At 61.9% G+C, this 95,366-nt stretch carries 84 protein-coding genes and 3 pseudogenes; 36 read left to right on the top strand and 51 right to left on the bottom strand.

The genetic code is table 11. The features are described 5' to 3' along the window. Positions 1 to 250 precede the first annotated feature (250 nt). The 4 genes from BCA01S_RS28765 to BCA01S_RS39190 all read left to right on the top strand — a co-directional run bounded on the left by BCA01S_RS28765 (position 251) and on the right by BCA01S_RS39190 (position 2,906). Positions 251 to 601, top strand: coding sequence for a DUF4148 domain-containing protein (locus BCA01S_RS28765; RefSeq protein ID WP_027779873.1), 351 nt, complete (start codon positions 251 to 253; stop codon positions 599 to 601). A gap of 153 nt (positions 602 to 754) precedes the next feature. After that, positions 755 to 1,480: an alpha/beta hydrolase gene (locus tag BCA01S_RS28760; RefSeq protein ID WP_425176862.1), complete on the top strand. Its 726-nt coding sequence runs from the start codon at positions 755 to 757 to the stop codon at positions 1,478 to 1,480. 828 nt (positions 1,481 to 2,308) lie between these two features. After that, a complete protein-coding gene (locus tag BCA01S_RS39195) occupies positions 2,309 to 2,596 on the top strand; it encodes an IclR family transcriptional regulator (protein WP_027779871.1) in 288 nt (95 codons plus the stop codon). Between the two features lie 43 nt (positions 2,597 to 2,639). Next, positions 2,640 to 2,906, top strand: a complete 267-nt coding sequence (locus tag BCA01S_RS39190; RefSeq protein ID WP_027779870.1) for an IclR family transcriptional regulator domain-containing protein — start codon at positions 2,640 to 2,642, stop codon at positions 2,904 to 2,906. A 52-nt stretch (positions 2,907 to 2,958) separates the two neighbouring features. Here BCA01S_RS39190 and BCA01S_RS28735 read toward each other — a convergent pair whose 3' ends face one another. After that, complete coding sequence (locus BCA01S_RS28735; RefSeq protein ID WP_027779869.1) at positions 2,959 to 3,876, bottom strand: LysR substrate-binding domain-containing protein; 918 nt, start codon at positions 3,874 to 3,876, stop codon at positions 2,959 to 2,961. A 101-nt stretch (positions 3,877 to 3,977) separates the two neighbouring features. On the opposite strand from BCA01S_RS28735, the gene BCA01S_RS28730 reads away from it, so the two are divergent. Genes BCA01S_RS28730 through BCA01S_RS28715 form a run of 4 tightly spaced genes read left to right on the top strand, consistent with a single transcriptional unit; the run spans position 3,978 to position 7,720 of the window. Continuing rightward, positions 3,978 to 5,123, top strand: a complete 1,146-nt coding sequence (locus BCA01S_RS28730) for an NAD(P)/FAD-dependent oxidoreductase (protein WP_027779868.1) — start codon at positions 3,978 to 3,980, stop codon at positions 5,121 to 5,123. Further along, a complete protein-coding gene (locus BCA01S_RS28725; protein ID WP_042319701.1) occupies positions 5,107 to 5,409 on the top strand; it encodes a (2Fe-2S)-binding protein in 303 nt (100 codons plus the stop codon). Before BCA01S_RS28730 ends, BCA01S_RS28725 begins: the two co-directional genes overlap by 17 nt. After that, on the top strand, positions 5,406 to 6,866 hold the full coding sequence (locus BCA01S_RS28720; RefSeq protein ID WP_027779866.1) for an NAD(P)/FAD-dependent oxidoreductase: 1,461 nt from the start codon (positions 5,406 to 5,408) through the stop codon (positions 6,864 to 6,866). The genes BCA01S_RS28725 and BCA01S_RS28720 overlap by 4 nt, the downstream gene beginning before the upstream one ends. 59 nt (positions 6,867 to 6,925) lie before the next feature. After that, a complete protein-coding gene (locus BCA01S_RS28715; protein WP_027779865.1) occupies positions 6,926 to 7,720 on the top strand; it encodes an ABC transporter substrate-binding protein in 795 nt (264 codons plus the stop codon). A gap of 35 nt (positions 7,721 to 7,755) precedes the next feature. Here the strand turns inward: BCA01S_RS28715 and BCA01S_RS39550 are convergent. Continuing rightward, positions 7,756 to 7,980 (bottom strand): annotated as a pseudogene (locus tag BCA01S_RS39550) (DEAD/DEAH box helicase family protein); the annotation flags it as partial. Between the two features lie 39 nt (positions 7,981 to 8,019). On the opposite strand from BCA01S_RS39550, the pseudogene BCA01S_RS37415 reads away from it, so the two are divergent. The 3 genes and pseudogenes from BCA01S_RS37415 to BCA01S_RS39180 form a co-directional block, all read left to right on the top strand. After that, positions 8,020 to 8,184, top strand: a pseudogene (locus BCA01S_RS37415) (MetQ/NlpA family ABC transporter substrate-binding protein); the annotation flags it as partial. Between the two features lie 40 nt (positions 8,185 to 8,224). Further along, positions 8,225 to 8,440 (top strand): annotated as a pseudogene (locus tag BCA01S_RS39185) (SDR family NAD(P)-dependent oxidoreductase); the annotation flags it as partial. A 104-nt stretch (positions 8,441 to 8,544) separates the two neighbouring features. Beyond that, positions 8,545 to 8,757 (top strand): Rossmann-fold NAD(P)-binding domain-containing protein, encoded by a 213-nt coding sequence (locus tag BCA01S_RS39180; RefSeq protein WP_027779862.1) that lies wholly within the window; start codon positions 8,545 to 8,547, stop codon positions 8,755 to 8,757. Between the two features lie 115 nt (positions 8,758 to 8,872). Here BCA01S_RS39180 and BCA01S_RS28695 read toward each other — a convergent pair whose 3' ends face one another. Then, complete coding sequence (locus BCA01S_RS28695) at positions 8,873 to 9,838, bottom strand: LysR family transcriptional regulator (protein ID WP_027779861.1); 966 nt, start codon at positions 9,836 to 9,838, stop codon at positions 8,873 to 8,875. Between the two features lie 101 nt (positions 9,839 to 9,939). On the opposite strand from BCA01S_RS28695, the gene BCA01S_RS28690 reads away from it, so the two are divergent. The 8 genes from BCA01S_RS28690 to BCA01S_RS28655 all read left to right on the top strand — a co-directional run bounded on the left by BCA01S_RS28690 (position 9,940) and on the right by BCA01S_RS28655 (position 15,065). Continuing rightward, on the top strand, positions 9,940 to 10,674 hold the full coding sequence (locus tag BCA01S_RS28690) for an SDR family NAD(P)-dependent oxidoreductase (protein WP_027779860.1): 735 nt from the start codon (positions 9,940 to 9,942) through the stop codon (positions 10,672 to 10,674). 41 nt (positions 10,675 to 10,715) lie between these two features. Then, positions 10,716 to 11,483: an SDR family NAD(P)-dependent oxidoreductase gene (locus tag BCA01S_RS28685; protein ID WP_027779859.1), complete on the top strand. Its 768-nt coding sequence runs from the start codon at positions 10,716 to 10,718 to the stop codon at positions 11,481 to 11,483. 26 nt (positions 11,484 to 11,509) lie between these two features. Then, positions 11,510 to 12,109 carry an NADPH-dependent F420 reductase gene (locus BCA01S_RS28680; RefSeq protein WP_027779858.1) on the top strand — a complete coding sequence of 200 codons (600 nt, stop codon included), beginning with the start codon at positions 11,510 to 11,512 and terminating at the stop codon, positions 12,107 to 12,109. Positions 12,110 to 12,166: 57 nt separating this feature from the next. Further along, positions 12,167 to 12,568 (top strand): nuclear transport factor 2 family protein, encoded by a 402-nt coding sequence (locus tag BCA01S_RS28675; RefSeq protein WP_027779857.1) that lies wholly within the window; start codon positions 12,167 to 12,169, stop codon positions 12,566 to 12,568. Positions 12,569 to 12,581: 13 nt separating this feature from the next. Next, positions 12,582 to 12,755, top strand: coding sequence for a type 2 periplasmic-binding domain-containing protein (locus tag BCA01S_RS38145; RefSeq protein WP_174447096.1), 174 nt, complete (start codon positions 12,582 to 12,584; stop codon positions 12,753 to 12,755). 127 nt (positions 12,756 to 12,882) lie between these two features. Continuing rightward, on the top strand, positions 12,883 to 13,443 hold the full coding sequence (locus BCA01S_RS28665; RefSeq protein ID WP_027779856.1) for a carboxymuconolactone decarboxylase family protein: 561 nt from the start codon (positions 12,883 to 12,885) through the stop codon (positions 13,441 to 13,443). A gap of 143 nt (positions 13,444 to 13,586) precedes the next feature. Further along, entirely contained in the window at positions 13,587 to 14,258 is a 672-nt protein-coding gene (locus BCA01S_RS28660; RefSeq protein ID WP_027779855.1) for a peroxiredoxin-like family protein, read from the top strand. A 90-nt stretch (positions 14,259 to 14,348) separates the two neighbouring features. After that, entirely contained in the window at positions 14,349 to 15,065 is a 717-nt protein-coding gene (locus BCA01S_RS28655; protein WP_027779854.1) for an SDR family oxidoreductase, read from the top strand. Here the strand turns inward: BCA01S_RS28655 and BCA01S_RS28650 are convergent. Beyond that, positions 15,042 to 15,974 (bottom strand): LysR family transcriptional regulator, encoded by a 933-nt coding sequence (locus BCA01S_RS28650; RefSeq protein ID WP_027779853.1) that lies wholly within the window; start codon positions 15,972 to 15,974, stop codon positions 15,042 to 15,044. The two genes, BCA01S_RS28655 and BCA01S_RS28650, sit on opposite strands and share 24 nt — an antisense overlap. A 245-nt stretch (positions 15,975 to 16,219) precedes the next feature. Beyond that, complete coding sequence (locus tag BCA01S_RS36565) at positions 16,220 to 17,332, bottom strand: hypothetical protein (protein WP_027779852.1); 1,113 nt, start codon at positions 17,330 to 17,332, stop codon at positions 16,220 to 16,222. Between the two features lie 253 nt (positions 17,333 to 17,585). On the opposite strand from BCA01S_RS36565, the gene BCA01S_RS28640 reads away from it, so the two are divergent. Next, entirely contained in the window at positions 17,586 to 17,822 is a 237-nt protein-coding gene (locus BCA01S_RS28640) for a hypothetical protein (RefSeq protein WP_027779851.1), read from the top strand. A gap of 146 nt (positions 17,823 to 17,968) precedes the next feature. On the opposite strand, the gene BCA01S_RS28635 is transcribed toward BCA01S_RS28640, so the two are convergent. The 3 genes from BCA01S_RS28635 to BCA01S_RS28625 all read right to left on the bottom strand — a co-directional run bounded on the left by BCA01S_RS28635 (position 17,969) and on the right by BCA01S_RS28625 (position 21,726). Next, a complete protein-coding gene (locus tag BCA01S_RS28635; RefSeq protein WP_027779850.1) occupies positions 17,969 to 19,480 on the bottom strand; it encodes an aldehyde dehydrogenase in 1,512 nt (503 codons plus the stop codon). An 18-nt stretch (positions 19,481 to 19,498) separates the two neighbouring features. Beyond that, on the bottom strand, positions 19,499 to 20,899 hold the full coding sequence (locus tag BCA01S_RS28630) for an MFS transporter (RefSeq protein WP_027779849.1): 1,401 nt from the start codon (positions 20,897 to 20,899) through the stop codon (positions 19,499 to 19,501). A 95-nt stretch (positions 20,900 to 20,994) separates the two neighbouring features. Continuing rightward, on the bottom strand, positions 20,995 to 21,726 hold the full coding sequence (locus tag BCA01S_RS28625) for an enoyl-CoA hydratase/isomerase family protein (RefSeq protein WP_027779848.1): 732 nt from the start codon (positions 21,724 to 21,726) through the stop codon (positions 20,995 to 20,997). A 56-nt stretch (positions 21,727 to 21,782) separates the two neighbouring features. On the opposite strand from BCA01S_RS28625, the gene BCA01S_RS28620 reads away from it, so the two are divergent. After that, positions 21,783 to 22,544: a GntR family transcriptional regulator gene (locus BCA01S_RS28620; protein WP_027779847.1), complete on the top strand. Its 762-nt coding sequence runs from the start codon at positions 21,783 to 21,785 to the stop codon at positions 22,542 to 22,544. Between the two features lie 158 nt (positions 22,545 to 22,702). Here BCA01S_RS28620 and BCA01S_RS28615 read toward each other — a convergent pair whose 3' ends face one another. The 17 genes from BCA01S_RS28615 to betC all read right to left on the bottom strand — a co-directional run bounded on the left by BCA01S_RS28615 (position 22,703) and on the right by betC (position 43,633). Then, positions 22,703 to 23,734 (bottom strand): response regulator, encoded by a 1,032-nt coding sequence (locus tag BCA01S_RS28615; RefSeq protein WP_027779846.1) that lies wholly within the window; start codon positions 23,732 to 23,734, stop codon positions 22,703 to 22,705. Further along, positions 23,731 to 23,919, bottom strand: a complete 189-nt coding sequence (locus BCA01S_RS38810; RefSeq protein WP_027779845.1) for a hypothetical protein — start codon at positions 23,917 to 23,919, stop codon at positions 23,731 to 23,733. Before BCA01S_RS38810 ends, BCA01S_RS28615 begins: the two co-directional genes overlap by 4 nt. Continuing rightward, positions 23,916 to 24,320: a response regulator gene (locus BCA01S_RS28605; RefSeq protein WP_027779844.1), complete on the bottom strand. Its 405-nt coding sequence runs from the start codon at positions 24,318 to 24,320 to the stop codon at positions 23,916 to 23,918. The genes BCA01S_RS38810 and BCA01S_RS28605 overlap by 4 nt, the downstream gene beginning before the upstream one ends. 7 nt (positions 24,321 to 24,327) lie before the next feature. Next, positions 24,328 to 25,665, bottom strand: coding sequence for a sensor histidine kinase (locus BCA01S_RS28600; protein ID WP_027779843.1), 1,338 nt, complete (start codon positions 25,663 to 25,665; stop codon positions 24,328 to 24,330). Position 25,666: 1 nt separating this feature from the next. After that, positions 25,667 to 27,073, bottom strand: coding sequence for a class I SAM-dependent methyltransferase (locus BCA01S_RS28595; protein ID WP_027779842.1), 1,407 nt, complete (start codon positions 27,071 to 27,073; stop codon positions 25,667 to 25,669). 564 nt (positions 27,074 to 27,637) lie between these two features. After that, positions 27,638 to 30,307, bottom strand: coding sequence for an excinuclease ABC subunit UvrA (locus BCA01S_RS28590; protein WP_027779841.1), 2,670 nt, complete (start codon positions 30,305 to 30,307; stop codon positions 27,638 to 27,640). Between the two features lie 82 nt (positions 30,308 to 30,389). Beyond that, positions 30,390 to 31,745, bottom strand: coding sequence for an amidase (locus tag BCA01S_RS28585; protein ID WP_027779840.1), 1,356 nt, complete (start codon positions 31,743 to 31,745; stop codon positions 30,390 to 30,392). A 37-nt stretch (positions 31,746 to 31,782) separates the two neighbouring features. After that, complete coding sequence (locus BCA01S_RS28580; RefSeq protein WP_027779839.1) at positions 31,783 to 32,763, bottom strand: ABC transporter substrate-binding protein; 981 nt, start codon at positions 32,761 to 32,763, stop codon at positions 31,783 to 31,785. 40 nt (positions 32,764 to 32,803) lie between these two features. Beyond that, positions 32,804 to 33,658: an ABC transporter permease gene (locus tag BCA01S_RS28575; RefSeq protein WP_020067519.1), complete on the bottom strand. Its 855-nt coding sequence runs from the start codon at positions 33,656 to 33,658 to the stop codon at positions 32,804 to 32,806. Then, positions 33,655 to 34,431, bottom strand: a complete 777-nt coding sequence (locus BCA01S_RS28570) for an ABC transporter ATP-binding protein (protein ID WP_027779838.1) — start codon at positions 34,429 to 34,431, stop codon at positions 33,655 to 33,657. The genes BCA01S_RS28575 and BCA01S_RS28570 overlap by 4 nt, the downstream gene beginning before the upstream one ends. Positions 34,432 to 34,482: 51 nt before the next feature. Further along, positions 34,483 to 35,787 (bottom strand): oxalate/formate MFS antiporter, encoded by a 1,305-nt coding sequence (oxlT, locus tag BCA01S_RS28565; protein WP_027779837.1) that lies wholly within the window; start codon positions 35,785 to 35,787, stop codon positions 34,483 to 34,485. A gap of 111 nt (positions 35,788 to 35,898) precedes the next feature. Further along, a complete protein-coding gene (locus BCA01S_RS28560; RefSeq protein ID WP_027779836.1) occupies positions 35,899 to 37,509 on the bottom strand; it encodes a gamma-glutamyltransferase family protein in 1,611 nt (536 codons plus the stop codon). A gap of 128 nt (positions 37,510 to 37,637) precedes the next feature. After that, on the bottom strand, positions 37,638 to 38,384 hold the full coding sequence (locus BCA01S_RS28555; protein WP_244146055.1) for a GntR family transcriptional regulator: 747 nt from the start codon (positions 38,382 to 38,384) through the stop codon (positions 37,638 to 37,640). Between the two features lie 110 nt (positions 38,385 to 38,494). Next, positions 38,495 to 39,412 carry a LysR substrate-binding domain-containing protein gene (locus BCA01S_RS28550; RefSeq protein WP_042319692.1) on the bottom strand — a complete coding sequence of 306 codons (918 nt, stop codon included), beginning with the start codon at positions 39,410 to 39,412 and terminating at the stop codon, positions 38,495 to 38,497. A gap of 257 nt (positions 39,413 to 39,669) precedes the next feature. Next, a complete protein-coding gene (locus tag BCA01S_RS28545; protein ID WP_027779833.1) occupies positions 39,670 to 40,818 on the bottom strand; it encodes a porin in 1,149 nt (382 codons plus the stop codon). A 276-nt stretch (positions 40,819 to 41,094) separates the two neighbouring features. Continuing rightward, on the bottom strand, positions 41,095 to 42,048 hold the full coding sequence (locus BCA01S_RS28540) for a choline ABC transporter substrate-binding protein (protein WP_084166972.1): 954 nt from the start codon (positions 42,046 to 42,048) through the stop codon (positions 41,095 to 41,097). Positions 42,049 to 42,094: 46 nt separating this feature from the next. Continuing rightward, a complete protein-coding gene (gene betC / locus BCA01S_RS28535; RefSeq protein ID WP_027779831.1) occupies positions 42,095 to 43,633 on the bottom strand; it encodes a choline-sulfatase in 1,539 nt (512 codons plus the stop codon). Positions 43,634 to 43,805: 172 nt separating this feature from the next. Between betC and BCA01S_RS28530 the strand changes: the two genes are divergently transcribed. Both BCA01S_RS28530 and purU read left to right on the top strand, forming a co-directional pair. Then, a complete protein-coding gene (locus tag BCA01S_RS28530) occupies positions 43,806 to 44,720 on the top strand; it encodes a choline sulfate utilization transcriptional regulator (RefSeq protein WP_027779830.1) in 915 nt (304 codons plus the stop codon). A 125-nt stretch (positions 44,721 to 44,845) separates the two neighbouring features. Beyond that, positions 44,846 to 45,721: a formyltetrahydrofolate deformylase gene (purU, locus tag BCA01S_RS28525; protein ID WP_027779829.1), complete on the top strand. Its 876-nt coding sequence runs from the start codon at positions 44,846 to 44,848 to the stop codon at positions 45,719 to 45,721. Between the two features lie 81 nt (positions 45,722 to 45,802). On the opposite strand, the gene BCA01S_RS28520 is transcribed toward purU, so the two are convergent. From BCA01S_RS28520 to BCA01S_RS28475, 10 genes are all read right to left on the bottom strand, one after another. Continuing rightward, positions 45,803 to 46,660 carry a glycine betaine ABC transporter substrate-binding protein gene (locus BCA01S_RS28520; RefSeq protein WP_027779828.1) on the bottom strand — a complete coding sequence of 286 codons (858 nt, stop codon included), beginning with the start codon at positions 46,658 to 46,660 and terminating at the stop codon, positions 45,803 to 45,805. Between the two features lie 167 nt (positions 46,661 to 46,827). Next, a complete protein-coding gene (locus tag BCA01S_RS28515) occupies positions 46,828 to 48,081 on the bottom strand; it encodes an FAD-binding oxidoreductase (protein ID WP_042319688.1) in 1,254 nt (417 codons plus the stop codon). A gap of 33 nt (positions 48,082 to 48,114) precedes the next feature. After that, a complete protein-coding gene (locus BCA01S_RS28510) occupies positions 48,115 to 49,419 on the bottom strand; it encodes an aromatic ring-hydroxylating oxygenase subunit alpha (RefSeq protein WP_027779826.1) in 1,305 nt (434 codons plus the stop codon). A gap of 73 nt (positions 49,420 to 49,492) precedes the next feature. Continuing rightward, complete coding sequence (locus BCA01S_RS28505) at positions 49,493 to 50,269, bottom strand: drug:proton antiporter (protein ID WP_027779825.1); 777 nt, start codon at positions 50,267 to 50,269, stop codon at positions 49,493 to 49,495. After that, positions 50,266 to 51,435 (bottom strand): electron transfer flavoprotein subunit alpha/FixB family protein, encoded by a 1,170-nt coding sequence (locus BCA01S_RS28500; protein WP_027779824.1) that lies wholly within the window; start codon positions 51,433 to 51,435, stop codon positions 50,266 to 50,268. Before BCA01S_RS28500 ends, BCA01S_RS28505 begins: the two co-directional genes overlap by 4 nt. Positions 51,436 to 51,439: 4 nt before the next feature. Continuing rightward, complete coding sequence (locus BCA01S_RS28495) at positions 51,440 to 53,353, bottom strand: (Fe-S)-binding protein (RefSeq protein WP_027779823.1); 1,914 nt, start codon at positions 53,351 to 53,353, stop codon at positions 51,440 to 51,442. 2 nt (positions 53,354 to 53,355) lie between these two features. Further along, positions 53,356 to 55,419, bottom strand: a complete 2,064-nt coding sequence (locus tag BCA01S_RS28490; RefSeq protein ID WP_027779822.1) for an NADH:flavin oxidoreductase — start codon at positions 55,417 to 55,419, stop codon at positions 53,356 to 53,358. Positions 55,420 to 55,452: 33 nt separating this feature from the next. Further along, the gene (locus BCA01S_RS28485) at positions 55,453 to 55,989 is read right to left on the bottom strand and encodes a DUF5943 domain-containing protein (RefSeq protein ID WP_020067501.1); all 537 of its coding nucleotides are present in this window, start codon (positions 55,987 to 55,989) and stop codon (positions 55,453 to 55,455) included. A 54-nt stretch (positions 55,990 to 56,043) separates the two neighbouring features. Then, positions 56,044 to 57,015, bottom strand: coding sequence for a dipeptidase (locus tag BCA01S_RS28480; RefSeq protein WP_020067500.1), 972 nt, complete (start codon positions 57,013 to 57,015; stop codon positions 56,044 to 56,046). 18 nt (positions 57,016 to 57,033) lie between these two features. Beyond that, a complete protein-coding gene (locus BCA01S_RS28475) occupies positions 57,034 to 58,308 on the bottom strand; it encodes a serine hydroxymethyltransferase (RefSeq protein WP_027779821.1) in 1,275 nt (424 codons plus the stop codon). A 531-nt stretch (positions 58,309 to 58,839) separates the two neighbouring features. Here BCA01S_RS28475 and BCA01S_RS28470 point away from each other — a divergent pair. Next, positions 58,840 to 59,835 carry a GlxA family transcriptional regulator gene (locus tag BCA01S_RS28470; RefSeq protein WP_020067498.1) on the top strand — a complete coding sequence of 332 codons (996 nt, stop codon included), beginning with the start codon at positions 58,840 to 58,842 and terminating at the stop codon, positions 59,833 to 59,835. A 96-nt stretch (positions 59,836 to 59,931) separates the two neighbouring features. Here BCA01S_RS28470 and fdhA read toward each other — a convergent pair whose 3' ends face one another. Next, positions 59,932 to 61,131 (bottom strand): formaldehyde dehydrogenase, glutathione-independent, encoded by a 1,200-nt coding sequence (gene fdhA / locus BCA01S_RS28465; RefSeq protein ID WP_020067497.1) that lies wholly within the window; start codon positions 61,129 to 61,131, stop codon positions 59,932 to 59,934. 238 nt (positions 61,132 to 61,369) lie between these two features. Here fdhA and betI point away from each other — a divergent pair, with 238 nt between their 5' ends. The 4 genes from betI (at position 61,370) to ampC (ending at position 66,528) form a co-directional block, all read left to right on the top strand. Continuing rightward, the gene (gene betI, locus BCA01S_RS28460) at positions 61,370 to 61,963 is read left to right on the top strand and encodes a transcriptional regulator BetI (RefSeq protein ID WP_020067496.1); all 594 of its coding nucleotides are present in this window, start codon (positions 61,370 to 61,372) and stop codon (positions 61,961 to 61,963) included. A gap of 45 nt (positions 61,964 to 62,008) precedes the next feature. Beyond that, positions 62,009 to 63,478 carry a betaine-aldehyde dehydrogenase gene (gene betB, locus BCA01S_RS28455; protein WP_027779820.1) on the top strand — a complete coding sequence of 490 codons (1,470 nt, stop codon included), beginning with the start codon at positions 62,009 to 62,011 and terminating at the stop codon, positions 63,476 to 63,478. A gap of 11 nt (positions 63,479 to 63,489) precedes the next feature. Further along, positions 63,490 to 65,175 carry a choline dehydrogenase gene (betA, locus tag BCA01S_RS28450; protein WP_027779819.1) on the top strand — a complete coding sequence of 562 codons (1,686 nt, stop codon included), beginning with the start codon at positions 63,490 to 63,492 and terminating at the stop codon, positions 65,173 to 65,175. Positions 65,176 to 65,355: 180 nt separating this feature from the next. Next, positions 65,356 to 66,528: a class C beta-lactamase gene (gene ampC, locus BCA01S_RS28445; protein WP_027779818.1), complete on the top strand. Its 1,173-nt coding sequence runs from the start codon at positions 65,356 to 65,358 to the stop codon at positions 66,526 to 66,528. A gap of 65 nt (positions 66,529 to 66,593) precedes the next feature. Here the strand turns inward: ampC and BCA01S_RS28440 are convergent, their stop codons facing one another. The 7 genes from BCA01S_RS28440 to BCA01S_RS28410 form a co-directional block, all read right to left on the bottom strand. Then, positions 66,594 to 68,012 (bottom strand): MFS transporter, encoded by a 1,419-nt coding sequence (locus BCA01S_RS28440; RefSeq protein ID WP_027779817.1) that lies wholly within the window; start codon positions 68,010 to 68,012, stop codon positions 66,594 to 66,596. Between the two features lie 186 nt (positions 68,013 to 68,198). Then, a complete protein-coding gene (locus BCA01S_RS28435) occupies positions 68,199 to 68,462 on the bottom strand; it encodes a hypothetical protein (RefSeq protein WP_027779816.1) in 264 nt (87 codons plus the stop codon). 64 nt (positions 68,463 to 68,526) lie between these two features. Next, positions 68,527 to 69,183 carry a sarcosine oxidase subunit gamma gene (locus BCA01S_RS28430; RefSeq protein WP_027779815.1) on the bottom strand — a complete coding sequence of 219 codons (657 nt, stop codon included), beginning with the start codon at positions 69,181 to 69,183 and terminating at the stop codon, positions 68,527 to 68,529. After that, a complete protein-coding gene (locus BCA01S_RS28425) occupies positions 69,173 to 72,175 on the bottom strand; it encodes a sarcosine oxidase subunit alpha family protein (RefSeq protein ID WP_027779814.1) in 3,003 nt (1,000 codons plus the stop codon). The genes BCA01S_RS28430 and BCA01S_RS28425 overlap by 11 nt, the downstream gene beginning before the upstream one ends. Continuing rightward, on the bottom strand, positions 72,172 to 72,486 hold the full coding sequence (locus tag BCA01S_RS28420; RefSeq protein ID WP_020067488.1) for a sarcosine oxidase subunit delta: 315 nt from the start codon (positions 72,484 to 72,486) through the stop codon (positions 72,172 to 72,174). Before BCA01S_RS28420 ends, BCA01S_RS28425 begins: the two co-directional genes overlap by 4 nt. Before the next feature lie 28 nt (positions 72,487 to 72,514). Next, positions 72,515 to 73,759 carry a sarcosine oxidase subunit beta family protein gene (locus BCA01S_RS28415; RefSeq protein WP_027779813.1) on the bottom strand — a complete coding sequence of 415 codons (1,245 nt, stop codon included), beginning with the start codon at positions 73,757 to 73,759 and terminating at the stop codon, positions 72,515 to 72,517. Positions 73,760 to 73,845: 86 nt separating this feature from the next. Then, entirely contained in the window at positions 73,846 to 75,240 is a 1,395-nt protein-coding gene (locus BCA01S_RS28410) for an L-serine ammonia-lyase (protein WP_027779812.1), read from the bottom strand. A gap of 284 nt (positions 75,241 to 75,524) precedes the next feature. Here BCA01S_RS28410 and BCA01S_RS28405 point away from each other — a divergent pair, with 284 nt between their 5' ends. Beyond that, positions 75,525 to 76,607 carry a GlxA family transcriptional regulator gene (locus BCA01S_RS28405; RefSeq protein WP_027779811.1) on the top strand — a complete coding sequence of 361 codons (1,083 nt, stop codon included), beginning with the start codon at positions 75,525 to 75,527 and terminating at the stop codon, positions 76,605 to 76,607. A gap of 113 nt (positions 76,608 to 76,720) precedes the next feature. On the opposite strand, the gene BCA01S_RS28400 is transcribed toward BCA01S_RS28405, so the two are convergent. The 5 genes from BCA01S_RS28400 to BCA01S_RS28380 form a co-directional block, all read right to left on the bottom strand. Continuing rightward, positions 76,721 to 77,665 (bottom strand): choline ABC transporter substrate-binding protein, encoded by a 945-nt coding sequence (locus tag BCA01S_RS28400; protein ID WP_027779810.1) that lies wholly within the window; start codon positions 77,663 to 77,665, stop codon positions 76,721 to 76,723. Positions 77,666 to 77,784: 119 nt separating this feature from the next. Continuing rightward, positions 77,785 to 78,783 (bottom strand): GlxA family transcriptional regulator, encoded by a 999-nt coding sequence (locus BCA01S_RS28395; protein ID WP_027779809.1) that lies wholly within the window; start codon positions 78,781 to 78,783, stop codon positions 77,785 to 77,787. 7 nt (positions 78,784 to 78,790) lie between these two features. Further along, complete coding sequence (gene choW / locus BCA01S_RS28390) at positions 78,791 to 79,693, bottom strand: choline ABC transporter permease subunit (protein ID WP_027779808.1); 903 nt, start codon at positions 79,691 to 79,693, stop codon at positions 78,791 to 78,793. Then, the gene (locus BCA01S_RS28385) at positions 79,686 to 80,867 is read right to left on the bottom strand and encodes a quaternary amine ABC transporter ATP-binding protein (protein WP_027779807.1); all 1,182 of its coding nucleotides are present in this window, start codon (positions 80,865 to 80,867) and stop codon (positions 79,686 to 79,688) included. The genes choW and BCA01S_RS28385 overlap by 8 nt, the downstream gene beginning before the upstream one ends. A 463-nt stretch (positions 80,868 to 81,330) precedes the next feature. Beyond that, the gene (locus BCA01S_RS28380; RefSeq protein ID WP_027779806.1) at positions 81,331 to 81,648 is read right to left on the bottom strand and encodes a DUF4148 domain-containing protein; all 318 of its coding nucleotides are present in this window, start codon (positions 81,646 to 81,648) and stop codon (positions 81,331 to 81,333) included. Between the two features lie 328 nt (positions 81,649 to 81,976). On the opposite strand from BCA01S_RS28380, the gene BCA01S_RS28375 reads away from it, so the two are divergent. After that, on the top strand, positions 81,977 to 82,345 hold the full coding sequence (locus BCA01S_RS28375; RefSeq protein ID WP_027779805.1) for a BON domain-containing protein: 369 nt from the start codon (positions 81,977 to 81,979) through the stop codon (positions 82,343 to 82,345). Between the two features lie 155 nt (positions 82,346 to 82,500). On the opposite strand, the gene BCA01S_RS28370 is transcribed toward BCA01S_RS28375, so the two are convergent. Continuing rightward, complete coding sequence (locus BCA01S_RS28370) at positions 82,501 to 83,517, bottom strand: SDR family oxidoreductase (RefSeq protein ID WP_027779804.1); 1,017 nt, start codon at positions 83,515 to 83,517, stop codon at positions 82,501 to 82,503. 381 nt (positions 83,518 to 83,898) lie between these two features. On the opposite strand from BCA01S_RS28370, the gene BCA01S_RS28365 reads away from it, so the two are divergent. The 3 genes from BCA01S_RS28365 (at position 83,899) to BCA01S_RS28350 (ending at position 88,139) form a co-directional block, all read left to right on the top strand. Beyond that, entirely contained in the window at positions 83,899 to 85,692 is a 1,794-nt protein-coding gene (locus BCA01S_RS28365; protein ID WP_027779803.1) for a phospholipase C, read from the top strand. A 211-nt stretch (positions 85,693 to 85,903) separates the two neighbouring features. Continuing rightward, a complete protein-coding gene (locus BCA01S_RS28355) occupies positions 85,904 to 87,355 on the top strand; it encodes a cytochrome-c peroxidase (protein WP_027779802.1) in 1,452 nt (483 codons plus the stop codon). 94 nt (positions 87,356 to 87,449) lie between these two features. Next, entirely contained in the window at positions 87,450 to 88,139 is a 690-nt protein-coding gene (locus BCA01S_RS28350) for an HAD family hydrolase (protein ID WP_027779801.1), read from the top strand. Positions 88,140 to 88,145: 6 nt separating this feature from the next. Here the strand turns inward: BCA01S_RS28350 and BCA01S_RS28345 are convergent, their stop codons facing one another. Then, positions 88,146 to 88,538, bottom strand: coding sequence for a carboxymuconolactone decarboxylase family protein (locus tag BCA01S_RS28345; RefSeq protein WP_027779800.1), 393 nt, complete (start codon positions 88,536 to 88,538; stop codon positions 88,146 to 88,148). Positions 88,539 to 88,666: 128 nt separating this feature from the next. Then, on the bottom strand, positions 88,667 to 90,220 hold the full coding sequence (locus BCA01S_RS28340) for an NADH-quinone oxidoreductase subunit M (protein WP_027779799.1): 1,554 nt from the start codon (positions 90,218 to 90,220) through the stop codon (positions 88,667 to 88,669). Positions 90,221 to 90,866: 646 nt separating this feature from the next. Here BCA01S_RS28340 and BCA01S_RS28335 point away from each other — a divergent pair. The 3 genes from BCA01S_RS28335 to BCA01S_RS35400 all read left to right on the top strand — a co-directional run. Then, entirely contained in the window at positions 90,867 to 91,616 is a 750-nt protein-coding gene (locus BCA01S_RS28335) for an ABC transporter ATP-binding protein (RefSeq protein WP_027779798.1), read from the top strand. Next, on the top strand, positions 91,603 to 94,182 hold the full coding sequence (locus BCA01S_RS28330; RefSeq protein WP_027779797.1) for an FtsX-like permease family protein: 2,580 nt from the start codon (positions 91,603 to 91,605) through the stop codon (positions 94,180 to 94,182). The genes BCA01S_RS28335 and BCA01S_RS28330 overlap by 14 nt, the downstream gene beginning before the upstream one ends. A gap of 158 nt (positions 94,183 to 94,340) precedes the next feature. Next, on the top strand, positions 94,341 to 95,366 hold a 1,026-nt coding region (locus tag BCA01S_RS35400; protein ID WP_255218485.1), incomplete at its 3' end, for a lipocalin-like domain-containing protein.

Here is a 95,366-nt window from a genome sequence, read left to right as displayed (position 1 = left end):
AAAAAACTTTGGAATAAACGTCGGGGCCCTGTGTTTGCCCCTATGTAGCCAGATGCAAACGCATTAATCCGGAACCTCACGAGAAGGAAGTTCGAAGGAACGAATACCGACCCGTGACACCGGAAAATTAAATAGTTAGGAATCCGATAGCAAATGCCGTTCGGCGGAAGTGATCCTGCCGGTCTGTGCAAAACGATTTTATCCGCGGCTTGCCGTCGCGAACCATTCAATTAATTAAGGAGTATTGATCATGTCGAAATTGTTCGTAAGCCTCGCTCTCGCCGTTTCCGCTCTCGGCGCTCCGGTACTCAGCTTCGCTCAAAGCAGCGCTCCGCTCACACGTGCGGAAGTTCGTGCGGATCTCGTTCGCGTCGAGCACGCTGGATATCGGCCTACCAGCGGTGACGATGTTAACTACCCGGCAGATGTCCAGGCAGCGGAAGCCAAAGTCGCAGCACAAAGCGATCAGCAACTGACGATGCAAGCCGTCGGCGGTGTCGCGCAAAGCGGCAGCTCGGCTTCAGGTGCTGCGTCGCATACCGCGATGCAATCTGCTTGCGTCGGCCCGGTCAGCTTCTGCAACGTCTACGCCGGTAGTTAAGTGCCGCAAGTTGGATCCTGTGGACCATGCAGTCATGCACAGGATCCCAACTGGCTATCTAATCGTTATCAATGGAGTTTCGCCGTGAAAATCTTGCCATTAGCTGCAACGGTTCTTTCCTTGTCTGCATGCCTGTTCGCATCCGCCAGCGCAATGGCGCAGGACACGCAACCCGCCAAAGCGCCGATCCGCAATATCGTTCTCGTTCATGGCGCGTGGGTCGACGGCTCGGGGTGGAGGCCGGTCTATGACATTCTGACCAAAGACGGCTACCACGTCACAATGGTGCAGGAGCCGCTGACCTCGCTCGATGACGACGTAGCCGCAGCGAAGCGGGTAATCGACATGCAGGACGGTCCCACCATTCTCGTCGCGCATAGCTATGGCGGCTCGGTGATCACCGAGGCCGGCGTCGATCCGAAAGTAGCAGGACTGGTGTACGTCGCGGCTCATGCGCCGGCAGTAGGCGAAGACGAAAGCGATCTCGGCAAGAAGATGCCCAGCTACACGTCGCAGCAGGCAGGCGCCATCAAGAAGACAGACGACGGTTACACCTATCTGAATCCCGCCGATTTCGCGAAAGATTTCGCAGCCGATCTGCCGCTCAAGGAAGCGGAGTTCGAGTCACGCGCGCAGATTCTCACGGCGGCCAAGGTCTTCTCCGAGCCGATGAAGGTCGCCGCCTGGACCATGAAGCCGAGTTGGGGCATCGTGGCGGCCGACGACAAGATCATCAATCCGGACCTCGAGCGCTTTTACTACCAGCGCGCGCATAGCCACACCACGGTACTGGCGGGTGCAAGCCACTCCGTGTATGAATCGCGTCCCAAGGAAGTCGCCGCGGTGATCGAAGACGCAGCGAAGCATGCGCAGCAGTGAAGATGTGTTAACGTCGGCGCGCGTCGCTGTGGCTGGAATGGTTGCCGGCTCGCGCACGCGCATCGAATGACCTTTGCTCCCCTCGTTCCTGTTAAGGCTAATGCCGACGTTGATCTACACCGACGCTTGTCGCAAGCATAGAACGGCTCTGGAATTCCTGTAACAGCCGCATCTTCCGACGTTCCGGTGTCTACCACGACATCCGCTGCGAAAGCCCGGCTTTTAAATCCGCCGCGTTATCAAGGTGCAGCGTCCGGAGGACAGCCTGGATGGCCAGTCAGCCTCAACGCCCAGTTTCTGGAGCCACGGCTCTTTCGGCAGTACCGAGCGCGACAGGAGTAAGCCTACTGTCGCGCCCGCCCGCCTCTCCATTCCTAGATAGAAGCCGAGCACACGTCTCCTGGCTACGTCGAGAGCCATGATAGCCATGGCTGACCGATAATCTGTCCATCCAGTTCGTCCAGGAGCAGGATGTCCATCTGCGCGTGACCGATCTGCACGATATCTAGCGGACGCCGGACCGCTGGACGTGCCGGAAGCGACCGCAGTGTCCGGGAGAACGGCCTGTGCTAAAACATCCTGCTCACGATATCAGCGCCACCGTCGAGCTATCGTCGACCTGCTCGGAGACGACGGACCTGCAACGCTACAGCGACGTTTCACCTCAAGCACAAGATCAGTCGCGGGATGTGCAAGTTGTCGCTTATCTGGGAGCCATTCGTGAACGGCCTCCTCGACGCCGCATTCGACGGCGGCGTCCAGGCTGCCGCCGGTCACCTTACCCAGTTATCTTGGATCGAGTGTGCCGGTGACCGGATCTGCTAGAAATTGATTCGGAAAGGCCAGACGAAAGACGACGACAAGGCGCAATTGCAACCTAGTCTTGAGATTCTCGAGGCTGTGTCGAAGAACCAGCCGGTCAGCGTCGGGGTGCTGGCACGCCTCCTCGATATGCCGAAGTCGAGCGTGCAGCGCGTGGGGCCGCGAATTCTCGACGTGCGGCCTGCCGCGCTGCGCGGCGGTGCGCTCTATACTGCCGCGCGGCGGCCGACGCGCGAGTTGGACAACCTTACCGACAAGACGGTTCGTCTGTCGGTGCCGGACAGCACCAACTAAACGGTCCTGATCGATCGTAAGGACCGCACGCAAACGGGTGCGCATGTTCAGTCCGATTGGCGATCTCAGTCTGTTTGACGCGACCGCGACGGGGTTGGCGGTACTGGCGTACATGAATGAAGCCGACGTCGACGGAATCCTGAGCCGTGATTTGCCCAAGTTCAGCGACACAACGCCATCCGATCCGAGCGAGATGCGTCTGGAACTCGAGCGCATCCGGCAACGCGGCTATTCGGTGAATCTCTCGCAGCACAGGGTTGACGCTGCGCAGAGCGCCCTAAGCTCCTTAACGCAGTTCCGCCTGCAATAGTGCTGACTCGATATGCCGACGCACGCGCAAGGACAGGCGCCGGAATCACCAGTTATTTTTCGCGGATATCAGCTATCGCGCGCTCGAACGCTTCCCGCATGGCTCCGCAAAACGTCTCTGCCACAAGCGAGAACGGCCGGGACCCATTGGTCACGATATAGAAATGATCCGGCACGGCGGGCGTGAATGGCCTGACGGCCACACGCTGCCGCGCAAATGCAGCGGTGACCGGATCGATCAGCGCGACCCCCGCGCCGTTCGCGACCAGCGCGACGATGGCTTGTGAGAGTTGCGCCTCGATCACGAGATCCCGCGCGACGCCTGCATCGACGAAAACGCGGTCAATAGCGCTGCGTGCATCGAAACTCTGCGGAAACGACACGAAGCGCTCGCCGCATAAATCCGCGGGAGTCAACGATGCCTTGCGCGCCAGCCGATGCCCGCGCGGCACGATGCAACGCATGACCGCATTTGCCAGGCGTTCGCTTTTGACGGCAGGATGCGGAATCGGCTCCGCGATCACGCCGACATCGCACTGTCCGGACGCGACTTTTTCCACGACCGTCGTCGCGCTATGCGTGAGCAGGCTGATGTCGATACCCGCATGCCGCTCCACGAACCGCGCGATCACCGCCGGTAGCAAATCGAGCGCCACGGCGGGTGACCCCGCGACGCGCAACGACCCGCGCCGCATTGCGCGTATCTGCCGCGCCGCCTGCGCGATGCGGTCCATGCCGACGAACGCGCGCTCCACCTCCTCCGACAACACGCGCGCTTCCGCCGTGGGCGTGAGCCGCCCCTGCTGACGATCGAACAGCACGAAGCCGACGCGGCTTTCCAGATCGGCGATAAGGCGGCTCACCGCAGGCTGCGAAATATGCAGCGACTCCGCGGCGCGGGTGACGGTGTGCCGAAGCATGACGGCGCGAAAGGCCTCGATCTGGCGAATCTTGAGTTCGGAAGTGTCCATAACATTGGATTATAGATGACCGACAAACTGGCATTTGACGCAGTTTTTTGCAGCGCCCAAAGTTCGGTTTCGACTCGTAAAACAGGCAGGAAACGCATTTCATGCAACATAAGCTGGCTCATAACACGGCACGCCGCTTCGACATCGTGATCGCGGGCGGAGGACTCGTCGGCATGGCCATCGCCTATGGGCTCGCCCGTGCAGGCAAGCGCGTGGCGGTATGCGACGGCGCGGACTCGGCGCATCGTGCGGCACGCGGCAATTTCGGGCTCGTCTGGGTACAAGGCAAGGGCGGCCGGTGCCTGCCCTACGCGCAGTGGTCGCGTGAATCGTCCGAGCGCTGGGGCGCATTCGCCGCGCAATTGCAGCGCAAGACCGGCGTCGATGCGGGCTTCGAGCGCCCCGGCGGCATCGAGTTGTGCGAAACCATCGAGCAGCTCGAGGCGGGCCAGCAATTGCTGGAGTCGATTCGCTCGCGCGACGCGTCGCTCACTTACGAGGTGCTCGACATCCATGCGCTGAAGGCGCGCGTGCCCTCGGCATCGGACAAACTGGCGGGCGCGCTGTACTCGCCGCATGACGGACACGCAAGTCCGCTCTATGCCTTGCGCGCGATGCAGCAGGCCTGCGCGCTCGCGGGCGGCACGTATCTGCCGCACCATGAAGTCCGCGAAATCCGACCCTACGTGGGCCGCTTCGAAATCGATACGCCGCACGGCACGCTGGAAGCCGAACGCGTCGTGCTGGCCGCAGGCCTCGACAACCAACGCCTTGCGCCGATGGTCGGCATGCTCGCGCCCATCACGCCCCTGCGCGGCCAGATCATGGTGACTGAGCGGCTCGCGCCCTTTCTCGACTATCCGACGCTCGTCGTGCGGCAGACGCCCGAAGGCTCCGTGCTACTCGGCGATTCGGCCGAAGCCGTCGGCTTCGACGACGGCCAGACGCGCGCCGTCATGGCCGACATTGCGCGTCGCGCACGCACCGCATTTCCGGTGCTCGGGCATGCGCGCATCGTGCGGGCGTGGGGCGCGCTTCGCATCATGACGCCGGACGGCCTGCCGGTCTACGAGGAATCGTCCACGCATCCCGGCGCGTTCCTCGCCATCTGCCATAGCGGCGTGACGCTCGCCGCCGCACACGCTGACGTGATCGCGCCGTGGATCGCGGGCGGCGCCCGGCCCGCAATACTTTATCCCTTCGTCACCACGCGTTTTTCGAATTCGACCGATGCCTACGTACTTTGAATCTCTCGTCACCTTGCCGGCGCCGACGGTGCGCATCGATATCGACGGCACGCACCGGCATGTGCCACAGCATTACACGGTCGCCGCGGCGTTGCTCGAAAGCGGCGCGCTCGCCTGCCGGACTACGCCCGTCAGCGGCGCGCCGCGCGGACCGTTCTGCATGATGGGCGTGTGCTTCGACTGCCTCGTCGAAGTCGACGGCGTGCCGAACATGCAGGCGTGCATGACGCGCGTCTGCGACGGCATGCGCGTACGCGCAATGTCGGGTAAGGCGAGGCTCGCATGATGCAGTGCCCCGCGCAATTGACGTGCGATCTACTGATCATCGGCGCGGGACCGGCGGGCATGTCTGCGGCGATCACGGCGCGCCGTGCGGGTCTCGATGTTATCGTCGCGGACGAAGGCGAAGCGCCCGGCGGACAGATTTATCGCAACGCCGCGCAGTCCCCGCTCAGGGACGCGCACATGCTCGGCGACGAGTATCTCGGCGGACGCACGCTGATTGCGGCTTTCGATGACAGCGGCGCGAAGCATCTGGCGCGCTGCGCCGTATGGCAGATCGCCTTTGAAAACCGCCGCGCCGTCGCGATGCTCACGCGACGCGCGCAACGTGCGGAACCCGGCTGCACGTTCGACATATCGGCGCGCGCGGTGCTCGTCGCGACCGGCGCGCAAGAGCGTCCGTGGCCGGTGCGCGGCTGGACGCTGCCGGGTGTGATGGGCATCGGCGCGGCGCAGACGCTGCTCAAGTCGTCGGGACTCGCACCATCGCAGGACGCCGTGCTCGCCGGTTGCGGACCGCTCCTGTGGTTGTTCGCATCGCAGTTGCTGAATGCGGGACGCCGCGTGCGCGCCATCATTGATACGACGCCGCACGATGCCTGGCGCGCCGCCTTGCCTCATGCGCTGCCCGCGCTCGCAGGCGCCGATTATCTGCTGAAGGGTCTGCGCATGATGCGCGCGGTAAAGCGCGCGGGCATCCCTATTCATCGCGGCGCGAGTGCGTTCTCGATCGAAGGCGAAGAGCGCGCTGAACGCGTGCATTTCACCGACGCACACGGCACGCATCGTTCGATCGACACCTCGCTCGTGCTGCTGCATCAGGGAGTGATTCCTTCGACGCAACTGCCCCGCTCGCTCGGTTGCGAGCACAAATGGGATGCTTCGTCGGCCTGCTGGCGCCCGCGCACCGATGCGCACGGACGCAGCACAGTCGAGCACATCTGGATTGCTGGCGACGGCGCGGACATCGGCGGCGCGAAAGTGGCTGCGCACGCGGGCGCGCTTGCGGCACTCGATATCTCGCGCGAACTCGGCGCGTTCGATGCCGCGTCGCGCGATGCACGCGGCCGTCGCGCGCGGCTCGCCATGAAACGACATCTCGCCGTGCGCCCGCTGCTCGATGCGCTCTACACGCCGCCTGCCAGGCTGCGCCGCCCCGCTGACGACATCATCGTGTGCCGTTGCGAGGAAGTCACCGCGGGCGAGATTCGCGCCATCGCGGCAATTGGCTGTCAGGGGCCGAACCAGATGAAGGCTTTTTCACGCTGCGGCATGGGGCCGTGTCAGGGCCGATGGTGTGGCGCGACGGTCGGCGAACTCATTGCGCAGGTGCAGGAACGCGCGGTCGGCGACGTCGGCTACTACCGCATTCGCGCGCCAATCAAACCCGTTACGGTCGACGAAATCGCCGGCTCCATCGCGCTCGGCGACGACTTCACCCGCGGCGAATTTCCCAGTTGATCCCATCCATTCCAGACGAAACGACACCACACACACCCAACCACACACGGAGCCTCTCTATGAAGACCACACGCGTAAAGACGATGTTGAGCGCCGCCCTGCTTGCCCTGATGGGCGCGAGCACGATGGCATCGGCCAAGGAGTGGAACACGATCCGCATCGGCATCGACCCGACGTACCCGCCGTTCGAATCGATCGCAAAAGACGGCACGGTCGTGGGCTTCGACGTCGACCTTGGCAATGCACTATGCGAGAAACTGAAGGCGAAGTGCGTGTGGGTGCAAAGCAGCTTCGACGGATTGATTCCCGGCCTTCAGGCGCGCAAGTTCGACGTGATCCTGTCGTCGATGGCGGCGAACGCCAGGCGTCGCGAACAGATCGACTTCACCACGCGGCTGTACCGCAACCAGACGCGCCTGATCGCGAAGGACAGCGCGCATCTGCTGCCTGAAGCGTCGAAGCTCGCGGGCAAACGCGTGGCGGTTGAGCAAGGCACGGTGCAGGAAACCTATGCCCGCGAGAAGTGGGCGTCGTCGGGTGTGGAAGTGGTCGCGTATCCGAGCTACGACCAGGCTTATGCCGATCTGACGGCAGGTCGCGTCGATGCGGTGCTGATGGACGCCGTGCAGGGCAAGCTGGGTTTTCTCGCAACGCCGGCCGGCAAGGGCTTCTCATTCGCAGGCAATGTGGTCTACGACGCGAAGATCATGGGTGACGGCGATGCGGCGGGCGTGCGCAAATCGGAGCCCCAACTGCGCGATGCGTTGAACGGTGCAATCGCTGAATTGCTCAAGGACGGCACGTATCGCAAGATCGAAGCCAAGTACTTCGATTTCGATATGTACGGAAAGTAACAACCGTTCCTTTTCGCGTATTGGCGCAGCCAGGTCTGGATTGTCTGGGAGAGCAGGCCAAGTGTCGGCGCGAGGACCAGCGTGTAGCGCGCGCCCATGCGTGCATCGATCTCCTGCTCAAGCAACGTCTTGCCTGTGCCGCAGGCTTTCACGACCGTCGCGCGCTCAGCGACTTCGAACTCGGCGCAAACGGCGTCGATCGCTGCAAGCTGATTTTCGCGCGGGCTGAGGCGTGCGGAAGAAATCGGAGGACGTGCCATTGGGCGTCTGACAGGAGTGACTCCCGACGATCCCACAGTCGCGGCGAGATCGTCGCCGACGTGATGCAGCACGAGGTCTATCTGAAGTCGTATAACGAGCGCAACGGGACCGACCTCGTCGGCGTGGTGCAGGTGCCGACGCCGCCCATGCGCCTCTATTCGAAGAAACATCGCGCGCTGGCCGACGTGAAGCCGCCCTCGCGCGACGTCGAATGAAACTGGATGCGAAGGCGTCGTTCGCTCGATGCGCCGGTTCGACAAATGCGACCAACCTGACCGGCTCGATGCAACTCATCCGCGCCGTCGTTCCACGTCTGCGCGAGCAAGGCGGCGGCGCATCGTGCAGGTCTCGTCAGAAGGCGGGCAGATCGCGTATCCAGGCTTCGGCGCGTATCACGCAACCAAGTGGGGCATCCAAGGCTTCGTGGAGGCCGTGGCGCAGGAAGTCGCGCCGTTCGGCATCGACTTCGTGATTGTGGAGCCAGGTCCGACGCGCACGAATTTCGGCGCGGGACTGGATGTCGCGGCGGCGCTGCCGTGTTATGCCGAACGCCCGTTGGTGACATGCGCCGCGCGCTCGACGGCGGCTACTTCGAATTTGCGGATGCCGCGAAGACCGTCGAGACGATGCTTGCCAACATCGACGAGCCGAATCCGCCGCAGCGTCTGGTGCTCGGCAAGCTCGCCTGCGAGCACATTCGTGACGCGATGACCAGGCGTCTCGCAAGCATCGAGGCGCAGAAGGCGATTGCGTTGTCTGTGATGGAAGACGCGTAACGGCGCAGCCCAGCAATATTGCGCCTCTTTTACTGAGGATCACGAACGATATAATTCATAAGGAGGCGCAAGCAAGTGATCCATCTTTACTATTGGACGGCTCCGCGTCCGGTGCTTACGCGCGGCGAACCACCGGAGATTTTTTGCCTTTGCGTGAGACGGCGCGCTGGCCGGCATCCTTCGAGGAGCGATGACAGCTGCCAAGGAGCTCCAACAGCCGTGTCTCGCATTCGGAAATCGAGTATCCGCGCCGCTGCGAGATCATGAACGTAAGCGGACGCATGTGCCATGCGCGCCGCTTAAGTTCGACAAGTGTTCCATTCGCGAGGTCGTCCTCAACCAGATGATGCGGCATGTGTCCCCAGCACAAGCTTCCCCTCAGCAGATCGTGCTTCGCGCCAAGGTCGTTCACCAGCCACTGGCGTTCACTGGCAACACCCTGTTGGGTCTTTTCCGCATCCGGCTGATTGTCGGTCACGACGAGCTGGATGTGCCGGCCAAATTCCTCTCGCGGGATGGACCCCGTGATTGCGGCCAGCGGATGTGATGGTGCGCAGACGGTCACCATTTGCGCTTCGCACAAATGCTGCCTTTCGATGGTCCCGGGGCTTAGCTCCGGCACGTCGGTGATCGTCACCGCCAAGGCGCACGTACCTTCGAAAACGAGACGTTCGCCGCCCTGCATGGTCGTCATGCGCAAATTGATTGCAACCGTCGGGAAGTCTGCCTGCAAGGTGCGCAGGCATTCGATCAGGTGCGTTCGCGGGAAATAGACATCGACGGCAAGCGACACTTGTGGCACGCCGGCTTCGGCAATCGAAACCGCGCGCATCTTCATTTCTTCGGTGCGTGAGATCACCCCACGAGCATCCGGCAGAAGGCTGCGGCCCGCGGCTGTAAGTGTCGCTCTGCGAGTGTTTCGCTCGAACAGCACCACATCAAACGCACCCTCAAGCGCGCTGATCGCGTGACTGATCGCCGACTGTGCGCGTCGCAACTCCCGTGCGGCTCCTGAAAAGCTACCCTGGTCACAGACGGCGACGAAGGCCCGGAGTTGATTGATGGTGACGTTGTCGAGCATGGCTATCTAAAAAGTAGATGGTTCAGATGCATATTTAGTCAATTGTCTTCATAGGTCAAGAGTTAGAGAATGGTCTTCTCCATTTTTGAAGGACGCACGACGTGAACAGACTGAATGGAAAGACCGCTGTGATTACCGGCGGCGCGACCGGCATTGGCCTCGCCGCAGCCAGGCGCTTCATTGACGAAGGCGCATTCGTCTTCATCTTCGGCCGCCGGCAGGAAGCGCTCGACGCCGCCGTGGCCGATCTCGGGCCCCATGCCCGCGCGGTAAAGGGTTCGGTCTCCGACGAGGCCGACCTCGACAGGCTCTACGCAGCGGTGAAGGCTGAGCGCGGCAGCCTCGACATCGTCTTCGCCAATGCCGGGGCAGGAAGCGCGCTTCCGCTCGGCCAGATTACCGCCGAGCACATCGACGAAACCTTCGATACCAATGTGAAGGGTGTGATCTTCACGGTCCAAAAAGCGCTGCCGCTGATGGGCGAAGGCGGGTCGATCATCCTGACGGGATCGAGCGCGGGCACCACGGGCGCTCCGGCAATGAGCGCTTATAGCGCGAGCAAGGCGGCCGTGCGCAACCTTGCGCGGACCTGGGCGGTGGATCTGAAGGGCACCGGCATCCGGATCAACGTGCTCTCGCCCGGAGCAACGGCGACCGAACTCGCGAAGGAAGCGCTCGGCGAGGAAGGTCAGAAGGTCTTCGCCTCGATGACTCCGCTGCAGCGCATGGCCGACCCTGCGGAGATCGGAGCGGCCGCTGCCTTTCTAGCGTCGTCGGACAGCAGCTTCATGACCGCCAGCGAGCTCGCCGTCGACGGTGGCCTCGCGCAAATCTGACGCGCGATCCAATCATCAACATATTCACGGAAGAAAATCAGATGGGACACTCTCTTGAAGGAAAAACTGCCCTCGTTACTGGGGCATCGCGAGGCATTGGCCGCGCCATTGCTGAACGTCTTGCAAAGGATGGCGCGACGGTCGCGCTGACCTATAACGCCAGCAAATCAGGTGCCGACGAGGTGGTCGCGGCGATCGAGAAAGCTGGGGGCACTGCGTTCGCGATCCACGCGGACCTCGTTGATGCGGCGGCCGTCCCGGCGCTGTTCGAGAAACTCGACGACGAGTTCACCCGGCGGACCGGAAGCAGAAGCCTCGACATTCTGGTCAACAACGCTGGAAATTCCGGCTGGTTGGGCTTCAAAGACGCGACGCCAGAAACCTGGGATACCTTAATGGCGGTCTATGCCCGCGCCCCGTTCTTCATTGTTCAAGCCGCTCTGGATCGTCTCGCCGATGGCGGACGCATCATCAACATTTCTTCCGCTGCCTCAACCAAGCCCGTGACAGCTGCGCCCGTCTACTCGATGGCGAAGGCGGCCATCAACAACCTGACGCATGCGCTCGCGTCCGAACTAGGGCCGCGCGGAATTTCTGTGAACGCCGTCGCGCCGGGCTACACGCGAACGGACGCGAACGCCGCGTTACGGGAAGATCCCGAAGTCGTCAAGGCGGCCGAGGCCAACATCGCGCTGGGACGCTTTGGCGAGCCTTCGGAAATCGCCGCCGTCGTGGCGTTCCTCGCTTCCGATGATGGCCACTGGGTGACCGGCCAGACAATCGAGGCAAGCGGCGGCTACAAACTCTGACCGCGCCGAAAACCGAAGGAGGAAATATGAGCTACGCAATTATTGGCTTCGGCAAGATCGGTCGTGCTCTTGCCAAGGCATTTGCTCGAAGCGGCATCGAAGTATCCGTTGCGACCACGCGCGACCCGGAGAGCTTCGCCTCCGATGCGGCATCGATCGGACCCACGATCGTCGCCCGGACACTGGCGGACGCCGTCATGGCGGACACGATATTTCTGGCAGTCCGTTTTGAGTCGTACCCGGAGGTTGCCAAGGCGCTTCCCACCTGGAAGGGAAAGACCATCGTCGATGTGACCAATGCCTACGGCGTGCCTCCTGAGGCCTTGGAGGGAATGCCTTCTTCCAAAGCCGTCGCGCAAGCCTTCCCCGGCGGTCGGCTGGTCAAGGGCTTCAATCATCTGCCTGCAACCGTCCTTGAAAAGGATCCCGCCGTCAATGGTGGAAGGAGAGTCGTGTTCCTCGCGAGCGATGATAACGGCGCCGCAGCAGAGGTTGGCGCGCTTGCAGAAAAGCTCGGTTTCTCGCCGATTACGCTCGGCGGGCTTTCCGAAGGAGGACTGCTAGTTCAGGCGCGTGGAAATAGCTGGGGTCAACTGATCTTTAAGGACCTCGTCATGTTCGGCTGATGTCGCCGGACTCCTCGCCCGCGTGCATGTGAGATGAATTGGAACCGGAGAACTTCGATGAGCATTGAAGAGAATGTCCAGGTCGTGAAAGATTTCTTTGCAGCAATCAGCGGCGGCGATCAGCAACGTCTGCTGAAGTTGTGTGCCGAAGATATCGAGTGGATCATTCCGGGCGACAACTGGCCGCTGGCCGGTACGCGCCGGGGGCATGCAGGACTAGCGGATCTGCTTCAGACGCAATCCGAAACGGTGGAAACTTCGTTGACGCAACCGAGTGAATTCGTCGCGCAGGGAGACCGGGTTCTGGTCATCGGCTTCGCCAAGGGAAGAATCATAGCCACCAATAAAACGTTCGAGGACGATTGGGTGTTCGCCATTACCGTTCGAAACGGCAAAGTGTCGAAGATCCGCGAGTATATCGACACGCAGGCGTTGGCACGGGCTTCGGTACCGGAATGAGCGCCAGGGGTCATTGCTCGCGCAGATAGTCGTACCGGTGCGCGAGCCATCGCGCACCGGACGGCTAGACCTTGTCGAGCCGCGTTCGCGCATCCGCGTCGCCGATCTCGGGATCATTCTCGACGCCGTGGTGTCGGGCCGCGGGATAGCGTGGTTGCCGGCCATCGCCGACCAGTCGCAGTCATAACCCAGTCGCGACCGCATAGCCACCGCTTTATGCCTTCCAGGAATGACTGTTATCGACGGCGCCTGCCTTCTTGGAAAAGGCACTGACCTCGATCATTTGCTCACCGTCAACCAACAGGAAAAAACCGATGAGCAACTTCCAAACCTACACGATCGATAACGCACCGGCCGCTTCGAAGGCCGGCCTCGAGGACACGAAGCGCGCCTTTGGCTTCGTGCCCAACCTTCAGGCGCACATGGCGGAATCGCCCGCACTGCTGGCCGGTTACTCGGCGCTGTGGGACCTGTTCTCCAAAAGCACGCTGACGCCGCACGAACAGCAGGTCGTCTACCTGACCTCGAACTTCGAGAACAACTGCCACTACTGCATGGCCGGTCACAGCACGCTGGCAAAGATGATCAGGATGGACGCAGGCGTGATCGCCGCGCTGCGCGCCGGCACGCCGCTGCCCGATGCAAAGCTCGAAGCGCTGCATCGCTTCACGACGCTCGTAGTGCGCGAACGTGGCTTTGTCGCGGACGCCGATGTCGACGCGTTTCTCGCCGCCGGTTACACCCGTCAGAACGTCCTCGAAGTGATTCTTGGCGTAGCGACCAAGGTGCTGAGCAACTACACCAATCATATCGTCCACACCGAACTCGACAGCTTCATGGCCGGTAACGAGTGGACCAGGCCGGTCGCTGCCTAAGCCGTCTCGAGGAGCCCCTCGCGGCTCCCGTCCGACCCGATACCGAAGCTCAAATACACGCGCATCGCAGCCGCGCCGAACGCAGCCTGAATCTACGGCCACCCGGTTCCTGAATTTCATTATTCCTCTCACGGAGAACACTCATGTCACTGCAAGACAAACTCGATGCATTCCGGGCCGACTTCAAGGCAGGCAAACCGCCGTTCAACGCACCGCCGGAGATTCACCCGGTAATGGAACGCGCTACGGCAGAACTGATAGCAAGCGGACAGGCGAGCCGTGCGATCAAGGCGGGCGACCGCGCGCCGCATTTCAGCCTGAAAGATCAGGACGGCAACGACGTGTCGTCCGCTGCGTTGCTAGTGAAGGGCCCGCTGGTGGTGACGTTCTATCGCGGCGTCTGGTGCCCGTACTGCAATATCGAACTGCAGGCGATCAACGAAGTGCTGCCGCAGATTCAGGCCTATGGCGCGAACGTCGTGGCGATCTCGCCGCAAACTGCGGTCAATAGCCGAAAGTCGGTGCGCGCCAACGAACTGGGCTTCCCCGTGCTGAGCGATGTGAATGGGCAGACAGGCGCCGACTTCGGATTGCGCTTCGCGTTGCCCCACTATCTGGTCGAGTTGTACAAGAACCTGAGGAACGATCTGCCGGCGTTCAATAACGATCCGGGCTGGACCTTGCCGATGCCCGCGCGCTACGTCATCGGGCAGGATGGGATCGTGCTGTATTCGGAGGTCAACCCTGACTACACGCGTCGTCCGGACCCGTCGGACATGTTCCCGGTTCTGGAAAAAGCGACCGCCAGCGCCTGACCCTTACCGCTTAACGCCCAGAGATCACCACGCCGTGCCGGAGAACCGCGCGCGGCTTTTCGAATCCTTGCGGTTCATAAAGGACATGTGATGACGCAACGTACATTTCTCATAACCGGCGCGACCAAAGGCATAGGTCTTGCGCTAACAGAACGCCTGATTAAGGTCGGCCATCGTGTCGTTGGACTCGCGCGCGAAGCAAGCGATTTTCCGGGCGAACTGATTCGCGTCGATCTGGCCGACCGTGCCGCAACCGATGCAGTGCTCGATGACCTCGTGCGCCGTCATGCATTCGATGGGGTAGTGAACAACGTCGCGCTAGTCAGACCGCAGCGTCTGGGTGAAGTCGCGTTAAACGATCTCGACGACGTTCTCGCGCTGAATCTTCACCCTGCCGTGCAGACCGTGCAAGCACTGCTTCCCGGCATGCGGGCACGCGGCTGGGGACGCGTCGTGAACATTTCGAGCCTGACGATTCTGGGCATGACCCAGCGCACGGCCTATGCAGCAGCGAAAGCAGCGTTGGTGAGTTTTGCGCGTTCGTGGGCGCTGGAACTGGCGGGCACGGGCATTACGGTGAACGCGGTCGCGCCGGGTCCGACGGAGACCGCGCTGTTTCGCGCGAACAATCCGCCGGGCAGCGAGGGCGAGAAGCGCTATCTGTCCGCAGTGCCGATGGGTCGCTTCGGCCAGCCCCATGAAATTGCCGCGACGATCGAGTTTCTGCTTTCCGACGAGGCCGCCTTCATGACGGGTCAAACGCTTTACGTCGACGGCGGAGCGTCAATCGGCAAGCTCGCTTTCTGAGGGTGCGCCGCCGATGCCGCTGCCAGCGGCACCGAGTGTTTCTTCGACGAAGGCGACGAACGCTCGCGCCTTCGCACTCACGAGCCGTCCAGCCGGGAAAACCGCCCACAGGTCGATCGAGGGCAATTCCCAGTCGGTCAGTACCGCTTGAACCGAGCCATCGGCAAGTTCCGGCGAGAACATCCATTCCGACGCAATTGCAAGGCCTAGTCCGCCCAGCAACGTGGTACGCATCCCTTCGGCGGCGCTGACGCTGACGCGCCCCGACACGACTACCGCCACTTCCTTGCCGTGCTGGCTGAACGCCCACGACTCCCCGCCGCCTCGCAACGAGTACACGATGACCTGATGCTGACTGAGGTCCGCGGGCGTCTTCGGCACGCCCGCTTCGGCGAGATAGGCAGGCGTTCCGACAACCAGCCGACGGCTTTGCGCAATGCGGCGTGCCGTCATCGTCGAATCATCGAGCGATCCCATGCGCAGTGCAACGTCCACGCCTTTTTCGAGCAGGTCGATGCTGCGATCGTCCAGCACGATATCGATCTGCAGATTCGGATGCCGGTCCAGAAACGTTTTGAGCGCAGGCAGGATATGCAGGCGCGCGAAGGTCACAGCGGCACTGATGCGCAGCACCCCGGATAGTCCGGTCGACGCGTCGCGCGCGACCTGCTCGGCGAGATCCACCTCTTCGATTGCGCGTCTCGCGTGCTCGTAAAAGCGCTGACCCGCATCGGTTGGCGTAAGGCCGCGCGTCGAGCGCAACAGGAGTCGCACGCCGAGTCGCTCCTCGAGTTGCGCGATCGACTTCGAGACGGCCGGTTGCCCCAGTTTGAGCCGCTTTGCGGCTGCCGAGAACGAGCCCGCCTCCACGACGCTGACGTACGTTTCCATTGCTGCCATCCGGTCCATTCGGCTGCTTCCCCTTGAAGGACGATAAAGTCCGTGTCGTGGCTGAGATGTGTTCAGCCGGAAGTCTAGCGCGTCAGAACATGGGGTCGATGAAATTGCCGGTGACCAGTTTTTGTGATCTGGGTTCGATTCACGAAGACAATTCGCAAAAGAGTCGGCCCCGCCGCAGGCAATCCTGCGGCGGGGCCGGTTGGCGATGCGTGCAGTCCGGTTCAGATGACCGGCGCTGCTTTATGCCTCACTGCTTACTCATTCGGCGTCGTGCTTTGCGGGTCCGCCGGTGTGGCGGGATCGGGACTCTGAAGCGCCGGTGCATAGAGAATGACGTTGGGCAGCCGTGGGTTGGCCGTGTTGGTGCTATCCCGCACGCGCGACTGGATGGTCGTGTTATCCGTCACGCCCCAGAAGTTGTTGGTGAAGTCCAGAGAGCGAAGCGTGGACGCGTTATAAGTGCCGTGAGACTCGATCACGAGACGATTCCCATTCGGTGAATCCTTCTTGAAGAGGAACGAGTTGCGTTGCGCAACGCCGGTGGGCGCCTGTCCATTGGCGGGGAACGCGTCGATCAACACGAGTGGGTCGACCATGTTGATGAACAGATTGTTTTGCACGAAGACCGACGGATCGAAAGCGAAGGCCGCGGAGTCCACGAACGTGTTGCCTTTCACGGTCGAGGACCTGCTCAAGCGCGGGTAGCCGTTCGTGCCGGCTTCATAAGTCGTCACCCCATTGCGAACAATTGGCGTCACGTTCATGTGCGTGGCCTGGCTGTATGTCATCGAGAACGGTGCGGCGTCGTTGATCTGCACGAACGCGTCCTGCAACACCGCATGCGTGATGCTGACCGTGCCGTTACCCGCGTCCTGTCCCAGCGACGTGTTAGCAGCCGTCACGCCCAGCAGTTGGACCGGACCCTGGCTTCCCACGTTGAGCGTGCCCGCCACGTTGATGATGCCTTTTGTCGGAATGGTACCCACACAATCGGCCGTGCACGGCACTGAGCGGTAAGTCTCCACGATCGTGTTATCGGGGATCGTCAACGTGACGCCCGGCGCGACTCGCACCGTGCCGGCGATGAAATACGGAGAGCCGCTCGCCGGCCACGTGGTATCCGCGGTGATGACGGTTCCGTCGGGAATGACCGTCTTCGGCTGCACGTAGACATACCCCGTGACGAGATTGCCGCTTGCGTCGGTGCAGACTTTCGTGGGGTCAGTCGTGTACGGACCGCCGGTACATGTCTTGGGACTCGTGGACGAAGGTGCCGCCGATGCCGTGGTGGCGCTGTTGCCGCCTCCCCCACCGCCGCCACAGGCCGCGAGCAGAAGGGCAAAGAGTAAGCCTGGATATTTTTTCATTTGAAGGTCCCCGTATCGCGCTTATCGTTTTCGAATGTCACTGGTGTGTACACATCAGCGATTCGTGCGACGGATCTTCACATGCCGCGCCTGCGCCAACTGCGGTCTGGGACACAAAACATCGCGATTGGCGATGTCACTGCCTGAACCGCCTCGCGCGACTTTCAGGCACTGCATATGCTCTCTTTCGCCTGCGGCGCGGTGACGGTCGCTTCGCCCCAGCGACGGGGGTCAACTATCCAAGGAGCAAAACATGCGAGGCATTCAATCGATACTTGTACTTCTGGCCGCGTTGGCCGTTTCCGGCACGGCGAGCGCGCAAGCAGGCGGCAACGGCAACGGCGGATCGGGCGGCGGCAACGCGCACGGCGCAGCGACGGCGGGCCCGACTGCCGGCGGAGACAACACGTCCGCGCCGACAAGTACCCACTCGAGCCATCATCATTCGCACAAGCACGGCAAGCATCAGAAGCAGCCAGACACGCAGTAATGCGACGCACAGCGGGCGTCACTACGACGGCATGGCGACGCCCGCCCCAGCCGATTCCGACGATGCAACGGTTCGCCACGGCCAATGGGAAGGATTGGTTGCAATCCTCCGTGGCGGCTCGTTTTCCGATAGTTTCGCCGCTTAGCTCAGTTAAGCCGCTTCAGTTCGCCATCGTCCGCATACCAGTCCACTGTCTTGCCGGATGTGTTGATCGTCACCGCGCGAGGCTCGCTGAACTGGTCGAACGACTCGATGCCCGTTTCGCGGCCCACGCCGCTGTTCTTGAATCCGCCCCACGGCGACGCCGGGTCGAGGCGATGATGGTCGTTCACCCACACCATGCCGAACTCCAGCCTGCCGGCGACGCGATGCGCCCGCGCGACGTCCTGCGTCCAGATCGAAGCGGCGAGGCCGAACGGCGTATCGTTGGCAATACGGATCGCATCGGCTTCGTCTTCGAACGGCATGACGACCGTCACGGGCCCGAACACCTCGTCCTGGCCGATCTCCGAGTGCGGGTCCGCATCGTAGACGACGGTCGGCTGAAGAAAGTACCCCGACGTCAATTCTTGAGGCACGCGTCCGCCCGTCAATAGCTTTGCGCCCGCCTGCTGCGCGCGTTCGAGCATCGCGAGAATGCGTTGACGCGAGCGCTCGGAAATCACAGGACCCAGTTGGGTCTTCGCATCCGTCGGATCGCCCACGCGGATACGCTCGACCTTCGCGCGGAAACGTTCGAGGAAGGCCGCGTACATCGATTTCTGCACGAGGATGCGCGCCCCGCAGACACAGGTCTGCCCAGCGCCGATGAAAGCGGCGAACGCCGCGCCGTTCACTGCGCGCTCGATATCGAAGTCATCGAATAAGATCACCGCGCCCTTGCCGCCCAGTTCCAGCGTGGTCAGCACGAAATTACGCGCGGCAGCCTCGCCGATCGAGCGCCCCACTTCCGTGCCTCCCGTGAATACCACCTTCCTGATCAGCGGATGTTGGGCGAGCGCTGCGCCCGCTACGCGCCCTTCGCCGTTCACAACGTTGACGACGCCTTTGGGAACGCCCGCGTCCTGCAACAGCTTCACGAGCCGCACGGTCGTCAGCGGCGTCTGTTCCGACGCCTTGATGACGACGCTGTTGCCCGTCGCGAGCGCGGGAGCGAGACTCTTCGAGAGAATCATCAACGGATGATTGAACGATGTCATCAGCGCGACGACACCCAGCGGTACGCGCTGCGTGTAACAGAGGTACGGCCCTTCGATCGGAATCACGTCGCTGCGGCGCGTGAGCGCGAGCGCCGCGAAGTAGCGGTAGAACTGCGGCAAGCGTGAAATCTGTGCGCGCGTTTCGGCAATGGGACGGCCGTTATTCAACGTTTCGAGCTTGTAGAACTGTTCGAGATCGGCTTCGAACAGATCGGCAAAACGGTTCAGAATGCGCGCGCGCTGCTGGATCGACATGTCGCGCCACGCACCGCCTTCGAATGCGCGATGACCGGCTTGCACGGCCCGATCCACATCGCGAGCGGAAGCCGACGCGAGCGCGCCGATCACTTCGCCCGTCGCGGGATTCACAATGTCTAGGGTGCGGCCGTCTTCAGCATCCGTCCATTCGCCGCCAATCAACAATTGCGCGTCGTAGCGCTGCGGGTTGCCTGTATTCATTGCATGGTTCCTGTCGATTCATTTGTTAGGCGAAGCGTGCGCGTCGGCATGAAGCGCGTCGCGCGCGAGGGTGTCTTCCGGCTGAAGGTCTTCGAGGCGCTGTCCGGTCGGCTCGACGCCAAGCCATGCAACGACGACGATCTGCACGGCGAGCAGACCGATCATCATTGCAAGCACGCCGACGATGCCGTACTGCCCGAAAAGCGATACCACGATGAAAGGCGTGACGATGGTCGCGCCGCGGCCCAGCGTATTGCAGACGCCCGACGCGCGCAGCCGCACTTCAGTTGGAAAGAGTTCCGGCACATAGACTGCAAATAGCAGCGCAACCAGCACGTAGATGGGAATGGTCAACAACAGTCCGACGATGGGCAATACCACGGGGCTCGTGACGAACGGATACATCGCGCCAAACACGATCGCGGCGAGCGACGAGCCGATGATCGTCGGCTTGCGGCCCCACGCATCTGCGGTGAGCGCACCGATTGCGGAACCGATAGGCGCGCCGAGCGACATCACGAGCGCGAACCCGAACGACTTCGCGATGCTGAAGCCCTGATGAACGAAGAATGTCGGAAGCCAGGTGACGAAGCCATACAGCAGCGTGTTGATGACAATGAGCGTCACGCAACCGACGATCATCCGTTGCAGCATCGCGCCGCTGAACAGCGAAGCGAACGACAGCGCCGGTTGCGCTGTCGCGCCGGGTCTCGTGGACGCTGGCGCGGGCAGCGGCTTGCCGCCTCGTGCGGCCGTCACTTCCGCTTCGATGCGCCGCAGGATCCCATCAGCCTCGTCATGGCGTCCAACAGAATCGAGCCAGCGGGGCGACTCCGGCAAGGACTTGCGTGCATACCAGACGCCGAGTGCGCCAACACCGCCGAGCACGAACATTGCGCGCCAGCCGAACGACGGAATCAGCAGCAACCCGATCAGCCCCGCGACGGGCAGTCCGGACACGACGAAGACCGCCATTAAACCCTGTAGCCTGCCGCGTTTCTGCGGCGGCACGAATTCGGCCAGCGTCGAGTAACCGACCACGTTTTCCGCGCCCAGTCCAAGTCCCATCACGAAGCGGCACGCGATCAGCACGCTCATGTTCGGCGCCAGTGCCGCGCCGAGCGACGCCAGCCCGAACACGGCGAGATTCGCCTGATACGTGAAGCGCCGCCCGAACCGGTCGCCGAGAAAACCGGTCGCAAGCGAGCCGAGCATCATGCCGAGAAAAGTGAGCGACACGAACAACGCGTTCTGCCCGAGCGTGGAGAATCCGGACTTCAGCGTTGCGCCAAGCACTGTCGACGCAACGTAAATATCGAAACCATCGAAGAACATGCCAATGCCAATCAACCACATGATGCGCCGGTGAAATCCCGACATCGGCAAACGATCGAGCCTGGGCCCTGCGTTGACGTTCATGTCTGTCTCCAGTCGACGTTACGGTGTCAGCGGATTAGCGCTTTCATCGACACCCACACGTCGTGTTGTATCGAGCGAGTGAAGCACGGCCACGCTCAGCGGGTCTGCATCAACCGCAATGCGTTGACGGTCAGCATGTCGGTCGCGGCGCGGAAGTTCTGTTCGACGCTGCCTTCCTGCGCGGCGAGGAAGAACGCCTTGCACTGTTTCGCGCCGGCTTCGTCGAGCGAGAGAATACGAGCGGCAAGCGCGTCGGCTTCGGCGTGCAGGCTCGCGCGATCGCATACTCGCGTGACGAGCCCGGCCTGCAAGGCCGCTTCAGGCGTAACGGGATCGCCGAACAAGACCATCGGAAATAGGGCCTTGGGCAGTGCATAGCCGCCGAGGTAAGCCATGATCGCGGCGGGCGGCAGACCGTTGCGCATCTCCGGGAACCCGAGCCGCGCCGACGATGCGACGAGCGTGAAGTCGCACAGGATCGCAAGCCCGAAGCCGAAGCCCAACGCATCGCCCTGCACCTGCGCAATCGAGATCAACGACGTGCTGCGCACGAGCCGTTTGAGTTCGATCAGACGCGCAACTTCGGTGCGGATCGACACGGCGTCCCGCCCCGCTCGCTCGCGCCCCGTGCAGAACACATCGCCGTTCGCGCGGATGCGCAACACACGCGCCTTCGGTTGCACGGCCTCACTGCGCAACGCGTCCGACATCGCGTCGAACATCGCAACCGACACTTCGTTGCCGACTTCCCGGCGGTTCAACGTGAAGGTGAGCACGTCGCCGGTATGCTCTATGACAACGGGGGCCTCCAATGCACTGCGATCCATGTCGTCTCCTGTTGTATAATCTGTATACAGAGTATTCACAGAAATCAGAGGTGTCAATGCCCGCTGCAAAAACTGCTTCTTCAAAAACCCCGACAGCGCACACGCGCCACGCGCCGAGTCTCGAATCCATTGCCACGCGGTATCACGCGCGGCTTCGCACACTGGACTCAACCGGCGATTCGTTGAGCGATGGCGTGGTCGTGCCCGCGTTGCGCGAGGCGATCGTGGAAGGTGTGCTCGCTCCGGGTAGCCGTCTCTCTGAAGTGCAGGTAGCCAAACAGCTGAACGTTAGTCGAACCCCGATGCGGGAGGCGTTCGCGCAGCTCGAGCGCGAAGGGCTCGTGACCGTCCTTCCGCGAGTGGGCGCATACGTGCGGTCAGTGACGCTTCGCGATGTGGAAGAGATTTATACGGTGCGGGCCGCGCTCGAATGTCTCGCGGTGCAGCTTGCATCCGAGCGCATTACATCGCTCGGTGCCGCGCAGCTAGATGATGTGATCGACATGATGCGAACGAGCGTCGATGCCGGCGACGCTGCCGGCTATGTCGACGCATTGGACCGCTTTTACGCCATCGTCATGACGGTCGCCGACAACCGCACGTTGCAGCAGAATCATGCCTCGCTGATCGGGCCGGTGCGGCGACTGCGCCGCATCGCCATGGCGCAAGGCGGGCGGATGCGCGCATCGTTCGAACAGGCGGTTCGAATTCGCGATGCTGTAGTCAACGGCACCGGGGATGCGCAGAATCTGATGCGGGAACAACTGCAGCGGGCGTGTGAGGCCGCGCTGGATGTGCTCAAGAATGCGGGCAAATAGACGAGCGTCGCTACACCACGCCGCGCAACGGCCCACAAACAAGTGCTCCGTTGCTCCTGCCGGCCGTTCAACACCCGGCCGGCCCGAAGGATTTTTCCGGCTACAGCGATCATTCGCCCCGTGGGCTTCTCGCCCGGGCAACGATCGTTGCGCCCTCTCTAAACGCGGACCGTCGGCTTATCCTGGTCGAACGCGGGCTCAAGGAACCGCTCGATCCAGACTGCGAGGCGGTCGGCCGCAAAACTGGCCCGCGCACCGGCGCGGCAGACGATAGCGTCACCTTCGCGGAAGAACTGCAGCGCGCCGCCGGCTTCTTCCAGCCACAACAGGCAGGCCAGCCACGCAGCGTGCTCGGCGGAGACCGCATGACCCACCGGGCGTGTGAGGAACTCGCTCAACGTTGCAGGCGAAGTCCAGATCAGCGCTTCACCATCGCCGCGCACCGTGGCGCCGAGGACATCCATCAAGACCGGCAACGCATCAGCAACGCCGCGCCCCGCAGTCTGCGCACGCAGTTGCGCCAGGCGCGTACTGACCGCGTGGCCGAAACTGCCACTGCATTCGCTCTCGGCATGCACCAGATCGGCGTAGTCCATACGCCGCCAGTCCGGCTCGGCATTGCGCGTACCAGCCAGTTCGGTGCCGGTCAGGTAAGTTTCCACCGGCTGAAAGCGGCCAGGGCCGATCAGGCTCGCGCACAGCGTGTGCACTGCGCCGATACGGGTGGCCACCGTCTGCGTCTGCAGTACGCCTAGCTTCTCGCGCACGAGTTCGTCGCGTTCCTTGCGCAGCCCCGACAGCTCCAGCGCCTGCTTCATCTCCATACGCAGCGCTGAGATATCCCACGGCTTCTTGATATAGCGATGTATCTGGCCCTGGTTGACGGCCTCGACGGTCTGATCCAGCTCGGAATAGGCCGTTGTCAGTATCCGGACGATGTGGGGATAGCGCTCTCGCGCATAGCGCAAAAGTTCGTTGCCGTGTTCGCCCGGCATGCGCTGGTCGGACACGAGCACCGCCAGACTGGAGGCGTGGGCGTCCAGCATCGCCTTGCCGTCCTCCACCGAGGCGCCCGTCACCACCGGCGCAATCGCGCCGATGGCGCGCTCGAAGTATTTGACCGCGGTGGCTTCGTCATCGACGAACAGAATCGCCGGAGGCGGCGTCTGGTTGGCAATCGTATGGCTCATTGGTAACTCCTGTGCATTCGATCCTTCAAATTTGGAGATTCCAGCGTCGCGGCCGTACCGCCGCCGACTGCGGATGTGATCCCGATGTCCCCGAAAAGCTGCGCGACGCGGTTGCGGAAGATCATGCCGAAGCGGCTTGCGCCGGTCTTCGTGATAACCGGGTCGACCGGCAAGCGCTGCGTCACCTCAGTCGCGACACTTGGGCTGTCGTCGCCGATGTCAACACCTCGCGGACCGTGCTTACGCCCAGGGGCTTCTCCAGGATTCGGAACACCCCATCCGAACTGACTGCGCCCGGTAACGCGTTGTTGTCCGCGTAGGCCGTCACCAGGATCCGGACGATATGCGGATACTCCTGAGCGACCTGGCGCAGCAGATCGTCACCGTGCCGGCCCGGCATGCGGAAGTCGGTCACAAGCACGGCCACGCGCGCTCCTTCGCGGTGAAGGATCGACATGGCCTCCTCCGCGCCGCTCGCGAGAAGCACTTCATAGTCACTGCCGGCCGCACGCGCAAAGTACTTGCGGGCCAAATCCTCATCATCGACATAGACGACAGTGTGCGGGCTTTGCTGGGTATTGCTCATTTCGATATCACTCGGCACGCGGCAGGTCGAAGTTGAAGGCGGTCCACTCGCCCAACGTGCTTTCCGCGAATAGTGTGCCGCCGTGCCGCTCCACCACCGCATAGCTAATGGACAGGCCAAGGCCGAGGCCCTGGCCGACTTCGCGCGTCGTGAAAAACGGTTCAAACACTCGCGCGAGATTCTCTGCGGCGATTCCCGGTCCGTTGTCGCGCACATTCACATGCAGCCGGTCGTCGCGCCACTCCGCCGCGAGGTGGATGCGCGGCGACACGGTGCCTGCCTTCTGCATGGCCAAGGCAGCATTTGAGAACAGGTTGATGAGCACGCCGATAATGGCGGCTTCGTCGCCCAGCACGAGGGTGTCGTCGGACAGCTCGCGCGTGACGCTCACGCCGCGCAGTTCATGCGCGCTCAGCCGGATCGACGAGTCAAGCGCCTTCTCGAACAGGAACGGCACGTCGTCTGCCGCCGCGCCGGGTCGGCGGTAGGCAAAGGTCTTCAGGTCCGACACGATATGCTGGATGCGTTGCATCCCCTGCTTGACATCCGTCAGGCACTCCATCAGCGAAGGGCTGCTTTTGGCCTGCGGTTCTTCCATGCCGATTTCAATCGCCATCAGGCAGAAGTTCACCGGGTTGTTGACCTCGTGAAGCAACCCCGCCGACAGCGTACCGATTGCAGCCATCTTCTCCTGCTGCAACAACTGGCCTTTGATCTGCGCGAGGTTTTCGTTGGTACGGGCGAGCTGGTCGTTCTTGTGCGCCACCTCCTCCTTTAGCCGGAAAAGCTGGAAACGGCCCTTCTCGTTGAAGTAGGTGTACACCGAACTGGCCAACGCACAGAAGAAGATCAGGATGAGCTGAAACAGAAACTTGCTCGGGTCGTGTATGCCGCCCGCATGAGCCACGCAGGCTATGTAATAGAGCGCGACCGTGGCCAGCCCGAAAGCCAGCGTCTGCCAATAACCGGAAGGGAACAGAATGCCGACCGCAAAGATCGTCAGCATAAGCCCGGCATAGAACAGCGACTGCTCGCCCTGCGTGACATAAATCATCCAGGAGATCATTGCCTGCGGCAACAGCAGCCAGAGGAAGGTGATGATCTGCACGTGGCGTTTGCCCGTTGTCGTGTAAAACGACAGCAATGCCAGGCCAATGGCTGCGCTGGTCAGCACCCGAACTATCGCAAAGCGCTTCTGCTCATCCGGATACACGACATAGTCCAGCGCAACGCCCATCAGCACCAGCACGATCACCGTCAGGCCGCCGGCCTTACTGCACAGCAACCGGTAGTCGCGCAACTCTTCACGATAGTTCGACTGTAGCCCACCAAGGGAGGTTGTCATCTCAGGCTACTTGTTGCTGACCGATCACCACCTCGGCGAACACATTAACCCCGGTCGAGTCTGTGTAAAGGCGCGGCTCTCCGCAGTTCTCCGGCATGATGTCGGCCATCTGTGCCTCGTTGCGATAGATCAGGTACCACTCAAGCACGTGCTCCATGCTCAGGCGCTCAGGGTTGTCGGCGTGGACGTTGGTTACCAGCAGGCGGCCGCCCTGTCTGGTCCGGCTGGCGAAATGCTGGTTCAGCCGCGCACACACCTTGTCCGACAGGTAGTCGAAGAGGCCCGCGCAATACACGGCGTCGAACTCGCGGACGTCCGATGCGTGCGCATCGATCCGGCGCTTGAGCAGGTGGTGGACAGAATCGTGCGTGTAGCTAATGGTCATGCGCCTGCCCATTTTCTGTGCAATGGACGCGAGGCGTTCGCGTGTCCAGTCCAGTGTCTCCTGGCTAAAGTCGAGCAGTTCGAACGTCAGCCACTGCGGTTCGTCGTATTCTTGGATGAAACGCTGGATCTCCTGGGCGGGGCCGCAACCTACGTTCAGCACCCGGAACGGCCGCTGCGCGGCGCGCGCTTCGTTGGCGAGCCGGGTCAGGTAGTCCACCAGCAAATCGACGCGATTGCGGTGCGCGCGCGCAACGGCCGTCTGCAGGAAAGCGGCGTTGACGATCTGGAAATACGTGCTCGGCCCCTGGCGCGGATCGTCGAGCATCTGGTTGACCATCTGGTAGTCGCCGGCATAGCCCAACGGCTTCGTGAACGTGCGAAAGACAAAGGGAGAGCGCAGCAGCAGCGGATGTAGCGCAGCCTGGGCAAAGGCACGATGTGCGGGCGCCAGTTCTTCGTCGACCAGCCGTGCCTCGCCTTCGAATTCGTCGAAGTAGAGCTTGGTCTTCTCCATGAGCGGCGATGCCAGTTCGAAGAAGAAGTCCTCGCGCAGGCTATTGCCTTCCTTCGGCATGGTTTCGCCAAGGTCTGCCTGCTCGACCCATCGCGACATGTCCGAGAGAAAAGCGCGGATCTGGTTGACCGCGATCTGGTAGTCACGGCGGATCTGGAAACGGCCGGTCCAGTCCTGCACGAACCGGCGCGCTTCTTCGCCCACCGTACGCGCTTCCAGCGCGCCGCCGCTCAGTTCCCGCCACTCGGCGATCAGCGTTACCGAAACGATAGCTGTGAGGCCGGTATTGACCATGCTGATGACGACTGCCTTGCCCGAATAGGCGGGTTCCACGCCCATCTTGACGGACAGGTCGCTCAGCACCTCGCTGACCTGAACAATCGAGTACGGGTTATAGATCTCCATCACCAGCGAGTTTCGCTGGAGATTGATGATCGTGCCTCGCACCTGCTCGCCCTGCGAGTTCCGGAAGCTGACTACCGGATCGATTTGCGTTTTGGAATACACAATATTGCGGCCAGGTAAGTATCACGACAAGTTGGTTTGAGATCCGACGCCCTACCCGGCCAGCAGGTCGGCCAGGTGAGCGCCGATGGCGTCGTTGGTCCAGGTGACACGTGTCGCCATCGGTTTCAGTTGTGGCGACGGCGATCCATTGTTCGTGGCGGCGTGCGATTCACTCCCGTTCGCAGCGGCCACACAGTTTTGCATTCGACTTGACTGCGTCGCCTCGCGACGACACGCGTGCTGATAGCCTCACTGTCGTGATAAGACCGTGAGGCTGGTGAGCCCGAGCGTCGGTTGCGGCAACACTGAATCGTTGCGGTTGCAGCATTCTACTGATAAAAAAGAATACTGTCGTCCACTGTCATCTGGTCAGTGAAGCGGGATGGAGGCATGCGGCGAACGGCGCAGAAATCGCGTAGGTCCACAGCCGTGCGGCCTGCATGACAAGGCTCTTGATGCACACCTGACATTGAACAAATCCGTTACGCATGACCTGGCTGCAAAGGCGCGAACGGCGTGCGGTGCGTTCCTCGAGCGAAGTTATTTAATAGCCGCGCCGCCGAATCAGGCCGCCAGCTGTTCCTTGATATACGCAGCGGTGCGGCTGCGCTTTTCGCGCGCCACTTCAGCGGGTCTTCCGCTCACCACGATCGTTCCGCCAGCGTCTCCCGCCCCTGGGCCCACATCGATAACCCAGTCGCTTTGTGCGGCGACTCGCATATCGTGCTCGACCGCGACGACCGTGTTGCCTGCATCGACAAGTCCTTGCAATTGCACCATTAGCCGATCGACGTCGGCGGGATGAAGACCAGTCGTAGGCTCGTCCAGGATATATAGCGTGTCGCCGCGTTGGGCCCGTTGCAGCTCGGTCGCGAGCTTGATGCGCTGTGCTTCGCCGCCGGATAACTCCGTGGCGGGCTGGCCGAGTCGCAGATAGCCAAGACCAATGTCGCGCAGCGCGGTGAGGGAACGCATCACGCCGGGCTGGTCGGCGAAGAAACTGCACGCGGCGTCGACCGTCAGGCCCAGCACCTGCGCAATGTTCTTGTCCCGCCACGTGATTTCCAGCGTCGATTCGTTATAACGGGTGCCGTGGCACGTCGTGCAAGGCGCATAGACGCTCGGCAGAAAAAGCAGCTCGACGCTGACGAACCCTTCGCCTTCGCAGGTCGGGCAGCGGCCCTGCGCAACATTGAACGAAAAGCGACCCGCGCTATAGCGCCGCTTGCGGGCGGCGGGCGTGTCCGCGAAAAGCTTGCGCACCTGGTCGAAAAGGCCTGTGTAGGTGGCCAGATTGGAACGCGGCGTGCGTCCAATCGGCTTCTGGTCGACCCGTACGAGCCGCCTGATCGAGTTCATCCCGTCGACGATGTGGCCGCTCGCCGGCATGCCGCCATCGGCGAGCAGCGGGTCCTGTTCGTCATCGTCCGGGTTTTCGATTGCTTTCCCTAGTCGGCTCGCGACGAGTTCCGGGAGCGCCTGACTCACAAGGCTCGATTTGCCCGAGCCGGATATGCCTGTCACCGTCGTCAGGCAGCCGAGCGCAAACGCGACGTTCAGCCCATGCAGGTTATTGCGGGTGATACCGGCAAGCCTCAGCCAGCCCTTCGCCTCGCGCGGCGTGCGCTCGACGCTTGCCGGCGGCGCGAATAGATGCCGGCGGGTCTGTGACGCTTCGACCGCCGCGAGTCCGTCGGGCGGTCCGCTATACACAATGTGACCGCCCTCCTCGCCTGCAGCGGGACCCACATCGACCAGCCAGTCGGCGCGCCGCATCGTCTGCAGATCGTGCTCGACGACGAACAGCGAATTGCCCGCTGCTTTCAGCGCCTGAAGCGCGCTGAAAAGCGCTTCGCCATCCGCGGGATGCAAGCCGGCCGATGGCTCATCGAGCACATACACGACCCCGAAGAGCTGCGACGACAATTGCGTGGCGAGCCGCAAGCGCTGCAGTTCACCCGAGGACAACGTCGGCGTACTGCGATCGAGCGAGAGATAACCCAGGCCCAGGTCGATGAGCGTGGTCAGCCGTTCCTGAAGTTCGGCCGCAATGCGTTGCGCGGCGAGGCGCTTCTCGCCCGACAGGTTCGGCGTACGTCGCACGTCAGGCGAGGCCTTGTGCGCCGATCCGCCAGCCGCCACGCGCCGCTCGACGGCGTCGCGCATAGCGCTCCTGCTGAGCACGTCGCCCTTGCCCCGTGTTACCTCGACCGGCTCCTGCCATTCTCCGCGCGCGACCGGTTCAAGAAGCGCGGCGAGTCCAGACAGAGGCAACTGCGAAAGCTCGGCGATATCGAGTCCGGCGAATTTCACCGATAGCGCTTCTTTCGTGAGCCGCTTGCCGCCGCACTCCGGACAGTCGCTCGATACCATGTACTTCGACACGCGCTTTTTCATCAGCGCGCTTTGCGTGTTGGCGAAGGTATGCAAGACGTATCTGCGCGCGCCGGTAAACGTCCCCTGATAGCTCGGCTCGTCTTTCCGTTTGAGCGCTGCGCGCGTCTCTTTGGGTGTGAGACCGGCGTAGACGGGCACGGTTGGCTGCTCATCGGTGAAGAGAATCCAGTCGCGATCTTTCTTCGGCAGATCGCGCCACGGCGTGTCCACGTCATAACCAAGCGTCACGAGGATGTCGCGCAGGTTTTGTCCATGCCATGCGGGTGGCCACGCAGCGATCGCGCGCTCGCGAATGGTCAGCGAGTCGTCGGGCACCATCGAACTTTCGGTGACTTCATACACGCGCCCTAGCCCATGACATGTCGGACAGGCACCCTGCACCGTGTTCGGCGAAAAGTGCTCGGCGAACAGCATGGGCTGTTTGGGCGGGTAAGTTCCGGTCCGCGAATACAGCATGCGCACGAGGGTGGACAGCGTAGTCACGCTTCCCACCGACGAACGCGCCGACGGCGTGCCGCGTTGCTGTTGCAATGCGACCGCGGGCGGCAATCCTTCGATTGCGTCGACTTCGGGCACGCCGACCTGCTCGATCAGACGCCGCGCGTAAGGCGCGACCGATTCGAAATAGCGCCGCTGGGCCTCCGCGTACAGCGTGCCGAATGCGAGCGACGACTTGCCCGAACCGGACACGCCTGTAAATACGACCAGCGCGTCGCGTGGAATCTGCACGTCGACGTTTTTCAGGTTATGTTCCCGCGCGCCGCGCACGCTGACGAACCCCGTGTCTGTGCGGGAAGATGCCGAGGACGAACGGGGTTTGCGGCTGCTTGCATCCATATCGGTCGGTAGCTATGGGCCAGGAACCCTACAAAGACGCACAACCCATGCCACACCCGCGCAGCCGGCCCGGCGTTCGCGCTCATATCTTCCGCTGCGCCACCGCCGCCTGCCACCCTGTGCGCGCTTCGACCCATTCGGCGAGCTTCAGCAAATCGGCGTCAGCGTGCGCAGCGCCTACCAGTTGCGCGCCGAGAGGCAAACCCTGCGGCCCGAATCCCACGGGCACGGTCACGGCCGGCACGCCGAGAAACGTCCACGGCGCACAGAATGACGCGTCGCCCGTATAGTCGAGCCCGCGCGGCGGTTCGCCCGTGGCCGGCGCGACCAGCAGCGCATCGAGCGCCATCGCGCCGGTCAGCCAGTCGTGAAAGCGGTGCGCCATCGGCATCTGCGCCGCCTTGATGCGCGCGTAGACGGTCGCGGGCAGCTTGCGGCCATCTTCGACGAGGCCGCGCATTGCCTCGCTCACCAGTTCGGGTGTGCGGTCGACCAGTTCGCCGTGCGTGATGGCAGCTTCAACCGACATCAATTTCAACGCATGTGCAGGCGTTTCGAAGATCTCGGCCGGCAGATCGACCGTGACGATCTCGGCGCCGTCTCGTGCCAGTTGAGCCGCGAGCCTGTCGAGCGCGGCCTGCTGCGCCGGCTCGATTGCCCCGCCGGCCTGTTTGGACAGCACGCCGATGCGCCGCGTCCCCGTGCCGCGCGCCGCAACATGGGCAGCGGACCGAACATGCGCGACGTGCGGATCGGCGGCGTCCTCGCCGGTGACGAGCGCCAGTGCATAAGCCACGTCCGCGACGCGTGTTGCAAACATGCCGACGTGGTCCAGCGACCACGCCAGCGGCAACACGCCCGTGCGCGCAATCGCACCGTAAGTCGGCTTGAAGCCGACGATGCCGCAGTACGCCGCCGGCCGTATCACCGATCCCTGCGTCTGCGTGCCGAGCGCGAGCGGCACGATCCCCGCCGCGACCGCCGCCGCTGAGCCACTCGACGAACCGCCCGGCGTGAACGCGTCATTCCACGGGTTGACGGTTGCGCCCGGCTTACGCCACGCGAATTCGGTCGTCACCGTCTTGCCGATAATCGACGCGCCCGCCGCACGCAAACGCGCGACCACCCACGCATCCCGCTCGGGCCGCCGTCCTTTGTAGGCGAGCGAGTTGAATTCGGTCGGCATGTCGGCGGTATCGATCACGTCCTTTACCGCGACTGGTACGCCCGCCAGCGGCGAGGCCACATCCACGGCATTGACGGGCGCGGCGTCCAGCAAATAACAGAACGCATGCAACGACGCCTGCGATTTGCACGCCGCCTCGTAAGCCTGTGTGACGTACTGCTCGAGTCTCGCCTCGCCCGAGGCAACTTCAGCGCGAATCTGCGAGATGGACGGAATTGGCGCAGCTTTTGAAGAAGTAGAGGACATGGTCATGTAAGCGTCGCGAACGGTGTCAACGGTGTGAGCGGTGTTATTTCGCGGCAACCGCCGGCTGGATGTAATTCTGCACGATGAACCTGTCGTAGTTCGGCTGCTGCTTCAGATTGCCGAGGGCGATCTGCGTATCCATCGCGACAGTCAGCGCTTTCGGCGTGATGCTGACGTTCTTCGGATACACGCCTTCGTCGAGCATACGCTTCACCGCTGCGTCGACCACTGCGGCGTCGAGTGTCGGAAATTCCTTGCGCGCGATGGCCGCCGTTTCCGCAGGGTGGCTTTGCATGTAGAGCAGCGCGTTTTGCAGCCCCTTCACGAACCGCGCGGCTGCATCCGGATCGACGCTGCGCTTGGCGGAGATTGACGAAAACGCGTATTCACCATAGAGCTTCGGAAAGCCGAGCACGACTTTCATGCCTTTCGCGACAGCCTGATCCAGACCGGGCTCATACATCACCGCGATCTTCGCCTGGCCGGCAACGAGCGGTCCGATCTCCGAGCCGAGCGGCACCTGAACCAGCTTCACGTCGCTTTGCGACATGCCGTTCTCCTTCAACAGTTTGAAGAACAACGACGTGCTGGTGGTCGGCATCTGTCCCGACACGATCACCTGATCTTTCACGTCCTTGATGCCGCTGAACTTCACATCCGGCGCAACGGCGATCCACACCGCCGCACCGTTCACGACATTCGCGATCACATCGACATCGGCGCCCTTCTCCGCGGCCACGGCCGTCCACTCCGGCCCGTGTAGCGAGAAGTCGGCGCTGCCGGACAGCACGGCCGAAAGCGCCGCGCTCGGACTGCCCGCCGTCTGCTTCGTGACGTCGAGTCCCGCCTTCTCGAAGAATCCGCCGTCTATCGCCACATAAAGCGGCAGATAGAGCATCGACTGGAACGCCTGCGAGATAGTCACTTTCTTTCCGTCGGCCAGTGCCGGTGTTGAAACGCCTGCAACGCTCAGTGCCAAAGCGGTCGTGAGCGCGACGAGCGCCTTTCTTGCGGTGAATGCCATCGTCTGTCCTGTCATGAAGTGGTTGGACTGCCGGAATGCGTTAAACCTTGAGCGTGGTGGTATTCGACGCCTGCCGCCAGGGCAGCAGCTTGCGTTCGAGCATGTCGATCAGAAAGTACAGGACGAAGCCGATCGCCATGAGCACGAACAGGCCCTCCCACACGGTGTTGAGGTCGTACAGGCTGGACGCGGTGAAAATCATGTGTCCAAGGCCCTTCTCCGATGAGATGAATTCACCTACCACTGCGCCCACCAGACCGAAGCCGACGTTGATGCGAAACGTGGAGATCACATAAGGCAGCGTGAACGGCACTACGACTTTCATGAACACGTCGTTCTTGTTCGCGCCGAGCGTGACGAGCAACGCCTGCAGATCGGGATCGGCGTCCTTGGCCGCTTCATATGCGGCAATCAGCGCAACGATCGCGGTCAGCGAAATGGCCAGCGCAACCTTCGAGATGAGCCCGGTGCCGAACCAAAGAATCACGATGGGCGCAAAAGCGATCTTCGGCACACTGTTGATCGCGACGATAAACGGCTCGATGAGCCGCGCGACGAACGGCGAATACCACAGCGCGAGTCCGCACACCGACCCGACCGCGGTGCCGAACACGAATCCGAGAATTGCTTCGAAGAGCGTATAGCCGGTGTCGATGAAAAGCTGATGCGACTGCACGTCGCGCAAGAGCGCTGCGAGTATTTTCGACGGCGAGCCGACAAGGAAATTCGATACCCAGCCGACGCGCGCCGCGCCTTCCCATATCGCAAAGAACGCCACTACCGCCGCGAGTTGCAACAGCGAACGCCCCCAGCCGCTGTCGAGCACGAAGCGCGCGCGAGGCTTCGCTGTGCGTTGTGCCGGCGCCGGTTTATTGATGGAAGCGGATTGCGTCATGCTGCTTTCACCTCCGTCTGAATATCGAGCTCGCCGCATAACGCGTGAAAGTACCCGGCGAAGTTGGGATCGCTGCGCGCGCCGATCGGCGAGCGAGCGGCTATGTCGATGTCGTAGATCTTCTTCACCTGCGACGGCCGGCCGCCAAGTACGACGACGCGCTTCGACAAAGCCACCGCCTCGTCGATGTCGTGCGTAACAAGTACGACTGTCTTGTGAAACGTCTCGACGGCCTCCATCAGCACCCCTTCCAGATACAGGCGCGTCTGGTAGTCGAGCGCCGAGAAAGGCTCGTCCAGCAGAATGATGTCGGGATCGTTAATCAGCGTGCGGATCAGCGCCACGCGCTGACGCATGCCGCCTGACAGCATGCGCGGATACGCGTTCTCGAAGCCGGCGAGCCCATACGTGTTGAGGTATTCCATCGCCATGTCGCGTGCTTGCGCGGCCGGCATCTTCGAGAGCTCCGGCCCGATCAGCACGTTTTGCAGCACGGTGCGCCAGGGCAGCAGCAGATCGCGCTGCATCATATAGCCGACCTTGCCGCGCAAGCCATCGACGCTTTGCCCGCGATAGACGATGTCACCGCTATCCGCCTCGAGCAGGCCGGCGATCACGTTGAACACCGTAGTTTTGCCGCAGCCCGAAGGCCCGATGATGCTGACGAAATCGCGCTCGTGGATATCGAAGGTCAGACCGCCGAGCACGTCGACGGAGCCGAGTTTGTTCGAAAACGATTTACGGATATTACGTAACGCAAGCTGAACGGACATGTCTGTTCCTCGACGACGTCTTCGGAGTGCATTTCGACAAGGCGATTAACATTACGCGCCCTGCTGTGCCGTCATAAAACGCCGGCGCATCGGCTTGAGCACGGCAATGGCAAGCAGCGCGGTCGCGATGTCGAGCGTGATCGCGGTCGAAAACACCGGCACCCAGCTTCCCGCATGCTGATGCATCAACGCCGCGAGCGGGCCGCCGAAAATCGAACCGATCCCCTGCGAGATATACAGCCAGCCGTAGTTCTCGGTGGCGTGCCGCGTGCCGAACGTGTCAGTGAGGGTCGACGGAAACAGCGAGAAGATCTCGCCCCAGCCGAAGAACACCACGCCCGACAGCAGCACGAACAGCACGGCGTTATCGCGCGTGAGCAGCCATAACGCCATGGCCACACCTTCGAGCGCGAAGGCAAAAAACATCGTGTTCTCGCGCCCCATTCTGTCCGACACCCAGCCGAACAGCGGTCGCGTGAGCCCGTTCGTGAAGCGGTCGATCGTCAACGCCAGCGGCAACGCCGCCATACCGAACACGAGAACCTTGGTCACGCCGAAGTCGGCGGCGAAGGTGGCCATTTGCGAGGTGATCATGAGGCCCGACGTGGACATCATGGTCATCATCGCGAACATCAGCCAGAAGATCGGCGTCTTCAAGGTCTGCGAAGGGCGAAAATTCTTAACGCTAGGCGTGGAAGCGGAGCCGGGGGAACCCGCGGCATCGTGCGCAGGCGGCACGCGCAAACCTTGCGAAGCAAGCAGCCCTACCACTGCGAACGCAATGCCGAATATCCAGAGCGTTGCATCGATGCCGCGCACCTGCAGCGACGTGGCGATCGGGAACGTCGTGACGATTGCGCCCATGCCATAGCCCGCCGCGACGGCGCCCGCCGCAAAGCCGCGATTGGTCGGGAACCAGCGCACCATCAACCCCACCACGCCGACATACACAATGCCGGTGCCGAGACCGCCGACCAATCCATAAGTGAGGTAGAGCATCGGCGCGCTATGCACCTGTGAGGCCAGCACCCAACTCAGGCCCGACATGACGGTGCCTATTGAAATCAGCATGCGTGGCCCGAAGCGGTCGATCAGCTTGCCTTGGAACGGCGAGAAGAACGTCTGCAATATGATCAGCAGCGAAAACGTGACCTGTAGTTCAGGCAGTGCAACACCGAGTTTCGCGGCGAGCGGCTTCGTCATCAGCGTCCATACATACTGCGGACTCGAGATCGCCATCATGCAGACGAGACCGAGCCCGAGTTGAAGCCAACGATTGTGGGTCGCGCTCGACGAAACGGCGCCGGCTTCCGTCGACGCGATGGGTGGCAACGAAGATTGCAAACGTGTGGTCATGGTGACTCCATTACTAGGCGAAGGTCTGCCGGCGCCCGGCAGACGTGCAGCGTCCTCCGGGCCTCGAGGGCCGGACCTGCAATCCGATTGAAAAATAGCGCGCGTGTGCGTCTACCAGCCCGCGGCTGCCCCGTCACTGCGCGGGTCGTAGCCCGCTTCGATCAATCCATCTGGATACCGAACGATTGCGCCGGCATGTCCCATTGCTTCGTCATACGCCTGCATCGTCTCGACTTCGTGGCCGAGCGCCGCGAGCCGCGCGATCGTGTCCGGAGCGAAACGCGCTTCGAGTTTGAGCGTGTCGGTCGATTGACCCCATGTGCGGCCGAGCAGCCAACGCGGCGCGTCGATCGCGGCCTGCGGGTTCCAGCCGAACATCGCGATGCGCGAGAACACCGCACTTTGCGACTGCGGCTGACCGTCGCCACCCATGTTGCCGTAGACCATCGTGCGGCCATCTGCAAAACGCGCGAGCGCCGGGTTCAGCGTATGAAAAGGCCGGCGCAGCGGCATTAACGGATTGCGCGAGCGCTCGTCGAGCGAAAAGCTGCATCCGCGGTTCTGCCAGTTGATGCCCGTCCCGGCCAGCACCACGCCGCTGCCGAACTCGTGATAAATGCTCTGGATGAAGCTCACCGCCACGCCGTCGCTGTCGGTCACGCCAAGCCACACCGTATCGCCGGGCCCGCGACCGGCGCCCCACGGCGCGGCTCGAGTCGACGACACTTGCGCAGCCATTGCGTCGAGCGCGGCAGGCTTTAGCAGTTCGCGTGGATCGACGCGCATGTGATCCGGATCGGTGATCTCTGCGTCGCGCACCGCGAACGCGAGCTTGGTTGCTTCGACGCAGGCGTGCACGAACTCGGGACCCAGCGGGTCCATCTCTTTCGTCAACACGCGATCGAGAATGCCCAGAATCAGCAACGACACGAGCCCTTGTGTCGGCGGCGGCATGTTGTAGATCGTGCCCAACGAATGCTCGAGCGCGAGCGGCGTTCGCATTCGCGCCTCGTGTCGTTGCAGGTCTGCGAGAGTCAACAGCGAACCGGCCGACTGAAGATCACTCGCGATGCTGCGTGCAAGGTCGCCGCGATAGAAGTCGTCGAAGCCTGCGTGAGCCAGACGTTCGAGAGTGGCGGCAAGACGAGGTGCGACGAAGCGCTCGCCTGTAGCCGGCACCCGACCGTCGCAGAGGAAGGTGTCTGTGAAACCCGCGATCGGGCGCAGTTCGGCGAGACGGCTTTCGACACATTGCGACTGACTGCGCGTGACCGGCACGCCGTGCTTCGCGTAATGGATCGCGTCTTCGAGCAGGCGTTCGACCGGTAGCCTGCCGCCCAGCGTTTCAGCCGACCAGCGATACGCGCGCTGCCAGCCGGACACCGTACCGGCCACCGTGTTGGCGGCGAGCGGGCCGCGCGTCGGTATGGCCGAGAGTCCACGCGAGCGGTACTCGTCGACACTCGCCGCCAATGCCGCCGCACCGCACGCCTCGATGCCGACCGGCTCGGCGCCGGGACGCGAGATAAGCCAGAACCCGTCGCCGCCAATGCTGTTCATATGCGGATAGACGACGGCGATTGTCGCCGCGGCAGAGATCATCGCTTCGACGGCGTTGCCGCCTTCGCGCAAGATCGCGAGCGCGCTCTGCGCGGCAAGCGCATGAGGCGCGACCGCCATTCCGCGGGTTCCGCGGGCCGGGTTCAGAAATTCGGAAGTCATCGGATGCACGGGGCTTTTGCTTGTATACATACCCGGTGCATATGCGAATTCCATGCCAACGTCTGCATTCCGCGCAAAGGCCGAGTGCAGAAGGCGCTTAACAAATCGTCGCGCCTGAAAGCGTGTTGCTAGATGGTGCCTCGCAACCTCGGTGGTGCATAAGGCGCACTGTGAGGCTCCGAGGCGGTGCGGGCGCGCTGCAGGCGCTCGGTGGTCAGTGTGCGCACTTCCGCCCTGCTTCCTTCTATGTGCCGCCCCAGTAACTCGACTGCCCGGTCAGCCGCAAGGTCGCGGATGGCGGCGAGAATCGCGATGTGTTCGTTATAAGTGTCGTCGATGCAATCGCCGTATACGAGGTCGAGGCGCCGCACCACGCGGATGCGGTCGGTCACGCGCTGCATTGCGGCGCTCAACTCTTCATTGCCGGCGGCGAGCACAAGCGCCTCGTGGAACGCCTCGTCGAGCGCCACCATCTCCCGGCCGTCGCGAACGCGTTGCGCGCGAGGGACGTTCCAGATGCGGTCGAGCCGCTCAAGCATCTGCAAAGCGGTGGCGGATAGGGTTCCGTCAGCGCCAAAGAGCTTAGTGACAGAAAACGTCTCTATCAGCTTGCGCAATTCGTATAGATCTTCGAAGCGCTTGAAGTCGATCGGCACGACTTCCCAGCCGCCGCGCACATAGCCGCGCATCAGACCGTCGCTTTGAAGACGTTGCAGCGCCTCTCGCGCAGGTGTGCGCGAAACGCCGAAGCGGTCGGCGATGCTGGCTTCAGTCATACGGTCGCCCGGAAGCAGGCGCATGTCGAAGATATCGTCTCGCACGCTGAAGTACACGTGGTCAGCGCGGGACGAGGGGGAGCGGGTTGTGTCTTTCACGCACGAGCCTGGGATTAACAGATCTTCCGGCAGTGACTATCGGTCACCGTCAAAAGATCCGTCAACAAGAATTTAATCTGCAGGCGGCGTTGTTGAACTGACGTTCCCGACTATATGGATGCACCGAACAGCCTGTCGACCAGATCTTCCTTGTCCAGCTGCCCGACCCACCAATCCAGCGCATGTCCGCCTTTATCTTCGCGCCACGCGAGATAGCACTGCGTGTGCGCACGCACGCCGGCAATCCGTCTCGCGACGAGATTCCCTTCGCGTATGAGGCCTTCGGCCACGCGCTCAGGCAGCATGCCCACTGCGATTCCTTCGCACAGCGCGCCGACCTTGGCCGCCAGCGTAGGCACCACGATGACGGGTTGGCCGTCGTACGTCGCCACCGATTGAGGCTGTAACTCGCGCGACGTGTCGCTTATGACAGCGCCGCGATATCCGGCAATCGTGCCGCGGTCCAACGGCTCGGTTATCGCGGCAAGCGGGTGATCGGGCGCCATCACGAATAGATGCCGCAACGCTCCGATCGGCCGCGCCGCGATATTCGCCGCGTGAGGCGGCTCGCCGACCGCGCCCACGGCGAGATCCGCGCGCCCCGTGATCAGCGCATCCCACACGCCGCCAAGCACTTCGGTGGACAGGCGCAACCGCGTGATCGTCTCCATTTCGTAGAAGCTGCGAACATACGGCCACAACGATTCGAACGGCAGGATTTCATCCAGACAGATACAAAGTTCCGATTCCCAACCTCGCTGGATGCCTTGCGCTTTCATTTCGAGCTGTCGCGCCGCTTTGAGCAACTGACGCCCTTCTTCCACGAGTACCCGGCCGGCTTGCGTGAGTCTCGCGCGTCTTCCGCTGCGGTCGAACAGTTCGACGCCCAGATCGCTTTCGATCTTCTGCACGAGATACGTCAGCGCCGACGGTACTCGGTGCAGCAATTCGGCTGCCTCCGCGAATGTACCTGTTCTGTCTATTACGTCCAGTACTTCAAGCGCTTCAAACGAAAGCTTTATCGGCATTCGGCATCCTCGGTCCCGCCAAGATGTTGATACAGTGCGTCACGATGCGTGGATAGCGGCAGCACCGCTCATTGCAATTCGGAAAGGAAGACATGGAGTGCGACGTCCGTATATGCCATAACGGCACATCGGACTGAACTGCGACTCATGCGCGGGACGGGATTGTAGAGCGGATATAAAGAAGAAGCGACAAATACTGATAAAGCAGACAAATGGCCACGGCGGATTCCCACTGCCGGAAACCCGCCGCCGGTGCTTCAGAAAGAATGGCGCATGCCGATACGCACATCGGCCTGCGTGCTCGTGCTCGACGGCGTGAAGCTATAGCCGATAACCGCGTTCACGCCATCGGAAGCGCGCAGATAATCACCGGAGATATAAACATCCGTGCGTTTGGACAGCAGGTAGTGAAGCCCGAGCGAGCCCTGATTCCAGTGGTTTCCTTCAAATCGCGTGTGTTGATAACCACCGTATAGCATCAACGCCGGCGTGAATGTGTACGAAGCGCCGCCCTCGTACACCTGCATATGCGACGTTTGTCCGAGCCCCTTGATTGTCGTGTAGGTGAAGTTGCCGCTCAACATCACATTGCCAATCGTGTATGCGGCGCCGACTGCAAAGGCACCTTGCTTGTCGACGGGGAACGCGGATGCACTGTACAAATCTGTTACCGCGCCGGTTGCAGGATCGACCGAGACGGTGGGCTGGCCGAGGAAAGTACGCGTGCCGATCATCGCATACGGATCGAATGCGTAGATACCGTACGGATTGTTCAGCTGCGTATAGGCGGCGCCCATGTTGAACGCGCCGTGTTCATAGCGCGCGCCCACGCTCCATGCGCTCTTCTGGTGAAAGTCGCCCGCCGTATTGCCGAACGAGTACATGCCACCAAAAGAAAAACCGGAGATGTCGTTGGAGAGATACTTGATCGAATTCGGCAGCCGGTCGCCGTTCATCCGGTCGAAGTCGCCTTGGTGAATCGCATAACCGCTCGCCCACGCCGATATGTTGTACAGGTAGGCGAATTCTTCGGTCATGTCCAGCTGGTTACCAAACGACAGAGTGCCCCAGTTGTTCTTCAGGCCAACATACGCCTGGCGGCCGAATTCGGCACCGCCAAATCCGAGCTGCCCATTGCCCAGGTGGAATCCCGACTCGAGCACGAAGATGGCCTGCAAGCCGCCGCCGAGATCTTCGACACCTTTGAAGCCGATACGGTTACCGTACGAAATGCCGTCGTCGAACTTGACCTGGTGGGAGCCACCGGCGTTGCTCACGTACGTGATGCCCGCGTCCAGAACGCCATACAGCGTGACACTGCTTTGCGCGTGAACAGCCGTTGGCGCGCACACGGCGCTTGCTGCAATAGCGAGTCCCGAAAGACTGACGGCATTTCTCTTCTTCATTGAATTCTCCCCTGCTCTTTGCCTGCGCAATTCGTTGGATAAAGCGATCCCTGCCGCGGCCAATAGCAGGCGCGCGGCGCTTCTCGCATGACGGGCAGTTCGAAACCGGTTGAGACCGATCGATATGGCCTGGCTGTTATTTGTTCCGCATGAAAATTCCGCCAAGCCCGCATCGACGCGTCAAGAATACGGTTCCAGTTTTACGGCGAGTCGATTGGATGCGACATGAATCTGTCGCCTTGCGACCTTACGAGCGAACAACTGGCATTGCCTTTTCTACTTCACACCGAGCGCCGTCTGAACGGCTTGCAGGCCATTCGCGCCGCTCGCGGTACTGACGCCATCCAGCCACGACTTGAGCAGTTCGGGGTGGCGCTTCAGCGCTTCGGTCGCGGCTACGTCGACACTGGTCTTCTTTTCGAGTACTTCGGTGATTACTCCGTTCTCGATGTCGACGTTGAATGTCAGCTGTTTGAAGAGACGATCCACGTTAGGGCATTGTTCCGCATAGCCGCTGCGCGCAACGGTGTTGACCGTGGCGCCGCCGTAGTTCGGGCCGAAGTACTTATCGCCTCCGTCGAGATAAGTCAGCTTGAACTTCGTGTTCATCACATGCGGCTCCCACGCAAGGAACACGATCCACTTCTTCTCGCGTACTGCACGCTCGACTTGTGTAAGCATGCCCGTCTCGCTGGATTCGACGACCTTCCAGTTGTCGAGACCGAACGCTTTGTCATCGACCATCTTCTTGATGTTCTGATTGGCCGGCGCGCCGGGTTCGATGCCGTAGATCCTGCTATCGAACTTGTCGGCATTTTTGGCTAGGTCCGCGAACGAGTGAACGCCCGCCGCCGCCACGTAGTCGGGCACTGCGAGCGTGAACTTCGCATTGCTCAGATTCGGATGGACGACCACGATCGACTTTTCTTCTTCAAACGGTTTGACGACCGGTGCTTGCGCGGGCATCCAGTTGCCGAGAAACACGTCGATTTGCCCTTTTTTCAGGCCCTGATACGTGATCGGCACAGAAAGGTTGGCCACCTTCTGTTTATACCCGAGCGCCTTCAGCACGACGCCCGTCATTGCATTGGTGGCGTCGATATCGGTCCATCCCGGCCCCGCCATGTTCACCTGCATGCACGATTGCGGCTCCGCGGCCGACGCGAAACTGGCTGCCGCGCATAGCAGCGCAACGCTGCACATCGCCTGTTTGAATAGCTTGTTCATCATCGCGACTTTCCTGTGAGTGAGTGAGAAGTAAGCATGTAGCGACCGGTCAGTGCGCGACCGCCGGGAAGCGCGCCATTGCTTCCAGCGTGTCCAGATCGATGTGATTGCGCATGTAACGCTGACTGGCATCGACCCGAGGCTGCCAGTCCCATGAAGCAACTGTGCCCTGGGTGGTGGCGGCGAAATGAAAGCGGCGACGGCGCTGACTTTGCAGCACTTCATCGTGCAGCGCAGTGAGGTCCCAGCGCGCGGCAATCTCGTTGCGCAATTCCTGTATCTGGGCCGCGTATTCAGCTTTCGGCGCGAGGTTCACACGTTCGAGCGGATCGGCTTCGACGTCGTACAGCTGGTCGGGGTCGGCAGGCGAGTGTATGAATTTGAAGCGCCCGCGCCGCAGCATTATGATCGGCGCAATAGCGCCTTCCGCAAGATATTCGCCGACTGCTTCGTCATGACCGCCCTGCTCTCCTCGAAGATGCGGCACGAGACTGTGTCCGTCGGGCGAATCAGGCCATGCCACCGGTTGTTCGCCCCGCGCCAGTTCGACCAGTGTGGGCAGCAGATCGAGATGCGACACGGAAGCGTGCACACGATGCGCGTCGAATTGCTGCGGCGCGTGCACGATCAGCGGCACGCGGCAGCCGCCTTCAAAAAAGGTCATCTTGTACCAGAGGCCACGCTCGCCGAGCATCTCGCCATGATCGGAAGTGACGACAATGATCGTGTCCTCCGCGAGCCCGGCCTGGTCGAGCGCTTCGAGAATCGCACCGAACTGGTCGTCGACATAGGAAATCGCGCCGTAATAGGCGCGGCGTGCGTTGCGGATCTGCTGGTCGGTCGGCGGCGTGCGGTCGGTTTCGCAAACGTGACGCAAGCGCCTGGAGTGAGGATCGGCTTCGTCGAATGAGTCGCGATGCGCGGGCATGTCGATATCGTCATCCCGATACATGTTCCAGTACTTTTCCGGAATCGCGTAAGGATCATGAGGATGTGTCAGCGAGGCGACCATGCAGAAAGGCCTCGCGTCTTTTCCCGCGTGCCGCTCACGGGCAATGTCGAAGAGCTTCCGGCGCGTCGTGAACGTGACTTCATCGTCGAAATCGAGCTGGTTCGTGCGCACGCACGGCCCGGCGTCGATAACGGAACTCATGTTGTGATACCACGTCGGCCGTGCCTCGAAATCGTCCCAGTTCGGCGTCCAGCCGAAGTCTGCCGGGTATATGTCGGTGGTGAGGCGCTCTTCGAAACCGTGCAACTGATCCGCGCCGCAAAAATGCATCTTTCCCGAGAGAATCGTGCGATATCCTTCAGCGCGAAGGTAATGCGCGAATGTCAGTGTTTGCGACGGAAATTCCGCGGCATTGTCGTACGCGCCAATTGCAGACGGCAATTTGCCGGACAGAAAAGAAAAGCGCGACGGCGCACACAACGGGCTTGCGCAATATGCAGAATCGAATACCACACCCTGCTTTGCAAGGCGGTCGAGGTTGGGTGTTCTCGTTAGCGAGTGTCCATAAGCGGCGAGCGCAAATGGAGTCATCTGGTCGGCCATCAGAATGAGAATATTCTTTTTGCTGTCGAGCATGGAGCGCGCCTTGAATAGAATCATGGATGTCAGTGCAACTACCTATGCCGGTGCGATCGGAGACACGAATAGAAGCGCAGGTTGCGGTCCGCGTGCGGCATTTACACCACTATTGCCGGTCAATTCGGCGCTGTGAAGACGGCAATTCGTTATGTGCCTATAAGGGGGCGTTATGTCGAGGCAGGACCGCTTGCCGCCAATGCAGGCATTGACGATGTTCGAATCCGCCGCACGTCTTGCGAGTTTCACGGCGGCCGCGCGAGAGCTAGGTTCCACGCAGCCGGCAGTGAGCCAGCGCATCGTGCAGCTCGAAGAGACGCTGGGTGCGCCGCTTTTCGAGCGCGGCCATCGCGGTGTCCGGCTCACCGAAGACGGCGAGCGGCTTTTCGATGCGGTGCGTCTTGCGCTCGACACCATCCGTCATGCCACCGCCGAAATCCGCGCGCGCCGCACGCCGCAAACGCTCACCCTATCCACCGACTTTGGTTTCGCCACTTACTGGCTAATGCCGCGGCTTTCGCAATTCAAGGCGCTGATGCCCGATGTCGACGTGAAGATCATCACGTCGCAGAGCGTGTTCGATCCGTCGCACGATCACGCTGACGTGGCGATTGCGTTTGGCGACGAACATGCGGACTGGAACGCGCGCAGCGTCATCAAGCTCTTTCCGGAGCGTGTCACGCCAGTGTGCAGCCCGGCGTTTCTGGCAGCACATCCACCGCTGATGTCGCCGTCCGAGCTGCTCGCGCTGCCGCTTCTGCACCTTGAACCGACCCAGCCCGCGCGCTGGCTGTCGTGGGCCGACTGGTTCGCGGCGCACGGTCTCGTTGCGCCCGCTGCGCACCGCGGCATCACGTTCAACAGCTTCACCCTCGTCGCCCATGCGGCGATTATGGGCCAGGGCGTGGCACTCGGCTGGGCGCCGCTCATCCACGAACTGCTCGCCACCGGCCAACTCGTCGAGCTGTTCGACACCCCGGTGGTCACCGAGCGCGGCTACATGCTGGTCACGCAGCGCGCGGCAACGCCCGCAGTCGACGCTTTCCGCCAATGGCTGCTCGGCGAATGCGGGCTCGACGCGGAATAGCTATCTGGCGTTCCGGTTCCATTGCCACGGCGATTCGCTTCTATCCGCGTTGTGCGTGAATTTGCTCTACTGCGACGATGCATGCCGCGCCCCGCGGCATCCCCCTTCGTTTATGTGGAGAGCGCATGTCCGCCGATTCCCGTCCTGATCAACTGGTTCTCACCGTCGCGTGTCCGAGCGCCGCGGGCCAGGTTGCCGCCGTTGTCGGCTTTCTCGACCGGCATCATTGTTATATCGACGAACTCACCGTTTTCGACGACGACCTCAGTGAGCGCTTTTTCGTGCGCTGCGTTTTTCACGGCGTGGATGCGAACGAGACGCGAAATATCGCGGCACTCAAACGCGAGTTCGAGCCGATTGCCGAGCGCTTTCGTATGACCTGGGCAATGCACGACGTCAGCACGCGTCCCAAAGTACTCATCATGGTGTCGAAGCTCGAGCACTGTCTCGCGGACCTGCTATTTCGGTGGCGAATGGGCGAGCTCAAGATGGACATTGTCGGCATTGGCTCGAATCACCGCGATCTCGAACCGCTTGCGCAGCAACACGGGTTGCCGTTTCACCATCTGCCCATCACCGCCGATACAAAACCGCGGCAGGAAGCGCGCTTGCTCGATCTGTTCGAGACCTCCGGCGCCGAATTGATGATACTCGCGCGCTACATGCAGATTCTTTCGGGCGAGACGAGCCGTGCCCTCGCTGCGCGCGCGATCAACATTCACCATTCGTTTTTGCCTGGCTTCAAGGGTGCGAAACCATATCACCAGGCGCATGCGCGCGGCGTGAAACTGATCGGCGCGACCGCGCACTTCGTGACCGACGATCTCGACGAAGGTCCGATCATCGAGCAGGTCGTCGAACGTGTCGATCATTCGTACAGTCCGGAGCGCTTGCTCGCCACCGGACGCGACGTCGAGTGCATCACGCTCGCTCGCGCGGTCAAGGCGTTTATCGAGCGGCGGGTGTTTATCAACGGCGACAGAACTGTCGTGCTGCAATAGCGCTGCAATAAGCACAAAGAAAAACGCCGCTTTGATAAGCGGCGTTTTCTGTCTTTCGAGCGCGGACAGCTAAAGCTCTGTCTACTTAACCCAGCTATCTACTCGATCGCCGTGTGCGCTAATCCACGCGTCTGCAGCGGCGGTCGGCTTCTCGCCGTTCTGCGTGGCGAGCATCACGCTGTCGATCTCACCCGGCTTCCACTGGAACTTCTTCAGGAACGCGACGACGGGCGGCGCCTTCTTTTCCAGTTCAGGATTGACGACGCTGTCCACGTGCTCCGCCTCACCAAACACTTTCTTCGGATCTTCAAGGAACTTGAGCTTGTACTTTGCGAACATCCAGTGCGGCTTCCAGCCGGTTACGATGATCGGCTTGCTCGCCGCTTCCGATCGCGCGAGTTCCGCGGTCATTGCGCTGCCTGAACTCGGCATCAGCTTGTAGTCGAGTCCGTAAGCCTTGATTGCCTCGCTGGTTTTCTGCATCACGCCCGCACCTGCGTCGATACCGACAATGCGCGAGCCGAACTCCGCTTTCTTCGCTTCCAGGTCACCGACCGTTTTCACGTCGAGATTGTCGGGCACGATAAGACCGATCTTCGCGTCGTTGAAATTCGGGCCGAGATCGACCACTTTGTCCTTGAAATTGTTCCAGTACGCACCGTGCGTGACCGGCAGCCATGCGGACAGCGTCGCGTCGAGATCGCCCCGCGCCACGCCCTGCCACATCACACCCGCTGCAACCGGTACGAGTTGCACCTGATAGCCCAGGCGTTTCTCGATCACGCGGGCGGCGACGTTGGATGTCGCGACGCTATCGTCCCAGCCTTCCACGTAGCCGATTTTGATGGTCGGTTTGGGATCCGCCGGGGCGCTTACGCTGGTTGCCGCCAGCGCCGCGCTCAGGGTGCTCAACACCAGTATCCTTTTGATCAGTCTCATCGCCGTTCTCCCGTTCGCCGTCTAAAAACAACCCATTGAGCATTTAGAATCGCCAGCCAGAATTGCCCGGTAACGTTGTTTTCCGACATGTAGTTGTCCGCACGCGACCTGGCTCATCTGCTTGCTGCCGCGACTCACGGCAGTTTGTTCCTGACCGTTGGCGCCAGTCACTTCTCTACGACGAGATCGGTGAGCGGCTTGCTGCAGCAGAGGAGCACCATGCCTTGATCGATTTCCCGCTGACGAATGCCGCCCGCGTGTTTCATCGCCACCTCGCCCGATACCAGCTTCACCTTGCAGGTTCCGCACATGCCCTGCGTGCACGATGCCGGCAGGCGCACACCCGCCTTCTTCGCGGCATCCAGCACATGCTGGCCGCTGTCGCATTCGATCTCACGGTTGCTTTTCGTGAAGCTGACCTTGTAGCGCGTCTGCGTTTCGGCCACGCCGGGTGCGGCAGCCGGCTCGAAAGCCGGCGCCTGTTCCCGGGCTTCTACAAAGCTCTCGGCTGTTTCCGGCTCGGCCGCGTTTTGCAACACCTCCGCGACATGCACGGTAGCCAATTGTGCGGCGACCTCGCTGACCGTGTCGAACGAAAAGCTTTCCTCGTGATAATGGCCTCGGTCGAAACCGCCCTCGTCCAGCAGGTTGCGTACTGCTTGCATGTACGGCGCGGGCCCGCAAGTGAAGATCTCGCGTTCGAGAAAGTCCGGTGCAATCAGCTTGAGTAAGGGCAACGTCAGAAAACCCGTCACACCTGGCCAGTTCGTGCGCGCGCCCACCCGCTCGCAAACAAATGCGGTACGAAAACGCGCGTGATTTGACGCGATCAGGTCGAGTTCGCGCGCGAAGATAATATCGTCGGGCGTGCGGGCGCTGTGTACGAAGACAATGTCGCTGTCCTCGCCCAGTTCGTGATGCGCACGACTCATCGACATCAGCGGCGTAATGCCTGAACCCGCCGACAGAAACAGCAGCTTGCGCGCAGGGTGACGAGCACACGTGAATTCGCCCGCCGGCCCGAGTACGCGAACTTCGCCGCCCACCTGCAGGTTGTCGTGCAGCCAGTTCGATACTTTACCGCCCGGCACACGCTTCACCGTAATGGAAATGGTGTGCGGACGCGTAGGCGGCGACGAGATCGTATAGCAACGGTTGATCGACTCACCGTCGATATCCAGTTCGAGCGTGATGAACTGTCCCGGCTCGAACACGAAGGTCCGTTCGCCCGGCGCGCGGAAGAAAAAGCTCTTCACGTCATGCGTTTCCTGACGCACATGGCAGCACACCAGTGTTTCGTCTACATCGCTGTTCCACCGCGCGGGCAGCATGTCCCAGAAGCGAGGCTGCGTAACACGGCTTGTTGCAAATTGCGATGCCGGCTCGGTGCCGAGCTGAAACGTCGCCTGATCGCGCATCATTATTTTCTCCCGCTCCTGGTTGCGATCGTGCGCTCAGCGCTTGAAGGACACGACTTTCTCGCCGAATGCGGACGGCTCCGCATCGTGCGTCTGCGGCGCGTTGCTGTAGTCTGCGATGCGGCCGATGTACCACTCGCAAAACTTCTCCACGAGACCTTCTGTGAACGGCGAATACGGACCCGGCTCATAGGCGCTGCTCGTTGCGCCGCGCTGCGAGTATTCAACGAGCGCGCGGTCCTGATCATTGGTCGCGCGCCATACGGCCGTCAGGTTGTTGACGTCGTAGTCGATGCCTTCGCGCGCGTCCTTGTGCACGAGCCATTTCGTGCGCACGAGCGTTTTGCCGGCCGAAAGCGGAATCACCGAGAAGCTCACAATGTGATCGCTCATGAAGTGATGCCACGAATTGGGCTGCGTCCAGAACGACAAACCGCCAAGATCGGCCTGCTCGAAGCCGCCGAGCAATTTCTTCGACGCCACTTTCGCGTCCAGCGTCTGCGATTCGCCGTCGCGATCGAGCGGCAGACGTTGCGTGCGAAAACCGGTAACCAGATCCGCGAGCCGGTCGATTTCCGCCGACGGCAGCTTCATTGCTTCCCATTGCGCGGTACGGCGCGCAACTGTCTCTTCGAAAGCGGCCATACCTTCTTCGTTAGCCGGTGTACGTTGATAGCCGAAACCGTATTCGTAAAGCGAAATGGTCAGCTCAGGATGGTTCGCGACGCAGTGATAGCACTCGCGATTGTTCTCCATCGTAAGCTTCCAGTTGCCTTCCTCGATAATGTCGATCGACGCCGCGATCTTGCAGCCGGCCAGTTGATGCGGCGCCAGGTACGGCTCCATTGCCGCGCGCATGACGGAGAAGTCAGCGGGCGGATTGTCGGCCAGACAGATAAAGATGAGTCCCGCGAGGTTCTCAACATGGACTTTCTTCAAGCTGTGCTTGCAGCGGTCGAACTGGTCGCCCATATGCTCGGCGAACATCAGATCGCCGTTCAGGTTATACGTCCAGCTGTGGTACGGGCACACGATATTGCCGAGCGAACCCTTGTCGGTATTGCACAAGCGTGCGCCGCGATGCCGGCACACGTTATGAAACGCCCGTACCTGCATATCGTCGTCGCGTACGATCAGAATGGAATCGTGGCCGACTTCCACCGTGATGTAATCGCCCGGCTCGGGCACGTCCGGCTCGACCGCGACCTGAATCCAGTGCTGGCGGAAGATCGCGTCCATGTCGAGCGCGAAGATTTCCTCGCTCGTGTAGAACGGCGCTTCCAGCGTGTAATTCTTCTTGCGGCGTTCGATCATTGCGCGAACGTCTGCGGAAACTTTCATTGTGTGCTCCGTTGCGTGTCACGTCTGGCGCCGCGCCAGGCCCTCCTGGCCGCATGCTCGCCTGAACCGGAAATCAGTAATCCACGAGTTGATGCTCGCGCAAATACGCCAGAATCACTTGTGCTTTTTCGACGGAACTCCCTTCAATTACGACGCTGCCGCCGCGGCTTTCCGTCGTGGTTGCGGAGAGCATCCGGGCGTGGCCCGAGCGCTTCTCGGCTGCGGCGAGACGCACCGGCTTGCTGCTCGCGGGGCGAATAGTCCAGGCGAGTTCCGTCGCGCGAGCAGGTTCCGCACAGGCGACCGCGTAAATGGTCCCTTCGCGCTGCCGTGCATAGGCATAGGTCGGCGTTGCGTTTGCCATCGGATGCACGGCGATCAGTGCGGGCAATTGCACCTCGACACGGCGGCGCAAACCCTTGGGCATGAATTGCCGAACTTGTGCGCACCCGTCCTTCACGACCACATCGACAGCCGCGCCGACGAGCGGAATGCCCAGCGCGTTCGCCACCCGATACGGCAGCATCCCGCTGTCGAAAGCGCCTTCGGCTCGCGTGCCGGTCAGCACGAGATCGTAGCCGGGCAGACGCGCGGCAAGCAGCGCTGCGCCATCGGCTTGCGACCCGTCTGCGTTGGGAACGGCAAGCACTTCGACCGAGCGCGCACCGAGCGCGAGGTATTCCTGTAGCGCGGGATTAGCAGGGTCGCCCGCATGCAGCACGTCGAGTGTCGCGGCATGCTGTTTTGCGAGCGTCAAGGCGAGCGTCAGTGCGGCCGCGTCGTTACGGCTGTAGCGCGCAACGCCGCTCACCGGATGTCGGCCCACGGAAACGAGAACGGCGATTTTCATGCGAGCGCTCCTTCCGCTACAGCCTTCGAGTTCAGTAATGCAGCACCCGTGCCGCGAGCAGAGCGCGCCGCGGCAGCCGCGTCATTAAGTGCCGCGATGGTTTCCTGCGCATCGGCAATGACGGTCAGGTTGGCCCGCTTGGCGATGGGCGCGCTCGCATCCAGGTTCACCGCGATCACATGCCGGCAATCCTTGATGCCTTGCAAATGCTGCACGGCGCCGGATATGCCAAACGCGATATACACGCTGGCTTCAACGGTCTTGCCGGTCGCGCCAATCTGCTTGTCACGTGTGAATTTGCCGTCGTCCACTGCGACACGGCTTGCACCGATCGCCGCGCCGAGCGTGGCCGCGAGACGCTCGAACGCAGGCACATCGCTGACTCCGTTGCCCGCGGAGACGATGAAGTCCGCTTCTTCCAGCGCGAGCTGCGCTGCGTCCATCTCCTCGATGCCGAGGTCGCGCACGATGCCTTTGGTGGCAGCGGGTTCGCCATCGAAACGCCATGCGACTCTCTCTCCTGCTCCGACAAACGGCAGCTTGGGATCGACTGCATTGGGCGCAAGCAATATCACTTCTGGCAGCGCACACGAAGCGAACGCGGTGTTCGCATGCACATACGCGGCCACGTGAGACGCATCGATTTCAACGACGTGTGTCGCGACGCTTGCATTTGCCGCCGCCGCATACCGGCGACCAAGATCGCCGTCGCCGATCGCGTTGTCGGGCAGGAACAAATGCACTGGCGCATAAGCCGCCACGCACGCAGCGAGCGCGTTCAATTCGTCGTCCGGTGCAAAATGGCGACGATCGAACGTAGGCAACTCGATCAGCTTGTCAGCGCCCAATGCGCCGGCGTCGCCCGCGAATTCGCCGAATACGAGCAGCACGATCTCGGTGGTTGCATCGGCGATCAATGCGGCGGCGGCCAGCGTCTGGCGCGCGTGATCGTCGAGCGCGCCGCGGTCCGCGTGTGCCGCCACCAGCATCACATGCTGCGGTGTGGCGCTCGTGCGGCGCGGCTTCGGTTGTTCACGATGCGCGGCGCCCGAGGCGGCGAAATCCATTGCGCCCGCCACACCGGTCGCGCCCAGCGTGATGCGTCTGAGTCCGTCAACGGTGATCGTGAACGGGCGGCGCGGATCGATTCGTTTGATTGTGTTCATCGCGTTACTCCAGCGCTGCTGCAACCAGTTCGGCGACGTCCAGAACTTCAGGACGGGGCCCAACCACGCCTTCGAGCATCGCCGTGCAATTCGGGCAGCCTACCGCGACAATTTCGGCACCGATGCCGCGCGCGTCGTCGATACGGATGTCCGGAATGCGCCGCTTGCCCGGAATGTCCGTCAACGGGGCTCCGCCGCCGCCACCGCAGCAACGTCCACGCATGCCGTGGCGCTCCATTTCGACAACCTTGATGCCAATGCTCTTCAGCACGCGGCGCGGCGCTTCAGTCTCGCCGTTGTAGCGGCCGAGGTAACACGGATCGTGATACGTGATCTTGCTGTCCGCGTAGGCAGCGAGCGCGCGCGGCGACAGCTTGCCGCTCGCGACCAGTTCATCGATCAGCGCCGTGTGATGCTGCACTTCATAGAAGCCGCCCAACGCGCGATACTCGTTGCGCAAGCTGTGCAGCACGTGGGGGTCGGAGGTGACGATCTTGCCGAACGAGTACTGCGAGAGCGTGCCGATCAGCTTCTTTGCGAGTTGCTGGAACGTGGCTTCGTCGCCGAGACGCCGGGCCGTGTCGCCCGTATCGGTTTCGACGCCGCCAAGCACCGCGTAATCGACACCCGCGCGGTTCAGCACCTTGACGAGGGCGCGCAGCGTGCGCTGATAGCGCATGTCGAACGCACCTTCGCCCGCAATCAGCAGCACATCCACGCGACGCCCGGGCTGCGCGACCTGCACCTGCAGATCGACCGCCCAGTCATAACGCGCGCCGATGTCGTAACCGTTCGAACTGCCTGTTTCGCGCAGATTCGCGAGCGTGATCGGCCCCTTGCCCGGCACCGTGCCTTCCACGAGCGTCTGATTGCGGCGCATGTCCACAATGGCGTCGACGTGCTCGATCAGCATTGGGCACTCCTGCACGCAAGCGCGGCAGGTCGTGCACGACCACAGCGTTTCCGCCTCGATCAGGCTGGAAATCAGCGGCTTGCCCGGCGCACCGCCATGCTTGCCGACCGGAATGCCGGGCGTGGGACTGCCTGCGTATTCGGCGTCCGTGCCGCCCACCATGCCCGTCACCAGATCCTGAATGAGCTTCTTCGGATTGAGCGGTTGACCGGCGGCGAACGCGGGGCACGCGGCCTCGCATTTGCCGCACTGCACGCAGGCGTCAAAACTGAGCAACTGGTTCCAGCGAAACTCCACGGGCTTGCCCACGCCGTATTCTTTCGCGTCGAGCAGCGGCGCCTTCAATGCAGTCGGCGGCACGATATCGCGATCGTTACGCTCGGCAAAGCGCTCCTGACGCGGATGAAACGCGAGATGCAACAGACCCGCGAGCGCATGTTTCATTGGACCGCCACGCGCGGCGCCAAATGTCATCGTGAACGCGCCCACTGCGATCAGCAGCGCGACGATGATCGCGAGCGCGCCCGACATCGCCGCGGCCGGCAATGCGATGAACAACACGAGACCGAGCGCGAACGACCCGAGCAACAGCGGCAGATGATCCCACGGGCCGCGCGACAGCCGCGCGGGTACCGCTTTCGCGCCATGCCGGCGACGCCATACGAAAACCGCGCCGACCAGCATCACGAGCGCGGCAAGAAAGATCAGTTTATCGAGCCACGGTGAATAGATCGCGAGACCGTAGTTGACGAACACGAGCGCCATCGCGAGGATCGCCCCGCCGGCAGTCGCCACGTGCGTTTTCGCAATGTACGGGTCGCGCGCGACCACATGATGCAGATCGACGAAGTAGCGTTTCGGAATCGACAGCAGATTCGCCCAGCCGTACGCGCCCGCCGCCGTGGCGCGACCCACGCGCCAATACGCGGCGCGCTTCGCGAGCGCGAAAGCCAGACCCGCCATCGACAACCACAACAGCACGGTGATGACAGACACGGGGCTCATTGTCAGAAGTCCTTGCAAAGGCGCAGCGCGTCGTAAATCGCGCCGTGAATGTTGTGCATGGAGATGCAGTCGCCGACGCGAAACAGCAGGAAGCGGCCATTACCGAGTTCTTCGGAAAGCGACGGTTGCGGCTCAGATGCAAAGAGCTTATGCACGTCGACCTGCCCGCGGTTGACCGACTCCGGCTTCAGCTTCCAGTACAGCTCGTCGTTCGGCGTGCTGCCGTTCTCGATCACGACCTGATCGACCGCGCGCTCTTCCTGCTCCTCTGTGTACTCGTTGCGGATCACGGCGATTTTCTTGCCGTCTTCCTCGTACACTTTGTCGAGCCAGTAATTCGGTGTATGGACCACGCCCTGCGCATAGAGGCGCCGATAGAAAATCGGGAACGTGGTGCCACCTACGTCGTCGGCCACTTTCACGTCGGGCGTGACGATCTCCACGTTCGAACCGCGGCTCGAGATGAAATCGGCGACGCCGGCGCCGGCGTGCGTGCTCACGCCGTCGTACACGAGGACATTCTTGCCCGGCTCGACCTTGCCCGAGAGCACGTCCCACGAACTCACCGCAAGGCCTTCGTCAACGCCCCACGCCGCCACTTGCGACGTGAACGACGAGCCGCCCGTGGCGAGCACGACGATGTCCGGTTTTTCGGCCATGATGGTTTTATCGTCGGCGGCAACCCCGAGACGGCGGTCCACGCCCAGGCGCTTTGTTTCCATATCGAACCAGCGGACAATGCCTGCCATCTGCTCACGCTGCGGCGCTTTTGCCGCGAGCATGATCTGGCCGCCCACATAGTCATTCTTCTCGAACAGCACCACGTCATGGCCGCGCGACTTCGCGACCCGCGCCGCTTCGAGTCCCGCAGGACCCGCGCCGACCACGACGACCTTGCGCTTCGGCCCGTTCGTGCGCGCAATGACATGCGGCATGGTCGCTTCACGCGAGGTTGCCGCGTTCTGCACGCACAGCACGTCGAGCCCGTTGTACTGACGGTCGATGCAATAGTTCGCGCCGACGCATTGCTTGATTTCGTCCTCGCGGCCATCGCGGATCTTGATGACCATATGCGGGTCGGCAATCTGCGCGCGTGTCATACCGACCAGATCGACCATGCCGCTCGCCAGCAGACGCTCGGCCTGGCCCGCGTCGCGAATACTTTGCGCATGCATGACCGGGACTTTGACGACCGACTTGATGCCGGCTGCGAGATGCACGAAAGGCTCGGGCGGCAGCGCCATTGGCGGCATGCAGTTGGCGAGCGTGTTGTGCGTATCCGCGCCGGAACCGATCACACCGAGATAATCGATCAGGCCGCTTTCGCTCATTGCCTGTGCGATCTCTTTCAGTTGCTCGTGATCGAGACCGTCTTCGTGGAACTCGTCGCCGCACATGCGCAGGCCCACGCAGAAGTCGGGGCCCACTGCTTCACGCACTGCTTGCAATACTTCGACGCCGAAACGCAGGCGGTTTTCAAGCGAACCGCCCCATTCGTCGGTACGAAAATTGGTGCGTGGGCTCCAGAACTGGTCGATCAGATGCTGGTGCGCCGCTGAGATCTCAACACCGTCCATGCCCGCATCTTTCACGCGTTTCGCGGCAGCCGCGAAGTCGGTGATAATGCGGCGAATCTCTTCCACTTCAATGATCTTCGCGTTGCCGCGATGCACCGGCTCACGCACGCCCGAAGGCGACATCAGATGCGGCCAGTGCTCGCCATGAAACGCCGAGCGGCGGCCCATGTGCGTGGCCTGGATCATGATCTTGGCGCCGTGCGCGTGCATGGCTTCCGCGAGTCGCGAGAGCGGATCGATGATCTTGTCGGTCGACAGGTTCACCGACTTCCACCAGCCTTGCGGACTGTCGATCGAGACCGGGCTCGAACCGCCGCACACGGCGAGGCCCACACCACCCTTGGCCTTTTCTTCGTAGTAACGGATATAACGGTCGCCGGGCAGTCCGCCGGGTTCCGCATACACCTCCGCATGCGCAGTGCTGACAATGCGGTTGCGCAAAGTCAGCTTGTTCAGCGTAAGAGGCTTGAAAAGGTTCGGGTAACGCATCGCGATCGACCTCGGAATAAATGACTTCTGGTGCTATGCCGCGAGCGGCGACACTTCGAACACGCAATGGTCGTGGCCTTCCGCCGCGCATCGCGCTTCTTTCGACTGCGAAGGCGGACCCTTGCGTTGTGAATCGGGCGCCGTGTCGTTGACCCAGTCCATTGCTCCCGCGAACCAGCCGGCGAACATGTAGCAGAGCTTGCCGACTTTGCCCGGTTGCGCGAGCACGAACGACGAGTGATGCAGTTCGATACGCGCATGCGACGTGGACGGATCGCTTTCCGTGATCGTGAAGATGCCCCAGCCGCGTTGCGAAAGCCGCTTCAGGTAGTGCTCGAATACGGCCATGCCGGCGATGCCGTGCTGTTTGGCTTCCTTGTCGCACCAGAAGTACGCGGATTTATAACCCGCCTTGTAGAGAATCTCGGCATATGTGTCGATGCCCAGCGCTTCTTCAACGGCGGTATGGTTGTTCGTGAAGAAATGACGCGGCACGTACAGCATCGGCAGCGCGTCGGTGGTCCAGACGCCGGTGTTCGCATCGACGTCGATAGGCAGTTGAGGTTGCATGTGGAAGACTCCGTGTTTTGTAGGGCGAATCTGCGGGCTCTGCGCGCGTGAAGCTCAAACCTTCCACACTTCACCGAATACGCGGACCCAGTTCTCACCCATGATTTTTTTGATGCGCGTCTCGCTCCAACCCGCGCGCTCCATCGCGGCAGTCAGGTTCGGAAACTCGCCGATCGTGCGGATGCCTTCCGGATTCACGACCTTGCCGAAGTTCGTCAACTGGCGATAACGGCCCTTGTCGTGCGTGATCCAGTCGAAGAACTCGGTGCTGTAGCCTTGCGTGAAGTCAGTGCCGATGCCGACCTGGTCTTCGCCGATCAGATTCACGACGTAGTCGATTGCCTCGATATAGTCTTCGACGGTGGCGTCCGGACCGCGCTTCAGGAAAGGCGCGAACATGGTCACGCCGACAAAGCCGCCGGCGTCGGCGATCTCTTTCAGTTGTTCGTCGCTCTTGTTGCGCGGGTGCTCTTTGAGTCCCGACGGGCAGCAATGCGAATAGCACACCGGCTTTTTCGACGCCGCAATCGCTTCCGACGAAGTTTTTCCGCCGACATGCGAAAGATCGACCATGATGCCGACGCGATTCATTTCCTGGATCACTTCACGGCCATAACCAGACAGACCGCCGTCGCGCTCATAGCAGCCGGTGCCGACCAGATTCTGCGTGTTGTAGCAAAGCTGAACCACGTTCACGCCGAGGTCTTTGAATGCCTCGATATAGCCGAGGTTGTCCTCGAAAGCATGCGCGTTCTGGAAGCCGAAAATGATGCCCGTCTTGTTCTCTTTCTTCGCGCGGAAGATGTCGTCGGTCGTGCGCACGAGCGTGAGAATCTCGCTGTACTCGCGGATCTGCTGCTTCATTTCGGCGATGTTATCGACGGTCTTCTGGAAGCTTTCCCACACGGACACCGTGCAGTTCACCGCGGTCACACCGCCCTTGCGCATATCTTCGAACACCGAGCGCTCGAACTTAGAAATGTTCAGGCCGTCGATGATGATGCTGTTTTCGTGCAAATTGCTCATCGTGTGCTCCAGGTGTTCTTAGTAAATGGGGAAGCGCTCGCACAGCGCGAAAATCTCGCGACGCACGCGTTGTTCAGTGGCCGCATGGCCTTCGGGGTGGTCGCGCAGCGAATCGAGCACTTCCACGATCAAGCGGCCCACGTCGCGGAACTCGTTCACGCCGAAGCCGCGCGTCGTGCCCGCCGGTGTGCCTAGGCGCACGCCCGAGGTGACCGTCGGCTTTTCCGTGTCGAACGGAATGCCGTTCTTGTTGCACGTAATGCCTGCGCGCTCCAGCGCCTGCTCGACCTGATTGCCCTTGAGGCCCTTCGGCCGCAAGTCGACCAGCAGCAGATGGTTGTCGGTGCCGCCCGTCACGAGATCCACGCCGCCCGCCTTCAGCACTTCGCCGAGCGCCTGTGCGTTGGCGAGCACGTTGTCGATGTAGGTCTTGAAGCCGGGTTGCAACGCCTCGCCGAACGCGACGGCCTTGCCCGCGATCACATGCATCAGCGGGCCGCCTTGCAGGCCAGGGAACACAGCGGAGTTGATCTTCTTTGCGATGTCTTCGTCATTCGTCAGCACAAAGCCGCCGCGCGGACCGCGCAACGTCTTGTGCGTGGTGGACGTCACTACATGCGCATGCTCGACGGGATTTGCGTGACGTCCCGCCGCGATCACGCCGGCGATGTGCGCCATATCCACCATCAGCTTTGCACCGACGCTGTCGGCAATCGCGCGCAGCCGCTTGAAATCCAGCGCACGCGGATACGCCGAGAAGCCGGCGATCAGCAGCGCGGGTTTATGCTGCTGCGCAAGTTCCTCGATCTGCTCGTAGTCGATCAGCAGCGTGTCGCGGCTGACACCGTACTGCACCGCGTTGAACCACTTGCCCGACATGGCCGGCTTCGCACCGTGCGTGAGGTGCCCGCCCGCGTCGAGCGACATGCCGAGCACCGTGTCGCCCGGCTTCACCAGCGCGAGCATGACCGCACCGTTTGCCTGCGCGCCGGAATGCGGCTGCACGTTGGCGAACTTCGCGTTGAACAGTTGCTTGATGCGTTCGAGCGCGAGCGTCTCGATCTCGTCGACGTATTCACAGCCGCCGTAGTAACGCTTGCCCGGATAACCTTCCGCATATTTGTTGGTCAGCACCGAGCCTTGTGCTTCGAGCACCGCGCGTGACACGATGTTTTCCGACGCGATCAGTTCGACTTGCGACTGCTGGCGCTCGAGCTCTTTCAAAATAGCGCCGCGCACCGCCTGATCGCGCGTGGCGAGCGATTCTTCGAAGAAAGGATTCGGGTTCGACATGGAAGGTCCGTGGAATCGTTGACGGGAAGGCCCGGAAGCCGCGCTGACGTCTGGCTTGTGCGGCGCTTGGGCCCTACTGCTACCGGCTTGCATTGCGTCTATTCTTGACGCTTGCATCGCGCGTCAATTTATGAATTCAGACGCGTTCTTTGCCTTTTCCGCCATGAGCGACCTTTTTCGACAAGTCGCCCGCGGGAGCCTGCCGATGTCGTGACCGGCGCCTCGGTAAGTACCCTGAGAGATGTCGCTCGCGCGGCCATGCCGAGGTCGAACGACCGTTCGATGCTGAAGGAATTCTGAGCAGCAGCTAAACGCGATGCGCGGTTAAGGTGCGGGTTTTCGGCGTCGGTGGTGCTGCTGTGGTGCTGCTGTGTGCACTCCTGGTGCCGTTTCGCGAGCGTTCCGCGCATCGGCATCGACAACCAAGGGTTTAGCCTGATGGCATGGTAGTTGCGCTAGTACGCAAAATTGAAGAAGTCGCCGCTCCCCACGGCGACGCGACACTATAGATTCCAAGGAATCACTCCTCACATGTCCACCGATCGCACGGCGTCACTGTCGCATTTCGCCTTCATGCCCGTTCCGAACTTCACGATGATCGCGTTCACGAATGCGATCGAAGTACTGCGCATGGCGAACTACCTGACGGGGCAGACGCTATATCGCTGGTCGATCGTGAGTCCCGACGGCGGGCCGGTGGCGGCAAGCAATGGTTTATCGGTCGATACGGGTCCCGTCGAATGCGTCGGCCAGCCGGATATCGTGTTCGTGATCGGCGGCATCGACGTGCAACACGCGACCACGCCGGCCCATTTGTCCGCATTACGCCGTTTCGCCCGCATGGGTTGTGTGCTCGGCAGCCTGTGCACAGGCACCTATGCGCTCGCGCGTGCAGGGTTGCTCGCGGGCTACGCCTGTGCGATTCACTGGGAGAACATGTCGGCGCTTAAAGAAGAATTCCCCGACACGCGTTTTCTGAAAGAACTGTTCGTGATCGATCGCGACCGTGTGACATGCACAGGCGGTGTCGCGCCGCTCGACATGATGCTGAACCTGATCGCTCCGCGCGTCGGCACCGCGCGTGTGACGCAGATCGCCGAGCAGTTCATCGTCGAACATGTGCGCGATACGAGCGCGCAACAGAAAATGCCGCTGGTCGCGCGACTCGGTTCGGCCAACAAGTCGCTGTTCGAAGTGATCTCGCTGATGGAGAACAACATCGAGGAGCCGCTGTCACGCGAGGAACTGGCGAGACTCGCCGGCATGTCGCAAAGGCAGCTGCAGCGCCTTTTCCGCGAGCATCTGGGGATGACGCCGACGCATTACTATCTGACGCTGCGTTTGCGACGCGCGCGCGAACTACTGCTGCAAACCGATATGTCGATCATGAACATCACGATGGCTTGCGGTTTTCAGTCCGCCTGCCACTTTTCGAAAAGTTATCGCGACGCATTCGGGACCGCGCCCACCCGCGAGCGTCGCAAGCAATCGCCTTCCCTGTCTTCGGCGCCGGTCATGGCGGCCTGAAAAGCGCCAGTACTCGCCAGCGTGAAAGAAAAACGCGTTGAAAGGAGATCCGTTCAACGCGTTTCTTTATTGCCAGCCTCTAATTTCTTGCAATGCTCACGCCGCCTTCAGCAAGCCGTGCGGATCGATAACAAATTTGCGCGGCGCGCCGCCGTCGAATTGACGGTAACCATCAGGCGCCTGATCGAGCGACACCACGGTCACGTTGACGATGTCGGCAATCGGCAAGCGATCCCACAAGATCGCCTGCATGAGGTTGTGGTTGTACTTCATCACCGGCGTCTGACCCGTATGGAACGAGTGCGACTTGGCCCAACCGAGCCCGAAGCGGATGCTCAGACTACCCTTGCGAGCGGCCGCGTCGACGGCACCCGGATCGTCGGTCACGTAAAGGCCCGGAATGCCGATCGCGCCTGCTGCGCGCGTGATCTCCATTAGTGAATTCAGTACCGTGGCCGGCGCTTCCTCATGCGAGCCGCTGCTTCCATGTCCGTGCGCCTCGAAGCCTACGCAGTCCACCGCGCAATCCACTTCCGGCTTGCCGAGAATCTGTTCGATCTGCTCGCCAAGCGTCGCGTCTTTCGACAGATCGACGGTCTCGAAGCCCATCTTGCGCGCATGCGCAAGACGTTCCTCATTCATGTCGCCGACAATCGTGCAGGCCGCGCCCAGGAGGCGCGCCGACGCGGCCGCCGCCATGCCGACCGGCCCCGCGCCTGCAATGTAGACGGTCGAACCCGGCTTCACGCCCGCCATCACTGCGCCGTGATAACCGGTCGGCAGAATGTCGGACAGACAGGTGAGATCGCGGATCTTCGACATGGCCTGCGCGCGATCGGGGAATTTCAGCAGGTTGAAGTCGGCGTACGGCACCAGCACGTACTCGGCCTGTCCGCCAATCCAGCCACCCATGTCGACATATCCGTAAGCGCCGCCCGCGCGCGACGGATTGACGTTCAGGCATACGCCCGTGTGCTGCGACTTGCAGGTCGGGCAGCGTCCGCAGGCCACGTTGAACGGCACCGACACCAGATCGCCGATGCTCAGCGTCTCGACGTCGCGGCCTACTTCGATCACCTCGCCGGTAATCTCGTGGCCGAGCACGAGGCCCACCTCGGCGGTCGTGCGGCCGCGCACCATATGCTGATCCGAGCCGCAAATATTCGTGCTCACGACCTTCAGAATTACGCCATGGCCGATCGCGCGGCCACGTGGATCGACCATCTTCGGATAGTCGATCGATTGCACTTCCACCTTGCCCTGCCCGAGATATACGACGCCGCGATTGCTGCTCATTGAATGTCTCCGTGTCTTGTGAGAGACGCGCGGATTGTGTGCCACGCGCCGTTCAACGAGCGTAGCGCCCGCTGCGAGCAATCACCTGCATGGAACGCGACATGGGTTTGGCCGTAACCGACATGGCCGTAGACACCCGTTTTTATTGATTGACCGTTCAATATAAAAAACCTACCATGCGCCGATTGAATATGCGGTCTGCGCTAGCTGCGAGTCGTCCAATCTTCACACCATCAACATGCCCAAGCTCGGAATGCGCGAAATTCGTCGCGCCCAATTGATCGACGCCACGTTGCTCACCATCGACCAGACCGGCCTGGCGGGCGCGACGCTGGCATCGGTCGCCCAACGGGCGAGCATTTCCACTGGCATCGTCAGCCACTATTTCGGCGACAAGGACGGCTTGCTGGAAGCCACCATGCGGCACGTGCTGCGCGATCTGTGGCAGGCCACTTCACGTCGGCGCCGCGCAGCAAAGGCCGACCCGCGTTCCAGGCTGCGAGCGGTAGTCGCCGCCAACTTCGATGCGGAGCAAACCAGCGCGCCCGTCATGAAGACGTGGCTCGCCTTCTGGTCGGAAAGCATGCACAAGCCGCATTTGCGTCGGCTGCAATACGTGAATACGCGGCGCCTGAACTCGAATCTGTGCGCCGATTTTGCGAAAGCGATGCCACGCGCAGCCGCGCGGCGAGCGGCGAGCGGGCTCGCTGCGCTGATTGACGGACTGTGGCTGCGCGGCGCGCTGTCGGGCGAACCGTTCGACACCAAAGCGGCGCTACGTGTGGCAAACGAATACATCGACCTGGTGCTGGCGGCGCGCGAATCGGCGTAGATCCGCCAGACAGGAACCAGCGATATCTTCACAAAGGAGCAGGTCATGGCGGTATTCGCAACGCAACGTCTCTATATCGGCGGCGCCTATGTGGACGCGACCGGCGGAGAAACTTTCGACACCGTCGATCCCGCCAACGGCGAAACGCTCGCTACCGTCCAGCAGGCGAGTGCCGCGGACGTGGACCGCGCGGTGCAATCCGCCCGTGAAGGTCAGCGCGAGTGGGCCGCGCTCACGGGCATGCAACGTTCACGGATTCTGCGTCGCGCGGTCGACCTACTGCGCGAGCGCAACGACGAACTCGCCGCACTCGAAACACGCGACACAGGTAAGCCAATTGCGGAAACCCAGGCCGTGGACATCGTCACGGGCGCGGACGTGATCGAGTATTACGCGGGCCTTGCCACCGCTATCGAAGGGCAGCAGATTCCGTTGCGGCCGACGTCGTTCGTCTACACGCGGCGCGAGCCGCTCGGCGTATGCGCGGGGATCGGCGCATGGAACTATCCGATTCAGATCGCATGCTGGAAGTCGGCGCCCGCGCTGGCCGCGGGCAATGCGATGATCTTCAAGCCGAGCGAAGTCACGCCGTTGTCGGCTTTGAAACTCGCCGAGATTTACACCGAGGCAGGCGTGCCTGCCGGCGTGTTCAACGTCGTTCAAGGCGACGGCCGCGTGGGCGCGATGCTCGCCGCGCATCCGGACATCGAGAAAATCTCGTTCACGGGCGGCGTGGAAACCGGCAAGAAGGTGATGTCGATGGCGGGCGCATCGTCGTTGAAAGAAGTGACGATGGAACTCGGTGGAAAATCTCCCCTGCTCGTTTTCGACGACGCGAATCTCGAACGTGCCGCCGACATCGCGATGAGCGCTAACTTCTTCAGCTCGGGCCAGGTCTGCACGAACGGCACACGCGTGTTCGTGCAACGCAGTGTGCTCGAACGGTTTGAAGCTTTGGTGCTGGAGCGTGTGAAGCGCATCCGCGTGGGTGCGCCAGGCGACGCCTCCACCAATTTCGGCCCGCTCGTTAGCGCGGCGCAATTGCAGAAGGTGCTCGGCTATATCGATAGCGGCATTCAGGAAGGTGCCCGGTTGATCGCGGGCGGCAAGCGCCTGAGCGAAGGTCATTTCGGCCAGGGCCAATATGTCGAGCCAACTGTGTTCACCGGCTGCCATGACGACATGCGCATCGTGCGCGAGGAAATCTTCGGCCCGGTCATGAGCATTCTGGTTTTCGACGACGAAGACGAAGCCATCGAGCGTGCGAACCGCACGGCTTACGGCCTCGCCGCCGGTGTCGTCACCGACAATCTGGCGCGCGCACATCGCGTGATTCATCGGCTCGATGCCGGCATTTGCTGGATCAATACATGGGGCGAGTCGCCGGCTGAGATGCCCGTGGGCGGCTTCAAGCAATCGGGCGTGGGGCGCGAGAACGGCATCACCACGCTCGAGCATTACACGCGCATCAAGTCCGTGCAGGTCGAGCTAGGCCCGTATCAACCGGTGTTTTGAGGAGCGCAGCCATGACTTCGAACGAATACGACTATATCGTCGTCGGCGCGGGTTCGGCGGGCAACGTGCTGGCGTCGCGTCTCACCGAAGATGCGGACGTCACGGTGTTGCTGCTCGAAGCCGGCGGCCCCGACTACCGCTTCGATTTCCGCACGCAGATGCCCGCCGCGCTCGCCTATCCGTTGCAAGGGCGCCGCTACAACTGGGCGTATGAGACGGACCCCGAGCCGCATATGAACAACCGTCGCATGGAGTGCGGCCGCGGCAAGGGACTGGGCGGGTCGTCGCTGATCAACGGTATGTGCTATATCCGCGGTAATGCGCTCGACTACGATGGTTGGGCCACGCGGCGCGGTCTGGAAAACTGGACCTATCTGGACTGTCTGCCCTATTTTCGCAAAGCCGAAACACGCGACGCAGGCCCGAACGCCTATCACGGCGGCGACGGTCCCGTGCACGTGACCACGAGCAAGCCCGGCAATAACCCGCTTTTCGCAGCGATGGTCGAGGCCGGCGTCCAGGCGGGCTTTCCGCGCACCGACGATCTGAACGGATATCAGCAGGAAGGCTTTGGTCCGATGGACCGCACTGTCACGTCCAACGGCCGGCGCGCCAGCACCGCGCGCGGTTATCTGGATCGCGCGAGAGCACGCGCGAACCTGACCATCGTCACGCACGCGTTGAGCGATCGTGTGCTGTTCTCCGGCAAACGCGCGGTTGGCGTCGCGTATCTGCACAACGGCGCGACGGTGAATGCCCATGCGCGCCGGGAAGTACTGGTATGCAGTGGCGCGATCGCGTCGCCGCAATTGTTGCAACGCTCCGGCGTGGGTCGCCCCACGTGGCTGCGTGAACTCGACATTCCTGTTGTTCACGATCTGCCGGGCGTCGGCGAAAACTTGCAGGACCATCTGGAGATGTACATTCAGTACGAGTGCAAGGAGCCCGTCTCGCTCTACCCTGCGCTGCAATGGTGGAACCAGCCGGCCATCGGACTCGAATGGATGCTCAACGGTACGGGTATTGGCGCGAGCAATCAGTTCGAAGCGGGCGGCTTCATCCGTACACGCGACGACGACTTGTGGCCCAACATCCAGTATCACTTTCTGCCGGTGGCGATCAATTACAACGGCTCGAACGCGATCAGAATGCATGGCTTTCAGGCGCACGTCGGCTCGATGCGTTCGCCGAGCCGCGGGCGCGTGAAACTCACGTCGCGCGATCCGGCCGCACACCCAAGCATTCTCTTCAACTACATGGCCGATCCTCTCGACTGGCGCGAGTTCCGCGACGGCATCCGCATTACACGCGAGATCATGCGGCAGCCGGCGCTGGATCGTTATCGCGGACGTGAGCTGAATCCGGGCGCCGAACTGACCACAGACGCCGAGCTCGACAGTTTCGTGCGGGCGCGGGCCGAAACGGCGTTTCATCCTTCCTGCTCCTGCAAGATGGGCTATGACGACATGGCCGTGGTTGACAACGAGGGCCGCGTGCACGGCTTGCATGCGCTGCGCGTGGTGGATGCGTCGATCATGCCGCTCATCACCACGGGCAATCTCAACGCCCCGACCATCATGCTGGCGGAGAAGATCGCGGACCGCATTCGTGGGCGCGAGCCGTTGGCGCGCGTTGACACACCTTACTTCGTCGCGAATGGCGCGCCTGCCAGGAAGCGTGAACGAGCGACCGTCTGACTTCCGCATTCAGGATTCAGGACTCCGGATTGCGGGTTTCCGCCCGGGCGGCGAGCTCTTGCCGCCCATAACTTTTTCTTGACCCTCTCGCAAGTTATCCTCGATTGTCAGCGCTCCGCGAAAGCCGGATAGTGCTGCGTCAGCACATCTGTCGATAACAATCCAAGGAAACCGCCGCATATGAAGCTAAAAGCCGTGAGCGTAGTGGCGACCGCCGTCTTCGCACTGAGCGCAATCGCACCGGCAAGCCATGCAGCCGGCGCCACCGATGGTGCGATCAAAGCTGCAGTGGACTCGGCAATCGAACCGCTGATGGCGAAATACCATGTGCCAGGCATGGCGATCGGCGTGATCGCGAACGGCAAGACCTATGTATTCGACTACGGCGTGGCGTCGCTACAGACAGGCAAGCCTGTCGCGCAGCGCACGCTGTTCGAAATCGGTTCTGTGAGCAAGACATTTACCGCGACGCTCGCCGCCTACGCGCAACTCAACGGTCAACTGAAGCTGTCGGACGAGACGCAGAAATATTTGCCGTCGTTGCGAGGCAGCGCGTTCGGCAAGGTGAGCCTTCTGAACCTGGGCACGCACACGCCTGGGGGTCTGCCGCTTCAGGTCCCCGATGACATTCATGACAACGCCCAGTTATTGCAGTACTTCAACGCATGGAAACCAGCCTATGCGCCCGGCACTTACCGCACGTATGCGAATCCCGGTATCGGCACGCTTGGTCTGATCACCGCCAGAAGCATGGGCCAGGACTTTGCGCCGCTAATCGAGCAGCACATGTTTCCCGCGCTCGGCATGAGGAGCAGCTATCTCCACGTTCCCACGGCGAAAATGTCTGACTACGCGCAGGGCGATACCAAAGATGGCGCGCCGGTCCGCATGAAAGGCGGCGTTCTCGCCGACGAAGCGTACGGCGTAAAAACCACCGCCGCGGACATGGTCCGCTTCGTTCAGGCGAACATGAACCTGATCGACGTGGACAGCAAGCTTCAGCGCGCGATCACGGCCACGCACACTGGCTACTTCACAGCCGGCGTGCTGACGCAAGACCTGATATGGGAGCAATACGCGTATCCAGTCGCGCTCTCCACCTTGCATGAAGGCAACGCGCCTGCCATGGCGGTCACTCCGACACCGGCCGCTGCGATCGATCCACCGCTGCCGCCGCAGCAGAATGTGTGGATCAACAAAACCGGTTCGACCAACGGTTTCGGCACTTATGTCGCCTTCGTTCCGCAGAAACGCGTGGGCATCGTGTTGCTCGCCAACAAGAACTTCCCCATCGAGGAGCGCGTAAGCGCGGCGTATCGGATCATGTCGGCGCTCGTCGCGAGCGCACAGTAGCGATGAAAAGCGCGATCGCGCCACGGTGCAGCAGACAGGCAACGGCTGCGCCGTGGCGAACGCTTCTACTCGCGCGCCGGACTGAGCACGCCATGCGCGTCGCTCTCCACTGCTTCCGACACAAGCGTCTCGAGCGCGAGTCCACGCGTTTCGATGCCGAGTATCCACACTGTGGCTGCCGCTATGACGAAGCACATCGCGCCAAGCGAGAACACGCCGCCCTGACCGAATACCGGCAACACGACGCCCACCACATACGGCCCGATCAGCGAGCCGACACGGCCAATCGCCGAGGCGAAGCCCGAACCCGTGGCGCGCGCGCCGGTGCCGTAGAGCTCCGGCGTATAGGTGTAAAGCACCGCCCACATTGCGAACAGGAAGAACTGCATTGCCAGTCCCGCGCAGATCAGCAAGGTGGGCGTCTGGGCGTGGAGCGCGGTTTGCCCGTACACGTAGGCCATTACCGCACTGCCCGCAAGCGACGCGATACAAGTCGGCTTGCGTCCCCAGCGTTCAACGAGCCATGCCGCGCAGATAAAACCCGGAATACCGCCGAGAGAGATCAGCACCGTGTACAACACCGACTTCGTCACCGCGAAGCCGGCCTGCTGCATCAGCGCGCCGAGCCATGACGTCAGACCGTAAAAGCCGAGCAACGCAAAGAACCACAACGTCCACACCATGACCGTGCGACGCCGGTAAGCCGCGCTCCATATCTCGCGAAACGCGCCAGCGCCTTTGGTGGCCACCGGTTCGGCGAGCATGACCGGCGCGCGCAGGTGGCTCAGCCCCGCGGACTTCATGACCTTCACTTCGATGTCGGCGAGAACTTTGTCGGCGTCGCCGAGACGTCCCCGATGTTCGAGCCAACGCGGCGATTCCGGCACGATGCGTCGCACGACGAGCACGAACACGGCGGGAATCGCGAGCAACGCGAACTCAGTTCGCCAGCCGAAGGTCGGCAGCACGAAGTACGACACCACGCCTGCCGTGATGAAACCGAGCGGCCAGAAGCCGTCCATTAGCGCGATCAGGCGCCCGCGCGAAGACGCCGGAACGAATTCCGACAGGAGCGTTTGCGCAATCGGGAACTCCATGCCCATGCCGAAGCCGAGCAGCACCCGATAAAAGATCAGCGCTTCGACACTCTGCGCAGTCGAGCACAGATAGGAAGCGAGACCCCACAGCACCATGCTCCATTGAAACACCGGTCGGCGCCCGAAGCGATCCGCGAGCAAGCCCGCGACCGCCGCACCGCCCACCATGCCGAAGAAACTTGCACTCGCGACGAGGCCGGCGGTCGCCGTCGATAACCCGAACTCGGTCTTGATTGAACCGAGTACGAAGGTCATCGTGCCGAGGTCGACGGAATCGAAGAAGAACGCAATCGCGATAATGATGAAGATGGTCCGGTGATAGCCGGAGAACGGCAGCCGTTCGAGTCGCGCGGCGGCGCTCGCGCGAGACTGAGAAGCGGTAGGCATGGCATCCCCTGAAGATTGCGGCGCGGCCGCGAGTGATGTTCCGATGAGCACATTCAGTAGACGCCGACATAAATCGGCTACATAGAAGAAATACGTCATCGGGATGGAACGGGGGCGTCGTTCAACAGGCGTGGCGCCGATAGGCCGTGCTGGCCTCCGACCGGGGCGCAGGGCAACAGCTACACGCTATGTGCGCAGCCGCGCACGGGCCGCGCCTGCAACACGCGCGAGGGCGTCCGCGCTCAGCCGCGCGGCGATTTTCTGCACGTATTCATGGTGGCGCGCCTGCAACGGAGCGCCCAGTTGCTGTGCGAGCAGATAGCGGATCAGAGCGATGCGCCGGTGCCGCAGTAGCATGCTCTGATCGAGCAGCGCGAGCGCGGCATCGGCATCGCCTTGCTGGCATGCGCGCTCGGTGAGGCGCGCAGTGACGACACGGGTCGACGTCATGTGAGTCGGGCAGCGCGAATGCCGCGAGCGGTCCACGGGAACAGCGCTCGCGGCGTCACCGCAGTCACGACATCAACGGCTCGGCTGCGTCGAGCATGATCTTCACGAAGTAGTCGGCAAAGCTGCGACGCACGATGATGTCGAAACTGTCGGCGCCGGTGGGCACGAGCGTCATCGACGCCTTGAAGTAATGGCTTTGCGCACACTGCCCGTCGCCGAACAACTTGGGATGCAGATCGAGCGGGCAGCCGCGCGAAAGCACTTCGCGCGTGCGGGCACCGGTGATTTCGAGCACCGTATAACCGCTGCCGATGTCCACCGCGGACGCGAACACGCCCGCAAACGCCGCGCCGAGCTTCGCCTGCAACGGCGCAGTGCGCGTTGCGTCATGCGCGACGGCCGAGCGCACGAGCCATTCGTCGGGTCCGAGCCAGAGCATGTCGTAGCCGTTGCCGCGCGCAATCGTGTTGGCTTTTTCCGGCGGCGGGCAACCGAGCACATTTTTTACCGCCTGCACAAACGCGGCGTCGCGCGTATCGCCTCGCACGTTCACGAGTTCGAGAAACGGCCGCTCGCTCAATCTGAATGCCGTGCCGGCCGTTGCCTGATGCTTCTTCAGCAGCGCATCCACACCCACCAGCGGCGACTCCTGCCATACGCCGGTTTGCCTGCCGACAGCACGGTCCACGACCGACGCCGCCGTTTTAGTTTCATTCCACATGTTGACGCGCTCCTTCGCTGTCGTAGAACACCGAGCTGGTGATCTTCGCTGCAATCTGTTTGCCGCTCGAAAGCGGGACCGTGACCGTTTCGCCGATCTTCTCGAGACCGCCCTTCACGACGGCCATCGCAATCGAGCGCTTGAGAATCGGACTGTAGTAACTCGACGTGACGTGGCCGAGCATCGGCGCGGTGTCGCCCTGGAACGGACCGGCGACAATTTGCGAGCCTTCCGGTATCACGAAAGACGGATCGTCGGAGAGCAGCCCGACCAGCTGCTTGCGCCCCGGCTTCGCCGTGTCGGAGCGGGTCAGCGAACGCTTGCCCAGAAAGTCTTTGGACTTCGCGACGAGCCCGCCCATGCCGAGGTCGTAAGGCGTCATCGAGCCATCCGTATCCTGACCCACGATGATGTAGCCCTTCTCCGCACGCAACACGTGCATCGTTTCGGTGCCATACGGCGTGATGTCGAACTCGGCGCCCGCGGCCATCAACGCTTCCCACACCGCGCGTCCCACGTTCGCCGGCACGTTCACTTCATACGCAAGTTCACCGGAAAAGCTGATGCGCATCACACGCGACGCCGCGCCCGCGACCGTGCCTTCGCGATAGCTCATGAAAGGAAATGCGGCGTTCGCAAAGTCGATGTCGTGGCACACCTTCTGCAAGACCTTGCGGCTGTTGGGGCCGACCACGGCGAAAGTCGCCCAGTGATCGGTGACCGACGCAAGACGCACGCGCATGTCCGGCCATTCAGTTTGCAGCCAGCGTTCGAGCCACGTCAGCACGCGCGCCGCGCCGCCCGTAGTGGTCGTCATCATGTAGTGCTGATCGGCGAGGCGCACAGTCACGCCGTCGTCGAAAATCATGCCGTTTTCGTCGAGCATCAGGCCATAGCGGCACTTGCCGACTTCGAGCTTGCTCCACGGATTCGTGTAGACCCAGTTCAGGAGCTTCGCAGAATCGGGACCCTGAATGTCAATCTTGCCGAGCGTCGATGCATCCAGAATACCGACGCTGGTACGCACCGCGAGCGATTCGCGTGCGACGGCCGCGTGCATGTCCTCACCCGCTTTCGGGTAATACCAGGGACGCTTCCAGTTGCCGACGTCCTCGAAAGCGGCGCCGTTCTCCACGTGCCATTCATGCACAGCCGTCTTGCGCACCGGATCGAGGAATTCGCCGAGTTCGCGCCCCGCGAACGTGCCGAACGTGACCGGCGTGTAGTTCGGGCGGAACGTGGTGGTGCCCGTCTCCGGAATCGTCTTGCCGAGCGCCTGCGCGAGAATCGCCATGCCGTTGATGTTGCCGAGCTTGCCCTGGTCGGTGCCGAAACCCATCGCCGTATAACGCTTTACGTGTTCAACCGACTCGAACCCTTCGCGGGCGGCCAGGAAAATATCCGCCGCGGACACGTCGTTCTGGAAGTCCACGAACTGCTTGGGTCCGCGCGTTGCAAGCTCGCGTCCGCCGACGAGCCAGAGCGGCTCTATCTTTGCTTCGCTGATGTCGGCGACCTGAACCGGATTCGGCCGGGCGACGATATGGCCTGCGGCGCGCGCGGCTTCGATGCCTGCATCGACGGCGAAACGGATGCCCTGGCCCAGCGTGAAGTCGCCGTTGCAGGCGCCGACGCTCGTCTCCGCCTGCATCGCCTTGCCGGGCACGAAGCAGGCTTTCTCGTTATGCCAGTGCGCCTTGCCGCCCGACTGCGCGAACAGATGCAGCACAGGGCTCCAGCCGCCGGACATCGCGAGCAGATCGCACGGCAATTCGCTTTGCTTCGCGCCGGTCTTGCCGTTTGCATATGAAGCGATATCCACCGACGCCACGCGCAGTTTGCCGTGCGCCGCGGTGATGACGGCGCCGCCGATCACCTTCACACCGTAGCGGCGGGCAAGCGCGGGCAGCGTACCCTTCGATTCACCCGCGCGCGGATCGATCACTGTCACCTGCGCGCCGGCCGCTTTCAGGTCGAGCGCGCATTGATAGCCGTCGTCGTTGTTCGTGAAGACTACGGCGTCGCGGCCCGGCAATACTGCATAGCGATGCAGATAGGTCGAAACGGCCGAAGCCAGCATCACGCCCGGCAGATCGTTGTTGCCGAACACGATGGGCCGTTCATGCGCGCCGGTTGCGAGAATCACGCGTTTTGCGCGGATCTTCCACATCAGTTCGCGCGTGCCCTTGCGTTGCGACACGGGCAGATGATCGGTTAAACGCTGAGTCACCGTGACGAGATTGTGGTCCTGGTAACCGAATGCGGTGCTGCGCGTGAGAATCTTCACGTCGGGCATCTGCCGCAGTTCGTCTTCGATCTTATGCACCCACTGCAACGCAGGCTTGCCGTCGATCTCCGCGCGGCACGACAGCAGCGAGCCGCCGAGTTCCGGCTGATCGTCGACCAATGTCACGCGCGCGCCCGACAAAGCGGCTGCGTGCGCGGCCGCGAGACCGGTCGGCCCGCCGCCCACGACCAGCACGTCGCAATGTGCAAAGCACTTGTCGTAGCGGTCGGCGTCGAGTTGTTCGGGCGCCTTGCCGAGACCCGCGGCGTCGCGGATCACTTCTTCGTACTTCGGCCAGAACTTGCGCGGCCACATGAAGGTCTTGTAGTAAAAGCCCGCAGGAATGAAGCGCGCGAACTTCTGATTGACCGCCATGCGATCTTTCTCGATGCTCGGCTTCGCATTCACGCTGTTCGCGACGAGCCCCTGATACAGCTCGACTTCGGTCGCGCGCGCATTCGGCACCGTGTAGGCGCCGGTTTCCAGTTGCACCACAGCGTTCGGCTCTTCCACTCCCGCCGTAACGATGCCGCGCGGCCGGTGATATTTCCAGCTACGCGCAACGAAGTGCAGGCCGTTGGCGAGCAATGCCGAAGCCAGCGTATCACCCTGATAACCCTGATACTGGCGGCCGTTGAACGTGAACGTAAGCGGCAATGCGCGGTTGATGCGCCCGCCATTCGGGAGTCGGTCTTTCTGGCTCATTGCGTCTTGCCCTCTTGTGCCTTGCCGTCGTTGCTATCCATCTTGAGCAGCGGACGGTCGAACGTCTCGTAGCCCTGGATCTCGTAGCTCACCGTATCGCGCTGCGCCTTGAACCAGCGGCGGCAGCCTTGCGTATGCATCCATTGCTCACGATGCACGCCGCGCGGATTCTTGCGCATGAACAGGTAGTCGCCCCACTCCTTGTCGGTGAGCTTCTCGGTATCGAGCGGACGCGCAATGTCCGCTTCGCCGCCGCAGGAAAATTCGGTTTCGGCGCGTGGCCCGCACCAGGGGCATTCGATCATCAGCATGTTTGTCTCTCTATCCAGCGCTAGTGCGTTAGTGGGCGACGGCGGCGGCGCCGTGCTCGTCGATGAGATGGCCGGTGTAGAAGCGATCCAGCGAGAATGGCGCGTTCAATTCATGCGGCTCGTCTTTCGCGATCGTGTACGCATAGGCCCAACCGGAACCGGGGGTCGCCTTGAAGCCGCCCGTGCCCCAGCCGCAATTGAAATAGAGCCCCTTCACGTCGGTCTTGCTGATGATCGGGCATGCGTCCGGCGAGACGTCCACGATGCCGCCCCACTGCCGGTTCATGCGCACACGCGAGAACACCGGGAACATTTCGACGATGGCTTCGAGCGTGCCTTCGATAATCTGGAAGCTGCCGCGCTGTCCGAAACCCGTGTACTGGTCCACGCCCGCGCCGATCACCAGATCGCCTTTGTCGGACTGGCTGATATACGCGTGCACGGCATTCGACATCACCACGGTGTTCACGACCGGCTTGATCGGCTCGGACACCAGCGCCTGCAACGGATGGCTTTCGAGCGGCAGGCGCACGCCGGCCATGTCGGCGAGCGTGGAGGTATTGCCCGCGGCCACCACCGCGACTTTCTTTGCCTTGATGAAACCCTTCGTCGTATCCACGCCCGTCACCTGGTTGCCGTTACGACGAATACCGGTGACCTGGCAGTTTTGCACGATGTCGACGCCCGCCTGGTCCGCGCCCCGCGCGAAGCCCCAAGCCACCGCATCGTGACGCGCGACGCCGCCGCGCCGCTGAATCGACGCGCCCAGCACCGGGTAGCGGCTATTCAGATTGATGGTCGGCTCCAGTTCCTTGATCTGCGCGGGGGTGAGGAATTCGGCGTCGACACCGTTCAGGCGGTTCGCATTCACGCGCCGCTCGGTGTCGCGCACGTCCTGCAGCGTATGCGCGAGGTTCATCACGCCGCGCTGGCTGAACATGACGTTGTAGTTCAGATCCTGCGAGAGACCCTCCCACAGTTTCATTGCCTTTTCGTACAGCGCGGCCGACTCGTCCCACAGATAATTCGAGCGGACGATGGTCGTATTGCGCGCCGTATTGCCGCCGCCGATCCAGCCTTTTTCGAGCACGGCGATATTGCGCACGCCATGTTCTTTTGCGAGGTAGTAGGCGGTGGCGAGACCGTGTCCGCCGCCGCCGACGATCACCACGTCGTACTCGCGTTTGGGCTCGGGGCTCTTCCACTGGCGCTCCCAGTTTTCGTGATACGACATCCCGTTGCGCAAGAGGCTGAATATCGAATAGCGGCTCATCGTTGGTCCTTGTGGGTACTGTCGGTGCTTGTGGTGCTTGTGGTGCTTGATGCCTGGTGCTTCATCACGACTTAATAGAGCGCTGTTCAGCACTCGATGACGTTCACGGCCAACCCGCCGCGCGACGTCTCCTTGTATTTCGTCTTCATATCCGCGCCCGTCTCGCGCATCGTCTTGATCACGTTATCGAGCGATACGTAGTGCTGGCCGTCGCCCTTCATCGCCATGCGCGCGGCGTTCAGCGCCTTGATCGCGCCCATGGCGTTGCGCTCGATGCACGGAATCTGCACGAGTCCGCCAACCGGATCGCAGGTCATGCCAAGGTTGTGTTCCATGCCGATTTCCGCGGCGTTTTCGACTTGCGTCGGCGTGCCGCCCATCACTGCGGCGAGCGCCGCTGCGGCCATCGAACAGGCCACGCCCACTTCGCCCTGGCAGCCCACTTCGGCGCCGGAGATGGACGCGGTCTCCTTGTAGATGATCCCGATAGCCGCGGCCGTCAGCAGGAAGTTGACGATGCCTTCGTCATTCGACGCATGCATGAACTTCACGTAGTAGTGCAGCACGGCCGGAATCACGCCGGCCGCGCCGTTGGTCGGCGCGGTCACGACGCGCCCGCCTGCCGCGTTCTCTTCGTTCACGGCCATCGCGTACAGGTTGACCCAATCGAGCATCGAAAGCGGATCGCGCAGCGACTCCTCGGAGCGCGAGCGCAATTGCCCGCACAGGTCGGCCGCGCGGCGCTTCACATGCATGGGTCCGGGCAATTCGCCGCGCACCTTGCAACCGCGCTCGACGCAAGCCGACATCGCGCGCCAGATCGCGAGCAGGCCTTCGCGCACTTCCTGTTCGGAGCGGGACGCGCATTCGTTGCGCAGCGTCACCTGGGCGATAGAGAGGCCCGTTTCACGGCATACGCGCATCAGATCGTCGCCGGTGCGAAACGGGTACGGCACCTCGGCGCCTGCACGTACGCCGTTCACGCGATCGCCCTCCCGATTCACGACGAAGCCGCCGCCAATCGAGAAATACTCTTTTTCAACCAGCAGTTGCCCGTACTCGTCGAATGCCTGAAAACGCATGCCGTTCGGATGCACGATGCCCGAGCCGGGCGCACCCGGCATCAGCTTGCGGAAAAATCCAAGATGTTCGCGCTCGTCGAATTTCACCGGATGCTTGCCGAGCAGCGCGAGTTGCTTCGTCTCGCGAATCGCCAGCAAACGCGGCTCGATCGAGTCTGGGTCGATCAGTTCGGGAAGATTGCCTTCGAGGCCGAGCAGCACCGCCTTGTCGGTGCCATGGCCCTTGCCGGTTGCGCCGAGCGAGCCGAACAGTTCGACTTTCACGCGGCGCACGAAGCCGAGCAGGTTGGCGTCTTCGATATGCGACGCGAAGCGGCAAGCAGCGATCATCGGCCCGACGGTGTGCGAGCTGGAGGGACCGATACCGATCTTGAACAGATCGAATACGCTGACGTTCATGGCTAGCCTTGTGCGTTGCAATGCCTGGGTTGCGGGATTTACCTCGAAACAGGCCCTATTGCACCGCACGTCAAATTGGACCGATAGAATAAAAACGGCATGACAGTGGGATAGTGGCGTCAAGCGCACTGCGCGCCAAGCGTCGCGACGTATTTACGAAGGCTTCTGACGCATTTGCGACAGGCGCCGCCCCTGCGCCTCGCGATGCTGACGACACGTATGATCGGTGCCCCGGTGAATCCCGGTGCTATGCTTGACTCAACCTTTTTGCTCTGGCTGCATGCATGAACTCCGCTGAACCGCTTCCCCTTCAATCTATCGACGGCACGCCGAAGCAGCGTATCCGCTTTGGCATCATCCTGCTGCCGAACTTCACGCTGACGGCGTTTTCGGGTTTCGTCGACCTGTTGCGCCTGTCCGCGGACGAAGGCGACTTCAGCAAGCCCGTGCGCTGTTCATGGAGCGTGATAGGGGAAACCCTTGCTCCGGTACGCGCGAGTTGCGGAATCCAGATCACCCCGTGGGATACCTTCGACAACGCCGAACCGTTTGATTACGTCGTCGTGGTAGGCGGCCTGCTGCATTCGGGACCGGCCGCGAACGACGCGACCCTTGCATTCATACGCCGCGCCGCGGCAGCCGATGCAACGCTTGTCGGCATGTGTACGGGCGTGTTCTCGCTGATGCGCGCGGGCGTGCTCGACGGTCATCGCATTTGCGTAAGCTGGTTTCACTACTGGGATTTCATTGAGCGCTTTCCCTCGGTGAATGAAGAGGCGCTCGTGGCCGACCGGCTGTTCGTGATCGATCGCCGGCGCATTACGTGTTCAGGCGGGCGCGCTTCTATCGACGTGGCCGCGGCCATTCTTCTGCGCCACTTCGAAACCGCAACGGTGCAAAAAGCGCTGCGTATCCTTCTCGTCGACGACATGCAGAAAGGCAACGCGCCGCAGCCGCATCCGCCGGGACTTGCACCTGCGGCGCACCCGAAAGTGAAGCGCGCGATTCTGCTGATGGAACAGCACGTGGGGCGTTCGCTTTCGCTCGATGAACTCGCGCGCAAGCTGGATTTGTCGCCGCGTCAATTGGAGCGGCTTTTCAAGGCGCAAACCGGCAAGGCGCCACAGGCTTATGCAAAGCAGGTGCGCCTGCGCACCGCTGCCTGGCTGTTGACCAGCTCGGACAAGACCGTGGCCGACATTGCATCGAGTTGCGGCTTTTCCGATGCGTCTCATCTGGGCCGCGAATTCCGCAAACAATTCGGCTTACCGCCGATGATGTACCGCGAGCAACGCGGCACGGCGGCGGAAGCGGAATATGGCGCTGATTTCGACGAGACGTTTCCGGGGCGGGCGCAGGCGATTTGAGGCCTTGTTTCAAGGCGTTTTGTCGATGCCGTTTGATTTCGGCCCTTGTTTAATAGCCTGAAATCACGCAACAGGCGCTTTAGCGCCGCATCAAGCGGCGCCAAAAGCTGATATCACTTCCCCGCCACGTACGCCCTCACTGCCGGCAAACCATCCTTGCCGTCGAACGTATTCACGCCCGCGAGCCACTGGTCGAGCACTGCCGGATTCGCCTTCAACCACTCGCGCGCGGCCTTGTTGGGGTCCGTCTTGTTCATGATCGGCAGCATCACATGATTCTCGATGTCGGTCGTGAAATGCAGGTTCGACACGAGCTTTGCGACGTTCGGGCAGCGTGTAGAGTAATCGGTCGGCGTAACGGTCATGACCTTGGCCTCGCCGTAGTTCGGACCGAATACGTCGTCGCCGCCGGACAGATAATCGATTTTCATCTGCACGTTCATCGGATGCGGTTCCCAGCCGAGGAACACGATCGGCTTCTTGTCGCGGATCGCACGGTTCACCTCCACCAGCATGCCCGCCTCGCTCGACTCCACGAGCTTGAATTTGCCGAGCCCATACTGGTTGCTGTCAATCATCTTCTTGATCAACGCATTGCCGTCGTTACCCGGCTCGATGCCATAGATCTTGCCGCCGAGCTTGTCGTAGTTCTTCGCGATGTCGGTGAACGTCTTGATACCCGCCTGATACGCGTAGTCCGGCACGGCAAGCGTGTACTTTGCACCCGTCAGGTTCGGCGTGGGCAGCACGCTCAGCTGACCGGCCTTTTTGAACGGATCGATCATCGGGTCCATGGTCGGCGACCAGTAGCCGAGGAATACGTCAATCTGCTTGCTCTTCACACCGGCAAAGGTAATCGGCACAGAAGCGATCGTCTTGGTCGGCTTGTAGCCGAGTCCTTCGAGCACCGTCGATGCAAGTCCTGTCGTAGCGGCGATATCGGTCCAGCCGACGTCGGCGAAGCGGACGTCGCGGCATGTTGCGGGTTCGGCGGCGAAAGCCGAAGGAACGGACGACACAGACAGCGCGCACAGCGACGCAGCCCACAAACGTTTCATGGCGTTTCCTCAGGGTGATTGAATGCTTGACTGTTTATTACACTGAATTTTATCGACGCTGCCTGCTGCGCATCGAGGCACGCGCGAACGCACGTCACCGAACTTGATGCACGAACCTCCTACGCCGACAGTCGCCGCTCGACGCTCGGCGCATGACCGAATTGCGCGCGATATGCCTTGCTGAAATGGCACGGCGAATGGAAGCCGCAAACGGTCGTGACGCGCGCGATCGAAGCGTCGGTATTGCGCAGCAGTTCACGCGCACGCCGCAGGCGCAACGTGAGGTAATAGTGCGTCGGCGATACGCTCAGGAACATCTTGAACATGCGCTGCAAATGGCGCTGCGACAGATGCACGAGCCGCGCGAGTTCGTCGAGTGATAAAGGCTCTTCGATATTCGCCTCCATCAATCGAACGACCTCGATGAGTTCGGCACGCGAGAAACCGACGCGGGCGTCGACGGGGATGTGCTGATAGTCCGTCGAGCCGCGTATCCTTTCCACGATGAACTGCTCCGACACCTGCGCCGCCACCGGATGGCCGAGCCGCATGGCGACCAGTTTCAGCATCAGATCGAGCGGCGCAGTGCCGCCCGTGCAGGTCATGCGGTCGCGGTCGATCACGAAGAGCTCGTCGGCGAAACGCACATGGGGGTAGCTCTTGTGCAGCGGCGACATATCTTCCCAATGCACGGTACAGCGATAGCCGTCGAGCAGCCCGGCTGCGAGTAGCGCATACGGTCCCGTGCAAATGCCGCCGAGCGGTATGTTCTTGGCCGCCACGTCGCGCAGCAAAGCGATCACCGTTTCGTTGACGTAATCGCGCACCTGCCAGCCCGCGCAAACAATCAGCACGTCGGGCATGCCGGCTTGCGCGAGCGTCGTGGTGGGCTTCACCGTAATACCGTTGCTCGCCCGCGCCGGCTCTCCGTCCGGCGTGATCACGGACCACCTGTAGTGCTCCGCGCGGCCCACGTAGTTGGCCATGCGCAGCACCTCGACAGCGCTCGTGAACGCGATCATCGAAAAGTTCGGCAGCGTCAGAAAGCCGACGTGCGCGAGCCGGGAAAGCGGCGAATCTGAAGGGGCTTCGACCTGGGTGATCGCGTCGCGCTTCATGTGCGGCTCAGCTGTGTTGCGCCGCCGGCGCGCGGCGCACCTTCATCAGACTGCGCAAGCCGGAGAGAAGCGGCGCGCGCGCCATGCCGGGCGAGCGGCCAAAGCTCTCCGTGATACGGTCCAGAATGATCGCGAGCATCACGACAGAGAGTCCGCTTTCGAAGCCGAGCCCGATGTCGAGCCGCTGAATACTGGCAAGCACGTCGTTGCCAAGCCCGCCCGCGCCGACCATCGACGCAATGATCACCATCGACAACGCCATCATGATGGTCTGATTCACGCCGGTCATGATCGACGGCAGCGCATTGGGAAACTGCACCTTGTAGAGCAGTTGCCACGGCGTGCAGCCGAACGCCTGCCCCGCTTCGACAATCTCGCGATTCACGTGCTTGATGCCGAGCGACGTGAGACGCACCGCGGGCGGCATGGCGAAGATCACCGTGGAAAGAATGCCGGGCACGCGGCCGAGGCCGAACAGCATAGCCGCCGGAATCAGGTAGACGAATGCGGGCATGGTCTGCATCAGGTCGAGCACGGGACGCACGATCATTTCGACGGTGCGGCTTTTCGCGGTCCAGATGCCGAGCGGCACGCCGAGCAGGAGGCTGATCAACGTGGACGACAGCGTGAGACCGAGCGTGATCACCATCTGATCCCAGAAGCCAGTGCCGTAGATCAGCAGCATCGCAAGCAAGGTGAAGAGCGCGAACCGCCAGCCCACCCGCCACAATCCTATGCCGACGAAGAACGCCATCAGCGCCCACATGGGAACGGCTTGCAGGCCTTGCTCGATCAGCGCCGCAAAACCCTCGATGACTTTGCCGATGGAATCGAACGTCTTGGCGTCGTGGTCGAGCAGATAATGGACGCCATGGTCGACCCAGGCGCCAAGTGGAATGACTTCAGACATGGGAACCTCGATGGCGCGTAAGAACGTGCAACACGTTCGTCTTGTTGACCGAACCACAGTAGGAGCCGTCTGCTTCGACGACCGGCAAAGGCGCGCGGCTCGCGACCACGCGTTCGACCACATCGTCTAGCGGTGTGTTGCGTCGAATGCATTCGACGTAGTTCAGTTTCGCGGACGCGCTGCCTGTTTCGTCGCGGCACACGAAGCCGCGAATCTTGCGTTCGCTGTCGAGCACGAACGCATAGTCGGCGCTGCCGTTCAAGGTGGCGGCCACGCTCGACGCGTCGATCTGCGGCGAATGCGAATGCATCAGCGGCACGGCATCGGTCTGCATCAGATCGCCGGCCGTCAGATAACGGCTGGTGTCGATGCCTTCGAAGAAAGCGCGCACGTAATCGTCGGCGGGATTCGTGATGATCTCCTGCGGCGTGCCGATCTGCACCACCTTGCCGCCTTCCATGATTGCTATGCGTGTGCCGATCCGCATGGCTTCTTCAAGATCGTGCGACACGAACAGGATCGTGCGCTGCTGCTCGCGTTGCAGATCGAGCAATACGTTCTGCATTTCCTTGCGCTTTAACGGATCGAGTGCGGAGAACGCTTCGTCCATGATCATCAACGACGGGTTGACCGCGAGTGCCCGCGCAAGGCCCACGCGCTGCTGCATGCCGCCCGACAGTTGCGCGGGCAGCTTCGCCGCGAACGGAGCAAGGCCGACCTGCTCGAGCACGGTCATCGCGCGCGCTTCGCGTTCCTTGCGGCTGACGCCCGCTACTTCGAGCCCGAACGCTGCGTTCGACAGCACAGTGCGTTGCGGCATCAGCGCAAACGACTGGAACACCATACTCATGTCCTTGCGACGCAGCGCGGTCAATTCGGAGCGCGGCACGCTTGCTACGTCGCGCCCATCGATCAGCACCTTGCCCGCCGACGGTTCCACGAGCCGGTTGATCAGGCGGATCAGCGTCGACTTGCCGGATCCCGAGAGCCCCATCAGCACGAATATCTCGCCTTCCTTGACTTCGAAAGATACGTTGTGAACGCCGACGATCTGACCGGTCCGCGCGAAGACTTCTTCTTTCGTCGCGCCGCCCGCCAGCATGGCGAGCGCCTGTTTCGGGTTAGTGCCGAACACCTTGCACAGCCCTTCGACCACGACCTTGGGGGAATTCATTGAATGCTCTCCTATGTCGGCCAGAGTTTGTGCAAAACACTTACCCTGGTCCCATGCAAAGCTGCGAGCGGACGTCGTCCGCGCTGTGCATACATAGTTGCCAGAAAAAAGTACGCCTAGCCGACTATTTGCGACAACCACATGAGGAAATACGACACTCATGTCGCACGAACGAAGTCTAGCCGCCGTGAAAGCCTTGATGGCTAAGGGTTTCGCCCATACGGGAAGCGTCAGGCGAAGATGTCGCTACAAGCCAAATGTAGGGTTTCGAGAGCAGAAAAAACACCGCGCGACGACCAGACGCGCCGGTGTCGCTGCGCAACACCGAGTTTTACTTGGCGGCTACTTGCCTGTTATTCGTCAGTCGAAACGACCGGTCACGCCAGGCGCGCCATTTGAAAGAGCATTGCCCCGGGCAGCATCGATATCGCGCTGCCCGGTGGCACGAATTACGGGTTAATGCTTACTGGCTCGCGCCTGTGCCGATGCCCGCCTTCTTCTGCGCATTTTGCAGATCGGTCGGATAGTTCGGGTCGTTGCGCGACGGCTGATAGCCTGCGTCTTCCAGCTTCTTAAGCTCTGCATTCTTCTTCGCGCGAGCCTGTTTGCGGGCCGCTTTACGCTCGGCTTTGGTCGGCTTGGCGGCGCTGGCTCCGCCGGGTTCCGCGGTCTGTGTGTCAGTGTCGGTCGTGGTTTGCGCGGAGGCGAGTGGCATACCGGCTGCGACCATCGCGGTAACCGCAAGGCCCAGCATGATCTGTTTGATGGCAACGCGCTTCATGGCTGACTCCCTCTTAAGTTGGCAAGTGCATTCAAGGTTTTGTGCGACTCATCGTTCTTCGGCGGATCGTGCGCATCCTCACGCACGGTTCGCCGTTGAGAGCTTAATGCCAAACCGCATATGGCGCACTGATGCCTGCCAGTGCAGACGCCACCGCCAGTTTTTCCAGCATGAGCGCGCGTGCTGAACTATTGTTTAAGCGCGCCGGGAGCGCCACGGCATTGCGTTTCTACAAGACAGGATGCTCCCAGTGAGCGGACACCGTTCACAGGCGCGTATTATTTTGCATGCAACGAAGCGACATCAACTTTTCGAGGATGGAGAAAACGTGAAAACAGTCAATCTTTTGAAGACGCTCGGCATCGCATTGTGTGTGGCAACTGCATCGAGCGCCTATGCGCAATCGAGCGATGCGGCGCCGTCCGACATGACGGACTCCTCCACTGCGCACACAAAATCGGTGAAAAAGACGGACCGCAAGCTCGGTCTCGACGTGCGCAAGGCGTTGGCAAAGGCGCAGGGCTTCGATGTGTCGAACGTGTTCGTGCGAGCTCGCGGCGGCGCAGTGACGCTAACAGGATCGGTGCCTGACGGTGCTCAGATTCCGCAAGCCGAGGACGTGGCGAAAAGCGTCGCTGGCGTGAAGTCCGTATCGAACAAGCTCACGATAGGCAGCCCGAACGGCGGCGGAGGCTGATCGCCCCGAGTTGTTCAGTGGCATTACGCCTGATTGCATCGGACGACGAAGGGTTGCGCCTTGCACTGCTCCCGCGCTGCTGCCGCCTATGAGGCGCTACCCTTTTTCTCGTCGCTCTTTATCCTGGTAAGTGAATCACGCGCGCGGCTCTTCGCCTACACGCGTCCCCCATGCGACGACCGCGCATAACGCGCGAGCATCCACACCGCCGCTGCGCCGGCGGCAAGCAATGCCGTCTGCCGCGGATACATCGACGCCTGCGTGTACAAGCTCGACTCCAACACCCGGCGCTTCTGTTCGGAACGCTCGCGCAATGCACCATCGCCGCCGTTATTGCCGGCCGCCGTGTGCGGCGGCTCCTGAGTCCGTTGCGACGATATGCCAAGACGGCCCATCACGCGGTCATACAGATTGGGCGCTCGACGCGCGAACGTGACCATTGCCGCCGATGCACCGCCGACATACAGATCGCGCACCGGCGTGGCCGCGGCATGCAGAATGGCCCTCGCGACAATATCCGGTGCATAGACTGGCGCCGGCAGCTTTGGCTGCACGTCGAGATGATTGCGGGCGTGTTCGACAAACTGCGTATGAATGCCCGACGGCTTGATCAACGTAACTGAAACCGGCACGCGCTCCTCTAGCAGTTCCATGCGCAATGCGTCGGTATAACCCTTTACTGCGTGTTTCGACGCGACATATGCGGCCTGCAGCGGCAGCGCGATGTCCGACAGCTCGCTGCCCAGATTGATCAGCGCACCGCCGCGCTGCCTCAGGTGTGCGAGCGCAATCATCGATCCCTGCACGACGCCCCAGAAGTTCGTCTCGAACAGTTCTTTCTGCTCGTCGATGGGCACATCGGCGCAACGGCCGTAGATCGACGCACCGGCGTTGTTGACCCACGTGTCGAAGCCGCCGAAGCGTGCAATGGCCTTGTCGGCGGCGGCCTGCAATTGCTCGGCGTTGCTGACGTCGGCAACCGCATAGTCGACGAGCGCGCCCTGGTCGCCGAGTTGCCTGGCGAGCGCGGTCAGCGCTTCCTCGTCGCGAGCGACCAGCATCAACCGCGCTCCCTTGCTCGCGGCAAGACGCGCAGTAGCGAGGCCGATACCGCTCGTCGCCCCGGTAATGACGATGACCTGCTGACCGACCGGTTTGAGCTTCACTGTCATGGCGAATCCTCGGAAAGAGATAACGGGATCACGGCAACGCACCTTTTTGGCGGCCTGTCCGGCGAACTACGTCTGGATCCCGCAGCATGCGTCGTGCCGGGCCGCCGTGCACGAACTGGTGCTCTTTGCCGCCGCGCGCCAGCGTCACCGTCAGCACAACGACAGCAACGGTTATCGAAATGAATGGCGACCGAGAGCCAACGTAATATGCGCGCCCTTAAATCTTAATCATCGAATGCTTCAATGCGCGCAGCTTGTGGTTGCCGCAGCGTGGAGCAGCGACAAGCACCGCACCATTTCCAATAAACAATATCCCCAGCGAACTCCACACGTACATTAATGGAAGCGCTGAACGGCGAAGTCGAATCTGGAGCCAGTCACATGTTCCGTAGAACCCTCTTACCCATTCCCTTTGCCGCGCTGCTGACGCTCGCCGCTTGCGGCAATCACAGCATCAGTCCGAGCGCATCGTCGACGCCGGCCTCATCGCCGGCACCGTCGGTGACGGCACAGGATGCCGTGGCCACGGCCACGCCGATCAAGCACGTCGTCGTGATCTTCGGCGAGAACGTCTCGTTCGACCACTACTTCGCGACTTATCCGCAAGCGTCGAATCCGGTGGGCGAACCGCAATTCACGGCGGCCGCAGGCACGCCGACGGTCAATAATCTCGCGAGCAACAATCTGATCGCGACCAACCCCAATGCGCTATCTACGTCGCCGAATACGGCAGGCCGCACGGTCGGTCTGGTGACTATCGCCGGGCTCGGTCTTCCCGCAGCGGATCTGTTGCCGTTCCGCCTCGACCGCTCGCAAGCGAACACGTCGAGTCAGAACCACGCATACGCCGCCGAACAGCTCGCCTATAACAACGGCGCAATGGACTCGTTCCCGCTCTTCACCGCAGCCGGTTCGACGATCGCCGGCAGCACCGGCGCATTCGCGACGAAGGGCCAGGTGCTCGGCTACTTCGACGGCAACACCGTCACCGCGCTGTGGAACTACGCGCAGCACTTCGCGATGAACCAGAACGCGTACACCGACACGTATGGTCCGTCGACGCCTGGCGCACTCGCAGTCGTTTCCGGCCAGAACAACGGTGTCATCGTTTCGGGCGGCACGTCGGGCAACGCGATTCCGGATTCGGCCGGCGGCTTCACGATGGTCGGCGACCTCGACCCGACTGGTGACGTCTGCACGACCGCGGCGGGCAGCACGGTCACGGGCACGATGTCGTCGAACAACAAGAACATCGGCGACCTGCTCAACGCGAAGAACATCACGTGGGGCGGCTTCATGGGCGGCTTCAATCTGCAGACGGTCAACGCGAACGGCACAACGGGCTGCGCCCGTTCGACCTTCTCGCAGGTGCTCAACGCGACGAAGACCGACTACGTGCAACACCACGCGTGGTTCCAGTACTACGCGAGCACGGCGAACCTTGCGCATACGCGTCCGTCGTCGACGGCCGTGATCGGTGCGGCCGATCCGCTCGACAACACCGCAACGCCGGTTCATCACCAGTACGACACCGACGACTTCTTTGCCGCGGTGAAGTCGGGCAACTATCCGTCGGTCAACTTCCTGAAGGCGCCGGCGGTCGAGGACGGCCATCCGGGCAACTCGGACCCGATCGACGAACAGGCTTTCGTCACGAAGGTAATCAACTTCCTGCAGCAGCAGCCTGACTGGAAGAACACCGCTGTGATCATCGCCTACGACGATTCGGACGGCTGGTACGACCATCGCTACAAGGCGCCTACGAGCTCGTCGTTCGACTCGACGACGCCGCAATCGGCAGGCGGCAAGACGGTGGCGGGCAGCGACAACCTGAGCGCGGCTGGCCAGTGCACGGCCGCGGGCGCGGTGCAGCCGCAGGGCGTGAACGGCGGCGCGGTGAACGGCCGTTGCGGTCCGGGTACGCGCACGCCGTTTATCGTGGTCTCGCCGTGGGCGAAGGCGAACTTCGTCGACGACACGCCGATCACTCAGGCATCGGTCGTGAAGTTCATCGAGGATAACTGGCTCAGCGGTCAACGCATTGGCGGCGGTTCGTTCGACGCCACTGCGGGCAGCATCATGAACATGTTCGACTTCTCGGGCTCGGGCAACAATGCGCCGCTCTATCTGGACCAGAACCTCGGCACGAAGCTGGCGCAAGCGCCGGCAATCTGACGAACAGCTGGACAGGAGCCGCGCAAAAACTTGCGACCAGGCAACCCGCGTTCATGCGATGCGCGAGTATCTCGCGCGCATCGCTGACCAACGCGGTGTCATGACGCAGAGCACGGCTTGCAGCAAAGCGTAGTCGGCGTCGAGCCAGTGCATACGTGCTGGCTCGATTTGCCCTTTTGATCGCATCAGAAGAACTATTGTCACGACCGCCATGAACCAAGCTCCAGACGCCGCCCTGCCGCCGACTCTTCCCGCGAGCGGCGAACCCGGTCCCGTTCTCGCGCGCCGCTCAGTGCTCCGGCTGCTTGCACGCAGCGCCGCCTGCATCGCTATCGCGGCCGTCGCGCTCAGCGCATATGCGCTTGTTTATCCGGAGCGGATGCCGGCCTCAGTCGGCACGATCGTTGAGAACCTCACAGGCGCGAACCCTCGACCGATGCATCTTTTGCGTCCGGCAAGCGCGCCACTGAGCGCGGTGGCGCTGCTCGGCAAGGAGATATTTTTCGACCAGTCGCTGTCGGCTTCGGGCACGCAGTCTTGCGCGTCGTGCCACTCGCCGAAGAACTCGTACGCGCCGGACAACGCGTTTCCTGTTCAGCTCGGCGGCGCGCATATGACCGACGCGGGTTTTCGTCCGCCGCCATCGCTCACGTATCTGTATCGTCAGGCGCCGTTCAGCATTGGTCCCGACCAGGGCGACACGGATGTGCCGGTGGATCTGACGCAACTCGCTTCGCAGGCAAGCGGCGTGGCGCGTGCGCAAAAGACCGCTCTCGCCACGCCTGCCGCTCCGGCGATGGTGCCGCAAGGCGGGCTCTTCTGGGACGGCCGCGCCGATACTTTGCAGGACCAGGCAATCGGCCCGCTGACGAATCCCGTCGAAATGGCCAACAAAACGCCGGAAGACGTCGCGCACAAACTGTTGCAGACGAAGTACATCGACCAGTTCAAGCAGATGTTCGGGCCGGCCATTGTCGGCAATCCGAGCCTGCTGATTTCGGAAGCGATGTTCGCGGTGGGGCGTTATCAGATCGAAGATCCGTCATTCCACGCGTTCACGAGTAAGTATGATTACTGGCTGGAAGGCAAAGCTCGCCTCACGCATGCCGAACTGCACGGCCTGCAATTGTTCAACGACAAGGACAAAGCGAATTGCGCGGGCTGCCACCTGAGTCAGCCGAGCAAGGACGGCCTGCCGCCGGTGTTTACCGATACGCAATACGAAGCGCTGGGTGTGCCGCGCAATCCTGCCATTCCCGCGAATAAAGATCCAAAGTTCTTCGATATGGGGGTATGTGGGCCGTTTCGTGGAGATCTCGCGAAACAGACGCAGTATTGCGGGATGTTCCTGACACCCACACTACGCAATGTCGCGAACCGGAAGGTGTTCTTTCACAACGGCGTGTATCACGACCTGAAGCAGGTGATGGACTTCTACAATTTGCGTAATACGTCGCCGGAAAAGATCTATCCGCGCGATGCATCGGGCAAGGTGCAGAAGTACAACGATCTGCCGCCGCAGTTTCACGCGAACGTAGATGTGTCCGACGCACCCTTCGATCGCAAACCTGGAGATCAGCCTGCAATGACGGATCAGGATATTCAGGACATTATTGCGTTCATGAAGACCTTGAGTGACGGGTTTGACGCCAAGGGATCGTGACTCTTCGCGCTGCGCGCGGTCACGCAAGCGCGCAGCGCCACGCGGCGCGTTGTTGTATGCTCTCCCGTTCCGCGATCTCTTCCCACTCTTCCCGATGGCCGATTTTCCGTTTCACGCCGTACTTTTCGATTGCGACGGCGTGCTCGTCGACTCAGAGCCGATCACTAACCGCGTACTCACCGAGATGCTCGGTGAGTTGGGCTGGCACCTGAGCATTGAAGAGACGATGCGTATTTTTGTCGGCAAGGCGGTGAAGGACGAAGCGCCGCTGATCGAAGCGCGCACTGGTGTTGCGATCACGACCGACTGGCTGATGCAATTTCGCGCGCGCCGCAACGCAGCGCTCGAACAGGAATTGACCGCGATACCGGGCGCCGCCACAGCGGTGCGTTCGCTCCACGCAACCTTGAAGGGACGAATTGCTGTTGCGTCCGGTGCGGATCGGATCAAAGTCGAATTGCAATTGGCCAAGGCCGGGATCCTGGACTGCTTCGAGGGGCGCATCTTCAGCGGTCACGAAACCCCGCGGAGCAAGCCGTTCCCCGATGTGTATCTCGCCGCGGCGGCGGCGTTGGATGTGGACCCAGCGCACTGCGCTATTGTCGAAGACACGGTGACGGGCGCGACTGCCGGCGTTGCAGCCGGCGCGACGGTGTTCGGTTACTGCCCGAACGAGTTCGGGCATAGCAGCGCTGCCGCATTGCAGGCAGTCGGTGTGACTCAGGTGTTTCGCGACATGAACGACTTGCCGGGTTTGCTTGCCGCGTGGCGCGGCAAGGCGTAAATCGGCCTACTCGAACGCTGGGTCGATCGGCACGCGGTATCCCACCGCGAGGCGGTTCGTTTCGTTAGCCATGCCAACTACTGCGAGCAGTTCGCCAAACATCTCATCGGTCATACCCGCACGGCGAGCGGCGGCCGTGTGACTCGCAACGCAATAACCGCAGTTGTTCGTCACGCTCACGGCCACGTAGAGCAGTTCTTTCATTAACGGATCGAGCGCGCCGGGCTTCATCACGTCTTTCAGACTGTCCCACGTGCGCGCGAGCGTCGGCGGATGCTGCGCGATGTACTTCCAGAAGTTGTTGACGTCGTCGACCTGACGCGTCTCCTTGATATCGTCGTACACGGCTTTGACTTCGGGCGACGCTGCGGAATACTCCACGGCTTTCTGCTGACTCATGGGCTCTCCTGTGTGTGACTGCATGAAAAGTGCGATTCGTGCTCAGTTCGGCATATGCGGCATATGCGTCTATTGTGCGCGCATTCTGCCGAACGGGAATCGACTATTCCGGCATTCACACTGCCCTGTCAACCTGGCGTACGGGTTACGGCAACAACCGCTGTGGGGGCTGCTGCTTGCAGGTGATCGCCGCCATCGCGGGGCGTCGGCTCCGGACGCGTGGAGCGCTCCGATTGCGACAGCAACGTACCGACCGACGGGTCGATGGCGTCGGTGAGAGGCTTCGGATCCAGTCCGATTGCGAGTACCAGCAACGCCATTGCGCCGAGCAACACGAATTCGCGCCTGCCGACATCTTTCAGGTTGCCCACACGCGCATTCGCAATCGCACCAAAAATTACGCGCTTATACATCCACAACGTGTAGGCCGCGCTCAGAATCAGCGTAGACGCCGCCATTGCGCCGATCCAGAAGTTAAAGCGAATCGCGCCCATCAGCACCATGAATTCGCCGACGAAACCGGACGTGCCCGGCAGGCCGACATTCGCCATCGAAAACAACATCACGAACGCGGCGAAACGCGGCATGGTGTTGGCAACGCCGCCGTACTCGGCGATCGCGGCCGTTTTGGTGCGATCGTAGAGCATGCCCGTGCACAACAGCATGGCGCCGGACACCACGCCGTACGACAGCATCTGCACGATCGCGCCGGCCTGACCGATACGGTTGAAGACGAACAGACCCAACGTGACGAGGCCCATGTGAGCCACCGTCGAATACGCGAGCAGGCGGCGCATGTCGGTCTGCACGAGCGCGAGAAGACTCGAATAGATCACCGCGACGAGCGACAGCGTAATTATCATCGGCGCGAAAAAGTGGCTTGCCTGCGGTGCGATCGGCAATGCGAAACGCAGCAGGCCGTAGCCCCCGAGTTTGAGCATGCCGATCATCACGGCAGCGCCAGTGGGACCGTCGAGGTGAACGTCGGGCAACCATGTATGGAGCGGCCACATGGGCACCTTCACGCCGAATGCCGCGAGGAAACCGAGAAAGATCAGTACTTGAGGCATCGTGCCAAGGCGCGTTTCCCGCCACAGCGCAAGGTCGAAGCTATGCGTCTGGCTGTACAGATACAGCATCGACATCAGCATCATCAGCGAGCCAAGGAACGACACGAAGAAGAACTTCACTGCGGCATACGAGCGATTGGAGTGTCCCCATGTGCCAATCAGCAAATAAAGCGGAATCAACGTTGCTTCGAACGAGACGAAGAACATCATGCCGTCGAGCGACGTAAACACGGCCTGCATGAAACCGGACAACATCAGGAATGCGCCGAAGTACTGCGCAGTGCGCTCGGTGATCGACTCCCACGAAGCGACCACGATGATGATCGTCGTCAGTGCGGTCAACGCGACGAGCCACAGCGAAATGCCGTCGACGCCGACGTGCCACGCGATATCGAAAGTCGGTGACCATCTGACGTTTTCGACGAATTGCATCGACGTCGCTTCGTTGCGGAAATTCGCGACCAGCGGAATCACGGGTACGAAGCCCGCAAACGCGCCGATCAATGCGAGCCACCGTGTACGGCCGCGAGCCGTGTCCGACCCGGCTCGCAAAACGACGAGGCCGGCAACGATAGGGATCCAGATAAGCAGACTAAGGAGAGGCAATGGCATGTGCGCTGTCGAAAACTTGAAGTACAAAACGCCGCACCAACGCTTTCGATTTCGAAAGCATTGAAGCGAATATGTAGGGTTCGGGGCCAGCAGGGGCGTCGTGTGCAGACTTCGCTCGACTACACGTTTACCCGCAGTCGAACGACGAGGTGGGAGATTACCAAGATAAGAATAGTTTTGCAGCGCAACATTGCGTTAATGCCCCAGACAATGACTTATTGCGGCAGCGTCGCTTGCACAAGGTGAAAAAATGTGCACCTGCACAAACAGAATGGCGATCGTTCGCGGCCCGACGAATTTCCCGCAGAAGCGCGCTTTTGACCACTATTTACGGGCAGTTCATGATGTGCGCCATGGCGATATCGTCTCGAGGCACACGGAATGCGTTCGACAGCGCCGCGTGCCGGTCTTTTCGAGTACCAAACTGCAGCCGGCGCTTTATTGGACAGAAATATTTTTTTGCAGGAGCAGGCGCGCAACCAGGTGCCATGTCGGGAAAAGCCGTCACCGGACGCAGGCTTCACACGAGGAGCGGATGCGCCGACGCACCTTACAGAAGCCGAATATACTTCGGCGGTCAACACATCGAAGGCCGCGCATTCGGCGAGCGGATGCCGCCGCGTCGACCTCATTCTCCGGACCTTGCATGGTGTTTTCTCACGAAGGTGTCGTTCCCGCGCTCGAGTGCCGCGGGCTTAGCAAGACTTACGGCGCGGGCCGCGTCGTGCTCGCAAATCTCGACTTCACACTCGCGCCCGGCGAGTTCGTCGCGATCATGGGCGACTCAGGCGTCGGCAAATCGACGCTGCTCAATCTGATTGCCGGGCTCGATCAGGCGGACAGCGGCGATGTGATGATCGGCGGCCATGCCGTGTCGCGTCTCGACGACAATGCCGCGACGCGTCTGCGCAGGCAAAAACTCGGCTTTGTGTTTCAGGCGTTTCACGTGCTGCCGCATTTGACGCTTGCGCAGAACGTCGCGCTGCCACTGCTGCTAAACGAGTTGCCCTCTTCCGCGGCGCTCGACATGCTAGCGGCAGTCGGACTCGAAGGCCGCGGTGATGACTTTCCACGGCAACTGTCGGGCGGCGAAATGCAACGCGTTGCGATCGCGCGCGCCCTGGTCCATCGCCCTACTCTGATCCTCGCCGACGAACCGACGGGCAACCTCGATCCCGATACGGCCCACGGCGTGCTCGCGTTGTTTCGTGCGCAGAGCAAGGCGACCGGCGCGGCCACGATGATGGTGACGCACTCGGAGGCCGCTGCCGCCGTCGCCGACCGCATCATGATTCTCAGCGATGGCGGCTTGCATGCCGCGTCGGAAGTGCCGACGCCGTCACAGGTGCAACACGGCGCGCAAATCACTGCCCGTTCAACCGATGACGCCCGCTGATTCGCAGCGCTCCGCACTCGGACGCGGACGCGGACATCGCATTCTTGCACGATGGCTGCTCGCCGCCGAATGGCGTAGTCATCGGGCACGCGCGCTCGTTGCGATCGCAACCATCGCGTTGGGTGTGGCGCTCGGTTACGCTGTGCAACTGATCAACAGCGCGGCCTTCAACGAGTTCTCCGCTGCGGCGCGCAGCCTCTCCGGCCAGGCAGATCTGCAGGTGCGCGGCGCTCAGCCGCTACTCGACGAGTCGATCTATGCGCGCCTCGCCACGCAAAGAGGTGTCGCGCTTGCGAGTCCCGTTCTCGCGCTAGACGTCACGGTGCCGGGACAGAACGCGGCTTTGCCTGTTCTCGGCATCGACGTGTTCAAGGCAAGCCGCATTGCGCCGGATCTGATGGGCGTGCCGTCGACCGGACAGCCTTTCGACACGCTCGCTTCCGACGCCGTGTTTCTCTCGACTGCCGCGCAAGAATGGCTGCGTGTGAAGACCGGAGATGAGGTGGCGCTCCAAAGCGGCACGTCGATCGTGCGCTTGCGGGTGGCCGGCGGCATCGTGAGAACGAGGCCGGGTCAACGGCTCGCGATCATGGATATTGCCGCGGTTCAATGGAAGTTCGGCAAGGTCGGCAAGCTTTCGCGCGTCGACGTGCAGCTCGAGCGCGGTGTCGACCGAGAGCGCTTCAAACGCGATCTGCAAAATGAGTTGGGCAGCCAATGGGTCGTCGCCGAAGCGCGTGACGTCGAGAGCCGCACGGACCGGCTGTCGCGCGCCTATCGAATCAACATGAACGTGCTCGCGCTGGTCGCGCTTTTCACCGGGGCGTTCCTCGTGTTTTCGACGCAGGCACTGAGCGTGGTGCGTCGTCGCGCGCAGTTTGCGATGCTGCGCGTGCTCGGACTGACACGCGGCCAACTGTTGCGTCAGATTCTGCTGGAAGGCGCGCTGCTCGGCTTGCTCGGTTCGCTATGCGGCCTCGCGCTCGGTTACACACTCGCTGCCGGCGCGTTGCGATTTTTCGGCAGCGATCTCGGCGGCGGCTACTTTCCCGGCGTGCAGCCGCAGGTCGGCTTCGAACCAGTCGCAACTGCGATTTTCCTCACGCTCGGCATCGCCGTGGCAGTTCTCGGCAGCCTCGCGCCGGCACTGGAAGCAGCGCGCGCACGGCCCGCTTCCGCACTCAAGGCCGGTGCCGAAGAAGGCGCGCTCGCGCGGCTCGCCACGCCGTGGCCCGCCCTCTTGTGCCTGGTTATCGCCGCGCTTCTCACGCAAGCACCGCCATGGTTCGACGCGCCGATTGGCGGTTATGTGGCCGTTGCGCTACTGCTGATCGGCGGAATTGCATTGATGCCGCGGGTCACCGCTTTCATATTCGGCGTAGCGAGCCGGGGGTTCGCATCACGCTCACGGGCCGGTGCGGCCAGTACGCTTGCGCTCGCGCGTCTGGCGAATGCGCCGGGTCATGCGTCGATTGCAATGGGCGGCGTGTTGTCGAGCTTCGCGCTGATCGTTGCAATGGCGATCATGGTGGCCAGCTTTCGTGTGTCCGTCGAGGACTGGCTGATCCATCTACTGTCGGCTGATCTTTATGTGCGCGTCGCGGAAAACGGCGACACAGGCGGCTTGAGTCCTGTTGAGCAGACTCGGCTTGCGGCCGTGCCGGGCATTGCAAGGGCGGCGTTCGCGCGCACTTCACATATCACGCTCGACCCGGCGCGTCCGGACATCGCGATACTCGCACGAGAGATCGACGCAACCGATCCGGGTGCAAATCTGCAAATGACGGGACCTGTGCTTACGCCGCGCGATCTGGGAAGCGCTGAAACGCCTGTTTGGGTGTCCGAAGCAATGGTGGATCTATACGGTTTTAAGCTCGGACAGCGTATCCGCTTGCCCATCGGCGAGCGTGCAAATGTGTTCGTGGTGGCCGGCGTATGGCGCGATTACGCGCGGCAGACGGGCGCGATCCAGATACGGCTTGTCGACTACCGTCGCCTCACCGCCGACACGAGCGCTACCGATGTCGCGGTTACCGTCGAGCGAGGTTCGAGCATCGGGCGCGCGATAGCGGGATTGCGTGCACTGCCTTTCGGCGCGAGGTTGGACATCTCGCAACCTGGCGCCATTCGCGCGCGCACGCTCGTGATATTCGACCGAAGCTTTGCAGTCACATACCTGCTGGAGGCGGTCGCTATCGTCATCGGCTTGTTCGGCGTGGCCGCAACATTTTCGGCGCAGACGCTCGCACGCGCTCGCGAGTTCGGCATGCTGCGGCACGTCGGCGTGACGCGGTCGCAAATTCTCGCGATCCTCGCACTGGAAGGCGGCATGCTCACCGCGTGCGGCATCGCAATGGGTTTTGTTCTCGGCTTTGCGATCAGTCTGATTCTTGTATTCGTCGTCAATCCGCAGTCGTTTCACTGGAGCATGTCGCTGCATGTTCCGTGGACGATGCTGGGCACAGTTGCACTCGTGATGCTCGCGTCGTCGTGTTCCACAGCGGTGATTGCGGGACGTGGCGCCGTTTCCGTGGATGCAGTGCGCGCGGTCAAGGAGGACTGGTGATGCGAGCTTTGCGCCGGTTAGTGGCGCGTCAATCGATGGCGCCTCAATCCATGCATTGGGCGAAAACGGGGATCGAGGTTTCGGCCGCGCGTTTTCGTCGGACTCGCCCACGAGTCTCCCACTTGTTCGTTGTCGGCGCGTTCGCCTTGTCGGCCAACATGGTCGCTGCCGCACCGCCGGAATTTGCCGTCGTCACGAAAGACCACCAGATCGCGCTGCCGATGGACACCGGCGCTCACGCCGATTTTCGCACCGAGTGGTGGTACGCCACCGGCTGGTTGACTACGCCCGATAATCGGCCGCTCGGTTTTCAGATCACATTCTTCCGTTCGGCAACGGGACACGATGCCGCCGATCCGAGTGCTTTTGCGCCTTCTCAATTGATCATCGCACACGCTGCGTTGAGTGATCCTGCACTCGGCCACCTCGTGCACGATCAGCGAATTGGGCGCGAGGGATTCGGCCTCGCCTACGCGAAGCCCGCGAATACCGACGTCAAGCTCGACGCGTGGAAAATCGTTCGTGCCGCCGATGGCCGCTACGATGTCGCCGCCGATGCCGGCGATTTCGCGTTGCATATCGAGTTAACGCCAACGCAAGCGCCTTTGATTCAGGGCGAACATGGCTACTCACGCAAAGGCCCGCGGCCGGAACAGGCCAGTTACTACTACAGCGAGCCGCAATTGAGCGTGTCGGGCAGCGTGAGGCGACCGGGCGCCAATGGCGATTCATCGCATGGAGACACTGCCGTGACGGGCGTTGCATGGCTCGATCATGAGTGGTCGAGCACATTGCTCGACGCGAATGCGGTGGGATGGGACTGGCTGGGCGCCAATCTCTCCGACGGTTCGGCGCTGATGGCCTTCAAGGTGCGCAGCCGCGACGGACATGCGATGTGGGCGCATGCTGCATTGCGCGACCGCGACGGAGGAGTCACGACGTTCGCTCCGAACGAGGTCGACTTTACGCCGCGTCGCACATGGCGCTCGCCGCGCACGAACACGTCGTACCCGGTGTCGATGTCGGTGCGAACCGGTGCGCTGACATGGCAACTCGATCCGCTGATGGACGACCAGGAACTGGACTCGCGGCAGTCTACCGGCGCGGTGTACTGGGAAGGCGCGGTGCGCGTGAGCCGCGATGGCGCTGATCTTGGGCGCGCCTATCTGGAACTGACGGGTTAT

Origin of the sequence: Paraburkholderia caledonica NBRC 102488, from assembly GCF_000685095.1 — a bacterium.
Classification (GTDB): domain Bacteria; phylum Pseudomonadota; class Gammaproteobacteria; order Burkholderiales; family Burkholderiaceae; genus Paraburkholderia; species Paraburkholderia caledonica.
This window is presented reverse-complemented; position numbering and strand designations above follow the sequence as displayed.

Bases quoted from the DNA above. Each gene is read 5' to 3' on its own strand.
- ampC (WP_027779818.1), top strand. From the start codon at position 65,356: ATGAAGCTAAAAGCCGTGAGCGTAGTGGCGACCGCCGTCTTCGCACTG.
- betB (WP_027779820.1), top strand. From the start codon at position 62,009: ATGGCGGTATTCGCAACGCAACGTCTCTATATCGGCGGCGCCTATGTG.
- BCA01S_RS28505 (WP_027779825.1), bottom strand. From the start codon at position 50,269: ATGAAAATCGCCGTTCTCGTTTCCGTGGGCCGACATCCGGTGAGCGGC.
- BCA01S_RS28380 (WP_027779806.1), bottom strand. From the start codon at position 81,648: ATGAAGCGCGTTGCCATCAAACAGATCATGCTGGGCCTTGCGGTTACC.
- BCA01S_RS28695 (WP_027779861.1), bottom strand. From the start codon at position 9,838: ATGCTCGACAACGTCACCATCAATCAACTCCGGGCCTTCGTCGCCGTC.
- BCA01S_RS28625 (WP_027779848.1), bottom strand. From the start codon at position 21,726: ATGGATCGCAGTGCATTGGAGGCCCCCGTTGTCATAGAGCATACCGGC.
- BCA01S_RS28630 (WP_027779849.1), bottom strand. From the start codon at position 20,899: ATGAACGTCAACGCAGGGCCCAGGCTCGATCGTTTGCCGATGTCGGGA.
- BCA01S_RS28480 (WP_020067500.1), bottom strand. From the start codon at position 57,015: ATGAGCAATTTGCACGAAAACAGCATCATCATCGACGGCCTGAACATT.
- BCA01S_RS28470 (WP_020067498.1), top strand. From the start codon at position 58,840: ATGTCCACCGATCGCACGGCGTCACTGTCGCATTTCGCCTTCATGCCC.
- BCA01S_RS28585 (WP_027779840.1), bottom strand. From the start codon at position 31,745: ATGACCATGTCCTCTACTTCTTCAAAAGCTGCGCCAATTCCGTCCATC.
- BCA01S_RS28615 (WP_027779846.1), bottom strand. From the start codon at position 23,734: ATGAGCCATACGATTGCCAACCAGACGCCGCCTCCGGCGATTCTGTTC.
- BCA01S_RS28650 (WP_027779853.1), bottom strand. From the start codon at position 15,974: ATGGACCGGATGGCAGCAATGGAAACGTACGTCAGCGTCGTGGAGGCG.
- oxlT (WP_027779837.1), bottom strand. From the start codon at position 35,787: ATGACCACACGTTTGCAATCTTCGTTGCCACCCATCGCGTCGACGGAA.
- BCA01S_RS28560 (WP_027779836.1), bottom strand. From the start codon at position 37,509: ATGACTTCCGAATTTCTGAACCCGGCCCGCGGAACCCGCGGAATGGCG.
- BCA01S_RS28590 (WP_027779841.1), bottom strand. From the start codon at position 30,307: ATGGATGCAAGCAGCCGCAAACCCCGTTCGTCCTCGGCATCTTCCCGC.
- BCA01S_RS28760 (WP_425176862.1), top strand. From the start codon at position 755: ATGGCGCAGGACACGCAACCCGCCAAAGCGCCGATCCGCAATATCGTT.
- BCA01S_RS28335 (WP_027779798.1), top strand. From the start codon at position 90,867: ATGGTGTTTTCTCACGAAGGTGTCGTTCCCGCGCTCGAGTGCCGCGGG.
- BCA01S_RS28715 (WP_027779865.1), top strand. From the start codon at position 6,926: ATGAAGACCACACGCGTAAAGACGATGTTGAGCGCCGCCCTGCTTGCC.
- BCA01S_RS28420 (WP_020067488.1), bottom strand. From the start codon at position 72,486: ATGCTGATGATCGAATGCCCCTGGTGCGGGCCACGCGCCGAAACCGAA.
- betC (WP_027779831.1), bottom strand. From the start codon at position 43,633: ATGCTCGACAGCAAAAAGAATATTCTCATTCTGATGGCCGACCAGATG.
- BCA01S_RS28435 (WP_027779816.1), bottom strand. From the start codon at position 68,462: ATGACGTCGACCCGTGTCGTCACTGCGCGCCTCACCGAGCGCGCATGC.
- BCA01S_RS39180 (WP_027779862.1), top strand. From the start codon at position 8,545: ATGCGCCGCGCGCTCGACGGCGGCTACTTCGAATTTGCGGATGCCGCG.
- BCA01S_RS28330 (WP_027779797.1), top strand. From the start codon at position 91,603: ATGACGCCCGCTGATTCGCAGCGCTCCGCACTCGGACGCGGACGCGGA.
- BCA01S_RS28520 (WP_027779828.1), bottom strand. From the start codon at position 46,660: ATGAGACTGATCAAAAGGATACTGGTGTTGAGCACCCTGAGCGCGGCG.
- BCA01S_RS28735 (WP_027779869.1), bottom strand. From the start codon at position 3,876: ATGGACACTTCCGAACTCAAGATTCGCCAGATCGAGGCCTTTCGCGCC.
- BCA01S_RS28370 (WP_027779804.1), bottom strand. From the start codon at position 83,517: ATGACAGTGAAGCTCAAACCGGTCGGTCAGCAGGTCATCGTCATTACC.
- BCA01S_RS28685 (WP_027779859.1), top strand. From the start codon at position 10,716: ATGGGACACTCTCTTGAAGGAAAAACTGCCCTCGTTACTGGGGCATCG.
- purU (WP_027779829.1), top strand. From the start codon at position 44,846: ATGTCCGCCGATTCCCGTCCTGATCAACTGGTTCTCACCGTCGCGTGT.
- BCA01S_RS28485 (WP_020067501.1), bottom strand. From the start codon at position 55,989: ATGCAACCTCAACTGCCTATCGACGTCGATGCGAACACCGGCGTCTGG.
- BCA01S_RS28350 (WP_027779801.1), top strand. From the start codon at position 87,450: ATGGCCGATTTTCCGTTTCACGCCGTACTTTTCGATTGCGACGGCGTG.
- BCA01S_RS36565 (WP_027779852.1), bottom strand. From the start codon at position 17,332: ATGAAAAAATATCCAGGCTTACTCTTTGCCCTTCTGCTCGCGGCCTGT.
- BCA01S_RS28680 (WP_027779858.1), top strand. From the start codon at position 11,510: ATGAGCTACGCAATTATTGGCTTCGGCAAGATCGGTCGTGCTCTTGCC.
- fdhA (WP_020067497.1), bottom strand. From the start codon at position 61,131: ATGAGCAGCAATCGCGGCGTCGTATATCTCGGGCAGGGCAAGGTGGAA.
- betA (WP_027779819.1), top strand. From the start codon at position 63,490: ATGACTTCGAACGAATACGACTATATCGTCGTCGGCGCGGGTTCGGCG.
- BCA01S_RS28665 (WP_027779856.1), top strand. From the start codon at position 12,883: ATGAGCAACTTCCAAACCTACACGATCGATAACGCACCGGCCGCTTCG.
- BCA01S_RS28355 (WP_027779802.1), top strand. From the start codon at position 85,904: ATGAACCAAGCTCCAGACGCCGCCCTGCCGCCGACTCTTCCCGCGAGC.
- BCA01S_RS28495 (WP_027779823.1), bottom strand. From the start codon at position 53,353: ATGAGCCCCGTGTCTGTCATCACCGTGCTGTTGTGGTTGTCGATGGCG.
- BCA01S_RS28510 (WP_027779826.1), bottom strand. From the start codon at position 49,419: ATGAAAGTTTCCGCAGACGTTCGCGCAATGATCGAACGCCGCAAGAAG.
- BCA01S_RS28600 (WP_027779843.1), bottom strand. From the start codon at position 25,665: ATGACAACCTCCCTTGGTGGGCTACAGTCGAACTATCGTGAAGAGTTG.
- BCA01S_RS28490 (WP_027779822.1), bottom strand. From the start codon at position 55,419: ATGCGTTACCCGAACCTTTTCAAGCCTCTTACGCTGAACAAGCTGACT.
- BCA01S_RS28540 (WP_084166972.1), bottom strand. From the start codon at position 42,048: ATGATGAACAAGCTATTCAAACAGGCGATGTGCAGCGTTGCGCTGCTA.
- BCA01S_RS28440 (WP_027779817.1), bottom strand. From the start codon at position 68,012: ATGCCTACCGCTTCTCAGTCTCGCGCGAGCGCCGCCGCGCGACTCGAA.
- betI (WP_020067496.1), top strand. From the start codon at position 61,370: ATGCCCAAGCTCGGAATGCGCGAAATTCGTCGCGCCCAATTGATCGAC.
- BCA01S_RS28515 (WP_042319688.1), bottom strand. From the start codon at position 48,081: ATGATGCGCGATCAGGCGACGTTTCAGCTCGGCACCGAGCCGGCATCG.
- BCA01S_RS28395 (WP_027779809.1), bottom strand. From the start codon at position 78,783: ATGAAGCGCGACGCGATCACCCAGGTCGAAGCCCCTTCAGATTCGCCG.
- BCA01S_RS28365 (WP_027779803.1), top strand. From the start codon at position 83,899: ATGTTCCGTAGAACCCTCTTACCCATTCCCTTTGCCGCGCTGCTGACG.
- BCA01S_RS28640 (WP_027779851.1), top strand. From the start codon at position 17,586: ATGCGAGGCATTCAATCGATACTTGTACTTCTGGCCGCGTTGGCCGTT.
- BCA01S_RS28720 (WP_027779866.1), top strand. From the start codon at position 5,406: ATGATGCAGTGCCCCGCGCAATTGACGTGCGATCTACTGATCATCGGC.
- BCA01S_RS28660 (WP_027779855.1), top strand. From the start codon at position 13,587: ATGTCACTGCAAGACAAACTCGATGCATTCCGGGCCGACTTCAAGGCA.
- BCA01S_RS28655 (WP_027779854.1), top strand. From the start codon at position 14,349: ATGACGCAACGTACATTTCTCATAACCGGCGCGACCAAAGGCATAGGT.
- BCA01S_RS28580 (WP_027779839.1), bottom strand. From the start codon at position 32,763: ATGGCATTCACCGCAAGAAAGGCGCTCGTCGCGCTCACGACCGCTTTG.
- BCA01S_RS39190 (WP_027779870.1), top strand. From the start codon at position 2,640: ATGTTCAGTCCGATTGGCGATCTCAGTCTGTTTGACGCGACCGCGACG.
- BCA01S_RS28345 (WP_027779800.1), bottom strand. From the start codon at position 88,538: ATGAGTCAGCAGAAAGCCGTGGAGTATTCCGCAGCGTCGCCCGAAGTC.
- BCA01S_RS28430 (WP_027779815.1), bottom strand. From the start codon at position 69,183: ATGTGGAATGAAACTAAAACGGCGGCGTCGGTCGTGGACCGTGCTGTC.
- BCA01S_RS28400 (WP_027779810.1), bottom strand. From the start codon at position 77,665: ATGAAACGTTTGTGGGCTGCGTCGCTGTGCGCGCTGTCTGTGTCGTCC.
- BCA01S_RS28675 (WP_027779857.1), top strand. From the start codon at position 12,167: ATGAGCATTGAAGAGAATGTCCAGGTCGTGAAAGATTTCTTTGCAGCA.
- BCA01S_RS28730 (WP_027779868.1), top strand. From the start codon at position 3,978: ATGCAACATAAGCTGGCTCATAACACGGCACGCCGCTTCGACATCGTG.
- BCA01S_RS28575 (WP_020067519.1), bottom strand. From the start codon at position 33,658: ATGACGCAATCCGCTTCCATCAATAAACCGGCGCCGGCACAACGCACA.
- BCA01S_RS28340 (WP_027779799.1), bottom strand. From the start codon at position 90,220: ATGCCATTGCCTCTCCTTAGTCTGCTTATCTGGATCCCTATCGTTGCC.
- BCA01S_RS28530 (WP_027779830.1), top strand. From the start codon at position 43,806: ATGTCGAGGCAGGACCGCTTGCCGCCAATGCAGGCATTGACGATGTTC.
- BCA01S_RS28385 (WP_027779807.1), bottom strand. From the start codon at position 80,867: ATGAATTCCCCCAAGGTCGTGGTCGAAGGGCTGTGCAAGGTGTTCGGC.
- BCA01S_RS28605 (WP_027779844.1), bottom strand. From the start codon at position 24,320: ATGAGCAATACCCAGCAAAGCCCGCACACTGTCGTCTATGTCGATGAT.
- choW (WP_027779808.1), bottom strand. From the start codon at position 79,693: ATGTCTGAAGTCATTCCACTTGGCGCCTGGGTCGACCATGGCGTCCAT.
- BCA01S_RS28570 (WP_027779838.1), bottom strand. From the start codon at position 34,431: ATGTCCGTTCAGCTTGCGTTACGTAATATCCGTAAATCGTTTTCGAAC.
- BCA01S_RS28550 (WP_042319692.1), bottom strand. From the start codon at position 39,412: ATGCCGATAAAGCTTTCGTTTGAAGCGCTTGAAGTACTGGACGTAATA.
- BCA01S_RS28415 (WP_027779813.1), bottom strand. From the start codon at position 73,759: ATGAGCCGCTATTCGATATTCAGCCTCTTGCGCAACGGGATGTCGTAT.
- BCA01S_RS28545 (WP_027779833.1), bottom strand. From the start codon at position 40,818: ATGAAGAAGAGAAATGCCGTCAGTCTTTCGGGACTCGCTATTGCAGCA.
- BCA01S_RS28725 (WP_042319701.1), top strand. From the start codon at position 5,107: ATGCCTACGTACTTTGAATCTCTCGTCACCTTGCCGGCGCCGACGGTG.
- BCA01S_RS28635 (WP_027779850.1), bottom strand. From the start codon at position 19,480: ATGAATACAGGCAACCCGCAGCGCTACGACGCGCAATTGTTGATTGGC.
- BCA01S_RS28620 (WP_027779847.1), top strand. From the start codon at position 21,783: ATGCCCGCTGCAAAAACTGCTTCTTCAAAAACCCCGACAGCGCACACG.
- BCA01S_RS28410 (WP_027779812.1), bottom strand. From the start codon at position 75,240: ATGAACGTCAGCGTATTCGATCTGTTCAAGATCGGTATCGGTCCCTCC.
- BCA01S_RS28500 (WP_027779824.1), bottom strand. From the start codon at position 51,435: ATGAACACAATCAAACGAATCGATCCGCGCCGCCCGTTCACGATCACC.
- BCA01S_RS28475 (WP_027779821.1), bottom strand. From the start codon at position 58,308: ATGTCGAACCCGAATCCTTTCTTCGAAGAATCGCTCGCCACGCGCGAT.
- BCA01S_RS28425 (WP_027779814.1), bottom strand. From the start codon at position 72,175: ATGAGCCAGAAAGACCGACTCCCGAATGGCGGGCGCATCAACCGCGCA.
- BCA01S_RS28405 (WP_027779811.1), top strand. From the start codon at position 75,525: ATGAACTCCGCTGAACCGCTTCCCCTTCAATCTATCGACGGCACGCCG.
- BCA01S_RS28765 (WP_027779873.1), top strand. From the start codon at position 251: ATGTCGAAATTGTTCGTAAGCCTCGCTCTCGCCGTTTCCGCTCTCGGC.